115 protein-coding genes, 1 pseudogene, 2 riboswitches and 1 other annotated feature (1 of these 119 running past the window's edge) are annotated in these 115,343 nt (G+C 33.7%); of the genes and pseudogenes, 23 read left to right on the plus strand and 93 right to left on the minus strand.

The window, feature by feature from the left end; all coding sequences use genetic code 11:
* Window positions 1–124 precede the first annotated feature (124 nt).
* The 8 genes from leuD to ilvD form a co-directional block, all read right to left on the minus strand.
* Window positions 125–715 (minus strand): 3-isopropylmalate dehydratase small subunit, encoded by a 591-nt coding sequence (gene leuD, locus EKG35_RS01260; protein WP_126292497.1) that lies wholly within the window; start codon window positions 713–715, stop codon window positions 125–127.
* An 18-nt stretch (window positions 716–733) separates the two neighbouring features.
* A complete protein-coding gene (gene leuC, locus EKG35_RS01265; protein WP_126292498.1) occupies window positions 734–2,143 on the minus strand; it encodes a 3-isopropylmalate dehydratase large subunit in 1,410 nt (469 codons plus the stop codon).
* A gap of 15 nt (window positions 2,144–2,158) precedes the next feature.
* On the minus strand, window positions 2,159–3,256 hold the full coding sequence (leuB, locus tag EKG35_RS01270; protein WP_126292499.1) for a 3-isopropylmalate dehydrogenase: 1,098 nt from the start codon (window positions 3,254–3,256) through the stop codon (window positions 2,159–2,161).
* Window positions 3,257–3,441: 185 nt separating this feature from the next.
* Window positions 3,442–4,986, minus strand: coding sequence for a 2-isopropylmalate synthase (locus tag EKG35_RS01275; RefSeq protein ID WP_126292500.1), 1,545 nt, complete (start codon window positions 4,984–4,986; stop codon window positions 3,442–3,444).
* A complete protein-coding gene (ilvC, locus tag EKG35_RS01280; RefSeq protein WP_126292501.1) occupies window positions 4,986–5,999 on the minus strand; it encodes a ketol-acid reductoisomerase in 1,014 nt (337 codons plus the stop codon). Before ilvC ends, EKG35_RS01275 begins: the two co-directional genes overlap by 1 nt.
* Before the next feature lie 73 nt (window positions 6,000–6,072).
* A complete protein-coding gene (ilvN, locus tag EKG35_RS01285; RefSeq protein WP_126292502.1) occupies window positions 6,073–6,588 on the minus strand; it encodes an acetolactate synthase small subunit in 516 nt (171 codons plus the stop codon).
* Entirely contained in the window at window positions 6,585–8,348 is a 1,764-nt protein-coding gene (gene ilvB / locus EKG35_RS01290; RefSeq protein WP_126292503.1) for a biosynthetic-type acetolactate synthase large subunit, read from the minus strand. The genes ilvN and ilvB overlap by 4 nt, the downstream gene beginning before the upstream one ends.
* Window positions 8,349–8,766: 418 nt before the next feature.
* Window positions 8,767–10,437: a dihydroxy-acid dehydratase gene (gene ilvD, locus EKG35_RS01295; RefSeq protein ID WP_126292504.1), complete on the minus strand. Its 1,671-nt coding sequence runs from the start codon at window positions 10,435–10,437 to the stop codon at window positions 8,767–8,769.
* 1,093 nt (window positions 10,438–11,530) lie between these two features.
* Between ilvD and EKG35_RS01300 the strand changes: the two genes are divergently transcribed.
* Window positions 11,531–11,788, plus strand: coding sequence for a GlsB/YeaQ/YmgE family stress response membrane protein (locus EKG35_RS01300; RefSeq protein WP_126292505.1), 258 nt, complete (start codon window positions 11,531–11,533; stop codon window positions 11,786–11,788).
* A gap of 115 nt (window positions 11,789–11,903) precedes the next feature.
* Here EKG35_RS01300 and EKG35_RS01305 read toward each other — a convergent pair whose 3' ends face one another.
* Complete coding sequence (locus EKG35_RS01305; protein WP_126292506.1) at window positions 11,904–12,620, minus strand: lytic transglycosylase domain-containing protein; 717 nt, start codon at window positions 12,618–12,620, stop codon at window positions 11,904–11,906.
* Between the two features lie 115 nt (window positions 12,621–12,735).
* Between EKG35_RS01305 and mscL the strand changes: the two genes are divergently transcribed.
* Both mscL and EKG35_RS01315 read left to right on the plus strand, forming a co-directional pair.
* Window positions 12,736–13,122, plus strand: a complete 387-nt coding sequence (gene mscL / locus EKG35_RS01310) for a large conductance mechanosensitive channel protein MscL (protein WP_126292507.1) — start codon at window positions 12,736–12,738, stop codon at window positions 13,120–13,122.
* 310 nt (window positions 13,123–13,432) lie between these two features.
* A complete protein-coding gene (locus EKG35_RS01315) occupies window positions 13,433–14,539 on the plus strand; it encodes a methionine biosynthesis PLP-dependent protein (RefSeq protein ID WP_126292508.1) in 1,107 nt (368 codons plus the stop codon).
* 192 nt (window positions 14,540–14,731) lie between these two features.
* On the opposite strand, the gene EKG35_RS01320 is transcribed toward EKG35_RS01315, so the two are convergent.
* The 5 genes from EKG35_RS01320 to EKG35_RS01340 all read right to left on the minus strand — a co-directional run bounded on the left by EKG35_RS01320 (window position 14,732) and on the right by EKG35_RS01340 (window position 16,721).
* Window positions 14,732–15,163 (minus strand): CBS domain-containing protein, encoded by a 432-nt coding sequence (locus EKG35_RS01320; RefSeq protein ID WP_126292509.1) that lies wholly within the window; start codon window positions 15,161–15,163, stop codon window positions 14,732–14,734.
* A 120-nt stretch (window positions 15,164–15,283) separates the two neighbouring features.
* Window positions 15,284–15,898, minus strand: coding sequence for an SCO family protein (locus tag EKG35_RS01325; protein ID WP_126292510.1), 615 nt, complete (start codon window positions 15,896–15,898; stop codon window positions 15,284–15,286).
* Window positions 15,899–16,015: 117 nt separating this feature from the next.
* Entirely contained in the window at window positions 16,016–16,144 is a 129-nt protein-coding gene (locus EKG35_RS01330; protein ID WP_126292511.1) for a YvrJ family protein, read from the minus strand.
* A 94-nt stretch (window positions 16,145–16,238) separates the two neighbouring features.
* Window positions 16,239–16,463: a DUF2922 domain-containing protein gene (locus EKG35_RS01335; protein WP_126292512.1), complete on the minus strand. Its 225-nt coding sequence runs from the start codon at window positions 16,461–16,463 to the stop codon at window positions 16,239–16,241.
* 39 nt (window positions 16,464–16,502) lie between these two features.
* The gene (locus tag EKG35_RS01340) at window positions 16,503–16,721 is read right to left on the minus strand and encodes a DUF1659 domain-containing protein (protein ID WP_126292513.1); all 219 of its coding nucleotides are present in this window, start codon (window positions 16,719–16,721) and stop codon (window positions 16,503–16,505) included.
* Window positions 16,722–16,843: 122 nt separating this feature from the next.
* Here EKG35_RS01340 and EKG35_RS01345 point away from each other — a divergent pair, with 122 nt between their 5' ends.
* The gene (locus tag EKG35_RS01345; protein WP_126292514.1) at window positions 16,844–17,275 is read left to right on the plus strand and encodes a DUF2621 domain-containing protein; all 432 of its coding nucleotides are present in this window, start codon (window positions 16,844–16,846) and stop codon (window positions 17,273–17,275) included.
* Window positions 17,276–17,331: 56 nt separating this feature from the next.
* Here the strand turns inward: EKG35_RS01345 and EKG35_RS01350 are convergent, their stop codons facing one another.
* From EKG35_RS01350 to EKG35_RS01380, 7 genes are all read right to left on the minus strand, one after another.
* On the minus strand, window positions 17,332–17,823 hold the full coding sequence (locus EKG35_RS01350; protein WP_126292515.1) for a CcdC family protein: 492 nt from the start codon (window positions 17,821–17,823) through the stop codon (window positions 17,332–17,334).
* A gap of 192 nt (window positions 17,824–18,015) precedes the next feature.
* Window positions 18,016–18,387 carry a response regulator gene (locus EKG35_RS01355; protein WP_126292516.1) on the minus strand — a complete coding sequence of 124 codons (372 nt, stop codon included), beginning with the start codon at window positions 18,385–18,387 and terminating at the stop codon, window positions 18,016–18,018.
* Between the two features lie 54 nt (window positions 18,388–18,441).
* Entirely contained in the window at window positions 18,442–19,152 is a 711-nt protein-coding gene (locus EKG35_RS01360; protein ID WP_126292517.1) for a cytochrome c biogenesis CcdA family protein, read from the minus strand.
* A 213-nt stretch (window positions 19,153–19,365) separates the two neighbouring features.
* Window positions 19,366–19,986, minus strand: coding sequence for a GIY-YIG nuclease family protein (locus tag EKG35_RS01365; protein ID WP_126292518.1), 621 nt, complete (start codon window positions 19,984–19,986; stop codon window positions 19,366–19,368).
* Window positions 19,987–20,103: 117 nt separating this feature from the next.
* The gene (gene rarD, locus EKG35_RS01370; RefSeq protein WP_126292519.1) at window positions 20,104–21,027 is read right to left on the minus strand and encodes an EamA family transporter RarD; all 924 of its coding nucleotides are present in this window, start codon (window positions 21,025–21,027) and stop codon (window positions 20,104–20,106) included.
* Window positions 21,028–21,185: 158 nt separating this feature from the next.
* Window positions 21,186–22,955, minus strand: a complete 1,770-nt coding sequence (locus tag EKG35_RS01375) for an ABC transporter ATP-binding protein (RefSeq protein WP_126292520.1) — start codon at window positions 22,953–22,955, stop codon at window positions 21,186–21,188.
* The gene (locus EKG35_RS01380) at window positions 22,948–24,708 is read right to left on the minus strand and encodes an ABC transporter transmembrane domain-containing protein (RefSeq protein WP_126292521.1); all 1,761 of its coding nucleotides are present in this window, start codon (window positions 24,706–24,708) and stop codon (window positions 22,948–22,950) included. The genes EKG35_RS01375 and EKG35_RS01380 overlap by 8 nt, the downstream gene beginning before the upstream one ends.
* Before the next feature lie 254 nt (window positions 24,709–24,962).
* On the opposite strand from EKG35_RS01380, the gene EKG35_RS01385 reads away from it, so the two are divergent.
* A complete protein-coding gene (locus tag EKG35_RS01385) occupies window positions 24,963–26,693 on the plus strand; it encodes an S-layer homology domain-containing protein (RefSeq protein ID WP_185807605.1) in 1,731 nt (576 codons plus the stop codon).
* Between the two features lie 68 nt (window positions 26,694–26,761).
* Here the strand turns inward: EKG35_RS01385 and EKG35_RS01390 are convergent, their stop codons facing one another.
* From EKG35_RS01390 to EKG35_RS01410, 5 genes are all read right to left on the minus strand, one after another.
* A complete protein-coding gene (locus tag EKG35_RS01390) occupies window positions 26,762–27,376 on the minus strand; it encodes a transglutaminase-like domain-containing protein (RefSeq protein WP_126292523.1) in 615 nt (204 codons plus the stop codon).
* Between the two features lie 234 nt (window positions 27,377–27,610).
* Window positions 27,611–28,846, minus strand: coding sequence for an ABC transporter permease (locus tag EKG35_RS01395; RefSeq protein ID WP_126292524.1), 1,236 nt, complete (start codon window positions 28,844–28,846; stop codon window positions 27,611–27,613).
* Window positions 28,839–29,738 (minus strand): ABC transporter ATP-binding protein, encoded by a 900-nt coding sequence (locus EKG35_RS01400; RefSeq protein WP_126292525.1) that lies wholly within the window; start codon window positions 29,736–29,738, stop codon window positions 28,839–28,841. The genes EKG35_RS01395 and EKG35_RS01400 overlap by 8 nt, the downstream gene beginning before the upstream one ends.
* Before the next feature lie 182 nt (window positions 29,739–29,920).
* Window positions 29,921–30,721 (minus strand): N-acetylmuramoyl-L-alanine amidase, encoded by an 801-nt coding sequence (locus EKG35_RS01405; protein WP_126292526.1) that lies wholly within the window; start codon window positions 30,719–30,721, stop codon window positions 29,921–29,923.
* A gap of 259 nt (window positions 30,722–30,980) precedes the next feature.
* Window positions 30,981–31,913 carry an alpha/beta hydrolase gene (locus tag EKG35_RS01410; RefSeq protein ID WP_126292527.1) on the minus strand — a complete coding sequence of 311 codons (933 nt, stop codon included), beginning with the start codon at window positions 31,911–31,913 and terminating at the stop codon, window positions 30,981–30,983.
* Between the two features lie 362 nt (window positions 31,914–32,275).
* On the opposite strand from EKG35_RS01410, the gene EKG35_RS01415 reads away from it, so the two are divergent.
* A complete protein-coding gene (locus tag EKG35_RS01415; protein WP_126292528.1) occupies window positions 32,276–32,584 on the plus strand; it encodes a CotD family spore coat protein in 309 nt (102 codons plus the stop codon).
* A gap of 63 nt (window positions 32,585–32,647) precedes the next feature.
* Here the strand turns inward: EKG35_RS01415 and EKG35_RS01420 are convergent, their stop codons facing one another.
* From EKG35_RS01420 to EKG35_RS01440, 5 genes are all read right to left on the minus strand, one after another.
* Window positions 32,648–33,760, minus strand: coding sequence for a toxic anion resistance protein (locus tag EKG35_RS01420; RefSeq protein WP_246020129.1), 1,113 nt, complete (start codon window positions 33,758–33,760; stop codon window positions 32,648–32,650).
* Between the two features lie 200 nt (window positions 33,761–33,960).
* On the minus strand, window positions 33,961–34,743 hold the full coding sequence (locus EKG35_RS01425; RefSeq protein WP_126292530.1) for an SDR family NAD(P)-dependent oxidoreductase: 783 nt from the start codon (window positions 34,741–34,743) through the stop codon (window positions 33,961–33,963).
* 162 nt (window positions 34,744–34,905) lie between these two features.
* A complete protein-coding gene (locus tag EKG35_RS01430; protein WP_126292531.1) occupies window positions 34,906–35,025 on the minus strand; it encodes a YjcZ family sporulation protein in 120 nt (39 codons plus the stop codon).
* A gap of 146 nt (window positions 35,026–35,171) precedes the next feature.
* Window positions 35,172–35,321 (minus strand): YjcZ family sporulation protein, encoded by a 150-nt coding sequence (locus EKG35_RS01435; protein ID WP_126292532.1) that lies wholly within the window; start codon window positions 35,319–35,321, stop codon window positions 35,172–35,174.
* A 231-nt stretch (window positions 35,322–35,552) separates the two neighbouring features.
* Complete coding sequence (locus EKG35_RS01440) at window positions 35,553–36,320, minus strand: NRDE family protein (protein WP_126292533.1); 768 nt, start codon at window positions 36,318–36,320, stop codon at window positions 35,553–35,555.
* A gap of 314 nt (window positions 36,321–36,634) precedes the next feature.
* Between EKG35_RS01440 and serC the strand changes: the two genes are divergently transcribed.
* Window positions 36,635–37,732: a 3-phosphoserine/phosphohydroxythreonine transaminase gene (serC, locus tag EKG35_RS01445; RefSeq protein ID WP_126292534.1), complete on the plus strand. Its 1,098-nt coding sequence runs from the start codon at window positions 36,635–36,637 to the stop codon at window positions 37,730–37,732.
* A 184-nt stretch (window positions 37,733–37,916) separates the two neighbouring features.
* On the opposite strand, the gene EKG35_RS01450 is transcribed toward serC, so the two are convergent.
* From EKG35_RS01450 to proS, 4 genes are all read right to left on the minus strand, one after another.
* Window positions 37,917–39,944, minus strand: coding sequence for a TRAP transporter permease (locus EKG35_RS01450; protein WP_126292535.1), 2,028 nt, complete (start codon window positions 39,942–39,944; stop codon window positions 37,917–37,919).
* Window positions 39,941–40,417, minus strand: coding sequence for a DUF1850 domain-containing protein (locus tag EKG35_RS01455; RefSeq protein WP_126292536.1), 477 nt, complete (start codon window positions 40,415–40,417; stop codon window positions 39,941–39,943). The genes EKG35_RS01450 and EKG35_RS01455 overlap by 4 nt, the downstream gene beginning before the upstream one ends.
* Window positions 40,401–41,387 carry a TAXI family TRAP transporter solute-binding subunit gene (locus EKG35_RS01460; protein WP_126292537.1) on the minus strand — a complete coding sequence of 329 codons (987 nt, stop codon included), beginning with the start codon at window positions 41,385–41,387 and terminating at the stop codon, window positions 40,401–40,403. Before EKG35_RS01460 ends, EKG35_RS01455 begins: the two co-directional genes overlap by 17 nt.
* 426 nt (window positions 41,388–41,813) lie before the next feature.
* On the minus strand, window positions 41,814–43,250 hold the full coding sequence (gene proS / locus EKG35_RS01465) for a proline--tRNA ligase (RefSeq protein ID WP_126292538.1): 1,437 nt from the start codon (window positions 43,248–43,250) through the stop codon (window positions 41,814–41,816).
* A gap of 155 nt (window positions 43,251–43,405) precedes the next feature.
* Window positions 43,406–43,640, minus strand: a binding site (T-box leader).
* A gap of 291 nt (window positions 43,641–43,931) precedes the next feature.
* Between proS and EKG35_RS01470 the strand changes: the two genes are divergently transcribed.
* The gene (locus EKG35_RS01470) at window positions 43,932–45,923 is read left to right on the plus strand and encodes a methyl-accepting chemotaxis protein (protein ID WP_126292539.1); all 1,992 of its coding nucleotides are present in this window, start codon (window positions 43,932–43,934) and stop codon (window positions 45,921–45,923) included.
* A gap of 210 nt (window positions 45,924–46,133) precedes the next feature.
* Here the strand turns inward: EKG35_RS01470 and EKG35_RS01475 are convergent, their stop codons facing one another.
* From EKG35_RS01475 to EKG35_RS01520, 10 genes are all read right to left on the minus strand, one after another.
* Window positions 46,134–46,874 carry a hypothetical protein gene (locus EKG35_RS01475; RefSeq protein ID WP_126292540.1) on the minus strand — a complete coding sequence of 247 codons (741 nt, stop codon included), beginning with the start codon at window positions 46,872–46,874 and terminating at the stop codon, window positions 46,134–46,136.
* A gap of 78 nt (window positions 46,875–46,952) precedes the next feature.
* Window positions 46,953–47,765, minus strand: a complete 813-nt coding sequence (locus EKG35_RS01480) for an MBL fold metallo-hydrolase (protein WP_126292541.1) — start codon at window positions 47,763–47,765, stop codon at window positions 46,953–46,955.
* A gap of 168 nt (window positions 47,766–47,933) precedes the next feature.
* On the minus strand, window positions 47,934–49,658 hold the full coding sequence (locus tag EKG35_RS01485; RefSeq protein WP_126292542.1) for a methyl-accepting chemotaxis protein: 1,725 nt from the start codon (window positions 49,656–49,658) through the stop codon (window positions 47,934–47,936).
* Window positions 49,659–50,001: 343 nt separating this feature from the next.
* Window positions 50,002–50,259 (minus strand): DUF3953 domain-containing protein, encoded by a 258-nt coding sequence (locus EKG35_RS01490; protein WP_126292543.1) that lies wholly within the window; start codon window positions 50,257–50,259, stop codon window positions 50,002–50,004.
* Between the two features lie 240 nt (window positions 50,260–50,499).
* Window positions 50,500–51,129, minus strand: a complete 630-nt coding sequence (thiE, locus tag EKG35_RS01495) for a thiamine phosphate synthase (protein WP_126292544.1) — start codon at window positions 51,127–51,129, stop codon at window positions 50,500–50,502.
* Window positions 51,116–51,943: a bifunctional hydroxymethylpyrimidine kinase/phosphomethylpyrimidine kinase gene (thiD, locus tag EKG35_RS01500; protein WP_126292545.1), complete on the minus strand. Its 828-nt coding sequence runs from the start codon at window positions 51,941–51,943 to the stop codon at window positions 51,116–51,118. The genes thiE and thiD overlap by 14 nt, the downstream gene beginning before the upstream one ends.
* A complete protein-coding gene (gene thiM, locus EKG35_RS01505) occupies window positions 51,934–52,692 on the minus strand; it encodes a hydroxyethylthiazole kinase (protein ID WP_126292546.1) in 759 nt (252 codons plus the stop codon). The genes thiD and thiM overlap by 10 nt, the downstream gene beginning before the upstream one ends.
* Complete coding sequence (tenA, locus tag EKG35_RS01510) at window positions 52,679–53,362, minus strand: thiaminase II (RefSeq protein WP_126292547.1); 684 nt, start codon at window positions 53,360–53,362, stop codon at window positions 52,679–52,681. The genes thiM and tenA overlap by 14 nt, the downstream gene beginning before the upstream one ends.
* Before the next feature lie 121 nt (window positions 53,363–53,483).
* Window positions 53,484–53,583, minus strand: a riboswitch (TPP riboswitch).
* A gap of 69 nt (window positions 53,584–53,652) precedes the next feature.
* A riboswitch (TPP riboswitch) is annotated at window positions 53,653–53,753 on the minus strand.
* Between the two features lie 87 nt (window positions 53,754–53,840).
* A complete protein-coding gene (locus tag EKG35_RS01515; RefSeq protein ID WP_126292548.1) occupies window positions 53,841–55,790 on the minus strand; it encodes an elongation factor G in 1,950 nt (649 codons plus the stop codon).
* A gap of 151 nt (window positions 55,791–55,941) precedes the next feature.
* Window positions 55,942–58,191: an S-layer homology domain-containing protein gene (locus EKG35_RS01520; RefSeq protein WP_126292549.1), complete on the minus strand. Its 2,250-nt coding sequence runs from the start codon at window positions 58,189–58,191 to the stop codon at window positions 55,942–55,944.
* A 549-nt stretch (window positions 58,192–58,740) separates the two neighbouring features.
* Between EKG35_RS01520 and EKG35_RS01525 the strand changes: the two genes are divergently transcribed.
* Window positions 58,741–59,130: a hypothetical protein gene (locus EKG35_RS01525; RefSeq protein WP_126292550.1), complete on the plus strand. Its 390-nt coding sequence runs from the start codon at window positions 58,741–58,743 to the stop codon at window positions 59,128–59,130.
* Between the two features lie 300 nt (window positions 59,131–59,430).
* Here EKG35_RS01525 and scpC read toward each other — a convergent pair whose 3' ends face one another.
* From scpC to purU, 8 genes are all read right to left on the minus strand, one after another.
* Window positions 59,431–60,936 (minus strand): succinyl-CoA:acetate CoA-transferase ScpC, encoded by a 1,506-nt coding sequence (gene scpC, locus EKG35_RS01530; RefSeq protein WP_126292551.1) that lies wholly within the window; start codon window positions 60,934–60,936, stop codon window positions 59,431–59,433.
* A 255-nt stretch (window positions 60,937–61,191) separates the two neighbouring features.
* Window positions 61,192–61,932, minus strand: a complete 741-nt coding sequence (locus tag EKG35_RS01535) for a glucose 1-dehydrogenase (RefSeq protein WP_126292552.1) — start codon at window positions 61,930–61,932, stop codon at window positions 61,192–61,194.
* Between the two features lie 231 nt (window positions 61,933–62,163).
* Window positions 62,164–64,305: an S-layer homology domain-containing protein gene (locus EKG35_RS01540; RefSeq protein WP_126292553.1), complete on the minus strand. Its 2,142-nt coding sequence runs from the start codon at window positions 64,303–64,305 to the stop codon at window positions 62,164–62,166.
* Window positions 64,306–64,441: 136 nt separating this feature from the next.
* A complete protein-coding gene (locus tag EKG35_RS01545) occupies window positions 64,442–65,008 on the minus strand; it encodes a DNA-3-methyladenine glycosylase I (RefSeq protein WP_126292554.1) in 567 nt (188 codons plus the stop codon).
* Window positions 65,009–65,143: 135 nt separating this feature from the next.
* Window positions 65,144–66,136, minus strand: a complete 993-nt coding sequence (locus EKG35_RS01550) for an NADPH:quinone oxidoreductase family protein (RefSeq protein ID WP_126292555.1) — start codon at window positions 66,134–66,136, stop codon at window positions 65,144–65,146.
* A gap of 73 nt (window positions 66,137–66,209) precedes the next feature.
* A complete protein-coding gene (locus EKG35_RS01555; RefSeq protein WP_246020123.1) occupies window positions 66,210–66,641 on the minus strand; it encodes a DinB family protein in 432 nt (143 codons plus the stop codon).
* Between the two features lie 144 nt (window positions 66,642–66,785).
* Window positions 66,786–66,989: a small acid-soluble spore protein Tlp gene (locus EKG35_RS01560; RefSeq protein WP_126292557.1), complete on the minus strand. Its 204-nt coding sequence runs from the start codon at window positions 66,987–66,989 to the stop codon at window positions 66,786–66,788.
* A 173-nt stretch (window positions 66,990–67,162) separates the two neighbouring features.
* Entirely contained in the window at window positions 67,163–68,068 is a 906-nt protein-coding gene (gene purU / locus EKG35_RS01565) for a formyltetrahydrofolate deformylase (RefSeq protein WP_126292558.1), read from the minus strand.
* A 145-nt stretch (window positions 68,069–68,213) separates the two neighbouring features.
* Here purU and EKG35_RS20780 point away from each other — a divergent pair, with 145 nt between their 5' ends.
* On the plus strand, window positions 68,214–68,390 hold the full coding sequence (locus tag EKG35_RS20780) for a hypothetical protein (protein ID WP_185807607.1): 177 nt from the start codon (window positions 68,214–68,216) through the stop codon (window positions 68,388–68,390).
* Between the two features lie 169 nt (window positions 68,391–68,559).
* Here EKG35_RS20780 and EKG35_RS01570 read toward each other — a convergent pair whose 3' ends face one another.
* A complete protein-coding gene (locus tag EKG35_RS01570; RefSeq protein WP_126292559.1) occupies window positions 68,560–68,955 on the minus strand; it encodes a gamma-glutamylcyclotransferase family protein in 396 nt (131 codons plus the stop codon).
* A gap of 171 nt (window positions 68,956–69,126) precedes the next feature.
* On the opposite strand from EKG35_RS01570, the gene EKG35_RS01575 reads away from it, so the two are divergent.
* Window positions 69,127–69,327: a hypothetical protein gene (locus EKG35_RS01575; protein WP_126292560.1), complete on the plus strand. Its 201-nt coding sequence runs from the start codon at window positions 69,127–69,129 to the stop codon at window positions 69,325–69,327.
* A gap of 95 nt (window positions 69,328–69,422) precedes the next feature.
* Here the strand turns inward: EKG35_RS01575 and EKG35_RS01580 are convergent, their stop codons facing one another.
* Complete coding sequence (locus tag EKG35_RS01580) at window positions 69,423–69,938, minus strand: hypothetical protein (protein ID WP_126292561.1); 516 nt, start codon at window positions 69,936–69,938, stop codon at window positions 69,423–69,425.
* Window positions 69,939–70,114: 176 nt separating this feature from the next.
* On the opposite strand from EKG35_RS01580, the gene EKG35_RS20785 reads away from it, so the two are divergent.
* Window positions 70,115–70,255: a hypothetical protein gene (locus tag EKG35_RS20785; protein WP_185807608.1), complete on the plus strand. Its 141-nt coding sequence runs from the start codon at window positions 70,115–70,117 to the stop codon at window positions 70,253–70,255.
* Between the two features lie 176 nt (window positions 70,256–70,431).
* On the opposite strand, the gene EKG35_RS01585 is transcribed toward EKG35_RS20785, so the two are convergent.
* From EKG35_RS01585 to EKG35_RS01595, 3 genes are all read right to left on the minus strand, one after another.
* Window positions 70,432–70,659, minus strand: coding sequence for a YdbC family protein (locus EKG35_RS01585; RefSeq protein ID WP_126292562.1), 228 nt, complete (start codon window positions 70,657–70,659; stop codon window positions 70,432–70,434).
* 105 nt (window positions 70,660–70,764) lie between these two features.
* Window positions 70,765–71,193: a VOC family protein gene (locus EKG35_RS01590; protein ID WP_126292563.1), complete on the minus strand. Its 429-nt coding sequence runs from the start codon at window positions 71,191–71,193 to the stop codon at window positions 70,765–70,767.
* Between the two features lie 227 nt (window positions 71,194–71,420).
* Window positions 71,421–72,113 carry an AIM24 family protein gene (locus EKG35_RS01595; protein WP_126292564.1) on the minus strand — a complete coding sequence of 231 codons (693 nt, stop codon included), beginning with the start codon at window positions 72,111–72,113 and terminating at the stop codon, window positions 71,421–71,423.
* Between the two features lie 219 nt (window positions 72,114–72,332).
* On the opposite strand from EKG35_RS01595, the gene EKG35_RS01600 reads away from it, so the two are divergent.
* Entirely contained in the window at window positions 72,333–72,938 is a 606-nt protein-coding gene (locus EKG35_RS01600) for a class I SAM-dependent methyltransferase (RefSeq protein WP_126292565.1), read from the plus strand.
* 52 nt (window positions 72,939–72,990) lie between these two features.
* On the opposite strand, the gene bioB is transcribed toward EKG35_RS01600, so the two are convergent.
* Together bioB and EKG35_RS01610 are read right to left on the minus strand one after the other, a co-directional pair.
* Complete coding sequence (gene bioB / locus EKG35_RS01605; protein WP_126292566.1) at window positions 72,991–74,001, minus strand: biotin synthase BioB; 1,011 nt, start codon at window positions 73,999–74,001, stop codon at window positions 72,991–72,993.
* Window positions 73,998–74,594: a biotin transporter BioY gene (locus EKG35_RS01610; protein ID WP_410799034.1), complete on the minus strand. Its 597-nt coding sequence runs from the start codon at window positions 74,592–74,594 to the stop codon at window positions 73,998–74,000. The genes bioB and EKG35_RS01610 overlap by 4 nt, the downstream gene beginning before the upstream one ends.
* 342 nt (window positions 74,595–74,936) lie before the next feature.
* On the opposite strand from EKG35_RS01610, the gene EKG35_RS01615 reads away from it, so the two are divergent.
* Complete coding sequence (locus EKG35_RS01615) at window positions 74,937–76,682, plus strand: B12-binding domain-containing radical SAM protein (RefSeq protein ID WP_126292567.1); 1,746 nt, start codon at window positions 74,937–74,939, stop codon at window positions 76,680–76,682.
* A gap of 117 nt (window positions 76,683–76,799) precedes the next feature.
* On the opposite strand, the gene EKG35_RS01620 is transcribed toward EKG35_RS01615, so the two are convergent.
* Both EKG35_RS01620 and EKG35_RS01625 read right to left on the minus strand, forming a co-directional pair.
* Window positions 76,800–77,579 (minus strand): alpha/beta fold hydrolase, encoded by a 780-nt coding sequence (locus EKG35_RS01620; RefSeq protein ID WP_126292618.1) that lies wholly within the window; start codon window positions 77,577–77,579, stop codon window positions 76,800–76,802.
* Between the two features lie 94 nt (window positions 77,580–77,673).
* Entirely contained in the window at window positions 77,674–78,357 is a 684-nt protein-coding gene (locus EKG35_RS01625) for a YqjF family protein (RefSeq protein ID WP_246020124.1), read from the minus strand.
* A 268-nt stretch (window positions 78,358–78,625) separates the two neighbouring features.
* Between EKG35_RS01625 and EKG35_RS01630 the strand changes: the two genes are divergently transcribed.
* Window positions 78,626–78,805, plus strand: coding sequence for a small acid-soluble spore protein H (locus tag EKG35_RS01630; RefSeq protein WP_126292569.1), 180 nt, complete (start codon window positions 78,626–78,628; stop codon window positions 78,803–78,805).
* A 77-nt stretch (window positions 78,806–78,882) separates the two neighbouring features.
* Here the strand turns inward: EKG35_RS01630 and EKG35_RS01635 are convergent, their stop codons facing one another.
* On the minus strand, window positions 78,883–79,416 hold the full coding sequence (locus EKG35_RS01635) for a dihydrofolate reductase family protein (RefSeq protein WP_126292570.1): 534 nt from the start codon (window positions 79,414–79,416) through the stop codon (window positions 78,883–78,885).
* Window positions 79,417–79,642: 226 nt separating this feature from the next.
* Between EKG35_RS01635 and EKG35_RS21555 the strand changes: the two are divergent.
* From EKG35_RS21555 to EKG35_RS01645, 3 genes and pseudogenes are all read left to right on the plus strand, one after another.
* Window positions 79,643–79,708, plus strand: a pseudogene (locus EKG35_RS21555) (PDDEXK family nuclease); the annotation flags it as partial.
* A 187-nt stretch (window positions 79,709–79,895) separates the two neighbouring features.
* The gene (locus EKG35_RS01640; protein ID WP_126292619.1) at window positions 79,896–80,198 is read left to right on the plus strand and encodes an ArsR/SmtB family transcription factor; all 303 of its coding nucleotides are present in this window, start codon (window positions 79,896–79,898) and stop codon (window positions 80,196–80,198) included.
* Window positions 80,199–80,357: 159 nt separating this feature from the next.
* Window positions 80,358–81,521 carry an MFS transporter gene (locus EKG35_RS01645; protein WP_126292571.1) on the plus strand — a complete coding sequence of 388 codons (1,164 nt, stop codon included), beginning with the start codon at window positions 80,358–80,360 and terminating at the stop codon, window positions 81,519–81,521.
* 492 nt (window positions 81,522–82,013) lie between these two features.
* On the opposite strand, the gene EKG35_RS01650 is transcribed toward EKG35_RS01645, so the two are convergent.
* The 3 genes from EKG35_RS01650 to EKG35_RS01660 all read right to left on the minus strand — a co-directional run bounded on the left by EKG35_RS01650 (window position 82,014) and on the right by EKG35_RS01660 (window position 84,422).
* Window positions 82,014–82,970: a TRM11 family SAM-dependent methyltransferase gene (locus tag EKG35_RS01650; protein ID WP_246020125.1), complete on the minus strand. Its 957-nt coding sequence runs from the start codon at window positions 82,968–82,970 to the stop codon at window positions 82,014–82,016.
* A 153-nt stretch (window positions 82,971–83,123) separates the two neighbouring features.
* Window positions 83,124–83,780, minus strand: a complete 657-nt coding sequence (locus EKG35_RS01655) for a reverse transcriptase-like protein (RefSeq protein WP_126292572.1) — start codon at window positions 83,778–83,780, stop codon at window positions 83,124–83,126.
* A 174-nt stretch (window positions 83,781–83,954) separates the two neighbouring features.
* On the minus strand, window positions 83,955–84,422 hold the full coding sequence (locus tag EKG35_RS01660) for a DUF3291 domain-containing protein (protein ID WP_126292573.1): 468 nt from the start codon (window positions 84,420–84,422) through the stop codon (window positions 83,955–83,957).
* 334 nt (window positions 84,423–84,756) lie between these two features.
* Here EKG35_RS01660 and EKG35_RS01665 point away from each other — a divergent pair, with 334 nt between their 5' ends.
* Window positions 84,757–85,581 carry an EcsC family protein gene (locus tag EKG35_RS01665; RefSeq protein ID WP_126292574.1) on the plus strand — a complete coding sequence of 275 codons (825 nt, stop codon included), beginning with the start codon at window positions 84,757–84,759 and terminating at the stop codon, window positions 85,579–85,581.
* Window positions 85,582–85,651: 70 nt separating this feature from the next.
* On the opposite strand, the gene EKG35_RS01670 is transcribed toward EKG35_RS01665, so the two are convergent.
* Entirely contained in the window at window positions 85,652–87,130 is a 1,479-nt protein-coding gene (locus EKG35_RS01670) for an aldehyde dehydrogenase family protein (protein ID WP_126292575.1), read from the minus strand.
* 276 nt (window positions 87,131–87,406) lie between these two features.
* Here EKG35_RS01670 and EKG35_RS01675 point away from each other — a divergent pair, with 276 nt between their 5' ends.
* The gene (locus EKG35_RS01675; protein ID WP_126292576.1) at window positions 87,407–87,625 is read left to right on the plus strand and encodes a hypothetical protein; all 219 of its coding nucleotides are present in this window, start codon (window positions 87,407–87,409) and stop codon (window positions 87,623–87,625) included.
* 124 nt (window positions 87,626–87,749) lie between these two features.
* Here EKG35_RS01675 and EKG35_RS01680 read toward each other — a convergent pair whose 3' ends face one another.
* Window positions 87,750–88,151 (minus strand): hypothetical protein, encoded by a 402-nt coding sequence (locus EKG35_RS01680; RefSeq protein ID WP_126292577.1) that lies wholly within the window; start codon window positions 88,149–88,151, stop codon window positions 87,750–87,752.
* A gap of 264 nt (window positions 88,152–88,415) precedes the next feature.
* On the opposite strand from EKG35_RS01680, the gene EKG35_RS01685 reads away from it, so the two are divergent.
* On the plus strand, window positions 88,416–89,063 hold the full coding sequence (locus EKG35_RS01685; RefSeq protein ID WP_126292578.1) for a hypothetical protein: 648 nt from the start codon (window positions 88,416–88,418) through the stop codon (window positions 89,061–89,063).
* A 107-nt stretch (window positions 89,064–89,170) separates the two neighbouring features.
* Here the strand turns inward: EKG35_RS01685 and EKG35_RS01690 are convergent, their stop codons facing one another.
* The 5 genes from EKG35_RS01690 to EKG35_RS01710 all read right to left on the minus strand — a co-directional run bounded on the left by EKG35_RS01690 (window position 89,171) and on the right by EKG35_RS01710 (window position 93,861).
* Window positions 89,171–89,515, minus strand: a complete 345-nt coding sequence (locus tag EKG35_RS01690; RefSeq protein ID WP_126292579.1) for a DUF378 domain-containing protein — start codon at window positions 89,513–89,515, stop codon at window positions 89,171–89,173.
* A gap of 143 nt (window positions 89,516–89,658) precedes the next feature.
* Entirely contained in the window at window positions 89,659–90,477 is an 819-nt protein-coding gene (locus EKG35_RS01695; protein WP_126292580.1) for a carbonic anhydrase, read from the minus strand.
* A gap of 228 nt (window positions 90,478–90,705) precedes the next feature.
* Window positions 90,706–91,488 (minus strand): YqhG family protein, encoded by a 783-nt coding sequence (locus EKG35_RS01700; RefSeq protein ID WP_126292581.1) that lies wholly within the window; start codon window positions 91,486–91,488, stop codon window positions 90,706–90,708.
* Window positions 91,489–91,661: 173 nt separating this feature from the next.
* Window positions 91,662–93,185, minus strand: coding sequence for a DEAD/DEAH box helicase (locus EKG35_RS01705; RefSeq protein ID WP_126292582.1), 1,524 nt, complete (start codon window positions 93,183–93,185; stop codon window positions 91,662–91,664).
* Between the two features lie 226 nt (window positions 93,186–93,411).
* Window positions 93,412–93,861: an SRPBCC family protein gene (locus tag EKG35_RS01710; RefSeq protein ID WP_126292583.1), complete on the minus strand. Its 450-nt coding sequence runs from the start codon at window positions 93,859–93,861 to the stop codon at window positions 93,412–93,414.
* Window positions 93,862–94,443: 582 nt separating this feature from the next.
* On the opposite strand from EKG35_RS01710, the gene EKG35_RS01715 reads away from it, so the two are divergent.
* Window positions 94,444–94,608: an aspartyl-phosphate phosphatase Spo0E family protein gene (locus EKG35_RS01715; protein WP_126292584.1), complete on the plus strand. Its 165-nt coding sequence runs from the start codon at window positions 94,444–94,446 to the stop codon at window positions 94,606–94,608.
* 333 nt (window positions 94,609–94,941) lie between these two features.
* Here the strand turns inward: EKG35_RS01715 and EKG35_RS01720 are convergent, their stop codons facing one another.
* Window positions 94,942–95,400, minus strand: a complete 459-nt coding sequence (locus EKG35_RS01720; RefSeq protein WP_126292585.1) for a helix-turn-helix transcriptional regulator — start codon at window positions 95,398–95,400, stop codon at window positions 94,942–94,944.
* 421 nt (window positions 95,401–95,821) lie between these two features.
* Between EKG35_RS01720 and EKG35_RS01725 the strand changes: the two genes are divergently transcribed.
* A complete protein-coding gene (locus EKG35_RS01725; RefSeq protein ID WP_126292586.1) occupies window positions 95,822–96,211 on the plus strand; it encodes an RDD family protein in 390 nt (129 codons plus the stop codon).
* 161 nt (window positions 96,212–96,372) lie between these two features.
* Here the strand turns inward: EKG35_RS01725 and prpE are convergent, their stop codons facing one another.
* From prpE to gnd, 19 genes are all read right to left on the minus strand, one after another.
* Window positions 96,373–97,158 (minus strand): bis(5'-nucleosyl)-tetraphosphatase PrpE, encoded by a 786-nt coding sequence (prpE, locus tag EKG35_RS01730; RefSeq protein WP_126292587.1) that lies wholly within the window; start codon window positions 97,156–97,158, stop codon window positions 96,373–96,375.
* Window positions 97,159–97,214: 56 nt separating this feature from the next.
* A complete protein-coding gene (locus EKG35_RS01735) occupies window positions 97,215–98,276 on the minus strand; it encodes a PQQ-dependent sugar dehydrogenase (RefSeq protein ID WP_126292588.1) in 1,062 nt (353 codons plus the stop codon).
* Between the two features lie 149 nt (window positions 98,277–98,425).
* The gene (locus tag EKG35_RS01740) at window positions 98,426–99,850 is read right to left on the minus strand and encodes a DHA2 family efflux MFS transporter permease subunit (RefSeq protein WP_126292589.1); all 1,425 of its coding nucleotides are present in this window, start codon (window positions 99,848–99,850) and stop codon (window positions 98,426–98,428) included.
* A gap of 396 nt (window positions 99,851–100,246) precedes the next feature.
* Window positions 100,247–101,206, minus strand: coding sequence for a C-terminal binding protein (locus EKG35_RS01745; RefSeq protein WP_126292590.1), 960 nt, complete (start codon window positions 101,204–101,206; stop codon window positions 100,247–100,249).
* Window positions 101,196–102,158: a U32 family peptidase gene (locus tag EKG35_RS01750; protein WP_126292591.1), complete on the minus strand. Its 963-nt coding sequence runs from the start codon at window positions 102,156–102,158 to the stop codon at window positions 101,196–101,198. The genes EKG35_RS01745 and EKG35_RS01750 overlap by 11 nt, the downstream gene beginning before the upstream one ends.
* Entirely contained in the window at window positions 102,155–102,838 is a 684-nt protein-coding gene (locus EKG35_RS01755; protein WP_246020126.1) for a dihydrodipicolinate synthase family protein, read from the minus strand. Before EKG35_RS01755 ends, EKG35_RS01750 begins: the two co-directional genes overlap by 4 nt.
* A 43-nt stretch (window positions 102,839–102,881) precedes the next feature.
* Complete coding sequence (locus EKG35_RS01760; RefSeq protein WP_126292593.1) at window positions 102,882–103,067, minus strand: dihydrodipicolinate synthase family protein; 186 nt, start codon at window positions 103,065–103,067, stop codon at window positions 102,882–102,884.
* Between the two features lie 15 nt (window positions 103,068–103,082).
* Window positions 103,083–104,528, minus strand: coding sequence for an alpha-ketoglutaric semialdehyde dehydrogenase GucD (gucD, locus tag EKG35_RS01765; protein ID WP_126292594.1), 1,446 nt, complete (start codon window positions 104,526–104,528; stop codon window positions 103,083–103,085).
* Between the two features lie 12 nt (window positions 104,529–104,540).
* The gene (locus EKG35_RS01770) at window positions 104,541–105,416 is read right to left on the minus strand and encodes a fumarylacetoacetate hydrolase family protein (protein ID WP_126292595.1); all 876 of its coding nucleotides are present in this window, start codon (window positions 105,414–105,416) and stop codon (window positions 104,541–104,543) included.
* Between the two features lie 24 nt (window positions 105,417–105,440).
* Window positions 105,441–106,202, minus strand: coding sequence for an IclR family transcriptional regulator (locus EKG35_RS01775; RefSeq protein WP_126292596.1), 762 nt, complete (start codon window positions 106,200–106,202; stop codon window positions 105,441–105,443).
* A 13-nt stretch (window positions 106,203–106,215) separates the two neighbouring features.
* Window positions 106,216–108,411 carry a dihydroxy-acid dehydratase domain-containing protein gene (locus EKG35_RS01780; protein WP_126292597.1) on the minus strand — a complete coding sequence of 732 codons (2,196 nt, stop codon included), beginning with the start codon at window positions 108,409–108,411 and terminating at the stop codon, window positions 106,216–106,218.
* Between the two features lie 21 nt (window positions 108,412–108,432).
* Window positions 108,433–109,698 (minus strand): TRAP transporter large permease, encoded by a 1,266-nt coding sequence (locus EKG35_RS01785; RefSeq protein WP_126292598.1) that lies wholly within the window; start codon window positions 109,696–109,698, stop codon window positions 108,433–108,435.
* 24 nt (window positions 109,699–109,722) lie between these two features.
* Window positions 109,723–110,295, minus strand: a complete 573-nt coding sequence (locus tag EKG35_RS01790; RefSeq protein WP_126292599.1) for a TRAP transporter small permease — start codon at window positions 110,293–110,295, stop codon at window positions 109,723–109,725.
* Window positions 110,296–110,345: 50 nt separating this feature from the next.
* The gene (locus EKG35_RS01795) at window positions 110,346–111,407 is read right to left on the minus strand and encodes a TRAP transporter substrate-binding protein (RefSeq protein WP_126292600.1); all 1,062 of its coding nucleotides are present in this window, start codon (window positions 111,405–111,407) and stop codon (window positions 110,346–110,348) included.
* 172 nt (window positions 111,408–111,579) lie between these two features.
* Window positions 111,580–112,263: a ribose 5-phosphate isomerase A gene (gene rpiA / locus EKG35_RS01800; RefSeq protein WP_126292601.1), complete on the minus strand. Its 684-nt coding sequence runs from the start codon at window positions 112,261–112,263 to the stop codon at window positions 111,580–111,582.
* A complete protein-coding gene (gene dgoD / locus EKG35_RS01805; protein WP_126292602.1) occupies window positions 112,257–113,405 on the minus strand; it encodes a galactonate dehydratase in 1,149 nt (382 codons plus the stop codon). The genes rpiA and dgoD overlap by 7 nt, the downstream gene beginning before the upstream one ends.
* A complete protein-coding gene (locus tag EKG35_RS01810) occupies window positions 113,395–114,048 on the minus strand; it encodes a bifunctional 4-hydroxy-2-oxoglutarate aldolase/2-dehydro-3-deoxy-phosphogluconate aldolase (RefSeq protein WP_126292603.1) in 654 nt (217 codons plus the stop codon). Before EKG35_RS01810 ends, dgoD begins: the two co-directional genes overlap by 11 nt.
* A gap of 10 nt (window positions 114,049–114,058) precedes the next feature.
* The gene (locus EKG35_RS01815; protein ID WP_126292604.1) at window positions 114,059–115,021 is read right to left on the minus strand and encodes a sugar kinase; all 963 of its coding nucleotides are present in this window, start codon (window positions 115,019–115,021) and stop codon (window positions 114,059–114,061) included.
* Window position 115,022: 1 nt separating this feature from the next.
* On the minus strand, window positions 115,023–115,343 hold the 3' portion of the coding sequence (gnd, locus tag EKG35_RS01820) for a phosphogluconate dehydrogenase (NAD(+)-dependent, decarboxylating) (protein WP_126292605.1). The gene runs 615 nt beyond the window's last position; 321 of the gene's 936 nt are visible here — the last part of the coding sequence; its start codon lies off the right edge, out of view; it ends in the stop codon at window positions 115,023–115,025.

The raw sequence follows: 115,343 nt of genomic DNA on the forward strand, positions 1-115,343 counted from the left end.
GCGGCAAAGTGAGGAAGCGAAGTGCGGTTGGCGGACCTTTCAGAATGTCTTTAGACAGGAGCCAGTAACCCAGCGTTTCACGCGAAGAGCAAACCACCAGTTATACTGGTGGTTTTGACTTGAATTAGAATGCAATTCTTTTTGCTTCATAAACTGCGATATGTTCTTCGTATTTAAATGTCAACGCAATTTCATCCCAGCCATTTAGCAGCATTTCTTTATAATACGGATCAATGCTAAACTGATAAACTTTATCGTCTTCTCCTGTTACCGTTTGTGCTTCTAGATTTACTTCAACACTATATGGTTTTTCCTGTCCTTTTTGTAAAATCTCATCACACTCTTGTTCTGTAAGTTTAATAGGCAAAATTCCATTTTTAAAACAGTTATTATGGAATATATCTGCAAAACTAGGTGCAATTACAACTCGGAAGCCATAATCTAAAATTGCCCACGGAGCGTGTTCACGAGATGAACCACATCCGAAATTATCCTGGGCAACTAAAATTTGAGAGCCCTTATATTGTGGTTTATTTAAGACGAAATCAGAAATTTCATTTCCTTGTTCATCAAAACGCCAATGATAGAAAAGATAACGCCCGAATCCAGTACGTTCGATTCGTTTTAAAAATTCTTTTGAAATAATTTGGTCTGTGTCGACATTTTTACGATCTAACGGTGTTATGACACTTGTTACTTTATTAATAGGTTCCATCGTACCCCTCCTAAAAACTTATACTTCTTGCTTTACGTATTTTCGAACGTCTACGAAATGACCTTCAATAGCTGCTGCTGCTGCCATTGCAGGACTTACTAAGTGAGTGCGGGCCCCGGCACCTTGACGTCCTTCAAAGTTGCGGTTAGAAGTTGAAGCACAGCGTTCACCTGAAGGGATAATGTCTTCATTCATTCCAAGACAAGCTGAACATCCTGATTCTCTCCACTCAAAGCCGGCTTCTTTAAAGATTTTATCCAATCCTTCAGCTTCTGCTGCTGCTTTAGTAGAATAAGAACCTGGCACTACAATTCCTTTTACACCCGGGAATATTTTTTTACCCTCTACAATACTAGCAGCTGTACGTAAATCTGATAGACGAGAGTTCGTACAAGAACCGATAAAGACATGTTGAATTTTAATAGATGTAATTGGTTGGCCCTCTTCCAAGTCCATATAAGCAAGCGCTTTTTTCAAGGCTGCTTTATCTGATTCGTTATTATAATCATCAGCAGTAGGAACTGTTTTTGAAACACCTGTACCCATTGAAGGATTAGTTCCCCAAGTAACAATAGGTTCAATTTCTTCTGCATCGATTTCTAGAACAATATCGTAAGTACTTCCTGGATCAGAAGCTAAACTTAACCAGTAGGAAGCCGCTTCCTCAAATTTGTCTTCTTTTGGTGCATAACGGCGTCCACGTAAGAAATCAACTGTTGTTTGGTCAGGAGAAATAAGTCCTGCCTTTGCTCCTGCTTCAATTGACATATTACAAATTGTCATTCGCTCTTCCATTGTAAGCGAACGAATTGCTTCCCCAGTATATTCAACGATATGCCCAGTACCAACACCAATTCCCCACTTAGCAATGATGGCTAATATAATATCCTTAGCAGAAACACCAACACCAAGCTTACCATTTACACGAATTTCCATAGTTTTTGGTTTATTTTGCCATAATGTTTGAGTAGATAATACATGTTCAACTTCCGAAGTTCCGATACCGAATGCCAGTGCACCAAAAGCACCATGAGTTGATGTATGAGAGTCGCCGCAAACAATCGTTTTCCCTGGTTGTGTTAGCCCAAGTTCAGGACCAATTACGTGAACAATTCCTTGATCTGGATGCCCAATATCAGCTAATTGTATGCCAAACTCTTTAGCATTTTCAGCTAAAGTTGTAATTTGTTTTTTGGCAATTGGATCATTAATTGTTGGTAAATTTTTTGTCGGGACGTTGTGATCCATTGTCGCAAAACATAGATCTGGACGACGAACCTTTCGACCTGCTAGTCTTAAACCTTCAAAAGCCTGCGGTGATGTAACTTCATGAATTAAATGAAGATCGATGTATAGTAAATCTGGTTTACCAGTTTCTTGATAAACTACATGTGAATCCCAAATTTTTTCAATAATATTCTTTGCCATAATCTTCACCAATCCTTAAATATAAGATTCCATAATGCTATCAGCTACGAAATTAGTATCGATTTCAGCTATGACTTTATCCGTCCATTCATCAGTAGTTAAAGCACGGCTGCTGTCCTTTACTAAATCTGCAGTGAAGTAGCCATCATCAAATACAGCACTTACTGCACGTTCAATTTCTGCTGCCTCTTCTTTTAAACCAAATGAATACTTGAGCATCATTGCAACTGATAAAATAGTAGCTGCTGGGTTAGCAATTCCTTGCCCTGCAATTTCAGGTGCCGAACCATGGACTGGTTCGTATAAACCGAAACTATCGCTGCGAATTGATGCTGAAGGAAGTACACCCAATGAGCCCGTTATAACTGAAGCTTCATCACTTAAAATATCACCGAACATATTGTCTGTAACAACAACATCATAATAACCTGGGTTCGTAATTAGTTTCATTGCAACTGAATCTACTAGATTATGTTCCACCTTTACGTCCGGATATTGTTCTTTCTTTTCTTCTACGATTTGGCGCCATAGTCTTGAAGTTTCTAAAACGTTAGCTTTATCGACAGAGCAAAGCTTTCCTCTGCGAAGTCTTGCAAGTTCAAAAGCATTCTCAACAATACGTTCAATTTCACCACGTGAATAGATATTTAAATCGCTTGCTTCAGTTGTCGTACGTTTTTTCTCACCAAAGTAAATACCACCTGTTAATTCACGAACAATCATCAAATCAACATTTTCCGCAACTTCGCGTTTTAATGGAGAAGCATCAAGTAAGCTTGGAAATGCTTTTACTGGACGAAGGTTTGCGAATAAATCAAATGTTTTGCGAACTTTTAGCAAGCCTTTTTCAGGACGCAACTCTGCTGGATTGTTATCCCATTTTGGTCCTCCAACTGCTCCTAAAAGAATCGCATCACTCTCCTTACACAATTCAATTGTTTCTTCAGGAAGAGGATTATTGAATTGATCGATTGCTGCCCCGCCGATTGCAGCATATGCTAAGTGAAAATCATGCTTATATCGTTTTCCTATTACTTGTAATACTCGTACTGCAGCAGCAACAACTTCTGGCCCAATACCGTCGCCTGGTAGCACTGTAATTTTCTTTTCCATTGAAAAAACACCTTTCTTTTTGATGTCTAATTTCGCGTTATGTCAGCGAATTAGCAAACTATGTTTTGCATTTTCGAGAAATACGCTATTTAATAACGCTTCGTTCTAAGATGATTTATAGAAATGCCATCAAACGTATTAACATTTGATGGCATTTTACTGTTGATTTGCAAATAGTAGTACAATTAAACTTCAGTTGGTTGTTTTGTACGAATACTTTCCTGAATTAAATGACGATTAATCGCATTTAAGTATGCTTTAGCAGTTGCTTCTAGTACATCCTGAGATGCGTCTCGACCCGTTGAAGTAAAACCGTTATAACGCAAGTTTACAACTGCTTCACCTAATGCATCTCGACCTTTACTTACAGATTTAACTCGGAAGTCAAGGATATTAACTGTCGCATTAACTAATTGCTCAAGTGTATTGAAAATTGCCTCAACAGAACCTGCCCCAGTTGCAGCAAGTGTCTTTAGTTCGCCTTCTGGAGTAATTACAGATGCTGTTGCTGTCGGAATGTTTTCCGTACCGTAAGAAACTTGAACTGATTTTAATTCGTATAATTGAACATCTTCAACTGATACTTGTTGCTCAGTAAGAAGCGTCATTAAATCCTCTTCTGTAATTTCTTTTTTACGGTCAGCTAATTTTTTAAACTCTTGGAAAGCTTTGTTTAATTTCTCATCAGATAATTCAAAGCCCATTTTTTCAGCACGATCGCGGAATGCAGCACGTCCTGAGTGTTTACCTAAAACTAAAGGAACTTCCCCCTCACCTATTAACGCAGGTGAAATGATTTCATATGTTTCTTTATGTTTTAATACACCATCTTGGTGAATACCAGATTCATGGGCAAATGCATTTTTCCCAACTACCGCTTTATTAGGTTGAATTACAACACCAGTTAAGCGGCTTACAAGTTGCGAAGTACGTTTAATTTCTTTTAGATTCAAACCTGTTTCAACTTGATATAAATCATTGCGAATATGCATTGCAACACCGATTTCTTCAAGTGAAGCATTACCAGCACGCTCTCCAATACCATTAATTGTACATTCTACTTGGTCTGCACCATGTTGAATTGCTGAAATTGAGTTTGCAACAGCCATACCTAAGTCATCGTGGCAATGTGCTGAGAATTTAACTTTATCTGCGCCACGTACATTTTCGCGAAGGAATGAGAATAATTCACCATATTCTTGAGGTGATGCATATCCTACTGTATCAGGAACATTTATTGTCGTAGCACCAGCTTCAATTACTTTTTCGATGATACGTACTAAAAAGTCTCGGTCTGAACGGAACCCATCTTCAGCAGACCATTGTACAAGCGGGAAGAACTTTTTCGCATATTTAACAGCTTCTACAGCCTGCTCTACAACTTGATCAGGAGATTTTTTTAATTTGTACTCCATATGAATTGGACTTGTTGCCAAAAATACATGGATATGAGGCTGTTCAGCTATTTTAATAGCTTCCCAAGTCGTATCGATATCTTTTTGTACACAGCGTGCAAGACCTGTAACGATGGAATTTTTCACTGTACCGGCAATACGATTTACTGCTTCAAAATCACCGGGGCTTGAAGCAGGAAAACCTGCTTCAATAATAGTGACGCCAAGACGCTCCAATTGCTTTGCAATCTCAATTTTTTCTGCAGTATTCAAATTGATGCCAGCTGACTGCTCTCCATCACGAAGTGTTGTATCAAAAATATCTATCTTTCGCACTACTTAATCACCACTTGTTTCTTACCTTCATTAATGAACGGCATCATTTCTCGTAATTTCGCACCTACTTGTTCGATTTGGTGGTCAGCACCTGCTTGTTTGTACTCTGTATAGCGTGGGCGATTTGTTTCGTTTTCTTTAATCCAATCTTTTGCAAATGTACCATTTTGAATATCTGTTAAAACATCTTTCATACGAGCTTTAACTGACTCATCGATAATGCGTGGACCTGATACATAGTCTCCCCACTCAGCAGTATCAGATACTGAATAGCGCATTGTCGCCATCCCACCTTCGTACATTAAGTCAACGATTAATTTTAATTCATGAAGTGTTTCGAAATAAGCAAGCTCAGGTTGGTAACCAGCTTCAACCAATGTTTCAAAACCATATTTTACCAATTGAGTTGTACCACCGCAAAGAACTGCTTGCTCACCAAATAGATCAGTCTCAGTTTCTTCTTTAAATGTCGTTTCTAGCATACCAGCACGAGCAGCACCAATACCTTTACCGTAAGCCAATGCTAGATCGCGTGCTTCACCAGTAGCATCTTGATAGATTGCGAATAATGCAGGTACACCAGCACCTTGAACGTACGTACGACGAACTAAGTGTCCTGGACCCTTTGGAGCTACTAAAAATACGTCAACATCAGCTGGAGGCACGATTTGACCAAAGTTAATATTGAAACCATGAGCAAACATTAATGAATTGCCTGGTTGTAAATTTGGAGCGATTTCTTCTTCGTAAACTTGTTTTTGTCTTTCATCTGGAAGTAAGATTTGAATAATATCTGCTTCACTAGCCGCTTCAGCTACAGTTTTAACATCTAAACCGTCTTCTTTTGCTTGGTCGAATGATTTACCAGGACGTACACCAACTACTACGTCAAAACCAGATTCTTTTAAGTTTTGTGCATGGGCATGACCTTGTGATCCGTAACCGATAATTGCGATTTTCTTTTCTTTTAATACTGCCTCGTTAATTTCGTTTTGATAATACATTTTTGCCATTTTAATTTTCCCCCTAAAATTAGTTTTTTTGTTTGATTAAAAGATATATAGACTAACTATCTTGTAAGAGAACTTACTTAAGAATAGAAAGCTGCGGTGTGTCGGATGGCTGTGATTCACGAACAGTTGCAGTAACACCTGTACGCGTTAATTCTTTAATGCCATATGGTCGAATAAGCTCAATAAAAGCATCGATTTTGTCTGGATGACCAACAACTTGATACGTTACAACATTTTTAGATGTATCAATTATTTGCGGTCGGAAAGGCTCAACAATTGCATTCATTTCGAGCCTTAAGTTTGCTGGTGAAACTACTTTTACAAGTGCCAGCTCCCTTAGGACAATAGACTTTTCAGTTATATCATTAACTTTTAAAACATCTATTTGTTTAGATAGTTGTTTAATTAGTTGTTCTAGTTTTACTTCATCTTCGACATTAACAACAAAGGTCATTTTTGAAATATTTTGTTGCTCAGAATGTCCTACAGTAATAGATTCGATATTGAATTGGCGCTTCATAAGAAGACCGGTAACTCGGTTTAAAACGCCGCTTTGATTTATTACGGAAACTGTAATTACACGCTTCAAGGTTTTTTCACCCCAATCATTTCATGTAGTGCTTTACCAGTAGGGACCATTGGATAAACATTTTCAAGCTGCTTAACACGACAGTCGATTAAAACTGGTTCATCTGAATTTAAAGCTTCTTCAAAAATAGCTCCTGCTTCATCAAGAGTATTGATACGATATCCTTTAAGTCCATAGGCATCTGCGAGTTTAACAAAATCCGGTTGTACAGGCATAAGTGAATGTGAATATCTGTTTTCATAGAATAACTCCTGCCATTGACGAACCATTCCTAATGCACAATTATTGAGAATAACAACTTTAACTGGTAAATTGAATTCTTTTAAAAGCGCTAGCTCTTGGGCTGTCATTTGGAATCCAGCATCACCGACAATGGCTACAACCTTTTTATCGGGCTGTGCAAATTGTGCACCTATTGCTGCTGGGAAGCCGAATCCCATTGTCCCTAGACCACCTGATGTTATCCATCTATGTCCATGATTTTGACGGTAATATTGAGCAACCCACATTTGATGTTGACCAACATCAGTAGTTACGATTGCATCACCGTTTGTAATGGTATGAATCATTTGAATTGCTTGTTGTGGAAGGATTTCCTGACCATCTTCTTCATACCAATATGGATAGTCATTTTGTTTTCGATTTAAGTAATCAATCCATGCAGCTGTATCTGGTGCTTGGAATTCCTTTTTAAGCAATGCTTTTAATGCTTCTTTTGCATCAGCCACAATCGGAATATCGGTAGGGATATTTTTCCCAATTTCCGCCGGGTCGATATCAATGTGAATTATCGTTGCATTTGGTGCAAATAATCTTGTATCGCCAGTTAAACGATCATCAAACCGAGCACCAATATTAATAAGTAGGTCTGCATTTTGAATTGCATCATTTGCTACAACAGCACCATGCATTCCTGCCATTCCGTAATTTAAAGAGTGGTTGCCGTGAATACTTCCTAACCCTAAAAGCGTATTAACTACTGGAATTTTGTATTTTTCTACAAATTCAGTCAATTCTTCACGTGCCTCTGCAAATAGTACACCTGCACCCGCTAATATTAGAGGTTTTTGTGCTGTGCTAATCGCTTGGATTGCTTTTTGAATTTGCAAATAATTAGGTTTATAGTTTGGTTGATATCCCGGCAAATAGATTTCTTCATTACGACTTGCTTCACCTAATGCTTCATCAAAAATTGAAGCAGAAATATTTTTAGGGAAATCGATCAATACAGGACCTTTACGGCCACTATTAGCAATATGAAACGCCTCTTTTACAATGCGTGGAATATCATTAACATCTTGCACTTGATAATTATGTTTAGTGATCGGTGTTGTAATGCCCATAACATCCGCTTCCTGGAAAGCATCTGAACCAATTACAGATGTTGCAACTTGACCAGTAAAAATAACTAATGGAATTGAATCAATCATTGCATCTGCAATACCGGTTACTAAATTCGTCGCTCCAGGACCAGATGTTGCAATTACTACACCAGGTTTATTTAAAACACGAGCATAACCTTCGGCTGCATGGATAGCCCCCTGTTCATGTCTAGTTAAAATATGTCGAATTGGATTTTTGTACATTGCATCATAAAGATTAAGTACTGCACCACCAGGATAACCAAAGACAATATCAACATCTTGTTCGTGAAGTGCTTGGATTAAAACATCAGCACCGTTTCTTGGCTTATTTTTTTCTTCGATTTGATGTTGAGGATTGGCATCTATTTTTTCACTTGTTGACATATTAGCAGTCATTTGTTTACTCCTCCTTTTTAATAAAAAAGTGAAAATAAAAAAGTCTTTTTCTCCAACGCAAAGAAAACCTTTGCATAGGGATGAAAAAGACTTTCATGGTACCACCCTTGTTCGTAGCATAAGCTACCTCCGGAATAGCGGGAATTATTCATCTCCACCGAACATTCCAAATAATAAGAATATTCGATGTGCAACTAGATGAATACACTATTCATTAATAACGAGCATTTCGTAATATGCCCGGAGCTATCTAATTGCAAACTTGCGTTTAATAGCTCACTCCGAGGGGATGTCGGATATAGTTGTATCATCGGCTTCCAGCTGCACCGACTCTCTGGTAGATACAATGCTCTATATCCTTTAACCTCATCATCGATTATTTTATAAAAATTTCATTTTTTAACATTCATGCTGAATATTATATTTTCATGATTCCGCCTTTAGAAGCGTTTGTTACAAGTTTTGAATATCTTGCTAGCCAACCATGTTTAATTTTTGGTTCGAATGGTTTCAGATTTTGACGTCGTTCATTTAAAACTTCATCAGATACTTCAAGATTAATTGTTCTATTTGGTAAATCAATAACGATTGTGTCGCCATTTTCAATTAGTGCAATTGGACCACCTTCTGCTGCTTCAGGTGAAATATGTCCAATTGAAATGCCACGTGATGCACCACTAAAACGTCCATCCGTAATCAATGCCACTTTTGTGCCTAATCCTCGTCCCATTATTGCTGAAGTTGGTGCAAGCATTTCAGGCATACCTGGGCCGCCTTTTGGTCCTTCATAGCGAATAACAACTACATGCCCTTCTTTTACAGTGCCATCATCAATTGCAGCTTGTGCTTCATCTTGTGAATTAAAAACAATTGCTTCACCGACAAATGTTTGAATTGACGGATCAACTGCGCCAACTTTAATTACAGAACCTTCTGGTGCAATGTTGCCGAATAGGACTGATAATCCTCCAACTGGACTATATGGATTATCTTTCGTACGGATAACATTATCATTTGTAATTTTATGGTCCTTCACAAGTTCACCCATTGTTTTACCTGCAACAGTAATTCGTTCAGGATGAATCGCACCAGGAATTTTAGTTAATTCATTAATAATTGCACTTACCCCGCCAGCTTTATTTATATCATCCATTGAAATATCAGATGCTGGCATAATTTTCGCCAAGTATGGCACTCGAGCTGCTACTTTATTAATGTCTTCCAAGTGATATTCAATTCCAGCTTCGTTAGCTATCGCTAAAGTATGAAGGACTGTATTAGTAGATCCTCCCATTGCCATGTCTAATGCAAATGCATCATCAATGGCCTCTTTCGTAATAATATCGCGAGGTTTAATATCTTCTTTAACCATGCGAATTAATTGTTTAGCTGCTTCACGAATAAGTTCATGGCGTTGTTCGCTCGTTGCTACAATTGTACCATTTCCAGGAAGTGCAACACCTAGCATTTCCATTAAACAGTTCATTGAGTTTGCAGTGAACATGCCTGAGCAGGAACCGCATGTTGGACATGCATTATTCTCTATATCTTTAAATTCTTCTTCAGTCATGTTTCCTGATTTATATGCACCAACACCTTCAAACACAGATGTTAATGACAATTGCTTACCAGATGCCGATTTACCAGCTTCCATTGGACCACCTGAAACAAATACAGATGGAACATTTGTACGAACTGCAGCCATTAGCATACCTGGAGTAATTTTGTCGCAGTTTGGGATATAAAATACACCATCAAACCAATGTGCATTAATTACAGTTTCAGCGGAGTCTGCAATTAACTCACGGCTAGGCAATGAATAACGCATGCCAATATGACCCATTGCAATGCCATCGTCAACACCAATAGTATTGAACTCAAATGGAATACCGCCAGCTTCGATAATTGCTTCTTTTACAACATCTGCAAACTCACGTAGGTGCACATGCCCTGGAATGATGTCGATATATGAATTACATACACCGATAAATGGTTTTCCCAGATCTTTTGCTTTTACTTTTCCCGTAGCATATAGAAGACTACGGTGAGGAGCACGATCAACTCCTACTTTAATCATATCACTTCTCATAATTGAAACGCCCCTCATGTTCCCTACTACATTATTAAACTAAAAGTAGATTTTATTTACGCAACTACTTAAATATTAGTTACGTGATTATGTTCACTTAAAGCTGTGAACTTTTTAAATTGTTGTTATCATAGTACATAAATGGTAATTACGTCAACAGTATTTTTGAATTATTTGCACAATTTAAAAAAGTCGAATTTAACTGTAATCGTTTTCACTCTTAATAGAGTAAGTAATTTTCTGCTTCAACTAATTTATTTGAAAATTTATCTAATTCAAATTTTAAAGAAATTATAAAAAACTTACTGTTCAATTTATATAAAAGTACACCCGATTTTACAGACTAATTATCATGAAAATGTTACTTCCATCTACTCTTTTACTATCAATACTATTTGCATGCATAGTAATAAAAGTTTATGCAATTTATACTTTATTTGTGGTGACATCAGTCCAAACATCCTTCATTTTAGTTCTAATAGCTAAAATTCTTAATAAAAGGTATCCATGGACTTTTTATTTGAATATTAAATTATCTTGTGCAGTTGGTTATTCTAACTATACTATTCAAATTTTTTATTCTTTCTTCTAAATAGTAAAAAGAGTCAATTCGAGATGTTATTTCGGATCGACTCATTGTTTTAATATTTATTGTTATCTTAATAGTAAAAGGACTGTCTAGAAAATTATTCTTTCTGGACAGTCCTCTCTATTTTTAATTTATTTTAGTTAGTAAAAAATCAGCTGTGAGGTTCAATAGTATGACCGTGTGTAAAAAAGCAAATAATATTCCTTGTCGGTTTAGTTTTTTCATTTTCATTTTATCCATACAATCCACCTCATTAACTTTAAATTTGTATAACTTGTGACAATTATATGACTATTTTATAAAAAATGCAAAGGAATTTGAACATTTTGTGAATTTTTGTTTTAGATTTGTTTTCATGTTGTGCATTGAAGTTAGCTCTTTGGAGCATATTAACTATGTGAAGTGCTGTATTAACTAAACAATGAAGCGCTTTTATAATTATTTTTTACGACTGGGTAAAGTTAGTACAGGCTATCGTAAAATGAAAAGGAGTTGGCGTTTAATATGATAAGCTTTATTTGGTATTTAATTATCGGCGGTGTACTTGGCTGGCTTGCAGGAGTTATTATAGGCAGAGATGTTCCTGGAGGTATTATAGGAAATATTATAGCAGGGATCGTTGGTTCCTGGATTGGAAGTGCAATACTTGGTAACTGGGGTTGGGAAGTTGCAGACTTTTATGTATTCCCTGCTTTACTCGGTGCAATTGCTTTAATTTTCATTGTTAGTGTAATTATGCGTTCAATGAGAAAAGCAACCTAAATAGTATTAAAAAAATTATAATGAAAATAAAAGAACCCACTTATCCTCTGAGTTATAAGCTTTACAAAGCTTATGTTCCCCTCAAAAAAGGTATGGTGGGTTCTTTTTTAATTCCTTAGTCTACTTTAAGCTCTTTTTCTTTTTTTGCAAGAGCGACCTGTTCCAGCTCCTCACTTACATCATTATATAAATGATAATAATATAGAATGTCCTCAACATATTGTTCACTGTGATTGTAATTATAAATAGCCTTCTTTAGTTCTCCTTCTGATACTCCAGCCTTAGATAAGTAATTCGCGGCACTGAAAATTGCATCTTCTATATCAAATGGATCAGCAATACCGTCTCCATTAGCATCGACACCATATCCCCCAAAACGTTTTATTACTTTTGGATCTTTTTTTTCGGAATCGGATATTTCTCCTTTTCCTAGACCACTGCATGAAGGATGATCCCAGCCTACAAAAGTACAGGGCATAAATTGCATGTGACCTTCAGCGCCAACTGGAGAAACTAATGTATTCATTGTTGAGAATCTTGTTTCAACACGGTGATGTGCAGCAAGCAGTGTCCACGGTACTCCATACTTCTCTTGGGCTGATATATAAATGGGGATGTATTCTTCTGGTATAGCTATATCAAAGTTAGCTTGAATATCTCCATGGTCATTATTAACAATTTCATTTATAAGCGGGATATTTTTTAGCTCCTGCCAGGCTAAAAATGAGAAAAAATATATCGTGATAGATACAGGGATAAGCAGTATAATTAAAAATAATTTTACTCCTGGACTAATAAGAGGTTTTTTGGGTTTCTTTTTCGATTTTGTCATAAATGCCACCTATACTTAAATTTAAATAAAACAAAACAGTTGTAATTCAATTAGAAAAACTTTTACAATACCAATCTATACTAATTTAATATAATTCTGCAAGGAGATGAATTTTATGTTAAAAGATTTTAAAGAATTTGCAATGAAAGGAAATGTACTAGATTTAGCTATTGCCGTAGTAATTGGAGGAGCATTCGGCAAAATCGTTACATCATTAGTAGAAAATGTTATCGTTCCGTTGTTAGGGATTGTTACTGGGGGCATTGATTTAACTAATAGTCTTATTTTTGGACCAGAAGGTAATTTGAAAATTGGTGTCTTTTTACAATCAATTATTGACTTTTTAATTATTTCCTTCTCAATTTTTATGGCACTTCGATTACTTTCTAAACTTAGCCGTAAGAAGAAAGAATCTGAAGTTGTAGAAGAACCTTCTCCTAATTTAGATCCTAAGGAAGAGCTATTAAAAGAAATTCGTGACTTATTAAAAGAAAAACAATAGTAATGATGTCACGTGCTTCTGCCGTGAAAGGACTTTTTTGGCTACGGCTTTTGCTGTTAAACATTACTTTTTCTACGAATTTACACAGTAAAGCAAGTCAATTTACGCACCTTTTTAAAAATGGCCTACTATTTTTATAGTAAGTCATTTTTTATTTATAGCTCAAATAAGCAAGGGCAATTTGAAAAGTGCTTAATTTTATTACCTGATACTGTTGTTTTTAGAATATTTACATGATAAATTGTATAAATAATCGATTCATTCTTAATGTTTCGTTAAATGTACATATATAGAAGAAAGAGTGAGTATAGTGACAAATCGATCAATTGAAACAAAATTAGTTCAATTAGGGAATTTAAGTGATCCAAGAACCGGCGCAGTAAACCCGCCAATTCATATGTCTACTGCTTATAAACATGAAGGAATCGGGCAATCTACAGGCTACGATTACACCCGTACAAAGAACCCAACACGCGAAATTCTTGAACGTGGAATTGCTGATTTAGAAAATGGTGATGCAGGCTATGCTTGCAGCTCGGGTATGGCGGCAGTGCAACTAGTTTTATCCTTATTTAAACCAGGTGATGAAATTATTGTGCCAGACGATATTTACGGTGGAACTTATCGTTTATTAAAAACTTTTAGTGAGACTTACAATATTCGTCCAGTCTATTTTTCTTCTGTTGAAAATATTGAAAGTTTAATTAATGAACATACAAAAGCAATTTTCCTAGAAACACCAACGAATCCACTTATGCTGGAATTTGATTTAGATCAATTTGCTGCAATTTGCAAAAAACACAATTTATTATTCATTGTAGATAATACTTTTTATACACCATATTTCCAACGTCCAATCGATCACGGTGCAGATATTGTCTTACATAGTGCGACAAAATACATTGCAGGTCATAATGATGTACTTGCAGGACTTGTTGTTGCAAAAGGACAAGAACTTTGTGAGAGATTAGCATTCTCTCATAATGGAATGGGACTTGTACTTTCTCCAATGGATAGCTGGCTGGTAATCCGTGGCTTAAAAACTTTACATCTTCGCTTAAAGCAGCATGATGCTAACGGTAAAAAAGTTGCTGCTTATTTAGAGAGTGAACCTCTTGTAACTGATGTGTTATATACGGGAAAAGGTGGGATGTTATCTTTCCGAGTTAAAGATCCTGAAATGGTTAACCCGTTTTTACAAAGAATGAAATTAATTACGTTTGCAGAAAGTTTAGGCGGAGTTGAAAGTTTTATCACCTACCCTGCTACTCAGACACACGCTGATATTCCTTACGAGGAACGACTAGCTCGCGGCGTAGATGATCGTCTTTTACGATTCTCTGTAGGTGTAGAAGAAGCAGAAGATATCATTGCAGATTTAAAACAAGTTTTTGATCAATTAAGAAACGAATTTTAAAATTTATATAACTGAAAACGTCGACAAAGAAGGTAATCAACTTTGTCGACGTTTTTCTATTGCTTCAATATGTGAATATATGTCTAGCGAAAGCTACCCAGCCCCCGATACTTGGTCTGTCCTTAAGTAGACAGCAAGAAAAGCCTATCCTATTAGGGCTTCCGTCGCATACGGGCGGCTTCGCGATTCTTGTTAATGATCGTATTGGGAGTGCTCTGAAATCTGACTTAGAGCTTCTCCAGCTTCATTTACAAAGATATTTTCTCTTGCTAAGTCAGCCATTGCACAAATACCAACAATCTCACCATTCTCAACTACTGGTATGCGGCGAATTTGGTTTTCAGACATAAGACGAGCACACTCATGAATGTCAGTATCTGCAGTACAAGTAATAACATTAGTTGTCATACAATCATGGCAATGTACTTGATTACTGTCTTTGCCCTCTGCTACTACAGTAAGCACGATATCTCGGTCCGTTACAATGCCGACTACTTTTTTACCTTCACATACTGGAACTGAACCACATTCAATATCACGCATAATCTTTGCAGCTTCAGTTACAGAATCGTGTGGTGTGCAGACTTTAATATCTCTTGACATAATGTCAGAAACAGTTTTCATAATATCTACCTCCTTTTGTAATTTACTTTATTATTTTCTTCAAATTTAAATAAATTATTCTCATAAAAAAACTGCTAGTAAGGATAATATTCCTTATTAGCAGTTTTAAATATAATAATTCTATTTTTCAAGTCGTTCTTCAATTAAAGTTTCCATATCAATCGCAATAGTATCGTATGGAACACCTTCTGGGTTCTCATCATAGCCTAAATAATCTTTTACAGCAATTCCGTTTTCATCGACTATATAAAACCTTGCACTGTGTATAACTTGATCATCATTTGCAGGCTTTTTTGTTATTGCTTTAAAAGAATTAACAGAAAATTGTTCAATAAATTTTTGATCATAGCCAGTTACTAAATTCCATTTTGACTCATCTGGAACAGAAAAGTGATTTAAATATTCAGATAGAACTTCTGGTGTATCATTTGCAGGATCTACTGAGAAACCAACAATATTATAGTCTTCAATACCCCGCTCTGCCAATTTTTCTTGAATTGTCGTCATATTAAATGTCATTGGCTGACAGATCGTTGTACAGTTTGTGAACATAAACATGGCAATCCATGGTTTACCTTTTAAACTTTCAAGCGTTACTGTTTCACCACGATGATTTGTGGCTTTAAAATCTTCAATTTTATAGTTAATATTACCTTTAAATTTATAATTGCTGCATGCACCTAAAATGGTTGCGATAAAAAGTATTCCGATAAGACAAATTAATTTTTTTTTCATAATGTTCACTCCCTCTAGTACTATTCTCATCTTATCGAAATACTGTAAATAGTACAACCATCCGAAATGAAACTTAAAGTACAAATTTGTGAAACTAAATTTCACAATTTTATATAATTAATTTTGGTTGATTGATAAGAGCGCTGTGTGAATTGCCTCAAGCTTAGCCTCAATACGGTACAATAAATAAAATGAGACGAGTATTGGAAAACCTATTTCTTGAACAAGCATCACCCATTCCTCCATCACTAACTCCCCTTTCCAACTGATAATAGAAGAAGCCGACAAATTCCAATATAACTGGAGATTGCCGGCCTTTAATCAAATTGTCAAATTAAGCTTAGCTTTGAGATAAATCAATTTCTGAAACATTGCGATCAACAATTCGCGCCTCATTGATTGCTACTAAACCATGTCCTTCATTATGAAATACATCTTCACTAATAATTGTTTGCATGGCAGTTACAATTTCAGAAGCAGTTAAATTTTGTTTAGGATCATTTACCGATATAGTCATTGTTTTCCCATTTGCAGTATTAAATTTTAATTCTAAAACTTGTGACACTGATTTTTCCTCCTTTCTTTTTTAGTAAACTACAAAACATTACATTTCAATTGATTGTGTTTGATTTTGCTGTGCTTCATGAAGTGGATAGCTAGAAAGGCCTGAGATTGCTTGTACGACTGAAGCTAGTTGACTAGCATCCAAATCCGGACGAACATTTCGATAAGTTTTTGATGTTAGTACAGTCTTGCCTAACTTATCAACTCCAGTCTCATAGCTTAGTTTTAATGTTGCACTTTCAAAGTTTAATGCTGCCATGATTCCCCACCTCCTTTCACCTAGTTATATATCTTTTTTACAAGCAAAAAGGGACATTACTAGTGAAAACTTCTTGAGTTCCTTTTATAATAGTTACTAGCGAAGTTAAAGAGGTGAGCGTTTTGAACTTAGAAGGTTGGTTTTTATGGTTTATATTATTTTGGGTTTTTATCCTAATCATTCTGATGGGTATCGGCGGATTTTTCATGTTCCGGAAGTTTTTGAAAGCACTACCAAAACAAGATGGAAAGTCTGATTTAGACTGGCAAAATTATTATTTAGAAAAAACCATTCACTTATGGGGAGAGCATGAAAAAGATTTATTAAATGAATTAGTCAGCCCTGTTCCTGAATTATTTAGACAAGTAGCAAAAGAGAAAATAGCAGGAAAAATAGGAGAAATTGCTCTAAAGGAACGTGCTAAATCAATTACTAACGATTTAATTATTAGAGGATACATTCTAGCTACACCTAAACGCGACCATAAATTTTTACGAAAAAAACTTAATGAAATGAGCATTGATGTCACGCCATACGAACGTTATTTTGAGTAATAAAAATTCAAAATGTGAACGAAAAAAAGATCGTCTCGATGTCGAGGCGATCTTTTTTAAGCAATAGAGTGCGATTTTTTAATTTTTTTATACTGAATAAACATCGCCATTCTCCATGGCCAAATCATAGAGAATGCTAGTATCCAAAACATGCCTCCTAGCTCTCCCACATCAATCGAACTAGACATAACAGATTTTGCAACAATTCTAATAATTAATAAACCAGCCAAAATAAAGAAAAAAGCCTTGGAGCGCTTTAAGTAAATGTCATTGTTACGAACTTCGAATTTTGATGTCGCAATTAATACTGTTGAAAATATAATTCCCACAATAACTGCTTCCAATATTCTAATTGGTGCCACACGAAATGGCTCAAAAATAAACATTAATGCTCCTGTCGACATTGCAATCGGAGGGATTAGTATTTTTCTTGCACTTACCGGTTTTTTTTGAGAACGTACACGGACAAACATAACAAACATTCCCATAAATATTGCTAAAAATGTAGAACCAATAATTAAGTAATGAGAAGGAATCTTTGCGAGCATGGATTCTTCCCTCCTCTTTTATTCTCTCTTAAATAAATAACGTATTGATAATACCTCATTTATCATATAATTTCCACATAAAATTATCAATTACATCGCAATGGTATCATTAAAAACTCTTCTAACTCTCATTAAAAAACAATAAATCCTGCCGAAAAGATTCCCCTTATCGAACAGGATTTTTAGATTTTTTTAAGGTTCATAAGTTCCTAAAATATTATCGACAACTCTTTTTAATTGATTCGGTTCAAAAGGCTTTGTTATAAAATCTTTTGCTCCCTCTTCAATCGCTTCTACAATAATTCTTTGCTGACCTAGTGCTGTTACCATTATAATATTAGCATTTGGATATTGCGGAATGATTTCCTTCACCGCATCAATACCCGACATAACGGGCATTGTTATATCCATTGTAACAAGATCTGGTTGCAGTTCTTTATATAGCTCTACAGCTTCTCTACCATTTGAAGCCTCACCTACAACTTCAAAACCCCATTCTTTGAACATATTGCCAACCGTTACTCGCATAAAAAGTGTATCATCTACTACCAATACTGTAGGCATTATTCATTCCCCTTCATTAACTTCAAACTATTGATAAAATGTAAATAAAAATTTTTAGAAACCAGTAAAACCACCGAAAATAGGCAATAAAATACGAGTGATATATTCTAATCCATTAAAAAATAATAGAACACCCACTAGAATCATTATATATCCACCAATTTTAACAATTTTTTGACTATTCTTACGTATCCAGCCTAATTTCGAGATAAAGAAAGAAAGTACAAAAAATGGTATAGCAAAACCAAAATAATATGCAAGCATGTACCACATAGCCGATTCAGGGTTTGAACCAGCAAGGAAGATAATAGACGCTAATATCGGGCCTGTACAAGGTGTCCAGCCTGCAGCAAAAGCAAAACCAATCAATAAAGAACCAAAATATCCTGATGGACGATTTTTAAATTGGAATTTCCGATCTTTCATTAAAAAATCAATTTGAAGTAATCCTACAATCATTAAACCAAATACAACAATTAATATCGCACCAATTTGACGAATTAAATCTTGGTAATTTAAGAAAAATTCTCTTGCCAACGATGCACTGAAACCGATTGCAATGAAAATTATAGAAAAGCCAATTAGAAAAAATAGAGTATGTAATATTGCTCGTTTTTGCAGCATGCCCTTTTCATTTTTGAGCTCATCGTAGCTCATACCTGTAATGTATGATAAGAAGGCCGGATAGAGTGGTAAAGTACATGGTGAAATAAAGCTTAAAAATCCAGCACCGAATGCTAAAAAGACATTAATATCTGAATACATGATGTTGTTCGCTCCTTACAATTAATGTCTCCATCGTACCAAATATTTCGCAAAAAAGCGTTGACTTCATTGTGAAAATTTATTGACAGAATTTTAGATGTAAAGAAGTCAGATGTAAGACCAATCTGTTTTAGAATATCATAAATAATACATTCTATGTAATTAAAAGGATAATATTTCTCACTTCTTATTAGCCCTAAAAGAGTCTACCTATTAACTATATAATTCCTCTCTACCAAATCGTAAATTCCAAATTGGCTCAAAGCGATTAATAATTGCATTTTTAACTTTTTTTGTTTCATCCATATTTTTCATTGGGCAAATTTTAAAGTAAACTTTTCCTTTTGGAAGCGACTCTGTTATCTTCGCATTAACATGACAGTGAGTTGCTGTACCATCTTTATAGCAGCATTTAGGTGAAATATTTCCAATATGCTGATTAAAACGCAGCTTAAAAGAGTTTGCACAAACTCCTGCAAAAACAAGTTCTTCATCTACAGTAATCATATAGAGTCCCGATTTGTTTAGGAGCGACTCATTTCCTTTTACAACAAATTGTGAATAAACTAAATCCCCATAGTTATTCAAAAAAAGTTTATAAACAGGATCTTTATTTTTCTTTAATGTAAATAATACTTCCCCAGCTGGATAATCTAAAAACTGTTTATAGTTAGATTCAAAAATATCCTTTATATTCTTATATCTTGGCTGCAGTAGTAGTTCACGGATAGTTTTTTTGTCAAAATGTGAAAATATATCCTGAATTCCAGTTTTCAAAATATCTAAATCTACACGGTAAAAAGAAAACTCCCTGTCCCCTATCTTTACATACATTCATACTCCCCCTGTATTATTGTAAGTAAATGACTTCGAATAATTGATATTTAAATGTATATTCTACAAAACTATTTAGAATCCTCCATTTTTAGTAATATTGACTAAAGACAATTTTTAGATCTTTAAATTAACAGTATCCGATATATGATTACGTTTCCTAGATTCAATAATCGTAGAAGCTGTAAATAATAAAATTGCAAGCCAAATAATTCCGAAAGATAGAAATTGCGCTTTTGTAAACGGTTCTTTATAAAGTGCAACACCTAAAATTAAAACAATGGTAGGTGTAAAATATTGCATAAACCCGATTAAATACTGAGGAAGCAATTTTGCTCCTTTTGCAAATAATATAAGAGGGTATGCAGTTACAACTCCCCCAAGAATTAATAATATATCGGTTTGCCAATCTAAATGTAAAAATGTCATCTTGTTAGTTGACATAAGATAAATATAATAAACTAAAGCTAATGGCAATGTAAATAATGTTTCAATCGCTAGACCACGGGTTGCATCTATTGTAATTTTCTTTTTTAACACACCGTAAACAGCAAAGCTTAAAGCGATAAGTAATGCAAGCCAAGGAATATTGCCATAGCTAATCGTCAATACTAGCACACCCGCAAAGGCAATAAATACTGAAAATAATTGTACTTTTGATAATTTTTCATTAAAGAAAATCATCCCAAACAATACTGTAATTAGTGGATTAATATAATAACCTAAACTCGCATCTACAACATGATCATGTGATACAGCAAAAATGTACAAGTACCAGTTGCATGATATAACAAATGATGCAGCTAATAACGACCAAAATAACTTTTTATTTGACCACAATGTTTTTAAGTCTTCTATTATCAGCTTTCTTTGTCTAATTAGTAGAACAAAAAGAGTTGTAAAGATAAATGACCAAATAACTCGGCTTATTAATACTTCCATGCTGTCCACGTGCTCCAGCATCTTCCAATAAAGCGGGAACATTCCCCATATTCCATACGCTGCAAAGGCAAAAAGAAGCCCTTTTCGTTCACTATTCATTTGTTACACCTTCTTATAAAAGTTTGCTTAAAGCTACACCCATTATAGTACTGGAAAAATTTGAAGTAAATGCATTTTTCAAATACCTCTCTGAATATTAGAATTATTATAAGTTATTAAGAAACACGTAACCAATAAATGATTACGTGTAGATAAAATTATTCAACAATGCCATTTTGCAATAGATACATTTTATGATATAACCCTTTTTGAGCAAGCAGCTCTTGATGAGTACCACGCTCAACAATTTCTCCAAGATGCAGAACTAAAATTTGGTCAGCATCTTGTATAGTAGATAGGCGGTGTGCGATTGCAATAGTCGTCCGTCCCTTTCTCATCTTTTCTAATGATTGTTGAATTGCAACCTCTGTTTCAGTATCAATAGATGCAGTTGCTTCATCTAATACAAGCACTTTTGGATTTGTTGCAATTGTTCTTGCAAAGGCGATTAATTGTTTTTGCCCGCTTGAAAAAGTAGATCCTCGCTCTGTTACTTTCTGCTCATACTTATTTGGTAATTGTTCGATAAATTCATCTGCTTGGACAAATTGAGCGGCAGCTTGAATATCTTTATCGGTTAAATCCGTATTAAAAAGTGCAATATTTGTTTTGATCGTACCGTAAAAAAGAAACGGATCCTGCAACACTAAGCCTATTTTTTTTCGCAGTACATTTTTGCTATAAGATTTGATTGATTTACCATCAATTAAAATCTCGCCTTGCTCAAACTCGTAAAAACGCATAAGCAAGTTAATAATTGAACTTTTACCACTGCCTGTATGACCGACAAGCGCTACAGTTTCACCAGGATTCACTGTAAAGGAAATATTTTTTAAAACATCCGTTTTGCCGTCATAACTAAATGTCACATTTTTAAACTCAATTAATCCACTTTGTATATCGTCGGTTACATCCATTTGTTTCGGTTCTATCTCTGTTTCATCTAATAATTTGAAAACTCGGGAGGCTGCTACAACAGCCTGTTGATATAGTGCCAGACGCTCCATTACTTGATTAATAGGTTCAAAAAAGCGACTTATATACGTAATAAATACAAAAATAACACCTACCTCAATAGCTGTCTTAAAAGAGGTTATCCCGAAATAAAATAGTATAATGACAACCGCTGTAAAGTAGATTAAATCAATAACGGGTCTCAATAGAATACTATTTAACTTAGTATTATCCATCATTGATATAAAGTGCTCATTATTTATTTCATCAAACTCATCATTAAAGCGCTGTTCTTGGCGAAAAGTTTGTACAATACCCATGCCAGATAATGTTTCTGCTAATTTTGCATTCAATAGGCTTAGTTTTTCTCGCATAGTCATATAAACTACGGAACTATGCTTTCGGTAAAAATGAATAACTAGAAAGATAAGTGGCAGCAATACGAGAGCAAATATTGCAAGCATTGGGTTTAATAAAAACATTGCAACATAAACTCCTATAATGAGAAATGCCGCCTGCACAAAGGAACTTAATACAGAAATAAATAACTCTTTTATTGCTTCTGTATCGTTTGTAGCACGAGATACAATTGTTCCTGCTGGAGTATCATCAAAATAGCGCATCCCTAACTGATGAATCTTTTTAAACACATCAATTCGAAGCTGTTGAATAATTTTTAGTGCGATTTCTTGAAATTTCACCAATTGAAAGTAGGAAAAAATTACATTAAGTAATTGTATTATCAAATAAGATATTGCTAAAAAGAGAATTGACTTTAACTCAAAATGATTAATTGCTAAATGATCATCTAAAAACACTTTAATAATGTATGGTCCTAAAACGTCCCCGATAACTGTAAGGAAAAGTAAAAATAATGCAATTGATACTTCCTTTTTATAAGGTTTTATATAGATTAAAAGCCTTATTATAATTTTTCGTTGTTCTTTATTTGAAAAGGTAGGTTGTTTATTCATTTAGTTCCCCTCCCTTTTCAACTAAATTTTCAAGCTGTTGCAGCTGATACGTTTCATAATACCAGCCTTTTAGTTTCATTAGTTCTTCATGTGTACCTTTTTCGACAACTTCCCCTTCTTGCAGCACTATAATTAAGTTTGCATGCTCAATGGCACTTAGTCGATGTGAAGTTATGATAGTAGTAGCATTAGCTCTAGCTGTCTTTAAAGATTTTAAAATAGCTTCTTCTGTTTTTGCATCTACAGCGGATAATGAATCGTCTAATATAAGTAATTCTGGTTTCATCATTAAAGCTCGTGCAATAGATATTCGCTGCTTTTGTCCTCCAGATAAGGATACACCGCGTTCCCCCACTATTGTTTTATAGCCATTTGCAAATCTTAAAATATCCTCATGTATGTAAGCTAGTTTAGCAGCGTATTCTACATCTTCATAAGCAGCTGTAGGATTTGCAAAAGCGATATTCGTATAAACACTTGATGAAAATAAGAAATGATCTTGTGGCACATAACCAATCGCCTCTCGTAAACATAGCTTTTTATAATCATCGATTTTATGGTCACCAAATTTAATTTCGCCTACGTAACCTTCAAATTCTCGAAGTAATAATTTTAATATTGCTGTTTTGCCGGAACCTGTTTTCCCAGCAATACCCAACGTTTCACCGCGTTTAAGTTCAAAATGGACATTTTTCAATGCAGCTTTTGAACCATCAGGAAATTTAAACTCCTTAACGTGAAAGTAGATATCACCTTCTGGTAGAATATCCAATGCACTATCTTTGTCATCGATATCAACAGGAATAGATAATAATTGTTCAATTCGGTTATACGATGCAGAGCCGCGCTCCATAATGTTAAATAACATGCCAAATGCAAGCATCGGCCAAACGAGTAAGCCTAAGTACGTATTAAAGGCAACCAAGTCCCCAATTGTCATGGATTCTTCATAGATAAACTTTGCCCCGAAGCCAAGACTTAATAAGAAGCTGATCCCGATAATTAAACTAATAGTGGGATCAAATAATGAATCTATACGAGCAACTTTCATATTTTGATCTACGACATCGTTTGAAAGCTTGGTGAAATCTTCAATATCTTCTTCTTGTTGACCAAAAGTTTTAATTACTTTTATCCCTGATATACTCTCTTGTGTTTTATCATTTAAATTAGAAAATGAAGCTTGGGCTTGGTGAAATCTCTCATGCAATAGCTTTCCATAACAATTAGTAGTTACTGCCATGATCGGCATGGGGATTAGCGCGATTAACGTTAGTCTCCAATCTATTGTAAAAGCCATGGCTATAATAACGAACCCACCAGTAGTAATTGAATCAAATAATGTTAATACTCCAGAACCAGCTGTTTGCTGTACTGCAGAAACATCATTTGTAGCATGTGCCATTAAATCTCCAACACGGTGTTTCTGATAAAAAGATGGGCTCATTTTCGTAAAGTGACGAAAAAGTTTTTCACGGAGAGTTTTAGCAAGATAGTTAGATGATCCAAAAATCATTAAGCGCCAGTAGTAACGCAGAATATACATAACAATTGCAACCACTGCAATTACGACAATCCACTTGATTAATGATTGTAAAGTCAGCTCTTTAAATGCAATTTCATCAATCACATAGCCAATTATTTTTGGAGGAATTAGATTTAAAATTGCCACAAAGGCTAACATAACGAGTCCAATTATATATTCTTTTTTCCTCTCTTTAAAAAACCAATCGAGCTTCCAAAATAGTTTCATAACTTCACCAACTTTCTGTAATCATATAAGGCTTTCACTTTCTTAAATTTTCAGTCATTTAAGCAAGCTTACCCATTTTAGCAAAAATTGAGAAATATAGGAAGTGTAAATATAAGTAATTTAAAAACGGAAAAATCAGTTTGAAGACCATAGCATAGACTATGCAATTGGTAAATTTTAATGTATTCTTATAAATTTCATTAACTACTATAATAGTAAAGAATTAAAACAAAATACATAGAATGGAGTCAACAATGAAAAGCAGATTATTTTTTACAACATGTGCAGTAGCAGCAATCATTGCACCAATTCCAACTGTTGAAGCAGCAACAACAAATTTCACAGATATTCAATCCTATTCTTTAGAAACACAGCAGCATATTGCTAATCTAGTAGAAAAGCAAATTATTAATGGTGTTACACCTACAACTTTTGCTCCAAAAGAGGAAATTACTCGTGGACAAGTAGTAAAAATGCTTGGGCGTTTTTTAGTAAATAGCGGAATTGCAACTGTTCCTAATGATTGGGAAACAACTCAATACTTCATCGACATTTCTCCACAAGCTAAAGATCGTGAATTGTTAAAATATGCCGCGGTTGTGAAATCAACAGGTGTATTTAATGGTAAGCTTGATGGATCATTAGATAGTGCGGGTACAATTTCACGTGAAAACATGGCACTTGTTTTAGATCGTGCAACTCAAGCCATGCGTGGTAAATCTTTAGTAGATATCGCTATTTTTTCAGAAGATAATGTAGTTGATTTATTTGATGCGAAAGAAGAAGCTCAAGAAGCAATCCGTGCTCTTAATGCTTTAGGCATTTCAAATGTGACGGAATTTAATCCAAAAGGCAATGTACAACGTGTTCATTTTGCCACATTTTTATCAAAAGCTATGCAATATATGGCACCAGACTATACTGAGTCTACCATTACATTAAATGCAAGTGAATTAGGTTTTTCAAGCTTCTCTGAGGTAACAAACCTTAATGAAACATCATTAAATATTAATTTTTCAACAACCGAAATTACAATTTCAGGGGATTTTGCTCCTGATGATTTTGATACTTTCTTCGAATGGGTCGACCTTAAAGGCAAAGATCTATTTGGCAATGAACACTTCGTCTCCATTGATTTACAGTTGAATGAAAAATTACAGTTAGAAGTAGCAATTGAAAAAAATACGATTTCAGAGAATTTACCAGCACAAGCATTGCTAATGGATTCCTTTACAAAAGCAACGCTCAAATCAATAAGCGGAAGTCGTGAACCAGTCACTCAAGATTTTGTGAATCGTTCCGTATACTCCGTTAGCAAAAATACGAATACTAATGAAATTATGGAATTGACCCTAACTGGTGTTGTTCAAAATACAGGAAGTAAAACAGTAACTGATACAATTCAATACTATATAGATTTTGCTGGTAATATCGTATTAAATCAATCAGCACAAAACTTTACATTAGATTATCGTTACTATAATACGGTTAGCGGTGACATTTTCTTTAATGATGAAGTTATAAAGGATAGAACATTCTATTATTTACCAGTTCCATCTTACACTTACTGGGATTTTGCTACCTTCCAAAATGATGCAACAATTGATGAAATTTTAGCATTCTATCAAACAGATGGAACAAAGAAAAACTTTGATTTTACCAAAAGTAAGTATGTTTTAATTATCGATGAAAATAAAAATGTGTATGGTACTCTTGATTTATCGGAATACGATGGATTTTTTGAAAAATATACCTTTGAATTACAACCACCAATGGATTTAACAAATAGTGAAATTTATGGATTTGGTGATGTCATCTTAGAAAAACAAAGTAATGGCAAAATTTTAGCAACTGCAGTTGGCTTTGATGTAGTTAATTCGCTAATAGTTATTGTAGATGAAGATGGAAGCGAATATTACTATGAAATTCAACAAACATCTAATGGCTATAAATTAGTTGAAGTCGATGAGGAATTTTATTATTAATAAGTAATCAAATAAAGGTCTATCAAAAAGCGATTATACTTTTTGATAGACCTTTTTCACTTTGTTTATTAAACTTTTAAGGCTGATGGCAAATCATAGCGATACATCTTATGTGCATCCGTACTTCTTTCTAAAACCCTCATTACATCTATATTTGGTTTTGTATAAATGATTGGATAATCTTTTTCGCCAAGTTTTTCATTTGGTTTAAATGGTAAAATTTCCTCTTCTATTGAAAACTCCCCAATAACACCTTTCCGATTCCCTCGAGCATCCAGGCGAATCCAACGATTTAGAGATGGAATAAAAACCGCATTTAGAGCATGTAATGCATATCCGTTCTGATTATTTCCATGAATTAAGAGGCGTTGATAACAAAATCCGGTTGGTATCGTTTGTGATCTTAAGATTGCGGCAAGCAGGTTTGCTTTTGCAAAGCATACCCCTTCCCCATAAATCAAAACATCAGATGCTTTACAAGGAACATATTGACTTTCGATATCTAGCGATTGAGAGATCTCGTCTCTTACATACTCATAAGCTATTCTTACTTTTTCAACATCATCTTGTTCATCAGAAAATAACATTGTCGTTTTTTGTTTAATAGATTCATGTGAAAAGTCAACAACAGGTAGCTCATTTAGATAGTCCCCTAGTTCTATAGATTCTGCAATCAAATTCATATTACCAAACACCTCCAAACATATACATGTTAACTAAATTTGTATTTATTATACATCTAAGAAAAATATAATTACTAGTAGGTAATATTATATTTTGGAAATTTGATAGAAAGGTAATCGAAAAATGTTTAATTAAATCGAACAATGTCTTTCGACTAGTTCTAAAGATATAAACGTTGTGATAAAAATAAAAAAAGACTATCTTTAGTACTAGATAGTCCCTTCTTAATACGTTTATGTTGTCACTTTAAACACTGTTTTAATTTTTTGAATAATACCGCCTGTGCTATAGGTTAATACACTTCGCTTGTAAAATGAAAGGCTTATAACATAGGCAACGACCACAGTTATAAAAAGAATAGATAATGAAATGATTGGCTCAATTGTTGATATATCGGTTGCACCAATTCGCATAGGCATTACCATACCTGAAGTAAAAGGGATATAAGAAAACACTTTGATTAACATTGTGTCGGGATTCCCAATGCCAGATATCATGACGTAAAATCCAACTAACATGACTAAAATGGCCGGAGTCATTACTTGAGAAGCTTCTTCAACCTTTGAAACAAGTGAACCAAAGAGGGCACCCATAATTAAATATAAGAAAATTGTTAGGAGTAAAAATACAATTACATATAATACATAGGAATAGGATATTTCATTTACAAAAGATTTAACTATTTCCCATTTTGCCCCTCCGTCTGTAAATCGCAGGAATCCATATATTACTCCGAAAATAATAGCAAATTGTGTTAAAGCTATTAAAAAAACACCAATTAGTTTTGATTGAAAATGTATGCCAGGTTTAACACTTACAAGCAGCATTTCTAAAGCTCTTGAACCCTTTTCTGATGCAACATCTGTCGTTATCATAGATAAAAACGTCATTAGGAAAAAGTAAATAACGATTCCAACGAAATATGAAGCCCATAAACCTGATTGCTTTTCATCTTCACTTTTCCCATCCGCTAAATCCTCATTTAAATTCGTATTGATAATGATCGGTTCGGTATCCAGTAAATGTTCAGCCTCTTTTGCTGTAATTTCTAATTGCTGTATCCCATAAATTTTCGATGCGTAATCTATAAGTGATGAGATGGTAGATTGATCAGTTAATTTCAATGGTGTATAAGTAATAATATTTGCCTTCAAATTTTTATTTTCTTCAGAAATTTTTACAACGGCATCTAGCTCTTCCTGTTCCAGTTGCTTATAAATATTTTCTGACTCACTTGGATAAGTAAACGCTATATCGTTATTTGACGAAAAAATTGAATCTAATTCAATAGTTGTTTCATTTATAAGAGCTACTTGTAATGCCTCATCGTTAATAAAAATTGATTTTATTTCAGACCAATACATAACAACTGCAATTACTGCAATATATAGTAGAGTCATTAAAATAAAAGATTTTTGACGTAATTTTTGTTTATACAACGATTTGATTAAGATCCACAGTTTATTCATTGTCGCCACCAACTTTATGTTTAAAAATTTCATCAAGCGATAAGTAATCTAAACTAAACTTTTCGATATAGAGGCCATTCGAAACAGCTTCAAAAATTGATTGTGCAAAAGACTCATTTTCTAATTTCAGCACATATTCATCACGCTCTTCCTTAGCCTCTAATACACCTGTCATTTTCTCTAACTTCTCAATGGGGTAATCAGTTCGAATTGTTAATTTTGTTTTTCCATACTGTTTTTTCAGCTCCAACAAACTACCCGAAAATAGAGAAACACCTCGTTTTAATAAACATAAGTGGTCACATAATTCCTCTACATTATCCATTTGGTGACTTGAAAATAAAATAGTCGTTCCACGTTCTTTTAAGAGCAATATTGCATTTTTTAATAAATCACGATTTACTGGATCTAAACCACTAAATGGTTCATCTAATATTAAAAACTTTGGTTTATGAATAAAACTTGCAATTAACTGAACCTTTTGTTGATTTCCCTTTGATAATGTCTCTGCCTTATCGTATCTTTTTTCCTCAATATCGAATCTTTTTATCCAAAAATCAAGTTCACTTTTTAATTCCTTACGATCCATTCCTCTTAGTTCGCCAAAAAATACTAATTGTTCCTCCACCTTCATTTGAGGAAAAATACCTCGTTCCTCAGGTAAATATCCAAGCAAATCACGATTTATTTTTTTAATTGGTGCACCATCCCAAGTAATATTTCCTGAAGTTTGTTCTTGTAAATCAAGAATCATTCGAAAGGTAGTTGTTTTACCTGCACCATTTTGACCAATAAGGCCGAATATTTCACCTTTCCCAATTGAAAAATTCAAATCGTTAACAGCTGTAAAATCTTTATACTTTTTAACAACGTGTTCTAAGGTTAACGTCATTTCCTCTATCTCCCTTCTCACTAATGTAATCTATTTCCAAACATATATATGGAGAACAAGTATTTTGATATGTATATACTGTTATACGGGTAAATTTGCGATAAGTTTCAACATCCTTTATTTTCCTAAAAATAAAAACACCTGTAATTACCATTATGATTCGGTAATTACAGGTCTACTTCCTACTTTATAGTTCTTTGAACGATAAGTACGGAAAGGCCTAGCAAATCAGCAGTCGTAAGTGTTTTGTTATTTAATTTATTTAGCCATTCTTTACTAATCGCTTTTTGTGAAACACCTTTCTCTATTATTTCTTTTACTGAATTTTGATCTTTTAAAACTTTATTTAAAACATCGATTAAAGTTGGACTTGAAATTGCTGAATTAATCTTTCCGTTATTAGCAATAAGGCTCAATCCATTTTCACCTTCTTCTGGTCGTGATTGTCCATCAAGTACGTAGTTTATTAGTTGATTAGCGATTGCTTTACAAATTACTTCAAAATACCTTTGATATAAATTAACGTCTGTTACTGAATCCACAAAGCAAACTTCTATTAAAATTGCTGGTTTCAAAGTACGGTTTAAAAAAGCTAAATCGGTTCTTTTTTTAGCTCCCCGATTTCTTAAACCGCTAGCAGAAGAAATTGCCTTACTTATTTTTTCAGCAAGATTTTTATTACTATCGCTTAAATAAAGAACTTCTGTTCCTTTAGCAGAATTTAACCTCTCTCCAGAAGCATTAAAGTGAATACTCACATCCACTTTTCTAGTTGTGCCATTATGTCGAGATATTAAGTAGTTCAAATTTTGTGATTGTGTTCTAGAAGTATTATCTTCTATCTTCGTCACCCCAATTTTTTCACTCTTTAATATTTCCACTATTCGATTTGTTACTTTTCTCGCCTCTCGTACCTCATCTATAATATCTCGAGCACCTGTCCCTATTCCATAGTGTCCCGGGCTTATTGTTATTAAGCTCATTATCCAAACACCTCCATCCCATAAGACTTTTCATATCTATAATTGTTGGAGTGGAATTATAGTTTGCAATATCTTAAGGGTGACTATTTGTATAGTATGCCTAAAACTCTTTCAGAGACGGGCTAATTTATTAAACTATGATAAGTTGCAGTGTTTTCTTACTGTCTCCGATTAAGAAAAGATATGTTTACTTAAACTATATATTTTAAATAATAAAAAGGAGACGTAATTTAATTAAAAATATAATCTATTCCAACTATTAAATAAGTTGCTTTAAATAGTTCTTAATGAAAGCTATTGTATCTGCTATTTCTACTGTGAAAATTTCATTCTTTGTAAAAAAACTATGAACGAGTCCTGCCGCAGTATGTAGATCAACGTTAACACCCGAATCTTTCAATCGTTTAGCATATGCATTTCCTTCATCCCTTAAAACATCATTTTCTGCAACGATAATACATGCCGGTGGTAAGTTGCCTAAGTCAAAAGCTCTTAATGGTGCTGCATAAGGGTGTGTCTTTTCATTTTCATTGTTCAAATAGTATCTTCCAAACCACTCCATATCCTTCTTCTCTAAACCATAGCCAACTTTAAATTGCTCGTATGATTCAGACTCATATGATAAATCCGTCACTGGGTAGAGCAAAACTTGGGAATGAATACTAGGTCCTTGAAGCTCTTTATTGATTAATGTTACGACTGTTGCTAAATTCGCGCCTGCACTATCTCCCATTACGGATATTTTATTTACTAAACCATTAATCATTTGCGCATTCTTATAAGTCCAAAGAAAGGAATCATATGCATCATAAACTGGTATTGGAAATTTGTATTCAGGTGCTAAACGATAGTCGACTGAGACAATAATTGAATTTGTTTCAAATGAAAGTAACTGACAAGATTCATGGCAAGTCTCAATACTATTTAATACCCATCCGCCGCCATGATAATAAACAATAATTGGAAATGGGCCATTGCCAAGTGGAGTATATATACGAATTTTTATTGTTTCTCCATCTCGCATGGAAATAAATTTATCTTCAATACTTTTTAGTTGAACATTACGTTCTAACTGTTTTTTTGAATTAGTCTGTCGTAACCGACGCACTTCTGCGGGTGTCATTGTATGTAATGCAGGTTGTTTATTTACGATATCTAAATATTGCTTTGAAACATTTAATAAATTAGCCATGCTAGCCACAAATCCTTTCTACTTCTAATTCATATAATACCCACCTATTTAGTATGTTTTTATTATAAGTATAAAGATAGGTATTTATCAATAAGAAAGGACTTGTCCAAAGGGAAAAATTTCTAAACTGTCATTTATTATTTTTAATTATTTGTTTTTGTTGGGTAAAACTATAAGTAGGCGGTTGTAAAAATTAAAAAAAACATCCTGTACATAGTTTAATGAACTAAGAAATAATAGGCTTTAATTAATTTGTACTAATACTATTTCTTTTGAAAATACTAGGTGTACAACTAGTTCAAGTGTTTTTTAGTACATATGTTAATAATGCATTAAATAATACAAAGGAGGAGAAATCGTTCATGTTTAATAGACAAATGGGTCGCCGAAGAAAACCGATTTGCTGTCCACCTAATGTTCTTCCAACTCAAGTAGCACCAGCACGCGTTTCACCCACACAAGAAGTAGTAAGAACTAATATTATTAACACAGTTGTACCTCATATCCACCCTGTGCACGTGACAACAGTAAATAGACATATTGCACACAACCAACACTACTTCCCACGTACAAATTCAGTTGTAAACCAGTTTGCTGAAACTCAAATGAATTGTGGTACACCAGAAAATCCTAACCCAAATTGCTTCCCTATTCGTAGAAGATTTTATTAATTTTTTCTAATATAAAAGTAGATTACCTGTGCCTTTAAAGCGGTTAGGTAATCTACTTTTTGTTTATAATCTCTTTAATTTTTCATACTCAAGCTGTAATTTTTCAATTCTTTTTCTACCTTCCTCACGACTTCTAACAGTTTCAGCTTGAATTTGTTTTGTTTCTTCTATGCCAGCCATAATCGTTTGCCAAGTAGTTTCGATTGTTTCAATTTTTATACTTGGGTTTCCTGCAGAACGAGCAATGTTTACGCTATTCGAACGAATGTTTTCAGCATTTCGAATTAGCATTTCATTTGTGCGTTTATCAAGCTCCTCCATCGAATCTGCAACAAGCTTTTGGCGCTGAATTGTTACAGCATGGATAAGCCCTTGTTTAAAAATCGGTATTGTTGTAACAAATGCAGAATTAATTTTCCCAATCAAATGGTTATTCCCTTGCTGAATCATACGAATTTGTGGAGCAGTTTGAAATGAAACCTGTTGAGCCATTTCTAAATCGTAGCGACGCTGTTCCAATAACTCTATTGAGCGGCGTACTGTTTCAAGTTCCATTATTGCTTCCTGATCACCTTCATTAGCTTTATTTTCTAGTTGTATAATTTGTGGTTGAAGCTGTTCAAGTTTTACTTCAATTGCAGCAACATGCTCACTTAAACTTTGGAAATAGTTTAAATTTTGATCATACATTTGTTCAAGCTCGACCGTATTTTGTTTCATCTCTTGTTCGTATTTTTGTATCTCATTGTATATCTTATCAACTTCTTTATTCATTGTGTCATATTTAGATAAAATACGTTCAAGCTGCTCTTTACTTTTATTAAATAAGCGTTTTAAAAAACCTGCTTTTTTCTCTTCTTTAAAATCTTGTGGATCAAAACGATCCATTATTTTATTTAGATTATTAATTAGCGCACTTGATTTTTCCAATTTACTTGTTTTAATTGTTGCCAGCATTCGATCTGAAAAGCTAGAGATAGCTGTTGCTGTCTCGCTGCCAAATTCGAGAACAGCAATTTGGTCTTTTATATCGATTTTTTCAGCTAGTGCTTGTACTTGGGGTTCTTTTTTCAAAGCAAGCTGTCGTTTTTTTATTTGAGACATTTCTTCTTGTGATATAAGTTGTTGTGGTTTAGTTTTGTCAACAAGTTCATTGATATCTTCTCTATTTTTCATATCTAAGTCTTCGAATAATGAGTTTTTGAAGTCAGACATAAGTATCCCCCGCTCCTATTTCAATTATGGGTAAAACCTTTAATACATCTATTTGGGTTAAATTGCGTATTATAAGTATTTTACAAATATTCTTATATAAAACATACGAAATAGGCGATCGAAAAGTTTCATTCATTTAGAATAAGACAGTTTTAAAAAGATTAAAGTGCCTCACCTGAGCCGCCGTCAATATTGACAGCAGAGCCAGAAACATAGCTTGCTGCATCTGATGCTAAAAATGTGATGACATTCGCTGCTTCTTCTGTATCGCCTATACGACCTAGTGGAATCGTCTTACCTACTTCCTTAGAGTATTCTTCCCAACTTTTCTCAGGCATTGCATTTTGCCAGCGCTCTTCGATTTGTCTGCTACGAATAAGACCAATACAAACCGCGTTTACACGAATATTGTATTTACCTAAATCCTTACTCATAGCTTTCGTTAATGCTAGTCCAGCTGAACGACTTACTGTTGTTGGCAAACTTGATTCAGGTGGAGTTTTAGCTATTACTGCCGTTATATTTACGATAGAACCACCTTTTTGCTCTTTCATATAAGGCAATGCAAACTTTGAACAATGAATCGCCCCAAACAATTTTAAGTTTAAGTCAGAATGCCAAAGATCTGTATCAACTTCTTCAAACGAGTTTGCAGAAGAAGTACCTGCATTATTAATCAGTATGTTTAATTTTCCAAAGTGGGCAACCGTTTCTTCGATGATACGGTTACAGTCCTCTTCTTTTGAAACATTTGCGACAATCGTAAAAACCTCAGTTTTAACTTGTTGTTCAATAAGTTGTTTTGCTTCTTGTAGTGTAGTTTCATTCCGTGCAGCAATGGCGATTTTTGTCCCCTCTTTTGCGAGCTGTAACGCTGTATACAAACCAATCCCTTTACTTCCACCAGTTATAATCGCAACCTTATCTTTTAATCCTAATTCCATGTTTTTGTCTCCTTTTTATTAAGTTAAATAAATTATATAAGATAAAGTTTGAATTGTGTGAAATTTCAATCTTTACATTTTAACATTCGACAAAATCAAAAAACACTGTTGGAGTTTTTCCAACAGTGTTTTTAAAGATAAATCTAATTAATAATCTGACTTTTATTTACAGAAGTACGCACCAACAATGATTAAAAGAATGAATAATACAACAAGTAAAACAAATTCGTAGTTAAATTTTCCTGAGTATCCTCCTACTTGATAACATCCATTGTAATGCATGTATTTCCCCCTTTTTTTTACTAATACAATATATGTTAGGCGAATTGCCTTCATAGGGGACAAATGTACAATTTTTATGGTTTTAAATCTTAAATTTAAGCAAAATAAAAATGGATTCCCAAAAGAGAGAATCCATTTTTATTTAATTAATATCCAAAACCATTGTTGTTGAAAAATGCTGTACCAACGATGATTAATAGGATAAATAGAACAACAAGTAATGCGAAGCCATTACGATTGTTGTTGTAACCACCATTGTAATAATCGCCTGCTCCTCCAACATTTGAGTAACCCATTACATATTCCCCCCCTTTCCTCTAAGTTAGTCTATTTTATGTTGAATTTTGAACCATGTATTGGACAAGAATGTAGTTTTATTAAGAAAAATAGTGTGACAAGTTCTATTTATTCAGTTATTTTTTAGTTCCTTTATAATAAATGCGAAGCTTTTTTGTTGAAGGATGATATTCGTTTACTATGAAATTATTTTTATAAAAAAAGAACCTCGAAAGTAAAGGTGTTAATCGTTACTCTTTAATTTTAAATTCATATTTTGTTTCAAATTGATATTTTCCTTCTTGAAAGGTTTTTTCAACAAACGTAATTTCATTGTTCTTATTAATAAGTACGACTGTAGAACATCGGGTTCCATAGTTAGGCATTTTAATAAATATTGGCGATAATAATCTTTCTAGTTCAATACCAACTCCTGTGTCAGGCAAATCCTCATCATTGGCTACTGTTATATCATCAACAATTTTAAATAACTCCTCACACTCTATACGTCCTGGATTTGATTGAAGATATTCATATAACCTCTGTTTCCCTTTAACAACTTTTGGCCAAGATGTATTTAAAGAATAGTTACTTAAACTATGAGTTCCTGGTTGGATTTCATTAATTTCGTCTAATATATTGTTGTAATGCATTAGTTGATTTCCATCACCAACTAATACATTATAGCCCCCATATAGTTCTCTACTGTTTTTTAATTCATCTATAAATTCTTTATTTGAACGAGACTCTGATAAAAACATTCTAACGATTTCTCCGCGAGATTTAGTTCTTTCAGGCAGGCTGGGATCACGAAAGTTAGTTATCGCAGCGAATCTACCTTGTCTCGAAACACCGAGCCAAGTCCCCATTTGCAATAAATCACGTCCTGCTAAAATATTTGGTTCATCATCCCAAAACCCAGCCCTCTTTGTAGGTCGAGCATAGCTTTCATCCCGATTTGCAACTACAATTAATTTATACAATGGATGATCCTGAAAATGAAAATTAATAAGACACATATGTTCTATATCCCCTTATGGCTAAATTTCTCTTAATATAACACTTCTCTCCTCCTGTAAGGAAGAGTACTAAAAAATAAACCAATATTTTAAAGTTGACATACATGCTATTCTTTTCTCCCTTTTAATTTAAATCATCAAATTTTTATAGACTATCTTTTTTGATTTATTTTTTTGTTAAAAAATTCTTCATTTACGTACAAAGAAATTCAAAATATCAAATAATTCATCATTTTGTATAAATTTTAAACCGCTAGTGCGGAAAAGAGTATATAATCAAATATATAGATTATTTTCTTCAAGGAGTGTTCAATGTGAATATAACAAATAATCGTGCTTATAATTTCAATGCAGGTCCTTCTGCGTTGCCACTAGAAGTACTTGAAAAAGCACAAAAAGAATTAGTAAATTTCAACGACACTGGTATGTCAATTATGGAATTAAGCCACCGCAGCAAAGATTATGAGGCGGTTCATAACAATGCGATTTCTCGATTAAAATCATTATTTGCAATTCCAGATAATTATGAAATTGTCTTTTTACAAGGTGGAGCAAGCCTACAATTTACAATGGTGCCAATGAACTTTTTAACTGCCGATAAAACAGCTAGCTATGTATTAACCGGTTCATGGTCTGAAAAGGCGCTAAAAGAAGCGAAATTATTTGGACAAACTGGAGAAGCAGCTAGTTCTAAAAAGAATAAATATCGTAATATTCCATCAATAGAAGAGATTAAATTCAACTCTGATGATGCATATGTTCACATCACTTCTAACAACACTATTTACGGTACTCAATGGAAGGAATTTCCGAGCACTGGAGATGTACCATTAGTGGCGGATATGTCTAGCGATATATTTTCTAGACCAGTAGATGTAAGCAAATTCGGAATTATTTATGCTGGTGCACAAAAGAACTTAGGTCCCTCAGGTGTAACAGTTGTTATTATCCGTAAAGATTTACTTGAAAAAGCAAATACTAATATACCGACAATGCTGAAATATACGACTCATGTCGATTCAAATTCTTTATATAACACTCCTCCAACATTCGGTATTTACATGTTAGGCGAAGTTTTAAAATGGATTGAAGAAATAGGCGGACTAGAAGCGATTGAGAAGCATAACGAGGAAAAAGCAAAAGTAATATATGATGTAATTGATAATAGTAATGGTTTTTATACAGGTCATGCTACTGTAGAATCACGCTCATTAATGAATATTACTTTCCGAGTTGCAGATGAAGAATTAGAAAAACAATTCTTAGTTGAAGCAAAAGCTGCTGGATTTGTAGGGTTAAATGGTCACCGTTCTGTTGGTGGATGCCGTGCTTCTACATATAATGCAGTTCCATTCGAAGCATGCCAAGCACTTGCAAACTTCATGTTAGATTTCCAAAGAAAACATCAATAAGAAAAAAATCGACTCACGTTTGAGTCGATTCAGACTGTAGACAAGCTCGAAAATTTTGAGATTATCTACAGTCTTTTTTTACGATTGAATAACTTGTACAAAGCTTGAAGCTGCTATTGATTTTTCAAGAACTACTATACTTATCATTCTTGCATTTTTCTAAGTTTAATTAATTCAATCTCTTTTAAGCAGCGGAAACTGTCTTCTTTTTTATCTTTTTATTTTGAACATAATTCATTACAAAAACCGCAAGTACAATTACAGTACCAATAATATCTGTAATTGGCTCTGGTATTAGCATCAATAGTGCTCCAACTCCAAGCACTATTCGGATAATCATATTTAAATGTGTTGCGAAATATCCTTCAATTGCAGCTCCAATACCTATTACACCAACAATTGAAGTCAACGATACGATGATGATATCTGCTATGGATGCCATCGGGAAATCAACTGCGTTCATTGGAAGACCAGATGGATTAATCATTAGCATTGCAGGTTCATAAACAAATAAATAAGGAACTATGAAGCCTGCTAACGATAATCGAACAGAAATCATACCCGTTTTCATCGGATCTCCCCCTGCAAGTCCTGCGCCAGCAAATGAAGCAAGTGCTACCGGAGGCGTGATATTAGCGAAAATACCAAAGTAAAATACAAATAAATGAGCGACAAGAATTGGAACGCCAAATTCAGCTAGTGATGGCGCTGCCATTGTTGCTGTTATAATATAAGCTGGAATAGATGGAAGACCCATTCCTAAAATAATCGATGCAATCATCGTTAAGAACAAAGTTAAGAATAATGATCCTGCACCAAGATTTGTAATAGCAGCTGTAAGCGTTGAACCAAAGCTTGTTAAGTTTACTACACCAATAATAATCCCTACAACACCACAGGCAACAATTGTTGATAGAGATTGTTTTGTACCATCTTCCAAGGCAGATAAGATATCTTTAAATGACATTCTAGTATTCTTTTTTAACGCTGCAACTACAATAGTTAACACAATTGTATATAAGGCAGAATATGCAACAGGAACACCAGAACCAAGGAATATAACGAGACCAACTAAAGGTATTAGTAAGTGTCCTCCTTCTTTAAATACCTCTTTTACACGAGGCAGATCTGGTTTTGGAATACCTTTTAAGTTTGAGCGACCTGCGCGGAAATGTACTTGCATTAATACCCCTAAGAAAAATAGAACTGCTGGAAGTGCTGCAGCAAGAGCAATGGTACCATAAGAAATACCAGTAGTTTCAGCCATAATAAATGCACTAGCACCCATTACTGGCGGTAAGATTTGTCCACCTATGGAGGAACTTGCTTCAACGGCACCGGCAAAGTTCTTTTCATAACCTATTTTTTTCATTAATGGAATGGTAAATGCACCTGTTCCTACAACGTTTGCTACTGCGGAACCATTAATACTACCCATAAATGCACTTGAAATAACTGCTACTTTAGCCGGACCACCTTGTTGATGTCCCGCAAGCGCTAATGCTAAATCATTGAAAAATTGTCCCATTCCGGATTTCGCTAAAAATGCACCAAATAATATGAATAAGAAGATATATTGTACAGAAGCACCAATAGCTGTTGAGAACAAGCCTTCTGTTTTTAAATATAATTGACCGAAAATATCACCAAGATCGAAGGGGCGAGTCATTAGCATATTTGGAAGCCATGAAACATGGCTAAAAAAAGGATATGAAAGGAAAATAAGTGCTAGAATTGGCAATACCCAACCAGTTACACGTCTTGCGCTTTCAAATACCAAAATGACAGTTAAAATCGCCATAATAATATCGACTGTGTTTGGAATTCCCCCTCTTTCAGTCATAATTGCTTCATATTGGGCGAATAAATATACACATGATAAAATACTAAGTGCAAATAGAATCCAATCATAAAATGGAACTTTTGTTCGATCTTGTTTTTTATATGTTGGATAAATTAAAAAACAAATAGCTAATGCAATGAGTAAATGTACTGTCCTTTGTAATAATGTTGGAAGAGGATTGTATGTTGTATATACATGGAATAAGGAAAATAATATTCCTAATGCAGCAATAAAAATAACAATTGTTTTATTATTAAATTTTCGAACATTAGAATCTGTATCATATTTTTCTAATACTTTTTTAACATTTTCTTCCGAAATTTCATCAACGAAAACTTTCTTTGATTCTATATCTTTTACAACGCTCATAACTTCCCTCCCAATAATAATTCCCATAGATAAATTCGTCTGATTGTGATATGTACAACGTCATAATCATTTGCATAATTATAAATGGGAATTTCACGATCCTCACTAATAATCGTTGTTTCAACATTTTCTGAAACAGTTAAATATAGTTCTGGATAGCGTATGTCCATTTTCATTTTGACAAATCCATCTGTTAGTTCTGTATCTTTAGCTATACTCGGTACACCTGCACCAAATGTTTTAAAGTGGGTTTCCAATAAAAGTATTTCATTCCCTTGTTGTTCATATGTTTCGATCCATTCTTCTTTCTCAACAGAGTGAATCCATTTTAATTGAAACGAATCTTCTAATAAAAAATATGTTCGGTCCTCAAATTCGAACACAAATACAGGAATCTTTATAAAAAAAATGGCAAGGAGTATAAGGACCCCTATACCCCATAACCATCTTTTCTTATTACTTTTGTTCGTCATAGTAACGTTGTGCTCCTGGATGTAAAGGAGCGATTAAACCTTCTTGAGCTTTCTCTAATGTAATTTCTTTTGCAGCTTGGTGAGAGTTTGCTAACTTATCTAAGTTTTCAAAGAATGCTTTCGTTAATTTGTAAACATCGTCTTCGCTTAAATCATTTCTAACAACTAATGCATTTGGAACAGCAGCTGTTTTAATCGGTTCTTCATTTCCGTATGTTCCAGCTGGAATTTCATAAGAGATAAAGTATGGATGTTCTTTTGCAATTTCTTCAACATTTTCAGATTCAATTGACACTAATGTAATTCCAGTTGTTTCAGATAGTTCTAATACAGAAGCGTTTGGTAGACCACTTGTTAAGAATGCCGCGTCAATTGTACCAGCATTTAATCCATCTGCCGCTTCAGCATAACCTAAGTAATCTACTTGAATATCATCATAAGTAATACCATGTCCATTCAATAAAGCGCGGGCGTTTAATTCAACACCTGAGTTTTGGTCACCTACCGCAACACGTTTCCCAACTAAATCTTCTATTGTTTCAATACCAGAATCTTTTTTGGCAATAATTTGAACTACGTTTGGATATAAATTCGCAATCTGCGAAACATTTTCAATTGGCTCTTTAAAACTTTCTTCAGCATTAATTGCTTGTGATAAAGCATCACTCATTACAAATGCCATTTCAATTTTTTCTTGAGACATCAAATTTAAATTTTCTACAGATGCCCCAGTAGTTTGAGTTCTTGAGTTAATACCGAATTCAGTTGAGTAAATTTCCCCCATAGTTGTACCCAGAATATTGTAGGGTCCAGACGCCCCACCAGTAGCAATTGTCACAATATTTGTTTCTAACCCATCCCCTGAACTTTCATTTGAAGTGCTTGGCTCATTTGTAGTGCCAAAATCACCACCACATCCTACTAAAAATACTGATAATGCTATTGATGAAAATAATGCAGATTTTTTCATATATTAGCCCCCCTCGTTTGAATGAAAACGGATACAAAATATGATAAAATAATACCCATTCATCAAAAATTTTACAGTAATGTTAACAAATTGTGAAATTTTTGAGTAACTAAAATATAAGATATATGAAACTGAAAATCAATATTATATTTTAAAAATTAAAACAATTTGAATAATATAAAAGAAATATAATGATAGTATAACACTATTTTTGATAATTATTTTTGAGTTTTAGTTGATTTATATTATTTTTTTAAGTCTAGTAGATTAATGATTTCCCTCGTTTTACTCCAATTTTATAAGAATCACATATACTACATTAGTTTACATAATAATATTATTAAAAATCTGCATTAAAAAAAGAAGGGGAACCAAGACACTCCCCTTCTCTCTATTATATTTATTAAATACTTCTGCTTAATTTAATTAATAAGCTCTTCCAAACCATACTGTGTGTCTTGCTTCTTTTCCACAATTGATGCAAGTATGTTTTTCAGTTGGTGGGTTGAATGGAATGTTACGTGTTGTGAATTTAGTTTCTTCTTTAACATGTTCTTCACATGCATCATCACCGCACCATCCAGCTAAAACCCAACCTGGAATTGTTCCGTTTTTCTCAGAATCAGTTAAATGTTGTTGTAATTGTTCTAAAGAATCAATATGAGTATGTGAGTTAGCGTCACGGAATGCTTTAGCTTTATCATATAAACGTGTTTGCATAACTTCAAGCTCTTTTTCGATTGCTTCAACCACAGAAGCTAACTGAACAGTTTGCTTTTCAGCTTCATCACGAGCTTTTAATAATACTTGATTGTTTTCTAAATCACGTGGCCCAAGCTCGATGCGTACCGGTACACCTTTTAATTCCCACTCGTTAAATTTGAAACCTGGCGATTGGTCTGAATCATCAAGACGAACTCGGATACCTTTCGCTTTTAATGCTGCAAAAATTTCGTCTAATTTCTCAATAATTGCAGGGTTCTTTTTCCATGGCCCAACAGGTATTAAAACAACTTGTGTTGGAGCAATTTTTGGTGGAAGAACTAGACCTTGTTCATCACCATGAACCATAATAACTGAACCGATTAAACGTGTTGAAGTTCCCCACGAAGTTGTATGAACATGAACATGTTTATTTTCTTTGTTTAAATATTTAATATCAAAGGCTTCAGCAAACTTTGTACCTAAATAGTGAGATGTACCTGCTTGAACCGCTTTCCCGTCTTTCATCATTGCTTCTATTGAATATGTGTCAACTGCCCCTGCAAAACGTTCAGATGGTGTTTTTTGACCATCATATACAGGAATCGCTAGGAAACCTTCTACTACTTCTTTATAGATGTTTAACATCTGCATTGTTTCTTTACGAGCGTCTTCTTCATCCACGTGAGCAGTATGTCCTTCTTGCCATAAGAACTCAGAAGTTCGGATAAATGGAAGAGTTTTCTTTTCCCAGCGGAAAACGTTTGCCCATTGGTTAATTAACAGTGGAAGATCGCGATAGCTTTTAATCCAATCTGAGTATAGGTGCCCGATCATTGTTTCCGAAGTTGGACGAAGAGCAAGACGTTCCTCTAATTGCTCTCCTGCTGCTTCTGTTACCCAAGGAAGTTCTGGTGAAAATCCTTCGATATGATCTTTTTCTTTCTGGAAGAAAGATTCAGGTATTAACATTGGGAAATATGCATTACGGTGACCAGTTTCTTTAAAACGGCGATCCATCTCCCCTTGGATATGTTCCCATAATTCGTAGCCATCTGGTTTGAAGGCAATACAACCGCGAACTGGTGTGTAATCCATTAAATCTGCTTTTTGAATTGTATCAATGTACCATTTTGAAAAATCATTTGTTTGTTGAGACATATTTATTCCTCCTAAAAACTTTTTACAATTTAGACCTTTCATTACCCTATTTAAAGCATAAAGATAGTCGTTTCATAAAATTGGTAGTTAGTCTTATTTTCACCATATTCACTGCTATTAAACGTAAGCAAATAAAAAGCACAAAGCGTCCTCAAGCAAAGGACGTCTTTGTGCTGAATCGACGTGGTACCACCTTAGTTCGGCCATTGCTTTCTTCAATTAAAAAGATAGCGCTTATGGCCCTCTATCGTTATGTAACGGTAACGACTCGGTTAGTTTTTCTAACTTCTCCGTGATAGGGTTCAATAAGAAGCGGTGATATAGCTCTCAGCAACTGCTACATTTTCTGTTTCACAATTCTTATTTACTTGGTCACATCATTGATTTTATATTTCTTATAATGTATCAAATAAAGAAGAATAATACAATGTTGGTAAAAGAATTTTTATCAAAAAATTAATGGAAACTTTTAATTTCTATCAAATAAAGTTACCAACCATAAACAATATTAAATCCTTTAAAAAGCTATTCCCAAATAATAGTAAATTATATGTAATAAAGTATTATATTGATCTTCAAATATTTTAATTTTCACTATAATTTATACTTCTGAAGTCATATTTAATAAGACTCATACGAAATGGTAATATTATATCGAAAACATATGGGAGGTGTATATTATTGAAATTATCAATTAGATGGCGAATTATTGCAATTGTACTAGTAATTATTGTACTCGGCCTAGGTTCTTTAGCAACTATTAGTTCATTAACAATTTCTTCAAAAACAGAAGAAAGTGTTGTAAATCAGAGTGGGATTATAGTTAATCAGTTATCAAACTCTATTACAACTTTTTTGGATGGATATGAACAAAGCATGAAAAAAATGTCTGCTTCGCCAGAAGTGCTAGATTATTTTAAAAACTCTACTACATATAACGATGCAGCGGATATAAAGTTCCGAAGCGAGCTAGCTACATACCTTTCTGTTTATAATGGAGCCTCTTCGATTTATTTCACAGACGGTGATAAAATTATTACTGAACCACATTTTGATGAAATTTTTGATTTAGATGTTCATTCCTGTTCATGGTTCAATGATGCAATTGCTAATCCAGATTCCTTTATTTGGTCTGCTCCATATATCGACTCTTCTACCGGTCAATATGCAATTGCTGGTTCAATAGCTGTAAAAGAAGGCAATGAGGTTGTAGGTGTATTAGGCGTTGATATTCTATTATCAAGCTTAACAGAAATGATTTCTTCAATTGACTTAGGTTTTGAAGGATATCCTGTTATTCTTGATGCAAGTGGTACAGCTATTGTTCATCCATCTAAATTCGGTGAAAATTTAAGTTCAGAGGAATATGTTGCATCAATCCTTGCTGATTCAAATCAAACAAGTAATCTTGAAACATCTGTTGATAATGAAGAATCGGTATTAGTTTATAATAAAATCCCTGAAATTGGCTGGACTGTTGCGGCTATTTATAATGTAGATAATTTACAAGAAAATGCTCAAAGTATTCAACATATTATTCTTTTATTTACAATTGTCATCTTAATTATTACATTTATTGTTCTATATTTCTTTATTACTAAAACCATTAAACCAATTTCTACATTAAGTTCTTTAATGGGTCAAGTATCAAACGGCGACTTAACAGTTCATATAGATGTAAAATCTCAAGATGAGATCGGGCGTTTAAGTCATCACTTTAATGAAATGATAGATAATATGAAACGAATTATTGGAGTTGTAAAAGACTCTTCTCTAAATGTTGAAGAACGCTCTCATCATTTAAGTGCCCTAGCTGAGGAAACAAGTGCATCCAGCATTGAAGTTTCAAAAGCAGTAAATGAAATTGCAGTCGGTGCTACCACATCTTCTGAAAATGCTGATGCTGTTACAGAATCATCAAGTAAGCTTGGCGATAAAATTAATGGAATGCAGGAACAGTCAAAGGCCTTGCATGATATTACTTTAGAAGCTGGAAAATTAAACGAAATTGGGCAAGAAAAAATGAAAAATTTACTTGGTTCATTCGACTTATCTAAAGGCGAATTAAATGAAATGACTGCTTCAGTTTCTACATTAGAGAAAAAAGTTGCAGCAATTGGATCAGTTATGGATACTATTTCAGAGATATCCGCACAAACTAATTTACTTGCCCTTAATGCAAGTATTGAAGCAGCTCGTGCAGGAGAACATGGCAAAGGCTTTGCAGTTGTTGCAGAAGAAGTTCGTAAACTAGCAGAACAATCTGCATCTGCAACAGAACAAGTAAAAACAACAATCCTTGAATTACAGCAAAAGTCACATCAAGTTACATCACAAATGAAAGAAATGGAAAATACATTTAATGATCAAGGAATAGTTGTCGAGGATACTGGTGCTCTTTTTGCTAGTATTTCGAATTTGATCAATAATATGGAAGTTACATTTACTAATATCACAACTGAAATTGAAGATATTGTAAAATATAAAGATCGTGTTGTTGAAACTATTGAAACTATGGCACTTACAGCACAATCAACTGCTGCAGCTTGTGAAGAAGTTAGTGCATCAAGTGATGAGCAGCTTACAGCAATTCATTCCGTAGCAGATGCTTCTGAACAATTAAATAATTTAAGTACAGAATTGTCTATTGCGGTAAGTAAATTTAAGATTTAATAGTTAATTAAGAGGCTGTCCTAGTACTATGTACTCCATACTTTTAGGGCAGTTTTCTTTATTTATTTTGTATCTGTCGCTTCGCTTTCGATACAGAATGAATTTGTATCTGTCGCTTCGCTTTCGATACAGAATGAATTTGTATCTGTCGCTTCGCTTTCGGTATATCAAAGAGGACGTCTCACACCCTTTTGAGACGCCCTCTTTTTGTTATATTCCATTTTTCAACTTCTCTATATAATCTGAGGAATTTTGATATACTTTTTCAATCTTTTCTTCTATGAAATTGGAGCGTTCAAATAAAATGGTACGTAAATGGTCAATTTGACGGATTATTTTTTCCATTAATCCCTCGTTACAATCTACTCGATTTAATACATCTTTTTGCGATTCCTCTATATATGAAACTTGACTAACCATCTGATCGTTCAATTGGTACTGTTCATCTAATTTCTCTTTCATTTGTTCATTCATAAATGCAACTTGTTCAATTCGTTTCATCATTGCTTCGTTTATAACAGCCAATTCTTTTAATAATTCAATGACTTCCCTTTGCTTATCTTCCATTAAAGCATGGTTTTTAACTATTTCCTTTTGAGAATTACTAATTGAATTTACTTGGTTAGATAAACTATCATTTATTTGCTGTTCATGATTTAAAATCTGCTCGAATTTTAAGTTTTGGGCTTCAACTTTTTCTATGGAATTCTTAACCTGATTTTTTAATTCACTGAAACGAAGATCAAAGCTCCCCCATTTCATTAATTGTTGCTGGTTCCATTGAAGTTGAGAATTTTGTATGCGTGATACTTTTTGATGTACGGTTTGAATGGAAGCTCGATGTTGTTCAAGCATATCGGATAAGTAATCTCTTTTAAATTCCATTTGATTCGGTTCAACTAATTCGTTATCGTTCATATACACTCCTGGGTGATTAATGTATATTCCCATTGATGACTACACCCCCTTATATTCGCCTCATATAGTTTATGCAAATATTCTATATAGGCTACTTCCTAGGTCTAGCCTCTATTCGATGTTAAGTTCCTTTTTAATTAATGAAATATTTCCATTATGGTCTTCAAATTGACCATTTTTGTATTTATAGTCTTTCAATAAATGTCTGCAATCCCAGTAATTTTTTATTGATTTTCTTAGCTCTTGAATATATTGCAGTGACTTATCATTACGAATAATAATTTCTTTACTAGTTTCCGCTATATGTCCATGTCCTGGAATTAGCATATTAATTTTATGTTTTGATAATATTATATCTGTTTTTCTTAGTGTTTCCTCATACTTTTCACTACTGAAATAAATAAACGGAATTTCCAAATCCGATAAGTAATCCCCTGCTACCCAAATTCCAAGTGGTTCGATAATTGTATAGATAGAATCATTCGTATGTCCTTCGGCTTTATAAAATGTTAAAGTAGTTTTACCTATTTTCAGTACTTGGCCATCGTTATTGACTGTTATATCGACAGGAGGAAAAAGGATTGGGTAGTCACGGTCTATATAATACTGATCATCAAATTGTTTTATTTGATTTAATAATTCTTCTTTATTATCTCTATCTTTAAAAATTTTACTTGCAATTACAGTTGCACCTAAAAAAGCACCATATCCTATAAAATGATCCCAGTCAGAATGAGTAAATAGCAGATAAATAGGCCGATTTCCTTTCACTTTATTTACATGTTCCTGAATCTCCTTTACTTCATTCGGAAGTAAATTTGGATCCACGATCAATAATACGTCTTCTGTTTGTATGACCGATGACGTGGTTTTATATAGTTCGCTTTGAAACACTGTAATTTGTTCGTTTTGAAATTGAATCAATATTCTTCCCCCAATAACTCATATTATTTTCAGATGCCTTTCCTAGAATTAGTATTTTAAACTTTAAAACAGTTTTTTTATAGTTAAAACTCTATTTGTACCTGCTGCCTCCCTTTACAGTACAGAAAAATGGACGTCTATACTCTAAGACGCCCATTTTTTGCTTAGTTATTTTAATTTGAAGTTTTTAACATACTTCTCCAGCTTTTCAGCCATTTCTGTTGATTCACTGGAACGGCTTGATATTTCTGAAATACTAGCTGTTGTTTCCTCTGCAGCAGCTGAAATATTGTTCATAGTATTTTCAATCTCATGAATCGAATGTGTAAATTCATTGATCATTTCTACAATTTTATTTGATTTTTCTGTTTCAGTTGAAAGTAGATTAGAAATGCTTTTAATTTCATTCACTGTTTGATCCACAGCGATAGAAATATTCCGAAGTGCTTTTGTTGTTTGTTCGACTGTTTCAGCACCCTTTTCTATATATTTATTACTCTCAGAAGAAGAAATCATAACGTTTCCAATTCGTTCCATAATATCTTTTATAAGTTTTTCTACTTCAGATACTTCTGAATTTGATTGCTCGGCAAGTTTCCGAACTTCTTCTGCTACAACTGCAAAACCTTTACCGTGCTCTCCAGCTCTAGCTGCTTCAATAGATGCATTTAATGCTAGTAAATTAGTTTGAGAAGCAATGGTTGAAATAGTAGTTGTGATTGTTTGAATTTTTGTTGTAGATTCTACCAATTGCTTAATAGTATCGCTTACTTCTTCTGAACCATTTTTTATTTTTTCCATGTCGCTGCTAATTTCTTTAGCACGCTGCTCCCCTTCTGCAGCAATTTTCATTGTCTTATTTGAGTTGATTACTGAAAGATCTGCCTTTCCTTTCATATTTTGCAAGTCATCTGCCAATGTTGTTAAAACATTTGAAGCATTATCGGCATGTTGCATTCCATCCGTCATGGCGACGGTAACATTTTCAATACTATTTGCAACTTCTTGAACAGTATCATTCATTTCTTTTAAAGAACTTGCTGTTTCATTTGCGTTTAATGTAAGTTGATGGGAAGTTTGACTCATCGTTGAAATCATATTTTGTAAATTCAGCGTCATCTGATTTAACGTATCAGCTAAATCACCAATTTCATCCTTACTTTTTACATTAGTTTTTTCAACCATTAAATTACCTTGTGCAATTTCCTTTGCTTGCTTTATTAGTTGTGAGATTGGTTTTGTTTTTCGACCAATTAATAATGCTGTTACAAGTGATGCTATTAACATAGGAATTAAGCTAAGCAGAATTCCTTTACTTACAACACCCCAAGTTCTTTCAGTAACAATGTCTGCATTAAAATCTATTGCGCTAATAGCAATAATTTCCTTAGCTGGATCATGGTCTTTGTAAATAGGTGCATATCCTGATAAACGTTCCATTCCTGCAAAATCATATGGCTCTGAATATGTTGGATGCCCCATTTCTAATAGTGCTGAAATGGCTTTTTCATCTATTTGAAAAGCATCTCCGGGTTCTAGTCCTTGTTCTCTAAGATTTTCATCAACTGCTATTAAATTACCATTTAAATCTAATATATATTGAGCTTCAAATATATCTTTATGAGCAGTAGTCCAATTTAATTGTTCTCCTATTTTCATTTGTAATTCAGAATTTCCAGCTATAGCACCTGCTAATTCCTCTGTATCTATTAGGCCAGTAGTTATATTAGCACATCCATAAGCTTCTATTCCAGCAGCCTCATATAATTTATCATAGGCTGTAAAATAAGTAGCAATGGAAGTGATTAAAATCATGACCACAAGTATCCCCGCTATAATAGTGCCTAGTTGAAAAGTTAAAGTGTGTCTAATCTTACTAGTTCTTTTGTTCATTTTATTAGAAAGCCCCCTATAGTACTAATAACACAACTGTCATAATCATACTATGAAAAGATGTATAGAGAAACTATGTTTGAAAATTTTTTTACTTTTTAGTATTAAGATGGTATTTTTATTGACATAATGGGAACTTTGCTATATAGAAGCTACAATTTGTTTAATATTTTCTAAAACTACTATTTTAGAATAACTATAACTACTTATCTGGAGAATAATATCTAAAATCGATTTATCATTTTAGTTTACATAATAAATTTACGGTAATTAAATGATTTATGAAAATCACCTTTACGCAAATTTCCATTAGGAGATATTTATAGATCAATGGTTACATTGGCTACCCATTTAAAATACTTAGAAATACAGCGAATATTAAAAATATTGCAACACCAAAATAAGAGATAGACCACAATCGTTTTTGCGTGCTTTTATATTCCCTCAATCCAAGGATAATAAATATACCACTCAATAAAGCTAGTGATAATTGATTAAAACGAAAGTCATCAGTTACAATACTATAACTACTAATTCCAATGACTAAAACTGTAAGAATAAGCTGAAGTAACAAGTAAATATCAAATTTTCTATTCTTCATTTTTTCTCCTCTTGAATGCTTACCATTAACCAGCACACTAATTTTTAAAAGTACATATATCTGAATTTAATATTAAAGTGATTATATCATGTTATTGCTATCCATTTATAGAAAAAAATGTAAACCAACTACAACTATTTCATACTTATGTTAAAGTTCCAGATTCGTAACGTTAATTAAAAGGTAATAAAAAAATCACCACTAAAGGAATACCTAAAGAGGTGATTTTTATAATCAGGTTCATTTTTTTAATTTCTTAAATTTTTGTACAGTTGCTTTTCGATCTCTGCTCTGACTAATCGCAGAGATAACCGCAACTCCATCTGCACCAGCTCTTATTACTTCATTTGCATTTTCAGTAGTGATACCACCTATTGCGACGATTGGAAAGTTAGGGAAATTGTATCGAGCCCTTGATAAAAAAGATACCCCAGCTGCCGGCTTTGCATCTGGTTTCGATATTGTTTCAAAAATAGGGCCAATTCCAACATAATCTGCACCACCCTGAACTGCAGCGTACATTTCTTCCTCTGTATGCACTGAAACACCAACAATTTTTCCTTCAAATTGCTTACGAATATATTTTAATGGCAGATCATCTTGCCCAACATGAGCACCATCTGCATTTAATGTAAGTGCTAAATCAACATCATCATTTACTATAAAAGGCACATTATATTGCTTGCATAATTTCTGGCATTGCTTTGCAAATTTTATATATTCATTGCCTTTTAATCCTTTGTCTCCCTTTTCACGGAACTGAAAGAAAGTTACACCTGCACTTAACGCTTCTTCTAATACAATTAGCGGATCTTCCTTACAATTTTCTGCTCCCATAATAAAGTAGACCTCTAGATCACTTCGTTTCATGAACCATCACCTCATAAATGCCCCGCAGCTCTTGGTAGGCAAAATGATTTGTTGGACCATGACCATGTCCGATATTTAACGGATGTTCTATTGCAAGCTGTACAAATTTTTTTGCTTCTACAATTGACTCATGTAGAGTAAATCCTCTACCTAAAAATGCTGTAATTGCTGATGAAAACGTACATCCAGTTCCATGTGTATGTTTCGTATTAATTCTTTTCGTTTCCATCGAAAATGATGAACCGTTTTCAAAAAAGACAGTATCAGTAGCAGTATCAGCTTCTTCAAAATGACCACCCTTCATCACAACACACTTTACACCAAGTTGTAAAATACGTTTGGCGGCGTTAAATATATCCTGTTCATTACGAATTTTTACGCCGCTAATTACTTCTGCCTCGGGGATATTTGGTGTCAATACAGTAGCAAGTGGTAGTAATTTTGTATTTAATGCATGAACAGCATCGTCTTGCAATAGTGCTGCACCGCCTTTTGCGATCATCACAGGATCTACAATTATGTGTGCTGTTTGTTGCTGCAAAATTCTTGCTACTGTTTCAATAATTTCAGTAGAAAAAAGCATACCTGTTTTCAAAGCTTTAACATTAAAATCTTGAAAAACTGACGTCATTTGCTGCGCTACAAATTCAGGTGTAGTCGGATATATTCCTTGAACCCCACATGTGTTTTGAGCTGTAAGAGCAGTGATAACAGATGTTCCAAATGTTTTTAATTCCTGAAAAGTTTTTAAATCTGCTTGAATGCCAGCCCCACCGCCACTGTCGGAGCCTGCAATTGTCAAAACTACGTCCATTGCTCTCCTCCAATAGAAGCCTCATGGATTCCGTTAATAACTTCCATTTGGAATGACCCTAATAATTTTTTCTTTGAGGCATTTTCAGCTACTTTTTTATAGTCTGTCAACACGTTTTGTAAATTTTGAATCTTGTTTCCCTCTAATGTTAATGTGGCGGCGCAAATTGCACTAAGCAGGCATCCAGTTCCAGTAACCTGAGTCATTAGTTCATTTCCACCAGGTACCCACTCTTCATTTTTCCCATCTGTTACATAATCTGCAGCACCTGTAACAATAACAAGGCAGTTATATTGATGGGCAACCTGTTTAGCAACTGAAGCTACATCCATACTCCCTTCTCCACTATCTACACCTTTAGAATGCCAATTAACACCTGCAATAGTGGCAAGTTCCCCCGCATTACAACGAATAAGTTGGATATTAATACTATTTAAAATTTCATTTACAGCATTTTGGCGGAATTTTGTAGCACCTACACCAACTGGGTCTAGTACAACAGGTATATTCAATTCATTTGCCTTTTTTCCCGCAAGTTTCATCGTTTCTAGTGTTCGTTGATTTAATGTACCAATGTTAAGTAATAAAGCGTTGGCAATGGACACCATTTCTTGTACTTCATCCATTTCATCTGCCATTACAGGAGAAGCACCAATTGCCAACATTCCATTCGCTGTAAAATTAGCAACAACATAATTTGTAATACAATGAACTAACGGATTTTTTTGACGTATTTTAAACATACTCATAATATTCCACCTCTTTCTTCCAATTTTCTAACGTCCAGGACATCTCCCAAAATTTCCATTCATAATAGCAGCTCTTTTTAAAATGAGATTTAAGAAGGTAGATCTTTAAGGGGTGTTCTATTGCAAAGCGATTCATCATCGCTTTTTGAAAGTCGATTTTTTCTTTAAGTTCAGGACTGCTGTATATGTCTATCCATTCTTGATACAATTTCACTCCAGGTTTTGAATCTTTGTATTTCTCCCCAATCTCCTGATAAATCCATGGACATGGTAAAATTGCTGCGAAAGCTTCTTCCACACCACCATTGTGTACTGCATTATACATATGGCTAACATAATTGTAGGTAGATGGTGCGGGTTCAAAATTATTTATTTCATCTTCAGTTACACCTAACTCTTTAAAAACAGTACGGTGTAAAACTAACTCAGATTCATTAATATAACTACAAGAATCCAAAAAGAATACAATATCATCATTTGTTTCTGCCTTAGATGCAGCAATGGCTAAAATTTTAGTGTAGTGCTTTAAATAGTAAGCATCTTGCATCATGTAATACTTAAATTTTTCAATAGGCAGTGAACCATCTACTATACCTTTTACAAATGGATGATTAAAGCTCCCTTCAAAATAAAGATCCGTTTCTGTTCTTACTTCTTCACAAAATATCATGAATGTCCTCCTTTTTTGGTGGACGTAAGAGAGAAAAAAACGCTCTTTTTGTTTTATGACAAAAAGAGCGTTTTTCCTATTAGAAAGTGGTTTCACTGCTAGGTAATCAGCGAATTCTTCCCAAAATGGTTTAATTGCTCCCTACGTCAGTATTAACTGTCAGGTTCAAAGGGTCAGGTTTTAACCTTCTCAGGCGCAAAAGCACCCCCCCTGCAATTAGAGATATTTAGCAAATAAAAAACTCTCCAAAATGGAGAGCATTTTTACAGCACAAATAAGCGAAATTTTCACTTGTAATGTACTTTGCTCCCTACGCCAGTATTAACTGAACAGGTTCAAAGGGTCAGGTTTTAACCTTCTCAGGCGCAAAAGCACCCCCCCTGCAAATATTCTAATTAATAATATTCTAGCAGTTTTTTTTGAATATTCAAGAGGATTAAGTTTCAGATAAATTAATCAACTATTTATACCATTAATACTACTTTTTTAAACAATGCATTGCTTCTTCTGCTTCATCCCATGGGACAACATAGCCTTTTCCTTTCACGCAAAAAATACTTGATGATGTATATTCAGGGTCAGCATTTTTATCATAATTAATTTGTTCAATTACTTCTTCAGAATTATGGCAAATATCGTAGCCAGAAAATTGAATCGATAAAGCACCTTTTCCATTTGTGTATGCCGAAAAAATAGTATTGTAATTCATAAAGGTAGAGACAGGTGCTTTCCCAATAATCGTTACCTGATTTTCTGACATAATTGGAGGTTCAAAAGTGCCAAAAGCTTGTTGAATATCTGTCATTATTCTTCCAATAAAATCTAAGGGAGCTTTCATCTTAAAACGATAATAGGGTTCGAGCAATATATTTTCAGCTTGTTCTAGACCTTGCCGTAATGCTCGGAAGGTTGCTTCACGGAAATCTCCCCCTTCAGTATGCTTGTTATGTGCACGGCCAGTTAACAATGTAAATTTGATATCCGTAATTGGATATCCCGTCAATAAGCCATGGTGATCCCGTTCAAATAAATGCTTCTCAACTAGTCTTTGATGCCCAATTGACAAGTCATCTGCGTGACAAGCATTGTCAAACAGAATACCTGAACCTCTCGGAGCAGGTTCCATTTTCAAATGAACTTCAGCATAATGTTTTAGTGGCTCGAAATGTCCGTAACCCGTAACGGTATTTTGAATTGTTTCTAAATATAAAATTTTCGGTTCTTCAAATTGCACATCAATACTAAATCGTGTTTTTGCTATATCTTCTAAAACTTCAAGCTGAATGATTCCCATAACATGCACATGTATTTCTTGAAATTTCTCGCTCCAAACCACTTGTAATGTTGGCTCTTCAGATTCAAGTAAGCGAAAAATACGCAATATTTCCTTAATATGCTCTGCCCCTTTGTAGACAACTTTTGCCTGTAAGGTTGGGACAAGTTCAAATTGTTCATTAAGATTTGCGTTGTCACCTAGAACATCCCCAATTTTTGCATATGTAAGTCCTTTTACTGCAAATATCTCACCAGCATTAACTTGCTGAACTATATTAAATTGAGTTCCATTATAAAGTCGAATTTCTGTTACTTTTTCAGTTAAATCTTCAAATTGAAACTCATCTCTAACTTTTAGCGTTCCACTTAACGCTTTTATAAATGTAATTCGCTGATTTTGTTCATCATGGCGAATTTTAAACACTTTTCCTTGGAAAGGTGCATCATTGTCAAATTTAGTTTTTGTAAGTATTGCAAATTGGTTAAAAAATTCTTTGACTTTTATATCTTTTAAAGCTGAACCTGCCATACAAATAAATGCTTGTTCGTTTTGAATCATCTTCAATAGCGCAGAAAAATATTGCGATATGTCTATATTATCTTCCATATAATGCTCAAACAGCTTCTCATCACGTTCCGCAATCCATTCTAAAATACTTTCCGGAATCGATTGATCATTAATCTCCTCCTTTAATAATAAAGCATCCGTTGAAAATTCTTTTTTAATGCTTTGCATTACCTCTTCAACAGCTGCCCCTTCACGGTCAATTTTATTAATGAAAATAAATGTTGGAACATGGTATTTCCTTAAAAGATTCCAAACTGTCTCAGTATGTCCTTCAATTCCATCAACTGCACTGATTAATAGAATAGCGTAATCCATTATACTAATTGCCCGTTCCATTTCTGGTGAAAAATCCATATGTCCTGGTGTATCAATTAAAGTATAAGTATCTCCTTTATAATGAATTCTGCCTTGCTCAGCAAAGATGGTAATTCCACGTTGACGTTCAATCGCATGATTATCTAAATATGCGTCCTTATGATCAACACGCCCTCTTTCTTTAATGCTCTCCGTATGGTAAAGCAGCTGCTCAGAAAAGGTTGTCTTGCCAGCATCTACATGGGCAAGTACGCCAAAAGTTTTATACATATTATTACTTCCTTCTTATTTACAATAATAAAAGTATTGTATCAAAAAATAATCCGCCTCACCTATGAGACGGATCATTTTTCTAAAAGCGCAGTGTTATAAGCAACAGATGAAAAACTAAATAAAATAAAAGAGATGTAACTTTGTCTTATTATAAAGCATCTGTTTGTTCTGGGCCTTCAGGTAAGTATTTCAATAAACCAATATCATTTAATCCATTATAAATTTTCGTTGTATAGCCGAGATTTTCATTTGATAAGTAAGATGCTTTCGAAGCAATCAATTTTTCGATTGTTGGTAAATATGTTTTATCAACTTGAGACCAAAGCTTATAGGATTGGATTAAATCCTCTAACGTTAAATGTTTGTAGTCATCCCCTACAAACTCATACTCTGGACTAATTTTATACCAAATGTCACCATTATCGCGTATCCATTTATCTTGATCTCTCTCTATTGCTGTTTGAATAGCTCTTGCAGTTTCTAAATACTTTTCATCACCAAATTCTAAGTAGGCCATTAATAAAATATTCATCCCTCCAAGAACGTGATTCATAGATGAATGTGTTGTGACTTTTTGGTTCACAGGAAAGTAGTCAGAAATATAATATGAATTATTATCTACTTGAATAATATGTCCCTCCTCTTTCCTTGAAACCAATAAATCCGCATAATTTCTCAAAGGCTCTTTATAATTTGGAATATTAAATAGTTCCCCACTATTGTAATAGAAGAGTGCGATTTGTTCGTTAAAGCGTGTATCAATAAAAGGAGCTGTAATATTATACAAACTTTTTAAGTAAGTGCTAGTAACTTCCGTTTGCCAATACTCTTTACCCATTTTAAAGTTTTGTAAATTTACAAATGAATTATAGACAAGATTCTCGAAATAACGATCTTGTTGATTTTTATATAAAGTAAGTGCCCGATCTTCTTTTACAAGCAATAAACTTCTACCATAACCTAACCCACTTTCTGGCATTGGTTCAGTTGTAGAAACCATTTTATTATAAGGTCCATCTGCAGTGTACCAGTTATTTCGTTTCTTAAAATATCTAGCTGTTTCCTGCATCCAGCTTTCGCGATTTAAATCTGATTTAAATAACGGATGGCTCGAATCTACATACCAATGATCGACAATGTCATTGCCAACAGATTGCAATCTATAGACAGACATTAATGTTGAACCTATTTTAGCATAAGATAGAACTTCTGTTTCAGATAGTAAACTGCGCATGGTACTTTTTCCACCGTCTTCATAATCAAGGGTTAGTTGCTTTGAATTATATGCCTTTCCAACCATCCGTTCTTCAACGGAACCATCATCCTTTACATAACTTAATAAACCTGTTGGATAACTCGTAATGTCAGTTCCCTTACTTGTATCACTGCGTTTAATAGGATAGTTATCAAAACGAGCCAAAGAAAAATCGACTACATCATTTTCTTTTTGAAGTATATCTACGATAACAGTCTTCGAATTTGGATTAACTAACTGGGAAAATAAAAAATAGTCGCCATTGTCAAATGATCTAACTGTTACTGTTAACTTTGCGTCTTGCGCAACTGAATAAGTATAAATATTGTCTCGTGAAAAACCATTATCAATCCGTTCATGGCCAGTATAAATTAATTCATCTTTCGAACGGATATATATCGGATGTTCATCAAAGGACAATTTAATTAAATTTACTTCTGAAGGTATAATGCTAAAGTTTTTAGAAGTCTCAATATTTTGTAATTTATACTCATACTCTTCCCCAGAAATTTTCCCTGTTAACACCAATGCTTTGTAAAGTGCACTTGCAAATTCTACTCTTTTAACGGAGTTAGATGGTTTAAACTCTCCGTTATTTGTAAAAAGCAATTTATGTTGTAAAGCAATTTGAACAGCTTCTTTAAAATTGTCATTAATTGCGGCCTGATCACTAATCACAATTTCCTCATTAATTGCTTCTAATTTAAAAGCCTGAATAAGCGCATAGGCAAATTGTTCCCGTGTCATTTTATCGTTAAGCCCGAAGACATTTTCACTATTGCTCGGAACTAAATCAATTTCTAACGCAGCAAGAATTTTTGAGGCATCTTTTGTTTCCTCCGTTATATCATTATAAATAGGATTAAAAGGGATATCCGGAAGTTTAAGAGCTTTTGCTAATGCAATGGCAGCCTCACCTTTCGTTATAACGACATCTGGACGAAATTGTAAATCGCGATCCGCTTCTATAATCCCCAATTCCATTAGTTGAAAAATCTCATTTTTTGCCCAATATGTATTAGGTATATCTAATAATCCAATATCTGTTGACTTTTCTTCTATATTTTCCGCAGAGGCGGTAGTACCTGCTACTGAAAAAATAATAATAAATGTTACTAATAATTTAATTATGAATTTTTTCACTGCATGTTCCCCATTCCTTAAATACTGTAATTTTATCTTACCAAATTATATCCAAAACAGTAAATTAAAAGCCAGTAACGGTTCCTAAGTTGGGATTATTTGTATTTTTTAATAGGTAATTTCGATATGAGTATTATTAATCTCAAAACTTAAGACTGTTTATCCACCTATAACCATTTTGAATGGTAATAAAATAATGTCACAAGGTCTAAGTAATTTTTGGCACATTCCATATCATAACTATCAAAATGAAATATTCATTACACAATTTCCTACCTAAATTTATTAATATTTACTATTAAGTAGTATAATAAACTTCTATATTTCAACTAACTACATAACAAAGACAAAAGTCTAATCCAAAACTAAGTAGAAAGCCTATTGAAATAAGTAATGATTATCTAATAATTTGTAGCTTATGGGTAAAAATATCAATTTTAAATAAAGATAAAAAATTACTATAAATTTTTTAAACGTTGGTATTATCGCCTTTCTCACTAATGCACCCCTTAATATACTGTAGTATCAACAATGAAAGGGGGGAAAATAATGTCACAATATAGTAAACGCAAAGTTTCAGATCTTTTTCACGATTGCGGTTGTGGACACGATGACAACCACGGTCATAAACATGATAAAGACGAATTAGAGCGCATCATTCGTTTGTTAAAGAAAATTCTTGACGAAATAGACGACAAGAAAAAACACGACCATAACGGAAATAACGGCAATCAATGTGATGCTGTAGTGTTAACTTTCACTAGAAACGACCATGAAATTGTCCTAGCAACTACAAGCAACTCTATCTTCGATTGTCCTTTAAGCCCAGGAGATAGCGCTGCTGCGGCGATTGCATGTCTATCTGGCAAAGGCTTTAAAATTGAAGCATTCACACAACAAGGTGAGTTCATCACTTACACATTGGTAAGATGTCGTTAGTAGTTGACGAAGCCAGGGGGATCTCTCCTTGGTTTCTTTTTTAGTTGATTTAAACCTCATCTTTTAAAATATCTACATTTAGTTGTTTAATAAATTTTTAAATTTAAATTTACCTCCAATATCTACTCCATTCAAAATAGAAAATCGGTTCCGTTCCTTCAAAATCAAAATAATTATTTTTATAAACACCTATTTTTATAGAAAGAGTATGACCATTTTATAAAATCCGCTTAGTTAAAACAAAAAGACCCAAAAGGCAGTTTAAACCCTCTGAGTCCCCACTCTTATGTTCGTAATTTTTTAAAACTTCATCGTACCCGCTTTTGCTGCGTTGACATGCCATGAAAGCGCTTTTTCTAGATTGTGTGGTGTATGTGCATTGCCTGTTAATTCAACGGCTTCATTATAATAATCCCATAATTGTTGTTTAAAGTCAGGGTGAACACAGTTCTCGATAATTAAAGGAACTCGCTCTTTTGGTGCTAATCCACGTAAGTCTGCTACACCTTGCTCAGTAACGATGACATGTACGTCATGTTCTGTATGATCGTGGTGTGCAACCATTGGCACGATGGATGACAATTTACCGCCTTTTGCATACGATTTCGTTACGAAAATACTTAATCGTGAGTTACGAGTGAAGTCTCCTGATCCACCGATACCGTTCATCATGCGAGTACCGCCAACATGAGTAGAGTTTACGTTGCCATAAATATCTACCTCTAATGCTGCATTGATAGCAATTAACCCTAAACGGCGAATCACTTCTGGATGGTTGGAGATTTCCTGAGGACGAATAATAATTTTATCGGCATACTTTTCGATATTGCCATATACTTTCTTTTGCAGCTCTTCCGAAATAGTGATTGATGTACAAGATGCAAATGAAACTTTTCCAGCATCAATTAAATTAAACACGGCATCTTGCAAAACTTCAGAGAATATAATTAAATCTTCAAACTCAGAAGTCTTAAATCCTTCCAATACAGCATTTGCTACAGATCCTACACCGGATTGCAACGGAGCCAATTTATTCGTTAGTCGGCCTGCTTTAATTTCACTTCTAAAGAAATCTAGCAAATGGTTTGCCATATCCTGCGTTTCATTATCAGGCTCGACAATTAAAGATGGAGCGTCTTGTTCATTTGAAATAACGATTGCTTTAACCTTGTCAGGATTTATTTTAATGCCGATGTCACCAATACGGTCAGTTGGGTTTAATATAGGAATTGGTTTACGTTCACCTTGAGCATCAGGTATATAAATGTCATGTACACCGACTAGTGATTCAGAGTGAGCAAGGTTTAATTCAATAATTAGATTTTCTGCATATTGAGCAAAAATCGGAGAGTTCCCAACTGATGTTGTTGGAACTAAAAATCCGTCTTGTGTGATAGCTGTCGCCTCAATTATGGCAAAATTAATCGGTCCAATAATACCTTGTCGAACCAATTCTGCATTATGTGAGAGGTGAGCATCTACATAAAGTACTTCACCTTTATTAATTAAATTTCGAATTGCAGGATCACCTTGATATGGCCCCCGCTTACGAATTGCCCCTGTTTCAGCTAAAATTTGGTCTACTTCAGGCCCCAATGAAGCCCCCGTATATACATCAATTTTAATTTTCTCATTTTTTGCTCTCTGTGCTAAAGCCAGTGGTACAACTTTTGCATCCCCTGCACGTGTAAATCCACTCATTCCAACAATATCGCCGTCTTGAATTAATGCCGCTGCATCTTCTGCCGAAACAATCTTGTTTACTAAACTGCTTATTCCGATTCTTTTTTCAATTACTTGTTCCATTTCCTTTCCTCCTATTCTATTTGGTTATTAGAATGCTAGATTCCTCCACCATTTCTATTTATGCAAGAAACAAGGAAAATAGAACCAATTTTATCGAAAAATTCGTAAAACTGTCAGGATGGGATTTTCTGAAAATATTTAGAGTAGCCGTTACGAAAGATAAATGACACTTTAAATGCCTAATTCGGAGAAGTATATTTCCTAACGAAAAGAGACCAGTCAGAAATTAGGATTTCCAAACTGGCTATATATAAATTAATATTTAGCTGTTAAACCGCCATCTAAGATGAACTCTGAACCTGTTGAATAACTTGCGTCCCCTGCTAGGAATAATACTAGTTTGGAAACTTCTTCAGGTTGTGCTGCACGTTTTAATGGAACATTTTCAGCTAATTGATCGGCAACATCCGCTACATCTGATTGACTTACCATTGGTGTTAAAATAACTCCTGGATGAATGGAGTTTACACGAATTCCATATGGGGCAAGTTCAATTGCAGCTGATTTTGTCATGCCGCGTACTGCAAATTTTGAGGCATCATAAGCTAATGTTCCCGCACTGCCACGTAGTCCGTTAATCGATGAAATATTAATAATAACACCATTCCCAGACTTTTTAAGTGACGGCACCACAGCTTTCATTCCTAAAAATACACCAACTTGGTTAATGTCGATTACTTTTCGATATTCTGCCTCTGAAAGCTCTTCAAAAGGTTTACTGATGACAATCCCAGCGTTGTTTACTAATACATTGATTGGACCATAGATTTCCTCAGTTTGTTCCACAATTCTTGTCCATTGTAATTCTGATGTTACATCATGCTTTAAAAATGTCGCGTTATCACCAAGTTCAGCAGCTAATGCTTGTCCATCTTCGACTAAAACATCCGTAATAGCTACTTTAGCACCTTCCTCAACAAATGCCCGAGCGTGAGCTGCACCTTGTCCACGTGAACCACCTGTAATTAACACAACTTTGTTATCAAATTTGCCCATTTAACATTCACTCCATTTTATTTGAATTAGTAGAAATTCTACAATTCATCCTATTCGAAGTAGAATAAAATATGATAACAGGTAATTTTAATATTTTTTTATAGAAAGATATTGTTTAGTAAAGTATTGTGATTATCAATGAATCAAAATTAATTTTTATAGAAATTGTAATCCATTTTTAATGTGGAAACAGTAAAAACCAGCCCTTTATTTCAAAGAGCTGGCTTGTTTTTATTTCGCGTCTGTTCGTTCCTCACCTTTTGGCAAGTATTGCAGCATTCCAATATCTTTTAAACCGTTATAGATTTTAGTTGTATAGCCTAAAGTTTCACTAGAAAGATAAGAAGATTTCGAAGCAATCATTTCTTCAATTGTCGTTAAGTAAGTTGGATCAATTTTAGACCAAAATTTATAGGCATTGATCAAATCTTCAAGTGTTAAATGTTGATAGTCATCTCCTACAAGAGTGCCATCTGAAGATATCTTATACCAAATATCCCCATTATCCCGAATCCATTTATGCTGATCTTTTTCAATTGCCGTCATAATAGCTCGTGCTGTTACTAAATATTTTTCGTCGCCGAACTCTTGATATGCCAATAATAATAAGTTCATTCCACCCAATACATGGTTCATGGAGGAGTGTGTTGTCACTTTTTGTATTATTGGAAAGTAATCTGAAATATAGAAGGAGTCTTCATCCACTTCAATTATATGACCCTGTTCTTTTTGGGAAACTAGTAAATCTGCATAGTTCCGTAATGGCTCTTTATAGTCTTTAACGTTAAATAATTCACCGCTGTTATAGTAAAACAGTGCGATTTGTTCGTTGAAACGTGTATCTATGAATGGTGCTGTAATATTATATAACCCTTTTAAGTACGTACTTGTTACTTCGGTTTGCCAATATGTGCGGTCTCCTTTGAAGATATCCAAATTAACAAAAGAGTTGTGCACAAGATTTTCAAAATAACGATCACCTTGTTGCTTATAAAGTGCTAATGCGCGATCCTCTTTCACAAGTAATAAGTTTCGACCATAACCATGTCCACTTTTTGGTAATGGTTCTGTTGATGTAGCCATTTTATTTAATGGTCCTTCTGCAGTATACCAATTATTACGTTTAATATAGTACTCTGCTGTTTCTTTCATCCATTCTTCTCTATGACTATCCGTCTTAAATAATGCATTATCCGAATTCATAACCCAATGTTCGACAATATCATGTCCTGATGAAGAAAGTGTATTGATGGATAAAAATGAATTGCCAACTTGTGCAAACGACAATGATTCAGATTCAGCTAATAGATTGCGCATTAAGCTTTTTCCGCCATCCTCATACTCCATTGATAATTGTACTGATTTGTATGCTTTGCCAATCATTTGTTCTTCAATTGAGCCATCTTCTTTAGTAATACGAAGCAAGCCCGTAGGATAAGAAGTAATATCCTGTCCAAAAACCGTTTCATCATCACGAATAATTGGATAACGATCGTACCTATATAAATGATTTGTTTGAACGTTTTGTTCAATTTGAATTAAATCAATTTTTTGATGATATCCAGTTAGATTATCAAATCGAGTGAAAACAAAATAGTCTCCATTATTAAATGTACGAATTGTAACAGTTGCTTTTGAACCTATTGTTCCCACTAAGTAAATAAATTGATGGTCAGTTGCATGTCCAAAATCTATGCTGTCTTCACTAATTAACTTTAGCTGCTCTGGTGCACGCAGATATATATCTTCTTCTACCAATGCCGGAATTTTTGCAAAATAAACAGTGTCATTACTTAATTGAAAGGATGGCGAGTAATTCGTTTCATTTACCAATAATTTCTCAGTTTCAGGAATTCTATGTATCTCATTTAAAAAGTTATATAATACAGAAGCAAATTCAGCTCTAGTAACATATTGAGAATTGTCTTCATTATTAGTTGACATAATAATATTATTTATAAAATCTACATTTAAATTCTCGTTATATGTATAAATTAAATAACCCTGTACAAGCTCACCTGTTAACTCTTTATATGTAATTGGCATTGTATTACTTTCAGTGTTTATCTCCCTGTTTTGGAAAAGATTTTTTACTTCTTTATACCTCTTTGAAGATTGAGAGATTTGGAGCGCTCTATTAATTGCCTGTTCTGCTTCGCCTTTCGTTATTCTTGACTTTGGACGAAACTGGAAGTCCGGATCCACCTGCAAAATATCTAGTTCAAGTAATGCAGCAATTTGATTTTTTGATTGGTGGTTTTGGGGAATATCAATTATTTTAATGTCATCATTTGCTGCTTGTGCATTACTTGGTGCAGCAAATGCTAGTACTGCGATGAGTATAAGAAATATATGTTTTACATACTTTTGCACTGTCAGTCCTCCGTATGTTAATTTTTAATTCTTTTTTATTATACATAGTCTTGCTTTATTCAACAAATAACGATGCACTTAGATTAATAAATTTAAAAAACGCTTGGAAAATTAGTTCCAAACGTTAACATTGCTGTTATTTGTTAGATGGATGGCAGAAACAATTTAAAGTATGGTCATTTACCATTCCAATCGCTTGCATATAGGAATAACAAATCGTACTCCCAACGAATTTAAAGCCATCTTTTTTTAGTTTTTTGCTCATCTTATCGCTTATTTCAGTTGTAGTAGGTACATCTTGCACAGTTTCCCAGTAATTTATAATCGGCTTATTATCTACAAAGCTCCAAATATAATTCGAAAAAGAACCATATTCTTGTTGAATTTTTAAAAATGCTTTCGCATTTGTTACAACGCTTTGAATTTTTAACTTATTTCTTACAATTCCGGTATTTTCTTTTAATGATTGTAATTTTTCATCTGTATACTGAACAATTTTATCAGCTTCAAAATTATCAAAAGCTTTTCTATAGTTGTCTCTTTTTTGTAGAATAGTCCACCAACTAAGTCCTGCCTGCGCTCCTTCTAGACATAGCATTTCAAATAACAGGCGATCGTCGAAAACAGGAACTCCCCATTCTTTATCATGATATTCAATATATAATGGCTCTTTTAATATTACCCAATTGCATCGATTATCCATTTGCAACATCCTCTTTTAATCTTTAATTAAAATTTTTATTCTATTTAAAGAATCCTCAAGACACAAGTACTATAAATCTCCATAATTAAATAATATATAGCAAAAGGTGACGAGTTTATTCCCGCCACCTTTTTATTATAGATTTACAAGAATTCTTCCTCTTGCATCCCCTTTAAGGAGTGTAGGCAGAACATCTGGTAACTGTTCCAGAGTAACCTCTTGTAAAATTAGATCTTCTAAGTTGGACGGTTTGAAATCTGTTGCTAAACGATTCCAAACTTTTAATCGTGTTTCCATTTCACAATATACCGAATCAATTCCTAGTAGGTTTACACCTCTTAAGATAAATGGAAAAACAGTAGTTGGAACACTTGTTCCTGCTGTTAATCCACTAACTGCAACTGAGCCACCATACTGAATTTGGCTTAATAGGGATGCGAGAGGTTCACCACCAACTGGATCTATCGCAGCAGCCCATTTTTGCTTTCCTAAAGCTCTAATCTTTCCATCGAAAACTTCCTTACGTGAAACTATCGATGTAGCGCCGAGATTTTTCAAATATTCTTGCTCGAATTCCTTACCAGTACTTGCTTCAACCTCAAAACCGAGAGTTGATAAAATCGACACAGCAAAACTTCCTACACCACCGGTAGCCCCTGTTACAAGCACCTTCCCCTTCTCTGGAGAAACTCCATTTTCCTCTAATCGTAGAACAGACAACGCTGCTGTAAAACCTGCCGTACCTATAGTCATCGCTTCCTTTAATGTTAGACCTGCTGGAAGAGGAACAATCCAGTTAGCCGGGATGCGAGCATATTCGCTATAGCCTCCAAAGTGTGAAACTCCGATTTCATAGCTCGTTGCAATAACCTCGTCCCCTTCTTGGAAACGGGAATCTTCAGATGAAACAACTACTCCAGCTAAATCAATACCCGGAACAAAAGGATAATTTTTTACAATGTTGCCATTTGGTATAGCAGCTAGACTATCTTTATAGTTAACACCAGAATAGTGAACTTTAATTAACACTTCCCCTTCTGGCAAATCTTGAAGTGAAATCTGCTGTGGTTTTACAGTAAATTGTTCTTCCTCTTTATTTACAACTAGTGCGTTAAATTGTTGAATCATAATTATTCATCCCTCTACTCTTTTTTCAAATTAACTTTCTAGTTTTACAAGTTTATAAGATTATATAGTAAACCTATCTAACAAATGTAATAAAATCAATACCCACTGGTTCAATTCCATCTGTTCGAAGTTTTATATTAATTTGTCCGCGATGATGCTGTCCATGTAATGCAATATGAGTAAGAATTTCTCTAATTGTATTTTTAAATTCTGTTCCTTTACTGTTTTTATAAAAAACTATCTTATCTAAGTCAGTATTGTTTAGTTGGGAAAGAAACTTTGTTGAAACTTCTTGATTTTCTTCAACTAATTGTGAACAGACTTTTAAATCAACTTCTGTCCAAATAGGAACGTTCGAACTGTCTAAACCTTGCAGTCTAGTAAACCAAATTTTTTCTGCTAATAAAATATGAGAAAATAATCGGATTATTTCTTGGTTTTCTACTTCCGCATTTTGCAGTGTTTTAAGAATACGTATATTTGCCCAATTTAAATGTTCAAACATTTTTTGAATAGTTTCTATATAAAACCACTCCTTTTAAACTTCTTGATATACATTATTTTTACATATATCCGTCAAAATTGCTAAATTTATTAATTCCAAAAAAAGATTGTGTTAAATTTTCACTTTAACACAACCTTATCCGAACTAACTTAGCGGCTCATTTTTCATTCTTTGAATAGCATGTTTTCTACGTTCATTTTTATCCTTAATATTTTCTCGTTCTTCAGGAAGCCCAAATTCCAATCCAATTTCTGACTCACGGATATTTTTTTCTGTATTTTTTATGATTGTTTCTTTGCTAATAAACTTTTTCGGTCTGCCTGCTACTTCTTGTGGGTTTTGTTTCATTCCAAAAACCTCCTATGTTTATTTTTTATTTACTATCTTAGTTTGTAATTGTTTTTTTCATTTATACTTGAAGCCTACTCTAAGTAAAAAACACAACTTGACAAAAAACGTGTAATAAGTCGAGATTAAATCGACTATTACACGTCTCTTAAAAATTATTAGATGGCTATTTACTAATGGAAAATAATCGTTTTATTTCCTTCAACAATGATACGATTCTCTAGATGCCATTTAACAGCTTTTGTTAAAACACGGCGTTCAATTTGACGACCAATTTTCTTTAATGTTGGCACATCATCACGGTGGTCGACACGTTCAACATCTTGTTCAATAATAGGACCTTCATCTAAATCATTTGTAACATAATGTGAAGTCGCACCTATTAATTTAACGCCTCGCTTATGTGCTCGGTCATATGGGTTTGCACCTATAAATGCAGGTAAAAATGAATGATGAATATTAATAATTCGATTTTCAAAATGGTTGACAAAATCTGGTGTTAAAATTTGCATATAACGTGCCAAAATTAATAAATCTACCTTATATTCTTTCATTAGTTGGATTTGTTGTGCCTCAACTTCTTTACGAATATCTTTGTTTGCTGGTAAGTAGTGGAATGGGATGCCATAAGACTCAGCAATTGAACGTGCTTCCTCATGATTACTTATGATGACAGCGATATCAGTATCCAAGTCGCCATTTTGCCACTCCCATAATAATTCCAGTAAGCAATGAAGCTCTTTTGATACATAAATTGCAGTACGTTGGCGTTGATTGCGATAATAGAAGTTGTAAGTCATCTCATAGTCGCGTGCAATTTGTTCAAATTCCTTTTCCATTTCCTGTGCTTTATCTTGAAGATGTTCGCAATGATACTCTATGCGAATAAAAAATTTTCCGTTTTCAGGATCACTTGAGTATTGGCTTGATTCAATAATATTCGCATTATGCTTATATAAAAATGTAGATAAAACCGATACAATTCCTGGTTTATCTGGACATTTTACTAACAATCTTGCTCGATTACTAAGCTGTAGATCTTGTTGTTTTGTTACATTTTTCACTTGCTCAACTTGCATTACAAACGACACTCCTAATCTATTTCTGTTAATTTTTTAATTATCTATTATTTTCAGAAAATGAGCAACAATTTTCACTGATGATTTATTGTTTACATAAAGTTAATGAAACATTCCCATAATATCATTAAAAGGAGATGACAACATGTACGACAAAAAAGAATTTGATGAATACTCAAATTATGATGACAGGGATATCCAACATGGTAAAGCTGCACCGCAAATGGGGCGTTCTAACAAAGAGGAGTATGGGACAGAGAAAAATTTTAAAAGCCTATTCTCTAAGAAGAATTCAACTAATAAAAAAGGAAACAACCAATAAGTTATGTAATGTGAAGTTGCCAAATGGTTAGACCAATCTTTAATCACACCATTAATTATTAAAAAATAATAACCAAATTCCAAGGCCTAGTTCAGCATTTTTCTTGAATTAGGTCTTTAATCTCTCTTTCGTTTTTACTTAGCTTCCTCTATTTTGGCAGCAATGACATTTATAATTTTTTACAATTATTTGTTCTATATGCTTTCCAATCACCAAAAGGGACTTTTCTTTCTAATAAATTATCCTGGTTCGCAATATAGACATAGGCATATGTAGAGTTGTTATCTGTGTAGATTAGTTGTTTAACCCGATTGTATAAGTTGTTATCTCCATTCTCCTTATAATCCTCTAATTCATCTAGCAGCTTTATTTCGCTTTCTGTTACAACATACAGTTCCACGTAAGTTCTATGTTGTAATGAAGGAACCATTGCTGGATAACCAAAACCCGTGTCATATAATAAGCCATTTGTCCAACAGCTGGTCTCTATACACGTAGCGTTAGTTAATAAATGAGCATTTACTTCTCCTTTCATTAAGGTTCCATAAACGAAAACTTTTATCACTTTTGCCACCTCCTAATAGATTATATCGAAAATGATATTTTAACATTTTTCATAAAGTAATAGAGTTTTGACGATTTTTTGAACAAAATATGAATTTTTTATGAACTTTTCTTTCATTTTATGATAGAATAAATATATATTATAAATCGTACATCGGGGAGGGTTTACGAAATGTATAAATTTTTCATTTATCTTTGTTCTACAATCTTAACAATTGGTTTAATTCTTTTTGGTCTTAGCTTTTTCACAAATATTTCCCATTGGATTGGGATTGAAATGGTAAAAGGTAGCGTTTATTTATTTATTTTCGGTCTTTTTATGCAACTAATGGAACACGATATTGCTAGAAAAAATCAAACAGAAACAGCATAGATGTACTCTAAGACTGTAGAAAACTAAAATAGTTTTCTGCAGTTTTTTTATATCTCTAAAAATTAAATACATCAATTCTAAATCTATATAAAAAATTATGGACCAGTTGGATGAAAAACATTAATGAAAAACTGGACATGGCTTGGGGCAAGTGCTAGTGCTCTAATAAAATTTGCATTTTGTGCAGTTAAAGCAAGTTCTGAATTTGCTGGTACAACCTCTTCTACTAAAGCATCTTGATCATCCTCAATACTTACCAGCACATCATTTTCTGACAAATTACGCGCAATGACGGTCATTAAAAGTGGCGACCGTATTGGACTAGAGGGTGATGCATAAATGAGAGTATAGTCTTGGCGAATGGGGATATTTTCAGTTATCTCAATTTCTTCTTGAAAATCAAAGGAATCTTCTTCAGCAGTTAATTCCCATTCTTCATCAAGATTCGGCACCTCTTCAATAATTAGCTTCTGTTCTGCACCAACAATCGCATTTACACAAAATTTTTGATTAATAATTAGAGAATTTCGATCAATCACTATCTCACTTTCAATCCGCCCTATTTTTCCACCATCATTCCATGGTTCACTCGATTTCTTCGGCTCTCCCATTTTACCGCCCCCTCCTACTAATAGATGTTTTTAGGGGACAGCTTGTGAGGGCTCTTAGCCAAAACAAAAATTTAGTAAGTTATAAATGTTTTTACATCCCTTCACTTACTTTTCAATAAAGTTCTCAAGCATTTCTTTTTTAAAGATGAGCAAAATAAAATTGGAGGTGATGAAGAATGGCAAAAAAAGAAAAAACAACATTTAGAAAAATGAAGAAACCTAAGAAAAAGAACAACCGCGAAGAAATTTCACAAGAGCTAAATTATGAGCGAGCTTTGAAGAAAATTGAATATCAAGATAATAAGATTAATGATTAGTTTGGTGTACAATTGAAAAATTATGTAAATAAAAATGCTTCAAATCTTTGGCATTAGATTTGAAGCATTGTAAATGTGCTTGAAGTGGACATGTATTATCTTTTCCTTCCTCAAAGCAATATTTTTATTTAAAAATAAAGGTTTAAAATTAAGTTTAAGCTTTTAAAATCATTAAATTAATCTAAATCAGTCATATTAATCAATATTTCCCTTAATGCCTTTAATTCGGAATGAGTGAACGTAACACCCTTCCCCATTTTGCTATGATTGTCTGACCAATCACGTAAATCATATTTCGGTTCACGATCATTCCAACTGATTAAATTTAATTCTTTTTTCCATCCAGTACTACCTTCCGATATTACGCCAACGGTTTTAATAATTTCATATTTAACTTCTGCCATCTTTTTACGACCTTTCTAATTATATTTAACAATCACTACAGCTAGATCAACTTTTTTCAAAGAATTCTCTTTTTACAATCATACGGATGTTAATATTTATATAGCCTATTCTAATTCCGCAAACTCCCACTGTGGATTCCAAACGACTTCCCATAAATGACCATCAGGATCTTGGAAATAGCCCGAATAGCCACCCCAAAAAGTATTGTGAGGTGGAACTGTAATGACTGCACCTGCTTTTTCTGCCTGATCCATTACAAAATCAACTTCTTCCTTACTACTCACATTATGCCCAATTGTAAATTCAGTTGGACTTTTTTGTGTTTGGATAAGTTTCGTGTCATGTGCAATATCTTTTCGTTTCCAAAGAGCTAGTTTTAATCCGGATTGCAAGTCGAAAAATGCAACTGCCCCATGTTCAAACTCTTGCCCAACCATTCCATCTGTTGGTAAGCCAAGTCCTTCTTGATAAAATTTCAAAGATTTCTCCAAATCATCTACCCCAATTGTAATGACTGATATTCGTGGCTTCATCCCATTTCTCCTTTTCAATTAATCCTCTATATTAAAAGTTAATTTAATCAATTAATCAATTATTTTTTCTTTTAATTTTTAACTGTGTAATTTCATACCGCATTAGTTTTATTAAGGAAAATGAATACTCTTTATGAGCTTGTTGTACAATCAAAACAAAAAAAGCATTTCTCACTGTCTGAAAAATGCCTTATTTATTAATAATCTCACTCAATGATTAAAATCTATTAACTTTGTGCCTGCATATAGACTTCTTCATATGGTTGAACGATAACAAAGCCATCTCCTTCAAATCTCATTTGTATAGATTCTCCACTGCCTCTACCAATGAATGTTTTGAGTGAAACATCCGTTTGAAATTCAGGTTGGAGATTGCCCGACCATGCTACAGTCGCATTTGGATCTGTAATAACTGGTTTTCCTGGTGTTACACGCAATGTGAGTGGTTCATAATGAGATGTAATGGCAATCATACCGGTCCCTTCACACCGAACATTAAATAAACCGCCCGCCATCATACCTGCTACTTTTCTCATAAGCTTAATATTATGTTTAATAGATGGCTCAAATGCTAAAAGGTCATTTCCGTTTACATAGATTGCTTCATTCTGTAAATGAAGAATAATGATTTTCTTCCCACTGTCAGCAAGATATAATTTGCCTTGCCCATTAGCTTTCATAAGGGAAGCGCCTTCACCTGTCAATGCCTTTTTAAACATCGCTCCAATGCCATGTTCTAAAACGCCTTCTCTCTCAAACTTAATCTTTCCATTATAAGCGACCATTGAACCCGCTTTTGCCCATACAAGACCATCGAGGTTTACTTCTAACATACGAGGAGTTTCTAATTCAAAAAACCCTTCACCTTTATCCACTTGCTCAGTATTTTTTATAAATTCAGCAATCGAATATTTATTCATAATAAACACCCCACCCTTTCATTTCTAACATATACGTTGCACACAAGCGTATGGTTTCAAAAATTTTGAAATACATGTAATTTGCAGGAAAATATAATGAACAATCAAGTGAAGTTTGCTATTCCAATAAACTAGATAGTAATCAATATACATTTTTGTTAGAAACTATTCCTATGTATAATAGAAAAGAATGATGAATTACGGAATGAGGACAACAAAATGAAAGAATATTATTATGATAAATTGATGAATATACATACCCAAGGGAGCAAAATGGATATTAACAATTCGATTGTTTATCATCCATATGAGCCAACTCCATATAGTGCACTTGAAGTATTATTTAAACATTATGAAGTAAAAATGACTGACAACATTGTAGATTTCGGATGTGGAAAAGGACGGTTGAATTTCTATATAAATTATTCGTTTAATGCAGTTTGCACTGGAATTGAAATGAATGAAACGTTTTTTAATCAAGCCATTCAAAATCAAAATAGTTATTTTAGGAAATTCAAAAAGCATAAAGGGTTAATTCAATTTCTCAATTGTTATGCAGAAGACTATGTAATTCAACCTAAGGACAATAGATTCTATTTTTTTAATCCTTTTTCAGTACAAATTTTTATAAAAGTCGTAAACAACATTTTGCTGTCAGTTGAACAAAGCAAACGTGAAATTGACTTAATTCTATATTATGCTTCAGATGATTATCAACATTTCTTAGAAACTAATACATTATTTAATCTTTATAAAGAGATCACTCTTCCTGGGCACTATGAAAAAGACAGCTATGAAAGATTTTTAATTTATCGTCTTGCTTAGAATATATAATAAAAAAGAGCATGGGACATTCCCAATACTCTTTTCATATAAATTAATTATTTATATTTTGTAATTGTTTTTGTTTAAGAGGCTCAATATCAATTTCAAACCCTAAGTCTTCTAGCATTTTTTTATCTTGTTCGTTTGGTTGACCTTCTGTAGTCAAGTAATCACCAAGGAAAATTGAGTTTGCAGGGTACAGGCTTAATGGTTGTAATGTACCAAGGTTGACTTCACGACCGCCAGATACTCGAATTTCCTTTGTTGGGTTAATAAAGCGGAATAAACTTAATACCTTTAAACAATATCGTGGGTTTAATTCGCGTGTCCCTTGAAGCGGAGTACCATCGATGGCATTCAAGAAATTTACTGGTATTGAGTCAGCATCAAGTGCACGTAAACTTCTAGCCATACTAATAACATCTTCTTTCGTTTCACGCATCCCCACAATGACTCCCGAACATGGAGAAATTCCAGCTTCTTTCACTAACTCAACTGTTGTTACACGGTCATCATAAGTGTGTGATGTTGTAATATTCGCATGATGATTGGCTGAAGTATTAATATTGTGATTATAACGATTAACACCAGCTTCTTTAAGTCTTTGTGCTTGTTCTGGTTTTAAAATTCCTAGGCATGCACATATAGTCATATCTTTATATTTCTCTTTAATTGACTTCACAGCATCTACTACGATATCAATTTCCCTTTTTACTGGACCACGACCACTTGCAACAATACAATACGTACCGACATTTAAAGATGCTGCACGTTCAGCTCCAGCGACAATTTCTTCCTTCGTCATCATCGCATATTTCTCAACTGGTGCTTTTGAAACGATAGATTGCGAGCAATATCCACAGTTTTCGGGGCAAAGTCCTGATTTTGTATTAATAATCATATTTAATTTTACTTTATTTCCAAAATACGCTTTTCGAATTTTATAAGCTGCATGAAGCAATGACAACAAATCTTCATCCAGGCTTTCTAATATTTTTAATGCCTCTTCATTTGTTATCTCATAGCCTTCCAATACCTTATTTGCTATAGACATATAATTCATCTCAAATTCCCCACCTTTAATATTTTTTGCACTCTATATCCAAAGACTCCAGCAAAAACAGCTAAGATTAAATCCTTTGGTAGTGGTGGCATCATCCAAAGCCAAGCCATGGAATACGAAAATCCATCCGGCGCTCCGAACCATAACATATAGGCTATATACATCCAATTCGTACCTATTAGATAACTAATAACTGTTCCGGTTAGAGCTGAAACAATATACATTTTCTTTGAAGGGTTCTTTTCAATCATTTTCCCAACTACATAAGCAACGAAAATAAAGGTGACGATAAATCCAAAAGTTGGGCTTAAAATTTGTGAGAACCCGCCACTAAATCTTGCAAAGACAGGTGCTCCAGCCAAACCTATCAGCATATAAACTGTGATAGAGATCGAACCTAGTTTGCTACCTAGTATTAGACCCGCCAATATCGCAAAAAACACCTGTAAGGTGATAGGTACACCCCCTACGACCATAAATGGAGCAAAGGATGTTATGTTGGCTCCTATCATCATTAGCGTGGCAAAGATTCCACAATAGACTAAATCGACTGTTTTCATTTTTACTCTTGAATTGACTGTTCCTGTTTCCAAATCTCCCACCCCTGTAAGATTTTGTATTACAAAATATATATTAGAAGAAAATACACTTTTGTGTCAACCTATTTTGATTTACGGTTAACACAAATCTCTTTTAATCAAAATAAAAAAAGACAATCCTTCAGTTTGAAGAATCGCCTTAGTACTAGAGAAAGTTCTTATATGAAAATAGTTTTCAATTTCCCAATTACCTGCAAAATTTCATAACTTTTTACTTTAAGTTTTTTATTTTGTATGATCATCTAATAAATCTCGACTATACAGTAGTGGCGTGAATCCCTTATTACTGCTAAAATCATATAGTTAGCTACCGTGTATGTAAAAGGAGATCCATAAATGAATATTATTTTAACTACACTAAATGCAAAATATATCCATACAAATCTGGCGCTGCGTTGTTTAAAAGCAGCTGCTCAGCCTGAATTCAATCCAAAAATTATTGAATATACAATAAAAGACCCTGCATTCAATATCGTTTCGGATATTTTTCAGCATAAACCTGATGTTGTTGGATTTAGTTGTTACATTTGGAATATTGAAGAAACGATTCGAGTAATTCGCATGCTTCGTGTCGTGTCCCCACAAACGAAAATAGTGCTTGGTGGACCTGAAGTTTCTTATGACGTACATGATTGGCTTCGTCGAATAGAAGAAATTGATTTCATCGTCATGGGTGAAGGTGAGACTTCTTTTAAAGAATTACTAAAATATTTTAATGGGGACATTGAACTCGAAGACGTACCTGGGATTTGTTACCTGCAAGGAGGCAAAATAAAAATTCATGCTCAGCCTCCAAAAATTGACTTGCGTGAGCTGCCAAGTCCATTCCGCTTTGAAGAGGATCTTCCTCACCTAGGGAAACGAATTCAATATATCGAAACAAGCCGTGGTTGTCCTTTCAGCTGTCAATTTTGTCTTTCTTCAATTGAAGTAGGTGTTCGCTATTTTAATCGTGAAAAAATAAAAGAAGACATTCGCTACTTAATGGCGAATGGTGCAAAAACAATTAAATTTGTCGATCGTACATTTAATATAAGTCGAAGCTATGCAATGGAAATGTTCCAATTTTTAATTGATGAACATGTACCAGGAGTTGTATTCCAATTTGAAATTACGGCAGATATTATGCGCCCTGAAGTTATCCAATTTTTGAATGACAACGCACCAAAAGGGCTTTTCCGATTTGAAATTGGGGTTCAATCAACAAATGATTTAACGAATGAACTTGTAAAACGTCGTCAAAACTTCGAAAAATTAAAACGTACTGTAACAATGGTAAAAGAAGGCGGTAAAATTGATCAGCACCTTGATTTAATTGCTGGACTGCCAGAGGAAGATTATAACAGCTTCCGTCAGACGTTTAATGATGTGTTTGCAATGCGGCCTGAAGAATTACAGCTTGGTTTCTTAAAGCTTCTGCGTGGGACAGGCCTTCGAATTCAAGCAAAAGAGTATGGCTACAAATATGTCGATGTTGCACCATATGAAATCTTTTCAAATAATGTTTTAACTTTTGATGAAATCATTCGCATAAAACAAGCTGAAGATGTGCTGGAAAAGTACTGGAATGACCATCGTATGGACAATACAATTGAATACTTAGTTACCGAGATATTTGAAACACCATTTGACTTTTTCCAAAACTTCGGTACTTATTGGGAAGAAAAAGGCTGGTCTAGAATTGGACACCAACTTGAAGATTTATTTACAAGGCTCGAAGAGTTTTTATATACACAAAACGTAGAGCAGCTGCCAATTATTCGGAGTCTAATGCAGCTTGATTATTTATCCAAGCAGCAATTCCAACCAAGAAAAATATGGTGGAAAGAGCGACTTTCTGAGGAAGAGCAAAAAAATATTTATCAAGCTCTGAAAGAGACGCCTTCATTAGCTGGTAGAGAATTCGCAGAAATGAATGTTAGCGAAAGAGACTTCTTTAAACATTCCCTTATTACTCCTTTTGCCTTTGACTACGAAGCATATAAAAATGGACAAATTGTTGCGCAAGACACGTTTTTACTAACATATTTCCGCCAAGGACAAACTCCTTATTTTGCAACATTACAACTTCAAAAGAATTAAAAAGGTAATGCTATTCAAGTGGTCGTCCAAAAATTTTTGGAGCGTCCACTTGACTATTTATATCAATTTAAAAAGGTGATTCCCTATCCATTGAAATCACCCGTAACTTCTTCATAATTAACTAAATTTAGCTAATAGCTTATTAAATTTGTCCCGTTCTTCCCAAAAACAGCCATGGCCGCTATATTCAAATGGCACAAGCCTTGAAATTCTGATAGTCTCATTCATTTCCTTTGCTTGTGAAAACGGAATTACTTTGTCATGAATACCATGAACAATTAATGTTGGACAATTAATTTTTAGCAGATCCTCATACAGCTTCTCATTCTTTAATAAGTTAATGACCCCAGCAGTCGACCAGCTTGCAGCTTCCATCCCTATTTGGAAAAACCAATCTGAAAATCCCTTTGTAATATACTGGAAGAAAAATTGATCAGTCACACCCTGCATCATTTTAGCACGATCATTTAATGTTTCATCTAAAAGCTGCTTTGCTGTCTCTGCTGTAAAACCTGTAGGTGCTGCGGCAGAAAGTAAAACAAGCTTTGACACACCATACCCTTGATAACGGGACAAATAACGAACTGCAATTCCTCCGCCTGTAGAGTGTCCAACAAGTGTTATATTTTGAAGCTGAAGAGAACGAATGATGATATAAAGGTCGTCTGCTAATCTATTGTAATTATAGCCGTGAAAAGGTTTATCTGATTTACCAAAGCCACGCCAATCTATTCCAATACACCGATATCCTAACGTTGGCAAAATATTAAATTGGTACTCAAATTGTTTATGGTTTAATGGCCAGCCATGAATAAACAAAAAAACCTTCTCGCCTCCGGGGTTAACATCCTCTACATAGATATTAACACCTGTTTCTACCGGTACAAAATATCCCATTTCATCCCCAATCATTCTTATAGTTTCAACATTAAGATATTCGTTTCGAGATGGAACAATGACTCTATATTTTTCGGTATAAATTTATTAAACATTAAGAATAAATTGCTGGCACTAAAGGCCATATACTCACATCCGCCCTTTTTGAAAAATGCATAATCACTTCATTAGTTGCAGGTGAAATATTTAATGCGGATAATATCGTATTTTTATGAATTTCTACTTCGACATCTTGTAATAACCATGAACGATGTAAAATATTACATCTTAATGGAACACCTTTTTTAGTAATAGTAAAAAGACAATAGCGCTCCACAAGCCATTCATCCAATGAACCTTTCGCGGCAGGATTTGGTTTAGAAATTGGCTTATAATTACATATCAACTGTGCACCACTGTTCTTTATGGATTTGCTGTGAAAGTTCACTAGTTCATTATGATTATCCATATAAATTTCTAAATAGTAATAAGGTAAACGGAAAAAAAACCTCGCCGCAGTAGAGGCAATTAAGTTTGCAGCTGTAAGACTAAAAAAATAAATACCTGGCCGCCCATTTACGATTACATATGTTCGAACGTTGTAACCTGGAAATTGCCTTGCACCAGGTATTGATGGAAAACCTCGCAGTTTCATGGAGCTAGTGAGATAAGGCACAACTGAAATCCACCCCATCCCGTCGTATGTATCTATAGGTAAAACATCTGGAACATATTTTTGTAAAACTTGTTGGTTTACTGGGTAATGTATAAACAGAGAATCGGTCCATGTCTGCTTCATGATATATGGCAATGATGGGAGGTCTCTTTTTCGAGTATTATAATTATGAGAAGCCTTTTTTGTAGTGAAACGTTCATCCATGTCAAGTCTACCCTTTCAGTATTTTAGTCATCGCTAATGTTAGCTTTCTCCAAAAAGTCCCTCAATAGACATTTTTGTATGAAAAATGATGCATGTATTAATATGCGGGAATCGTTTAGTTAAAAAATGATAATAATTAAAAGTGGAAACGTATCTGTAGAAAAAATAAAAAAAGGAGGCTTTTTAGATGAATGTTCAAAGAGCACAAGAAATAGCAGAGTCACCTACTTTAGCGAACGTAACATTTAATGGAGTCCGCGTATACATCCAAAACGTCGACGAAAATAAAGGTACAGCTAGAATATTTCCAATTGATGATACAGAGAATGAACAAGAAGTTGCTTTATCAGATTTAAGAGAGCACTAATTCGTAATTAAAAAAAACCACTTGGAAATGCATTCAAGTGGTTTCTACGTATTTTAAATTTTTCATTTTAAAAAGTATTACTTTTTTACTTCATAATGCAATTCAACAAATTGATTGAATTTTTTAGTTCCTTTCAATGATAGCTCTAAGTGATAATCTCCTTCTCTAAATAACGGAACTCCTTTTCCGATTATAGTTGGAGCAACTGTTATGATAAGTTCATCTACCAACTTTTCTTGTAAAAATGAGTATAATAGTTCTCCTCCACCAACAATCCAAATATTTTTCCCATCTTGGCTTTTTAGTTTATTTATAAATTTAACAACATCATCATTTATAAATTCCACATCTTCTGTGTTCACAGAAAAAGATCTAGTAAACACATAGCATTCTTTGTTTTTATATGGGAATTCCTTTAAATCTTGTTTCACTACCCAATCGTATGTTCTCTTTCCCATCAAAACCGTATCTACTGTTTCATAAAACTCGGAAAATCCATTATCCCCCTCTCCTTGAACTTGATAAAGCCAATCAAGTGACTCATCTTTTGTTGCAATGTACCCATCTAAACTGGCAGCAATAAATAATAATAATTTTCGTTTATTGCTCATAATTTCCCCTCCCCCTCAAAAAGAATGTATGTTCGTCTATATTTTAACAAACTTTGTTACTTAAATATATTTTAAAGATACTAGTTTCTTTTGTTTCTTTGAAATAAAGTTGCGGTGTTTATGAAAAAGATACGATGTTTAAAATAAAGTCGCGATGAAATGCTCCTTTAGATTGTAGTTGTCTAAAGGAGTGTTTTTTATGTCTAAATGAGCAAGAACATCTAAAATTGAAAAGTGGATTAAAGAAGGTCGAGGCTCAGGTATTGGAGTAGACTATAAGCCTTGGTTAAAAGATTCAAGTTTGATTTTGAAATAAAGTTGAATTGTTTATAAAAAGTTATACCGCTCACACTTGACGTATCGACAATTCTCGATATAATGAATTGTATAATATTAATTATGTTGAGGATTAATCCTATATGGCTTCGAAGAAAGAGTGCGCACTTGACAATTCGATAATTCTCGATACAATGATTTGTATGAAACAAGTTGATATTTTTAAAGCATTATCTAATGAAGCAAGGCTGCAAATTTTAGAATGGCTTAAGGAACCCGATCTCCATTTCACTCCCCACGAAGGGATTGATATGAACAAAACCGGGGTATGCGTTAGTCAAATTACAGAAAAATTGGAAATGACGCAATCGACGGCATCTCATTATCTCTCGATGCTCTTACAGGTTGGACTTATAAAGGCTAACCGTATAGGTAAGTATACTTATTACAAAAGAAATGAAGATGCCATCAATGGGATCGCCGAGTTCTTGAAGCAAAAGAGATAACTGAGTGAAACTGAATTCCTTACGAATTCTTTGGGAGGATTCAGTTTCATTTCGGCTAGAATACATAGTTAGTATTCATGCAATATATTTTTTTGAATAAACATATCGATAATTAACGATATATCGATATGAAAACGAAATTATAAGGAGTGACATCATTTGTCTAATACTTTGAAGATTTATATCTTGGCAATCGTTAGTTTTTTAGTAGGAACTTCCGAATATATTATTTCGGGAATTTTAGATACGATTGCAGATTCACTTGAAATAACTTTGGCTGCAGCAGGTCAATTAATTACAATATTCTCACTTGTATATGCAATATTTACACCTATTCTTATGGGAATAACATCTAGTATTGACAGACGTAAATTAATGATTTTTTCATTAGGTTTGTTCGTAATAGGTAATATCTTGGCATTCATCCTACCAGGTTACGGATTATTTGTAGTAGCTCGAATAGTTATGGCACTCGGGGCAGGGATGGTTGTTGTTACAGCATTAACTATCGCTGCAAAGATAGCACCAGAAGGTAAACAAGGTAGCGCTATTGCTACAGTAGTTATGGGGTTTACGGCTTCATTAATCATAGGAGTACCTCTTGGAAGAATTATTTCTAGTTTATTAGGTTGGAAAGTTATTTTTGGTGGAATAGCACTGCTGGGAATTCTTGCAATGATAATAATTAGAGCATCTATTCCCCTTATTAAGGGTGATAAGCCTGTACGACTAGTTAAACAGTTGGCTCTTCTTAAGAAAAGAAGGGTTACAATTGGATTAGCAATTACTTTTTTCTGGCTTGGAGGGTATTCAATTGCTTACACTTACCTTTCACCTTACTTGTTAAATGTATCAGGAATAGAGGAAAAACTTTTAAGTGGTGTATTGCTAATCTTTGGTATAGCAAGTTTATTCGGTTCTAAATTTGGTGGATTTAGTACAGATCGTTGGGGAGTTCAAAAAACATTGTTAGGTGGAATGTCGTTACACGTCATTATGTTAATATTATTATCTCTTGTAACAAATTCTTATATTAGTGTTTTAATAATATTAGTACTATGGTCATTTGCTGCATGGTCATCGGGACCAACACAACAATATAACTTGGCTACAATCGAGCCAGAGTCATCAGGTATATTATTAGGCTTAAATCAGTCAGTAATGCAATTGGCAATGGCGGCTGGTGCAGGAATTGGAGGTATTTTTGTTGAGAAAGTATCACTTTCTTCAGTTACCTGGATAGGCGCATTAGGAGTTACAATAGCTATTGTAGTAACTTTGGCACTTTCCCGAGCACAGTTAAGCAAGATGCCAGAAGAGTAAAAAAAAATCATAACCCCTTAGTTATTAGGAAACCAGGTTTAAAATAATAAATTAGAATAAAAAATTATTTATGAACTGGAATAATGAAGAGTAATTGATAAGTAAAATGATATGCTTAATCCAAGGTAAAAATAAATTTCCTCTACAACTAATAAGGAAGTTTGCGAAATATGGATTATGGAAATGATCAAACTTTTTTATAAAAAATTTATAATTAGATAAAAAGAGTAACTCCATTTTGATCAATCTTTTTTCAAAATGGAGTTTTGGTATGTCCTGTTAAATAAGTATTGAAGGGTCTTTTTTAATTAATTTTTATTTTAAAGCTACATCTTTTAGAAATTTTGCATTAATAAATTTTTATCCTCTATATCTATGATATAAAATTCTAACTCTTATCTAAGATACTTATCCCGAAAGCTGATTACTTCCAAATAGCAGCTAGTCATAAGACTAAAAGCTTCCTACTATGCAGGAAGCTTTGACGAGAATTTACTCACACAATAAAATTTGGCGTTCAAATAGATGCTTTCTTGCAATACATCGATCCTTTATTACAAAACCTGCATCTACAATCATTTCATCAATCGTTTCAATCGTAACAAAAACAACTTTATTTGCAATACGACGGGCATGTTTAATAATATCAAATTGTTCCTCTGGTGAAATATGGGTCGCAAGATTATAAGGCAAATCAATAATAGCAACATCATAATGTTCTGTTACTTCTGAAATGGGTCCCTTAGTTACCATACCCACAAGGCCAAAATAGGCAATATTTTCTCTTGAGCCAACGCATACAAGAGGATTAATATCTCTGCCTACTATATCAATCCCCATTGAAAGAGCTTCAACTAATATTGTACCTATGCCACAGCAAGGATCTATTGCTTTTATATTTACTGGTTGTGGAATTGCAATATTCACAACTGCTCGAGCAACTCGTGTATTAAGTGCTGTTGAATAACTATTTGGTTTATGTATGTGCTTCCTCCAAATAGATTCACTTATCGTATATTTGCCAAAATACCAGCGTTCGTCAATCTGTATAAGACCAAACACTGCTTCTGGATTATTCAAGTCAGGCTCTCCATCGATGGATATTCCTATTTCACGCTCAATTGTTCGACGCTCTGGATGAGGTATTTTCTTTGTTTCTCCAAAATCTATGTTGTTCAAGCATACAACTTTATATGTTTCTACACTTATTTTCATTTCCTTAACCAAATTCTTAATGTCAACAATGCTGTCGCCTTCATATAACACTTCAATTTGTTCGCGAATAAAAGGACTGCGGCTTGGATCGATATCAATATTGCTAAATAAATAGTTCAATTGTGTATCGAAGCCAAAAAATGAACGCATCTCCATTCTGCATAATTCGTACTCATCTTTATGATGTACATATGTATAAATATAGTTGAATTTACTATTTCGTTGTTTACTCAATTAATTATCATCCTTTTAAGAAAAATAGACAGCCGATTTTACGACTGTCTTTATACTGAAATAATACTTGGAATTAAAACTTTGCAGTTCATTCATAACAATAAATTATACACTAAAAATAGAAAGGAATTCAAAACTGTTCTTTTCCTAATTTTATTGGAGCTCAATTTGCCCTGTTATATCCACCCTATTTAACGCCTGAGAAGCAAGTCGATCAGCTTCTGCATTTAATTTACGAGGGACAAGTTCGTATTCTGCTGTAATTCCTAAATCCTTTAGTTTGCCATCAATTCGATCTGCCCAATCTGCTAGATCACGCTCATATGCTGGCCACTCTCCATTCATTTGATTGATGACTACCTGGGAATCACCTATAAATTGTACAGTTTGATGGTGCACATTTAATAAATCAAGCTCTACAACGCCTAAATGCAATGCTGCATATTCAGCTTCATTATTTGATGTAAGCCCTGACGCTGGAGCATTTCTTCTCAATCGATATGACTTGCCATTCTGCTCATAATAAATAACAATGCCTAATCCTGAAGAACTTGTTTGAATATCGAAACCACCATCAAAATAAACACGGACATTATGCGGTTCAGTCTCAATTTCCTTAATATATTTTTTTAATTCTTTCATCATCCATGTACTATCATGCTCATCAATAAGTGTCATATTTTTTGCTCGTCCAGTTTTTTCAATATCTTCTGCTATTGTTAAAGCGTGGGCAGGAGATAATTCTTCAGAACGAAAGACTGTTTCTGCACCATTTTTTGTTTTATATGTCCATTCAATTGTAATTTTCATAAAAGGACCTCCTAGGTTTTGTACATCAAATGTCTAATTAGCCATAGTATAACCCTCTTATTCATTATTCGTATCAAACTTTTTCTTTGTTGTTTTACAGAAAAACTAATTTACTTATAGAAGTTTGTGTACCACTGTACTAATGAATAAACAGACAGAATAGGCAGCTGCTACTTACTTAAACAAATACAACTCGCCTCTCTCGTTAAACGCATTCTTATAGTCAAATGCATAAGGAGTAGGTCCATGCTGAAGATAATAGGTATATCTTTTGTAAGCCTCTTCCCATGATACTTCTTTTACCTCTTCAGTCCACCACACCACAAATGAAGGTTGTTTCTCATGATGTGATTCAATCCACTTATTCCTATCTCTTAATGCTCTCATATGCTGACCTGAGTATGTAAATCGATATAAGGATTCAAGACTTTTCCATACTGTTAGTGTAAGAATAGGCGCTCCTTCTCCTTTAATCAATTCCTCAGGGAATGCTATTCCATATGGTGAAAACTCCCTTACAAGATTTCCTGATAGATCAGCCTGTCGTATTACCTTATAGCCGACTTCGAAAAACTCACGAGAAGCTGGATGTTCGTCAGGATATTTCAACCTACCAATTGTATAGATCGCAACAAAAGCCATCTTTATCTCTCCATCTCTTGATTTACTTTTAACTACATATATTCAAGAAAGATTTAACCAATTACTATTAAACAAAATTGTTAACGTGATTACACTATTCCCTGCCAGTTTTTCGCTAATTTTATAAAGTTAAGGTTATATTAAAAAGTAATAGTTTGGCAAACTCAATAGGTGACAAATTACCCTCTTTAAGCTTTTTATCCCAACAGCCATTAGAAACATTAAAATGTAGCATTATTATATAAATATTAATATTTGCTCATACTTTTGATGAAACATTTTGAAAGTTTAAATCGTATATTTATCAATGTTGAATAAGTTAGGAGAATTTCAATTGGAATCAAAAGAACAATTAATGAATTATTTACAAGAGATTGAAAAGTGGGAAGAGGATCAAAAGGGTTTATTTTTCTGGGAAAAGCTTGGTCGCCTTCCTTTTAAATTACTTGATAAAATAACACCGAAATTTATTCAAGAAAAGCTTGGGATACTGGTTTCTGAATTGGGCAACTACATTCAAACTGGTGGAAAATATTTAATTAATAAAAAATCCATGATTAAGAAAATACAAGAAAGCACCTTATATCCAATTGAATCGATAGAAGATATCGGTAGTATGCCGCTAGAAAATATGATTTCCCTAGGTGAGAGATTGCAAAATGAGCGGATGAAATTAGCGACAGTACAAGGTGCTTCCACTGGGATTGGTGGTATATTTACTTTAGTTGTTGATATACCTGTTATTTTAGGAATCGCATTAAAAACATTGCAGGAAATTGCAATCATTCATGGATATGATCCAAATGAAAAGCAGGAACGTGTATTCATTGTAAAATGCCTGCAATTTGCTTCTGCTGATATCGTTGGGAAAGAAGCCATCTTAAAAGAACTTTCACAGATAAATGAGAAAAGAGATTCATCAGAAAGTATGATTAGTCAACTTAAAGGATGGCAAGAAGTATTTTTTACATACCGTGACCAATTCGGTTGGAAAAAGCTATTTCAAATGGTCCCAATTGCAGGAATGATATTTGGTGCATTTTCAAACAAAGCGATGATTGAAGACGTCTCCCAAGCGGGAATCATGTTATACCGTAAAAGACGCATTTATGAAAAGCTGCAAAGCCTAGAGGAACAAGAAAATAGCATTTTCGAATAAAGGGCTGACAGGTAAAAAGAGTAATTGAAGCTATTAACTCCAATTACTCTTGTTTACTTTAAATTATTTTTTATTCTGGAATATAAGGTAATTCTAAGTTCTTTGGTATATTAATGACATGTGTTTCTGTATAGGATTTTAACCCTTCTTCTCCATACTCACGACCTACACCCGATTGCTTGACTCCCCCAAATGGGAAACGAACATCTAAACCTTGTACTGCAGCTGTGTTTATCATCGTTGTACCAGCCTCTATACGGCGAGCTACTTTAATAGCATGCTCTTCTTCTCCCCATACTGAACTAGTTAGTCCATATATGCTTTCATTATGCAATTCAATCACTTGTTCTTCATCATCAAATGGAAGAATTGGTACAGTAGGGCCAAACTGTTCTTCAACTACAATTGGATCGTGATAATCTGCCCCTAAAACTAATGTTGGCTGAAGGAAATAGCCACTTTCCATAAGTTCTGGATTTAATACTTTTCCTAATTTGACAATTTCTGCGCCCTTACTTTTTGCATCGTCAATGAGGCTTTGTACATATTTTACTTGATTTTTGTTATTTACAGGACCTACTGTAACATCTGGATTAAAAGGATCTCCAACCCGAATCCATTTATTTGCAGCTTCAATATATTTTTCAACGAACGCATCATAAATGGAACGATGTACATATACACGTTTTGCTATCATACAAATTTGACCTGCTGTAAGGAAGTTCGAAATAACCATCCTGCGTAGAGCGCGTTCATCATTTACATCAAAATCTTCTAAAACGATGGCCGCGTCGTTTCCTCCTAATTCCAGCGTCATCTTTTTAATAGTATCCGATGCAGCTTTCATTATGCTTTTTGCAGTTTTTGTTCCACCTGTAAATGCAATTTTCGCCACTTTTTCATTTGAAGTAAGCTCCACTCCAACATCAGCTTCACCATGGACTAGGTTAAGTACTCCAGGTGGAAATTCATCAGCTATTATTTCCACAACACGGCTGACAGCTAAAGGTGCAAACGGACTTGGCTTTAAAACCATTGTATTTCCAGTTAAAAGTGCCGGAGCTATCTTTATTGTTGATAAAGAAATGGGATAGTTCCAAGGAGTAATCGCAGAAACAACTCCTATTGGATCAAAAGTTATGATTGTTCTGCCATTTTCATGTGTTTTTTCCTGAGGTGTTATAACGTTTTTTACATGGTCACAAGCAAATTCCATCCACATAAGTGATATTGCAATCTCACCTTGAGAATCATATAAAGCTTTGCCATGTTCTCTTGACAGTAATTCGGCAATTTCGGGTGTAGCATCTTTAATTTTCTGAATTGCTCTCTTCATTCTTGCGATTCGATCATCAACGTCACTCCATGCCCAATCTTTAAATGCATTGTAAGCAGAATCAATAGCACGAATTGCTTCTTCCTTTGTATTAATTGGAGCATAACCTACTATTTCATCTGGATGAGTGGGATTTTCACGAGGCAGCTTTTTTTCAGTCTCCACTTTTTCGCCATTTATAATAGCAAATACCGTAATTGGTTCATTTGTCATAGCAAACCCTCCATAACCTATTTTAATTATCAATCAATTTCTAGTATGGTTTTGGGTTTCTAGAATATACTATTTTTCTTTGTGTCATTTAAAAGCGATACACAGCTCTATAAAATGCTATTCTATTTAGGATTTTTACTACTTGAATAGAATAAGCTCATTACTTCCTGTTTTTATAATCTGCTAAAAGAAATCTTTTATCACCAACTTCAACTAATTCTATATTCTCTTTTTCAACATAAAATGGATTAATTAAATTTAAAGGGAGATGAATGGATGTTCGCTGTACATTTTTATGAAAAAAATAACCTACTATTAAGTCAACTCTTAAATCAAGTACCTTCTATTAATTCTGAAATTAAAATTAAAGGTCGTAAGGGGAAAATTGTCAGCATAACTGAAATTGATGAAAATAAATTTCATATTCAAGTAGAGTTAGAAGCAGTAAAAAAACAAACTACTCTAAGTTCTATTGATAAAAAGAAAAAAAGATAATTTGTTGATTCGATACAATTATTTCTCAATAAAAATTTCAAAAAAAGTCCTATTAAAACATACATCCACGTCGAAAAGGGTCCGTTCCAAAATAACAATTTGGACGAACCCTTTTTTGTTGTTATTATGTTGTATTTTTACTTTTTACTATTATACGTTTCCAATTTTGAAAGGATGTACTTACTAATATTTTCATCTCTTTTTTTAGTTCTTTTCCTATTACTAGTCGTATATCATTAAGCATTTCCTCACCATTTTCAAATATATCGATTATGACCGCTTCTAATAGGGCTACTATCCAGACAAATAGTAAAATAACAGTTATTATCACATCAATCGAATATTCTAATTGATTTTGTTGTGAAAATATCATCTTCACTAAAAAGAAAATTACACTAAATCCTAAGGTAATTGATGGATTATAAAGTATAAAGCTATATGATATTTTTTTTCCTAAATAATATAAAAAACAAGCTATTATTCCCATTAACACAATACATAAAATTAAACTGAATGGAAAATTCATAAAAAAACCTCTCAAAAATTAATTTCCTTAATTTTATATTCCCCTAAATATTTGGAAATTATTCCATAAAAGAACTATATTCTTTTTGAACTCAATGTATCACTAAAATAAGTATAAAGTTTTGTTTCCATCATAAAATATTAATTGTATAAGGTGGCAAAAATCGTCGTTTTTTTGCTTTAAATGATAAAAGGTGGTGTACTTAAGCAAATTCACAGCAACATAACTTTTTAAAACTTATTACTTTACTAGGAGTGAATAAAGATGAAACTACAAATCAATTTATTAGCTTATACCATTGCAGCTTTCCTAATTTTTGCAGTAATAAATAGCTTTTCTTTTACAACCTATGCTAATGAAGACCATCATAAGTTTAAAGATGAATATGAAAAGCTAGACATAAAAACGAAACAACAGGTCGATGATATTCTAAGCTCACTAAAAGAAGATTTAACTGCTCTAGGTGTTGAAGTACCTAAACATAAAGGAAAACATAATGGTTTTGAAAATTTAGATGATAAAACGAAAGAGAAAGCTGAAAATATTATTAAAGAATTAAAAGATGGAAAATTAACAAAAGAAGAAGCAAATAAAAAATTAAAGGAACTTGGGGTAACACTTCCTGAAAAACATGGAAAATGCAGCGTTTTTGAAAATTTAGATAGCAAAACTAAAGAAAAAGCCAAAAAGATCTTCAAACAAATGAAAGATGGGTCAATATCAAAAGAAGAGGGAAAGAAGCAATTAGCTAAACTAGGTATAGAAATTCCAAAACATCCTATGCATGAAAGTTATGATAAGTTAGATGACGAAGCAAAAGCAAAAGTAAAATCCCGTATTGAAGAAGCTAAATCTGAATTTGAAAAAATTGGAGTTACCTTCCCTAAAAAATACGAGTATTTTTTAAAATAATAAGGTATCCGTCTTAAGAAATTCTCTTGGGACGGACCTTTTTGTTAACTGAAAAATAAAATGTCCCAAAGGTCTACATAAGTAAACTTTTGGGACTAATTTTTTAATTATTTCTTCTTATCATCATTATCATATAATTCAGTGGCACGTTCTTTTTGCACTTCTGAAAACTCTTCTTCTTCACCAAATTCAGTTTGATAATTTGTGTTAGTAAATGCATTGCTAAATTGATTGTTTGCAACTTCTACATCGTCTTCCTCAAATGCCTTAAACAATAAAGGTATACATAATAGACCACTTAGACCAACAAGGCTATATACAGTTCTCGACAATATTGAATCCTGCCCACCAAATAACGCAGCAACTAAGTCAAACTGGAATAATCCAATAAGTCCCCAATTAATTGCACCAATTATTGCTAGAACCAAAGCAATTCGATAAACAATTCCCATATTAGAACCTCCTGAAATCTTTAAAATTTTTACTCAATAGCATATTGTGTTCTCTTATTATTCTCAATTAATATTTCTTTTATACTGCAAATTCAATTAAATAAACGCAGCCTAAATTAAGCTGCGTTTTCATTTGTTTTTTTTCAGTTTAATTCGATTCTATAGACATCTCGATCATTCAATTTTTGAATTGGACGATTATTTTGCAAGAAGATGGAGCTAAATTGATTAATTTGTTCATTTGACATTTCAATTGGTTGTTCTAGAATAAACCAATTAACTCCTTCAGTACAAGGAGGAGTTGTTAATGAACCAACATATTGGAAGACACTTTTCTCCTCAGGTAAAAGCTGTTGTAAATTAATTGGATTTTGAAGGATTTTAGCAGCTTCATTCCCATCTGCCGGCATTTCTTCCCACATTTCAGCTAAAAGTTTATTCTCTTCCCCACTTTTAATAAACAATCCAATTACCGCCAAATCACCATTTTCTGATTCATGGAAAAGGTGTGCTTCCATATCAAAATATTGGCCATTTAACTGGTGCTCACTTGGAGAATGGAAGTGAATTGCAGTTAAATCATATTTTTCATCCTCAATCAATAGTGAATTATCCACTGAAGTAGAATTAGCTTGAATTGTATGACCGTTATTTTCAATAGAAAAAATAGCTTCCTCGTAATTTAAATGAATTTCTTCATTCAATTTTTGTTTTGCTGTTTTAGCAACTTCAATATTAATTGGTGACTGTAACTCTCCTCTTCCACAAGCCTCATATGATGAATCTACATTGACCCATTCAGCAGGGCCGTATGCACCCTCATAGGACCAATATACATCAGTAGCTGTTAATTGTTCTTCATTTTCAAAGGATGTTTGTACTGGCTTGTTGATTGAATAATAGCCTACAATCGTAAAAACAATTATAATTGCTAAAAAAGCATAAACGTAGTTTTTTCTCATGATCCTTCTCCTTTTAATGCTCTTTTCTAACAAATTAGCCAATAAACACTTAGTTCTATTCAATAAATCTTAATTAAATTTTAAAAATTGGGCTGTTCAGAACGTATATTTTCTGAACAGCCCACTTATTTCGCAATAAATATATGAATGTATTGTATACCCACGATCATCAGTCATTTGAAGCAATGTACGTTCCATATAATTGACGGAAAACCCTTGTACACGAATTTATTTCAAATAAAATAATCCACCATTAATAATTTCAACTTTTATTCTAGGATTAAATCGCTCTTCTAGTGCTTTTTTTTCGATTTCATAGCTTTCTGGTCTCGTTTCTTCTCCTTCATAAAAATAATCTAATACCTCTAGCTCTCTTATCCAACGCTTTTTGGCATCTTCAGCCCATGTATGGTCATCTTGTTGTATAATTTTTTGGATCATTAAATCTAGTCGTTCAAGTGCACGACTTGGCTTTATAATATATTGTAAACAAAATGCACCTTCCGGCATTTTTGGATCTAAACTCAACTCACAAATTGATTCATGAAAATTATCCTCAATCGCTCCATTGATTAAATTAATCCCTAGTGAATAAAGCCTTTCCTTCGTTTGATCACAATAATAAGAAACCTTGTAATTTACACAGAAATATGGTGTTAATGTAGTAAACTTCCCAGTTGAGGAGTCTTCTTTTTCATACATTTGTACAAATGAGCCAAGTTCCTTTGTCGCTTTAAATATTTGATTTAAACGAGCAGAGCCAAAATGAATTACTTCTCCAAATAATTGTTTTTCAACTTTCGTTCGATCTGTAATCAAAGTAAGCCTTGCTGGATTAGGTTCACTATTTGTACTTTCTATATATTTCCAGTAAAAAGGTCTGTTCATTATTTTTTTATCGATATCAATTGTAAGCTGAACTGTTAAATAATGTTCTTCATCTAATAAAATGTCACAATTTGTCTCTTTAAAAAAAGTGTATAAATAGTCATGAACTTGTGCTCCAAACATTTAATGCAATTCTCCTTTCGTTCATAACAAATTCTCCCTAGTTGCGAACGTGCTACGCTTTTCTGTCTAGCTTCGCACGTTTGCCGCTCGCGTCGCTTCGTTCCCTCGGTCGAAAACGGGAAAGAGGTTTTCGATTCGGGAACTCCAGCGCTTATCGCGGCAGAGCGAACGTGCTACGCTTTTCTTGTTAATATGTCGTCTAGATCTCCTACGACTTTTTCGAAGACATCGATTTTTTCACCTAATAGGCTGAGAATTTTTTGTTCTATCGTATCCTCAATTGCTAAATTATAAATGTGGACATCTGACTCTTGTCCTAAGCGGTGTACACGCCCAATACGCTGTTCCAGCTTCATCGGATTCCATGGCAAATCATAATTAATTACATGGTGGCAAAACTGAAGGTTAATCCCTTCCCCACCTGATTCTGTAGCAATTAATACTTGATCACGTTCTCTGAATAATTGTTTAACCCAATCACGTTTACTTTTACTAAATTTACCGTTAAATAAAACACTCGTAATCCCTTTTGTATATAAATACCATTGTAAATAAACTTGTGTTGCACGGTATTCTGTAAAAATAATTACTTTATCATTTGCTCTATTTATAATTTCATATGTTTTTTCAGCTTTTGCATTGATTTCTAGCTTCATTAATTTTTCAATAATTTTTTCAATGTAGTCTGACTCTTCCTTAGTTATACATTTTTGAAGCATTTTATTAAGTGTTAAGAAAGTTGCTTCCTTACTACTACACATTTCCTTTAATAAAGTAACCATTGTAAAAGAACTAGAAAATACGGATGATATCGATTTTAATTCATAGAGCATATCATACACTTCTCGTTCTTCCTGAGTAAACTGAATTGGGATTGTCTCCACTTGGCGATTTGTCCATTCAATTCCAGTATCTTGTCTTCGATTTCTAACCATAACTTGATTTACAAGTTCTTTTAAATATTTTTCATCTTCTAAGCTGTTTTTAGTAGTAGAGAATGATGATTGAAATGTTTCATAATTTCCTAAATGTCCTGGTTTAAGCAATGATACTAGATAAAATATTTCAAATACATCGTTTTGAATTGGCGTGGCTGTTAATAGTAAACAAAACTTCTTCTTTAAACTTTGTACAAACTCATAGATTTGTGTTTTATGATTTTTTAATTTATGTGCCTCGTCAATAATAATCATGTCGTAATCTTGCTCGTAGATTTTTTCCCTATGTGGACTTTTTTTGGCTGTATCCATGCTCATTACAACGACATCATATTGTTCTATAGGAGTATTTTTTCTATATGAAATTGCGGGAATAAAAAAACGTACATTTAATTCAGTTACCCACTGATTTTGCAAGGATGCAGGGACAAGAATAAGTGCTTTTTTCACTAACCCCCGTATCATGTATTCTTTCATAATTAACCCGGCTTCAATTGTTTTACCAAGTCCAACCTCATCAGCTAGTATCGCCTTGCCGTTCATTTTTTCGATAACAGTTTGAGCAGCTTCTACTTGGTGAGGAAGTAATTGCAAATTAGTTAAAAATTTAGGAGCTTGAAGTCCTGAAAATTCAGGAATTAAATTCATTTTTTCAATATCATAACTCATTTTGTAAAGTGTCCAGCTATCCCACGGACCATCATTGTCAAATCGTTCAATAAAATTTTCTCTCCAATTAGACGACCTTTCAATTATCATGACGTCACCTCACTTTTGGTACCTATTATTTTGTCCAAAAATGATAAACATATGAATAATAAATCAATTCAAACTTGTATTGCGAAAAAAAACAATTAAAACTAGGACATATTTTAAATATGTATTATTACTTATGTATAAATCCTCAGTCCGCAATCAAAAAACATCTAAATTAATAACGCAAAATAAAAAATGGCAGCAAATTTCTTTGACTGCCTTCTCCTTCCTATTTTTGAGCTTCGGCTACTTTTTTCACTCTTTCAACAAATTGAATCACTACTTTATCAGATGCAAGCATTACAATAGGTTTTAAAAACCATTTTAATGGCAGATTGGTTGTCATATATTTAAAAAGTGTTGTATTGCCATTAATTTTTCTTAGCTCGTATTGGGAAGTTATTTCAAACATTTTAGCAAGATTAAATTCTATTTTTAACTTTTTAAAATTAGGCTCATTCTCATATTGTAATGTTTTTACTTCATATTCTTGTAACTGTTTACCTTCGCGATATTTTTGCAGATAAACACTGCCAATCTTATCTTTTGTTAGCTTAATTGGTTCATGGGCTACAACCTGAGGCATAATTTTTTGCATATCCTCTAGATTGCCATCAAAATACTTCCATACTTGTTCAATTGGCGCTGATATTACAATTTCTTTTGTCCAGGACTTCATTCGAATACCTCCGAAGCTTATACCCTAATTGTAACCATTAATCTGTAAAGTAACCTAATAAACTTTTCCCATAAAAAATAAGAAAACCACTAAAAAATCCTTTTAATAAAAAGACTACCTAGCAGCATAGACATCTCAACTTATAATTAATTAAAAATTATATTTATATTATATACAATCCCTTAATTTTCAAATTTTCAAACTACTTAACAGTTATTTACTCGACTTGTTCATTTCTATCAATCTAAAAAACTCGTCAATTTTCGAGGTTTTGTCGATGCCTCTTTGCCAATTAATGGAATATCATGATAAGGATATTTTAATTATTAAAACAAGTCTTGAATATTCCATTCGTCTTACCTTTTACGATGAATATTGGCTTCGGCTGAACAAATTTTTTTCATTTTACAACAAGAAATAATTTTGGTCATAAAATTCCTTATATTTGTGACAATTTTGTGAATTTATACTTTTTAACCACAAACCGACATTTTTTTTATATTTTCTAGTATACAATAGCTAAAGCCACTACAAATTTTAGTAGGAAATTTACTATAATACAAAATTATGGGGGATTAACTGATGAAAAGTAAATTTTATAAACAAATATTAAAACTATTAATTGAAATGAAAAGAAAAGATATGTATAAAAAGGCACATAATTTAGGTTTTACACATCCTGAAACTGTAACTTGTAGTCAAGAACTAGATGCATTATTAAATATTTATTCTCATCAAGCAGCATAAAGAGGAGGAATTTATATTCATACTTTACATATCGCTTATGACGATGACCCCAGTTAGGCAAGAGTAAAATCTGCTTAACTTTTTTTTTGAAATGAAATTATTTGTTAAATACAACAACGATGAATGAATTTCAAATACTTCTAAATTGCTCGCACTATTGATATACCCTAAGGAATCTAAATTAAACATAAAAATTTAAATTTTTTAATTTTATTTGAATGAAACGAAAGAAATGTCCTAAAAGTTCTAGACATAAAACTTTTAAGACATTTCTTAATGTTTCTATTATAAATTAACAAGTTTTTGTAGTACTATGTAATTCCTTTTAAAATGCTATTTATATTTTCTTACAATATCAAGCCACTTTTCTTTTGCTACTTTTTGATCAAAAGTACTAATTACTCGATAGTTCTCATCATCTAAAATTCGGTAATGCTTTGTTAAAGTATGCTGCTGAAGTTTAAAACCTCGGTGTTTTTTTACACTTTTCCACCAAATAACACCGCCCATAGTCTTATTCATTGGTTTTATATCGACATCATAAATACTTAGTTCAATCATTTCCATTGGATCTGCACCCATTTGTTTATGTAATGTGGGACTATCACGAAATAACGCACAGATAGCTATTGCCGTAGTCCAATTGGAAAGTGTTTTGCCTTTTTCAATATGTACTAGCATTTTTTTCGTTATTCCTAAAATTTCTGCCATTTTTTCTTGTGTATATTGATTTTCAGTTCGAATCTCTTTTAAATTTTCTGAAGTAATCTGTATAATCAAATCTTTATCCATTGCTGAAAACACCTCACCACACATATTATACAGTAATTTCCATATCCGAATATAATTTTTAAATAATTAGACGTATTTTTCTTTAAAAAGTTACGAAGTGCCGTTTTTAAGGATTGTAAGAAAGCACCTGAAGTTCATACTTGATATTACCTCAATTTTAAGTTTTTTATACATAAAAATCGTTGAGCTAATATGATAATTGCATTTTTATACCTTTACTTTATAGAAACAATAAAACAATTACACTTAAAAACTATCTTTTCTTAATTCAACGTCAAAATCTATTGCCTCCCACAAATACGACTAATGTATTCAGTAATATTACACTTCTGTATTTTAAATTAAAATAAAAATATGCTTTGAAACTATTAATTAAATAAGTTCGTATAATAATAGAAAAGGAAAATGAGGGAGGATTTTAATGAAATCTATAACAAAAAAGCGCACAAAGGCATTTATCATTGACCAAGTAATTTCAACAGTAGTGGCTTCTGGGATTGAATATGTATTACGTAAAAAGATAAAAAATGAAGCTTTTCATACATTAGTAACTCCTACCGTTGTCATGTGGGGACTCGAATACGCCCAGCTGCGCAAAAATGGACAAACAGTTGGCTATAAAGCTTTAGGACTGGCACTAGAAAATGAGGATGGTACACCTTTATCTTCATGCCAAATTGCAAAACGTATGCTCTATCGTGATTTTATTAGTACTTTTGATTATATTAAAAATCGTGAATCCTTTGAGATAAATGAAGGAACAATACTACCTCATGATCGTGTTGCTCGTACTATAGTAAAGGAAGTGTAAAGTAGAATGCACTTCCCTAAAGTTATTAGAGAGGCTCTATTTTATCATTGAGGATTGGTTTACCGAAACAGTAATAAACCCTTTTTGGGACAAGCTACACATCAAATATAGGGACTTATTCAGAAATTCATTTTCTGAATAAGTCCCTATCATTTTTTGTCTCAATGCTTAGTTATAGGATTATCTATCTCTCTGCCTGAATAGTTTTTTGCTGCTTCTACAAAGATAAATTCTTGTTCTGGATAGCGATAAGCAGTAAGTTTACCACCAAAGACAACCCCTTGGTCAATATTAATTGTATTATTTACAATTAACGGCTCTGGCTTTGGGTCATGCCCCCAAATAATAAGTAAGTCTCCTTTATGTTCTTTAAACCAGTCTTTTCTAATAGGTTTCCCTGTTTCATCCATACCCGAGACATCGCCATAACGGCAAAAATTCTTTATCTGCGAGTTTTCTTTCCCTATATATTCATCTTTAATGCCTGCATGCGTGCAAACAACCTTGTCTTTATTATTTTGTGTAAAAATATAATGAGAAGGTGATTCCATCAATAATGTTTTGAATTTTTTTTTTAAAGTTTCCGTTTTTTGCTTTCCATACTTTTTTTCATATTCCATAAATTCAATTTCGACATTTTCGTCCCCATGTCGAAGTTGTACTTTTCTACCATCAAGCCAGCGCGCAATTTTCCATCCATGGTTACTATCAATCATATAAGCAAGTCCAGCTTTTACATGTTCTAAAAAAAACATCATGCATTTAATCGATTCAGGTCCCCTGCTCATCACATCTCCTAATGAAACAATTTTTCTACCATTCGGATGTGTGTACAATCCATTATCATTTTTTTGATAACCAAGTTTTGATAGAAGTTCAAGAAACTCATCGTAGCAAGCATGAATATCTCCAATAAAATCAAGCCCATTTCCTACATCGATTCTCAAAAAATCGTCTCCCTTTTTGCTTATGGTTTCAAAATATTTCTTCGATTCTGTGTCATTTAATTTAGAAGAGGTACTCGATATAATTTATCGTCATTTTGCTGCGGCTCTCCTCGTCCGTCAGTATTATTACTAATAAAATAAAGGAAATTATCCTCAATAAATACATCTCGAATTCTACCAAGCCCTGTTATAATTTCACGCTGTTCACCTGTTTCTAAATTAAATTCCAGCACAGCATTTCCTCTTAGTGCAGCTACATATAATTTGCCATTATAATAGTCCATTCCTGATGGAGCCCATGTTTCATTCTGTCCGGAAGTAAACAATGGTGTAACCATACCATTTTGTTTTTCTAATCCTTCAATAATTGGCCAACCAAAATTTTGACCTGGTTCGATCTTGTTTATTTCGTCATTTGCATTATTTCCGTGCTCACTTGCATACATTCCTCCATCTTCTGCCCAACTAATACCTTGTGGGTTACGATGACCATAACTATATACATACGAATTTGGAAAAGGATTATCGTTTGGTATTGTTCCATCGAGATTTAATCTTAATATTTTTCCACCTAAGGAGGATCTGTCTTGTGCAATGGATGATTGTAATGCATCGCCTGTTGTCGCAAAAAGTTTTCCATCTGGCCCTATTTCAAGCCTTCCACCATGGTGATAACGGCCACTTGGAATTTTATCTAAAAGCAAACGGTCTTCCTTCCATCTATTATTATCTAACCGTAAAGTAACGATGCGATTAAATTGTCCTGAACTATCAACATACGTATAGTAAGCAATTGCCTCATTCGATTCAGAAAAATTAGGTGTTAGAACAAAACCTAATAAACCTGCTTCAGCAGCTGTTGCAAGCTCCTCTTTAAGGTCAACTTGCTGACGAACCGCCTCACCGTTTTCAATCTTTACAATCGTTCCTGGTCTTTCTGAAAGATAAAAAGTTTGTTCATGTTTATTAATTGACCAAGGAATATTAAATTCCTCTCCCATGACTTCAAGACCTTCAATCGGTTTACTCACACTAATCATAGTATTATTTTTAGAAACGACTTGGGATTCTTCTTGTTTTAAAATAGAACAGCCCGTCAAAAAAATTGTAATCGACATAAATAAAACAAAATGTTTCAACCTGTATCATACCCCTTTTTTATAGTTACATGAGCAGTATTCACAATTATAAAGGATTCCATAATAAGTAAAATTTCTAAAATAAAATAGGAGCTGTTCAGAAATAATTTTCTGAACAAGCTCCTTTTCTAATGGACATTCTTTACAGAATTTTTCACTTCTATTGATTTGCTTTCCCGAACGTTTTTTATAAAGAAAGATAAAACGAAGGCTATAATAGCAATAACTAATCCAAATGTAATCGAATGTTGAACCCCTTCAACCATGCCATTTACTGCATTTCCACTTGAATCAGACGAGCTGATTGACATAATTGTTACTGCAATTGCTGTACCTATTGCTCCCGTTACTTGCATCAATGTATTCATTATTGCAGTGCCATCTGCATAGAGATTGCGTGGTAATTCATTTAAACCATTCGTTTGAGCAGGCATCATGACAAGCGAAATTCCTACAAACAAAATGATATGTAATGCGATAATTAAATAGGAAGAAGTATTAGCATCTATTCCACGTAAAACAAAAAGGGAACTAATTACTAAAATCAACCCCCCTGGCACCATATGTTTTGGTCCAAATTTATCAAATAGATTACCAGCAACAACTGACATGATGGCATTAATTATGCCGCCTGGCAACAATATAAGTCCAGCAAAAACCGGTGCCAACAATAATACCTTTTGCAAATAGATTGGCAGGATAACCATTGTGGATAATATTGTCATCATGCCTACTAATACGATAATTAATCCAAGTATATACATTGGATATTTAAATACACGTAAATTTAGCATTGGCTGATCTAATTTTAATTGGCGAATGACAAAAATAATAAGCGCTAAAGCACCTACAATAATTGAAATTAATACTTCTGTAGTAGCAAATGTTCCAAGTTCACCAGAAATACTAAAGCCATAAACAACGCCGCCAAAACCAATTGATGAAAAAATAAATGAGACAATATCAAATTTCACTTTTTTTACTTCATTTACATTTTGAATGAATTTTAAACCTACAAACAATGAAATGAAGAAAAATGGTAGTGCAACCCAAAATATCCAATGCCATGATAGCCGGTCTAGTATGACACCTGCAATTGTTGGCCCAACTGCTGGTGCAAATACGATAACAAGTCCGATTTTTCCCATAGCAGCCCCACGCTTATGAATTGGATAGATTAATAACATGACATTCATCATAAGCGGAATAATAATTGCAGCTCCGATAGCCTGCACAACTCTGCCGATAAAAAGAATACTAAAAATCGGTGCAATTCCGGAAATGATTGTTCCAGCTATAGAAAATACTAATGACGCTGTAAACAATTGACGCGTTGTAAAACGTTGCATTAAAAATGCAGACACTGGCACTAGAATTCCAAGTGTTAATAAGTACCCTGTTGTAAGCCATTGAATAGTGGACGTTTCTTTTCCAAAATCAACTCCCAATTGAACAAAAGCCATATTTAAAGCCGTTTCGTTAAATAAACCGATAAACGCTGCGATAATAAACGCAGCAATAATCTTATTTCGTTGTTTATATAATTGTTCCATTATACTCCCTTTCTTTCCAAAAAAAGTCTCGTTATACAACTTACCAGAAATAAATGATTTTGAATAGTCTATCAACATTAATTTTTTATTAAGATTATAATATATTTATCAAAAGTAAAAAGAAGCCCAAAAAAGAGACTGTCCCAGATGTTATATATACAAACTTCTGGGACAGTCTTCTTTTTATGAAAATACTTTAAATTACCTTTTGTACCTGTCGCTTCGCTTTCGGCGCAAAAGGGGCTGGGACATAAGTGGATTTTTTGTAAGAATTCGCTTTTATCCTTAATAAGAATCTGATAATTTTCAACTTAGCAAAAAAACGTCATTTTTCTCATCAAGAAAAATGGCGTCTTTTAGTTTTGTCGCATCCTCTTTGGATTAGCAGAATTGTGTTTATCTTACTAAATAATCAACTGATTTCCCCTCTAATACTTGAACAATGTTTTTTGCCGTTTTCGTTCGCAGTTCAACAATTGCCTCTTCCGAATAGAAAGCACTATGAGGCGTAATATAAACGTAAGGAAATTTGATTAATTCACTTGAGGAAGGGAGCGGTTCGATTTCAGTTACATCCAGAGCAGCTCCAGCAATTTTCCCGCTTTTAAGACCTTCAATTAAAGCAGATTCTTGTATGATTGGTCCACGAGCGGTATTAATAATTAATACACCATCCTTCATATTAGCAATACTTTCTTTATTAATTAGATGGTACGTACTATCATTTAATGGAACATGAATCGATAAAATGTCTGAGACTTGAATAATCTCTTCTAATTCAAGTTTTTTTACATGATATTTCGCCATCTCCTCTTTGCTAACAAATGGATCGTATCCTACTAATTCAAAGCCAAATGTACTAACTTTCTCAATAACTCTGCGCGGAATTTTACCAAAACCTAATACACCAAAAATTTTATTGCTAAAGCGATAAATAGGTGCTGCAATATTAAAGTCCCAATTCCCACTTTTCACAGCTTCATTTAGCTGCACAATTTTGCGTGACCATGCCAACATAAGCGCCACTGTATGATTTGACACCTCTTCAATGCCATAATCAGGAACATTTGCAACGATAATTCCCTTTTCATGGGCTGTTGGAAGATGAATAGTATCAACGCCTACACCATATCTTGAAATAACTTTACAATTTTCTAGACTCGAAAGAACCTCAGCATTAATAGGTGCATATTGATTTATTATTCCATCTGCATCTCTGCAAACTTCAATAACCTCTGCCGATGTTTTGCATTGTGCCTTCACAAATTCAATTTCTAATGGTGAATTAGAAAAAACTTCTTCTTCAATAAGCAGGTCATGATATTCATAGTCAGTAATTACAACTTTAAATGCCATAACTTAGACTCCCTTTGTTAATCTCAGTTTTTGCAATTCCTAACCCCTCTGCGCCTAGTTCAGACATTACTGCATCAGGACAATATCGTTTAATAATATTCATACCAATTGCAGCTCGGCGTACTCGTTCACGAACTAATGTTAAATTCATCGCTTCCCACTGTTGTCCAGAAGGATAAACATCCGGATGATTTCGAAGACCAAATTTTATATAAACAGGGGCTAATACTCGTATTAATTCCGGAATTTCATAGTATCTGAGGAATCCACCAAAGTTATCAGGAACCTCTACGTAAATATCAATTGGTATATCAACCACTTGTCGTATGGCCGCTAATTTATGCAAAGTCAAGGATGATGGAACATTATACGTATCTGCCCCGATGTCTTCCATTAGTTTTACTGAAACCGGATTACATGCACCCATTTGAACTGAAACCTTTACCACGAAATCTTTAGGTAGTAAACCTTCCTCTTTCATCTTTTTGGACATTAGAAGCAGTCCCTCATCAGCAATTAATGCACCCCGCAACCCTAAATCTGCACCACGTTTTAAATCCTCCATGGCATATACTAACTGGTTTGCACCTTCATGTCGTAAAGCCTGGGATTTTCCTGCATCTGTTAGTGGCCCAGCGCTAATATCCCATGTTCCTCTTGGTCCAACAAATAAACTAAGCTCCATCCCTCTTTCAGCTGTTAGTCTACACATTTCAATTATTTCATCATCTGTCTGCAGCATAATGCCACTGCCTTGTGAAACTCGATGTATTGTTAAGTTGTACTCATCAATCGCCTTTAATGTTTCTTTTAAAGCCAGTGGACCTTCGACACTCGGCAATTCAATACGATATTGTGCACCATCCGGAAATCTTTTTTTTGAAGAAGGCAAATCAGTAAAATCTGTATATGGATAACCTAATTTTTCTAATAGTTTTTGAGATTCATTCATTCATTAAACACCCCTTGTTCAATAATTGAATCTATAATTTTTCCTACTTTTTTCCGCGTTTCCTTTTCATATATGCTAAATGGTTTGCGTACACCAGTTGATTGCTCATTAAACCATCGATAATATACCCCTTCTTTAAAGGTAGAAAATAATGATGTATTAATATCGTAAATTTCCATTAACGATGATAGTTGACGATGCAGCTTTTGAACTGTATTAAAATCACTTGTTTGTAAAGCTTTTAATAAATTTACAGATACTTCAGGTAAAAAATTAGCAGTACCGTTTATACTTCCAGCAGCACCAATCATATAACCATTAACAAGATGCTCGTCAAATGCTGTAAAAACAGCAAAGCCTGAATACCTTTCTTGAATTACATTTACCACTTTACGAATTCGACCAAAATCAGCAACAGTCTCTTTAATACCTCGAATATTCCTATGACTTTCAACTAATGCTGTAATAACTTCTAATGGAATCTCCTGTTTTGTTAATTGTGGAATATTATATAAATAAGTATCAATTGATACAGCATTTGCGATTTCACTAAAATACTCAATCATCTGCTCATTTGATAGTTTCCAATAATAAGGATTGACTGCCATTATTCCTTGTGCACCAATACTTTCAGCGTATTTCGCTAAATCAATCGATTCTTTTAATACAGTGTTTCCCACACCAACCAAAACTGGTATTCTATTATTAATATGAGGGATTAAATTACCTAAATATTGTTTTTTTTTCAGATAAAGTAAGAGATGAAAATTCTGACGAGCTTCCTAATAAAAGAACACCGTCAACACCTGAATCAATTAAGTAATCCATATGTTTTTTATTTAGATCAAAATCTATTTCTCCTTGTTGATCAAAAAAGATAACAACAGGTGGGATAATACCTTTGAACATTTTCGCATCTCCTCGTTACTCTGCTTTTACAAATACCGTTTTAATTGACGTATAAAATTCCTTGGCAGCCTCCCCTTGTTCACGCGTTCCACTGCTTGAAGATTTCATCCCTCCAAATGGCGCCTGCAGCTCAACTCCAGCACTCTCAGCATTAACTCGAACTAAACCAGCCTCAATTTCATCCATAAAAGTTAATGCAGAACCTATATTCGTTGTAAATAATGAGGCACTTAGTCCGTATCTTGTATCATTTGCAACTTCTACTGCTTCGTCAGTTGAATCAACTTTGATTAACGCAATCACTGGTCCAAAAATTTCTTCTTGTGCTATTCTCATGTTTGAAGTTACATTTTCAAAAATAGTTGGCTCTACATAGAAACCACTTGAAGATGTTTCAACTGGTTTACCACCGAAAATAACATTTGCACCTTCATCTTTACCAATTTGAATGTATTCAAGAACTGTATTATATTGACTTTCGCTTGCACAAGGCCCCATCCAAGTATCACTTAATAATCCATCGCCGATTGTAATTTTGCTTGTCTCCTCAAGCAAGGCGGATTTAAATTGTTCGTAAATACCTGATTGAACGATTACTCGGCTCGATGCAGTACATTTTTGACCCGTTGATTTGAAAGCACCGCTTAATACTGCACTAACTGCACTATTTAGATTTGCATCATCTAATACAATTACAGGGTTTTTACCGCCCATTTCTAATTGATACTTCACGCCATTTGCAGATGCAGCTTTTGCTACTAAAGCTCCTGTATTTTCTGAACCTGTAAATGTAATACCATGAATATTTTTACTATTGATAAGTGCATCTCCAACCTTTGATCCACTGCCAGTAATAAAATTCAGGACACCTGGTGGCAGCCCAGCCTCATCAAAGCATTTCACAATTTTAGCAGCAGTAACTGCTGCCTCTGAAGCAGGCTTAAAGACCACTGTATTTCCATAGACTAGAGCAGGTGCAATTTTCCATATAGGAATAGCAACTGGAAAATTCCATGGTGTAATAATGCCTACTACCCCTAATGGAACTCGTTTTGTAAACATCAACGCATCTTTGTCAGAAGAAGGAATCACATCTCCTTCCTTACGTGTACCTTCGGAAGCATAGTATTTTAAAATTGAAATGCCTCTTTGAGTTTCACCAATTGCTTCAGGAAGAGTTTTTCCCATTTCTTTTGTTAAGTTTTGTGCAACATCTTCTAAATTTTTCTCAAGTATTTCTGCAACCTTATACAAAATTTGTCCCCGATTATATTGTCCTAATTGACGCCAACTTTTTTTAGCATCATTTGCTGCTTGGATTGCATCATTAACATCTTCTATTGTAGAAGATTGCACTGACCCAATAACCTCACGATTTGCAGGGTTAATGCTATCAATTAATTGTCCGCTTCCACTTTCTCGCCACTCACCGTTAATATAATTTAAGAATAAATCTGCCATTCTATTTTCCTCCTAGTGGTTTTGATTAACTTTATTTTTCAAAGTACCAATCTGAGCACTTGAAATATAGATTTCATCTCCAACTTGGAGCGTAAAATTATTTGGTGGTACAATACATGTTCCTGTCATTAAAATTGTACCTGGAACAATATCATTCTCTTTTACTAGATAGTGGACTAATTCATCAAGTTTTCTTTTAAGTTGATTCACAGAAGCCTTTCCAGAAAATAGCTCTATATTATTCCGATAAATTTTACAATTTAATTCAATTGAATATGGATCATCAATTGCTTCAGGCATTAATATGGCTGGACCAATGGCACAGGACTTTTTCCACACTTTTGCTTGCGGCAAATAAAGTGGATTTTCTCCTTCGATGTCACGGCAACTCATATCATTACCCAATGTATACCCAATAATTTCTTCACCTTCTCCAATAATTAGTGCTAGCTCTGGTTCAGGAATTTGCCAATTTGAATCTTTTCTAATGTAAACTTCTTCATCTGGACCTACAGTACGCCGTTTAGTAGATTTTAAAAATATCTCTGGCCTTACCGCATCATAAACTTTGTCATAAAATGTTTCACTATCAAGTCTTCCTTCTGTCGCTTCATAGTTTCGTGCATCTTTACTTTGTAAGTAGGTTACTCCCGACGCCCACACTTCTTCAGCTTCTATTGGTACTACTAATTGGAGTGAATCAATATCAACATTTGTATGTCGTGTTAGATTATTTTTCTGTATAAAAGTTTCAGCAGAGTATTGATTTGTTTTTAAACTATTAAAGAAAGTAATATAATCAATATTGCCAATCTCAACAAATTCATTATTAGTAGTTATCAACGCAGATTTAATAAACTCCCCTTGTTTGAACCGAATAAATTTCATCTGAATTCGTTCCCTTTCAAACTTTTATTTTTTTTGGTAACCTAAATCATGTGATAATTCTTCGACACATTTTTTTAAACAATCATAATTTAACTTTTCAACTTCACTATTATAGAAAGATTTTGGTGTTGAAATACTGACAGCTGCTATCACTTCACCTGAATAATCATAGACAGGCATTGCAATACAAATAATGCCAGGTTCGTTTTCTTCGTAATCTATTGCATAGCCATTTTTTTTAACAGCTTTAATTTCTTCTAGAAATTTTTCATGTGACACGAGTGTATTTTCAGTTCTTTTCTCAAATACATAGCCGTCTATAACTGAATTTAATTGAGCTTCATTAAGAAAAGCAGCCAATACTTTTCCAACACCACTTGAATGCAAGGGCACTCGTTTGCCCACTCTTGAATAAATGACCAGTGATGAAGTCCCAGTAATTTTATCAATATAAATTGCTTCTTTTCCTAAGAGCGTTACTAAGTGAACCGTTTGATTTGTTTCCTTATTTAATTTTTCTAAATGAGGTCTTGCAACATTTCGAATATCCATTTGGCTAACGATTAAATAGCCTCGTTCATAAAGCTTCCAGCCAAGGGAGTATTCATTTGTTTCATTATTTTGAGAAATATATCCATACTCTTTTAGCGTGTTTAATAATGAATGTACTGTGCTTTTATTTAAGTTTAACTTCAGACTTATTTCTTTAATTGATAATTCACGGTTTGTTTCATCAAAAAGTTCAAATATTGCTAGAGCTCTTGATACTGACTGAATAATCGGCATATATTACAACTCCTTATGGAAGCAGCGCGTGGGAATCGTGAGAATTATGTTTGTAAAACAGTTCTGCTTCTTCAAAAACTTGAATAGGTACTACTCCTCGTGAAGCATCCGTATGTCCAACCATTCTATTTACCGCTGCGACCAACTTTTGTCTTTGTTTAATTTTAGATAAACGATCTTGATATAATTCTTGGCGATCCTTTTCTAATTTTAAATCTTCTACATATATTAAATTGCTTCCATTCACTAACTCATTACTATTAACTAAGTCGATTCTTTTATTTCTTAATTGCAAGTGCAAAATGTCCCCCGTTTTTAAGTATCCTATACCTCCACCTTCCATTGATTCCGGTGTCATATGACCAATTGCTGCACCATAAGTTACACCTGAATAACGTCCATCGCTGATGATTGTACATATTCTTTTTAGAATTCGATTGGCATTTATATGCTGCATAGGAGTGAACATTTCTGGCATACCAAAAGCGACAGGACCTTGACCCGCAATAATAACAGCAATCTTTAAAATTCCTTCCTTCGCCAATACATCAAACATTTCATTATAAGCGGCATCTTTTAAGTCTTCAAATCGATCCGGGGCGTTGTATTTTAATGTTTGAATTAATTTATTTTGATCAAATAAATGATTTTCTTTGATTTTTTCTATTAAAAGAGAATCTAGCAGGCTTTCATTTGCTTGATCTTCATTTTCAAAATAAAGAACAAAAGCAAGTTTATCATCAAACTGGTTTAATTGAGGGGTTGGCATTCCGCTGATTTTTACTACTGCACTTTCAAAAAAGTTACCGCGTAAAATATCAACCCCGCTGAAAGGGCGTCTTGGTTTAGTCAAAATAATAGGATTTTCTTTCACTTTTTTAGCAGGTAAAGAATCGGAATACTTTAATCTTGTACCCCAGGATGTTCCAGTAACCGTTAATGCATCCTGATCCATTTCTACTCCGTTGTTTAATAATTCAAAAAATAATGTCTCCATGCCTCGACTATTACCGCTGCAGCACTGCATTGCTAATGAAAATATATCTCGCCCCTCTGTAAGACTATAATCAAATAAATCTGGAATCGGCTGCTCTTTATGAATTTTTTCTACATCCCATAATGTAAATTGATATCCCGCATAAATCATTGCAGCGACCATATGCATCATCAAATTAGTTGAACCACCAGAAGCACTATGAATACGAATTGCATTTTTAATATTTGCATGAACAATATCAGCAACTCCAAACTCCGGTTTATTAATTAATAATGCAAGTGCATCTATTGTTTCATTTATTTGTTGTTGATTTGGCGGCTGTGTTAATAATTCAACAGCTGGATGTACCAACCCCAATCCAGCAACTAAGTGACGCGAACTATTACCTGTACCATTAAATGCACAAACTCCTCCTTTACTATCACATGTTGCGACAGCTAACCTCATTTCAAAATATTTATGTTCATCCTTTGTAATAATCTTTCTATCTACTGCTCTTTCAAAAACACCCTGGAAGGCTGTGTTTGAAGAACATTGTAATATATAACTCATCGTATCTTTTAAATCATCTGCAATATCCTGATGACCCATCGTTACTGCTTTATCGTACATTTTATTCAATTTAACAATAACATCTTCAGGTATCGTACCACCTTGCAATACATGCGCTGGTGCAAATGTTGCAAAAAAAGGTGCATCTCCTCGTGATTTACGTAATCGATCTAAGTGAGCAAGCGCACTTACTACACCTAAAGGCTGTTTATCACATCCTTGAATAACAAATGCACCATGATAACTATGCGCTTCCAGTTGATTTACAATCATTTGGGCAACTGCATTCCTACTTTGCAATGAATAGCTCATCCCTTGATTACTTTGAGCTGTACCATCACACATTACCGGTGTAGAAAAATAAAATGGTACCCCGCCATTTTGCCAAATACGAATAGCTGCTCTTGATGATGTCAAATAATCCATAATATGTGCAGGATGATCGGCCGAACCTCCGATAATTGCTATACGAGGAGCATTGCTTTCTAAACGATTATAAATTTCTTCTAATGTCCAATCCGGTACCCCTCCCTCATAAAGTGGGCCTAATATTTGTTTTGCACGATCCAATAATCCTGCTACTGTTATTGGTTCATTAGCCTTTCCTTGTACGTTTGCTGAATAAGGGTTAATGCCCTTTTCAATTTTAGGAAATAACAATTTACATCCCCCCGATGTTATTTATAGAAGAATTAGTGATAATGCTGGAATAAACATAATAATTAAAAGCACAATGACCATAGCAACAATGAAAGGTATAATAGCCTTAGATAATGCCTCTAAAGACAACCCTGATATTCCGGCACCAACAAATAAGTTAACTCCAACAGGTGGAGTAATAAAACCGATTGCAAGCGCAACAATCATAATAATTCCGAAATGAATCGGATCAAAGCCTACTAACTTCGCAACTGGTAATAGAATAGGTGTTAAAATAATAATTGCTGCAATAGTATCCATAAAGCAGCCAACTATTAAAAGTAATAATATAATCAATAAAATAACAACTGTAGGATTAGATGAGATAGATAAGAAACTTTCTGCAATTTTATTTGGAATTTGCTCCATAGCAAGTAATTTACCGAAAGCAGTTGCAGTTCCTACTATAATTAAAATTGTCGCTGTCATTAAAGCCGACTCAATAAATATGTCAGCAAGTTCTTTTAATTTTAGTTCGCGGTAGAAAAATACACCGATAATAAACCCAATAAATACTGCAACAGCAGCGGCTTCAGTTGGTGTAAAAACACCACCATAAATTCCACCCAAAATTATTACAGGGATTAATAAGGACCATTTTGCATTCCATATTTCTTTTAAAATATTAATAACCGAAATCTTTTTACCATTTCCTAAATAACCATTCTTTTTTGAAAAATAGTATGAGTATACCATTAACCCAATACCAACTAAAATCCCAGGTAAAATACCAGCAATAAACATATCTCCTATGGATACACTTCCTGTAACACCATACATTACCATAGGGATAGAAGGAGGTATAATTACTCCAATTGACCCCGCAGATGCAACTACTGCTGTAGCAAATTTGCGATCAAATCCTTTGCTGACCATAGCTGGAATCATGATTCCTCCTACCGCTGCTACAGTTGCTGGACCAGAACCAGAAATTGCTGCGAAAAACATACAAGTGACAATTGCAGTTAGTGCTGTTCCACCAACTACTGACCCAACTAGAGATTCAGCAACATTAATTAATCTTCTAGAGATGCCTCCACGCCCCATAATTTCACCTGCTAAGATGAAAAATGGAATTGCTAAGAGGGGAAATGAGTTAACAGAGGTAGTAAGTTCTTTCATTAAAAATTCTAAAGGCATTGCTCCATCAACTAACAGTGCAATCATGACGGATAATCCAAGCGCTATTCCAATGGGAACTGCAAATGTTAGCAATAATGCAAAAGATGTGAATAATGTAATCGCCATTTAACTATGCTCCTTTCCATTAAACTAATAAATGCCTACCTCTTTGTTGTTGTCTTGATGCTGATCTTGCTCCTGATTAAGCTTTTGTTGTTCATCTTCAAGAGGACTTTCATTATCTTTACCTTCTCTAAACAGCTTTATTTCATAGATGCTTCTTTGTATTAAACGTATCGTTGTTAGTAACATTCCAATTGGCATTCCTAAATACATGATTGACATTGGCACCCCTAGAGAAGGAGCGACTTGACCTGTACTCTGGATTGCATTCATAATAGTAAAACCATAGTAAGTTGCGTAAATAGCAAAATATAAAAATAAAACATTGGCAATTAGATTAATAATCAGTTTACCGCGACTTTTAAACAATGATAAAACGGCTTCAACGCGAACATGTTTAGCACGTTTTACCCCGTAGCTTATTCCAATATAAATAAGCCAAATGAAACAGAAGCGTGCAAACTCTTCAGACCATGTTAATGAATTTTGCATAACATATCTCATAAATACTTGAAGGACTGTAATGACTGTCATCGCCACAAACAATACTAATAAAATCATTCTTTCAATATTGTCATCCAACCATTTAATGATTTTCATACATTCAACTCCTTCCAAAACTAGAAAAGCTGGATAAACCAGCTATCTAGTTACTTATTTGAGAAATTTTCAATTTCGCTTAAGTATTGCTCAACTATTTCTGTTCCCACTTGATCCTTGTACTGCTCGATTACAGGTTTTACCGCTTCTTTAAATCTTTCCAATTCTTCATCGCTAATTTTTGTAAATTCCATTTGACCTTTAAGTTCCTCTAAAGCTTCATTAGCTGTTTGGCGAGTAAGCTCCCTATTGTACTCCCCTGCTTCGATTGCTGCACTTCGAATAATTTCTTGCTGCTCAGCTGATAACTCATCCCATATTTTCTTAGAAACCAAGAATAAAAATGGTGAGTATACATGATTTGTTTCAGTTAAATATTTTTGTACTTCAGGATATTTTTCTAATAGAATTGATGGATAAGGATTTTCTTGACCGTCAACAGTTTTTTGCTGCATCGCCGTAAATAATTCCGTAAATGCCATTGGTGTTGGATTAGTACCTAACGCTTTCCAAGTATCAATATGCATTTCATTTTCCATTACACGTATTTTTAAACCCTTTAAGTCTTCTAATGTATTAATAGGTTTTGTATCATTTGTAAGCTGTCTGAAACCATTTTCCCACCATGCCAATTGAACAATCCCTTGTGCTTCAGTTTTAGCCGCTAAATTCTCCCCAAATTCACCTTGTAAAATAGCATCAACCATTTCTGTACTTGTAAGTGTGAATGGTAAATCAAATACCCCGTACTCTGGAACAAATGATACAAAAGGTGCAGATGATGGTATCGTAATTTCTAAAGTTCCAAATTGAAGCATTTCAATTGCTGAACGATCATCCGCTATTTGCCCCGAGTGATAAACTTCTACTTTTAGTGTATCTGTTTGACTTTCAACCAACTCTTTAAATTTCATAGAGCTATGATAAAGTGGATGTTGGTCATTTAAACCTAAACTAATGCGCAATGTTCTTGCTTCTCCACTACTTTCAGAGGATTCCCCATTACTCCCTGAGCTTGTAGTACCTTCTGTCGAGCCTCCCCCACAAGCTGTTAAAACTGCCACGATTAATAAAAGCAATAACGTGAACAAAAAATTTTTCTTCTTAAACATTTTTATCCCCCTTTGTTTTATAATATAAAACGTTGTTCTCATTTTTACTTAAAAAATGAAAGCGCTTTATTCCATCGCCTAACAGAATTATATTATCTGAATATTTAGACAGTCAAGTTAATTTTTGTATATTATAGATAAAAATAAACTTTTCGAGCATTTTCGGTACATTTCACCATTCCTTCTCACTCGATGTTATAAATTCAAACTCTAAATTGTAAAAAATCCCCGTCTCTACTACCCCATTAATCAGTTTAAGTTTTTTATGCACCCGTACTAAATCATTTACATTTGAGAACTTTACATCAACTATATAATTTTGATTGTCAGTAACTAAGATTTTTTCTTTATTTTTTCTAATAAAACAATAGCCTCCCATTTCTTCTATTGCTCTAACAGTTTTTGTAAAGCCAAAAGGTACGATTTCAACTGGTACAATAAAATCATCTATTATATCTGTAAATTTACTTTCATCCGCTAAAATTAAACAATTCTTTGCATTTAATAAAATTTTCTTCTCTCTAAATAAAGAACCTCCTCCGCCTTTAATTAATATTTTTTTATTAATAATTCTATCTGCACCATCAACCGCACAATCAATCTCGTTTATTTGATCTATTGATACTAATTTTAATTTATAATCATATGCTATTTTTTCAATGAACTTAGATGCAGGTATAAATTGAACATTTAATTTTTCATCTTTAATTCGTTCTGCAACCGCTTCCACAAAATAAGCCATTGTAGTACCAGAACCTAACCCAATTGTCATTCCATCTTTTACGTGTGCTGCACCAATTTTTGCAATATTTTTCTTATCCTCAAGGTTTTTAGATTTATCAAAAAAATTTACCATTCTGCAACAGTCCCATCTTCATGCCGCCACACAGGGTTTTTCCAATTATGTCCAATTTTTTGTTTCCCCCTTATAACCTCTTCATTTATTTCAATTCCTAAACCTGGATTCGTTGGATTTGAAACATACCCATCTTTATACTCAAATACAGTTTTATCTACTAAGTAATCTAACAAATCGCTGCCTTGATTATAATGAATCCCTAAACTCTGCTCTTGGATAAAGACATTATACGAAGAAGCATCCACTTGTAAACACGATGCTAGTGCAATTGGACCTAAAGGACAATGCGGCGCTACTGCTACATCATAAGCTTCTGCCATCGTAATTATCTTTTTACATTCCGTAATACCACCAGCATGAGATAAATCAGGTTGAATAATATCTACATAGCCATCTTGTAAAAGTTTTTTAAAATCCCACCTAGAAAACATTCTTTCTCCTGTAGCAATTGGTATATTGCAATGTAGTGCAACTTCTCTTAAAGCCTCATTGTTCTCTGGAAGGACTGGTTCTTCAATGAACATAGGATTATATATCTCTAATTCTTTTGCTAAAATTTTAGCCATTGGTTTATGCACTCTGCCATGGAAATCAATACCTATACCAAAATCCTTCCCTAAATTTTCTCTAATAATTGCTACTCGTTCAATTACAGCATCTATTTTATTATGAGAATCTATTATTTGAAGCTCTTCTGTTGCATTCATTTTTATTGCAGTAAATCCATTATCTTTTGCTGCTTGAGCCTGTTTTAATATATCACTTGGTCGATCACCGCCAATCCAAGAATAAACACGAACTTTTTCCCGACATGCACCACCCATCAAGTCATAAATAGGCGCATTATAATATTTTCCTTTAATATCCCAGAGTGCTTGGTCAATACCTGCAACTGCACTCATATGAATAGGACCGCCTCTATAGAAGCCTCCGCGATACAATACTTGCCAAATATCTTCAATACGCATTGGATCTTTGCCAATAATATACTCGCTTAATTCATGAATTGCAGCCTCTGTTGTAAAAGCTCTTCCCTCAACAATGGGTTCTCCCCAACCTACTAATCCATCATCCGTTGTAATTTTTAAAAAGAGCCAGCGTGGTGGTACAATAAATGTTTCAATTTGTTTAATTTTCAATACCTTTCACCTCTTTAAATGTGCTCGAAAATTTATTTGCCAATGATTTAATCCCATCAAAATCACGATTTGCAATTAACTGATTATTTATTAAAGCTCCACCTATCCCAACAGCAATCGCACCATTACTTAAAAATTGATTTAGATTTTCTAAATTGATTCCTCCTGTGGGCATTAATGGAATATGTGTTAATGGCCCGAGAACATCTTTAAAGTAAATCGCTCCTAAAGCTGCACCTGGAAATACTTTCAAAATATCTGCACCGGCTGAGTATGCATTTAAAATCTCAGTAGGGGTTAAAACTCCTGGAATCGATATTCGACCGTATTGATTTGTTAGTTGAACAGTTTCTTTGTTAAAGGTAGGAGAAAAGATAAAATCAGCATTTGCATCAATTGCCGTTTTGGCTGTAAAGGCATCTAATACCGTACCAGCTCCAATTAATAATTCATCCCCATATTTTTCTTTTAATTTCGCAATAAAATAATAACTATTTTCACTATCAACTGTAATCTCTATCACTTTCACTCCACCATCTACTAATGCACGAACTACTTGTTCTAAAATAGAAGGATCAATCTTTCGAATAACTGCTACAATACCGTTTTGTTCGATGAATTTTAATTTATCCCATTTCCTCATAAAATCCCCCCTAGCGTATAACATCTGTTTCAATTCTATTTTCTAAAAATCTGTACAAAACATCAGAAGTCGGTAAGCCTTCAATATCACCATACTGCTGGATAACCAATGCCCCCATTGCATTGCCAATTCTTGCACATTCTATTAATTCTTTGCCTTGTAGCAAACCATGAGTAAATCCAGCGTCAAATGCATCACCAGCACCTACTGGATCTACAATCGTTTTCACTGGAAATCCTGGCACATGATGCAATTGGCCGTTGAAAACGTATGCTCCATCTGCACCACACTTCAAAACTATTACCTTATTACTTTGTGAATACAAGCTTTTACACATAGCTAATCGATCAGTTAAATTTGTTAAAAAAATAGCCTCTTCTTCACCAATTAATATATAGTCTGATAATAAAGCGATTTCATGAAGTACTTGAAATGCTCTTTCTTTTGACCATAGTTTGAATCGAATATTTGGATCAAATATAATTTTTACGTTATTTTGTTTAGCTAATTTAATAGCTTGCATTGTTAACTCATAACAACTTTTACTTAATGCAGGGGTTATGCCAGTAACATGTAAAAATTTAAAATTTTCAAACGAAATATTATCTAGAAGTTCTTTTGACATAAAGCTAGCGGCTGAATTTTTTCGATAATAATATACATTTAATTGATCTGGAGTAATTTGCTCTTTAAATAATAAGCCTGTTGGTCCTTCATCTGAAAAAATAGTGTTATTAGTAATTACTCCTTCTCCCTTGATTCTTTTTAAAATAAGAGAACCAAAACTATCATTCCCTAACTTACTTATCCATTCCACTGTTTCCCCTAACCGTGCAAGTCCAATTGCAAAATTAGATTCTGCACCTCCAATTTTAGGAAATATGCTTGTTGTATTTTCTAAGCTTCCTATTTGGTTCGATTGAAAAATAACCATCGTTTCACCAATTGTCAAAACATCCCGAATAGGCTGCATTTTATTCCCCCTCTTTAAAATTCGCTTTTTTTACTACAGCATGACCTCCGAATTGATGACGCAAGGAAGCTACAACTTTACCTGCAAAAGTATCATGACGTAAGGATCGATTACGCATCATAAGAGATAGAGCAATAACTGGAGCGGGTACATTCAAGTCTAGAGCAGTTTCAATTGTCCATTTTGCTTCTCCCGATGCATGCATTTCACCTGAGATGTTCTCTAATGATTGGTCTTCACTAAATACATTAATCATTAGCTCCATTAGCCAGGATTTAATTACAGAACTACTGTTCCATAATGTTGCTACCTCTTTATAGCT

Origin of the sequence: Lysinibacillus telephonicus (assembly GCF_003966145.1) — a bacterium.
Lineage (GTDB): Bacteria > Bacillota > Bacilli > Bacillales_A > Planococcaceae > Ureibacillus > Ureibacillus telephonicus.

Bases quoted from the DNA above. Each gene is read 5' to 3' on its own strand.
- EKG35_RS01300 (WP_126292505.1), top strand. From the start codon at position 11,531: ATGATAAGCTTTATTTGGTATTTAATTATCGGCGGTGTACTTGGCTGG.
- EKG35_RS01435 (WP_126292532.1), bottom strand. From the start codon at position 35,321: ATGGGTTACTCAAATGTTGGAGGAGCAGGCGATTATTACAATGGTGGT.
- ilvC (WP_126292501.1), bottom strand. From the start codon at position 5,999: ATGGCAAAAATGTATTATCAAAACGAAATTAACGAGGCAGTATTAAAA.
- EKG35_RS01745 (WP_126292590.1), bottom strand. From the start codon at position 101,206: ATGGCATTTAAAGTTGTAATTACTGACTATGAATATCATGACCTGCTT.
- EKG35_RS01440 (WP_126292533.1), bottom strand. From the start codon at position 36,320: ATGTGTCTTATTAATTTTCATTTTCAGGATCATCCATTGTATAAATTA.
- mscL (WP_126292507.1), top strand. From the start codon at position 12,736: ATGTTAAAAGATTTTAAAGAATTTGCAATGAAAGGAAATGTACTAGAT.
- EKG35_RS01490 (WP_126292543.1), bottom strand. From the start codon at position 50,259: ATGAAGAATAGAAAATTTGATATTTACTTGTTACTTCAGCTTATTCTT.
- EKG35_RS01705 (WP_126292582.1), bottom strand. From the start codon at position 93,185: ATGATAATTGAAAGGTCGTCTAATTGGAGAGAAAATTTTATTGAACGA.
- EKG35_RS01415 (WP_126292528.1), top strand. From the start codon at position 32,276: ATGTTTAATAGACAAATGGGTCGCCGAAGAAAACCGATTTGCTGTCCA.
- EKG35_RS01475 (WP_126292540.1), bottom strand. From the start codon at position 46,874: ATGGGAATATACATTAATCACCCAGGAGTGTATATGAACGATAACGAA.
- leuB (WP_126292499.1), bottom strand. From the start codon at position 3,256: ATGGAAAAGAAAATTACAGTGCTACCAGGCGACGGTATTGGGCCAGAA.
- EKG35_RS01580 (WP_126292561.1), bottom strand. From the start codon at position 69,938: ATGGGAGAGCCGAAGAAATCGAGTGAACCATGGAATGATGGTGGAAAA.
- EKG35_RS01760 (WP_126292593.1), bottom strand. From the start codon at position 103,067: ATGTTCAAAGGTATTATCCCACCTGTTGTTATCTTTTTTGATCAACAA.
- EKG35_RS01340 (WP_126292513.1), bottom strand. From the start codon at position 16,721: ATGGCAGCATTAAACTTTGAAAGTGCAACATTAAAACTAAGCTATGAG.
- EKG35_RS01600 (WP_126292565.1), top strand. From the start codon at position 72,333: ATGAAAGAATATTATTATGATAAATTGATGAATATACATACCCAAGGG.
- EKG35_RS01725 (WP_126292586.1), top strand. From the start codon at position 95,822: ATGAAATCTATAACAAAAAAGCGCACAAAGGCATTTATCATTGACCAA.
- ilvB (WP_126292503.1), bottom strand. From the start codon at position 8,348: ATGACTGCTAATATGTCAACAAGTGAAAAAATAGATGCCAATCCTCAA.
- EKG35_RS01635 (WP_126292570.1), bottom strand. From the start codon at position 79,416: ATGAGCAATAAACGAAAATTATTATTATTTATTGCTGCCAGTTTAGAT.
- EKG35_RS01750 (WP_126292591.1), bottom strand. From the start codon at position 102,158: ATGAATGAATCTCAAAAACTATTAGAAAAATTAGGTTATCCATATACA.
- EKG35_RS01450 (WP_126292535.1), bottom strand. From the start codon at position 39,944: ATGAGCGTTGTAAAAGATATAGAATCAAAGAAAGTTTTCGTTGATGAA.
- EKG35_RS01575 (WP_126292560.1), top strand. From the start codon at position 69,127: ATGTATAAATTTTTCATTTATCTTTGTTCTACAATCTTAACAATTGGT.
- EKG35_RS01675 (WP_126292576.1), top strand. From the start codon at position 87,407: ATGTTCGCTGTACATTTTTATGAAAAAAATAACCTACTATTAAGTCAA.
- EKG35_RS01815 (WP_126292604.1), bottom strand. From the start codon at position 115,021: ATGCAGCCTATTCGGGATGTTTTGACAATTGGTGAAACGATGGTTATT.
- EKG35_RS01455 (WP_126292536.1), bottom strand. From the start codon at position 40,417: ATGACGAACAAAAGTAATAAGAAAAGATGGTTATGGGGTATAGGGGTC.
- EKG35_RS01590 (WP_126292563.1), bottom strand. From the start codon at position 71,193: ATGAAGCCACGAATATCAGTCATTACAATTGGGGTAGATGATTTGGAG.
- thiE (WP_126292544.1), bottom strand. From the start codon at position 51,129: ATGAAACGAAGTGATCTAGAGGTCTACTTTATTATGGGAGCAGAAAAT.
- EKG35_RS01810 (WP_126292603.1), bottom strand. From the start codon at position 114,048: ATGAGGAAATGGGATAAATTAAAATTCATCGAACAAAACGGTATTGTA.
- EKG35_RS01320 (WP_126292509.1), bottom strand. From the start codon at position 15,163: ATGAAAACTGTTTCTGACATTATGTCAAGAGATATTAAAGTCTGCACA.
- EKG35_RS01355 (WP_126292516.1), bottom strand. From the start codon at position 18,387: ATGCCTACAGTATTGGTAGTAGATGATACACTTTTTATGCGAGTAACG.
- tenA (WP_126292547.1), bottom strand. From the start codon at position 53,362: ATGATATTTTGTGAAGAAGTAAGAACAGAAACGGATCTTTATTTTGAA.
- leuC (WP_126292498.1), bottom strand. From the start codon at position 2,143: ATGGCAAAGAATATTATTGAAAAAATTTGGGATTCACATGTAGTTTAT.
- EKG35_RS01400 (WP_126292525.1), bottom strand. From the start codon at position 29,738: ATGACGTTAACCTTAGAACACGTTGTTAAAAAGTATAAAGATTTTACA.
- EKG35_RS01405 (WP_126292526.1), bottom strand. From the start codon at position 30,721: ATGAGCTTAATAACAATAAGCCCGGGACACTATGGAATAGGGACAGGT.
- EKG35_RS01615 (WP_126292567.1), top strand. From the start codon at position 74,937: ATGAATATTATTTTAACTACACTAAATGCAAAATATATCCATACAAAT.
- EKG35_RS01655 (WP_126292572.1), bottom strand. From the start codon at position 83,780: ATGAAAATTACAATTGAATGGACATATAAAACAAAAAATGGTGCAGAA.
- EKG35_RS01425 (WP_126292530.1), bottom strand. From the start codon at position 34,743: ATGGAATTAGGATTAAAAGATAAGGTTGCGATTATAACTGGTGGAAGT.
- EKG35_RS01395 (WP_126292524.1), bottom strand. From the start codon at position 28,846: ATGAATAAACTGTGGATCTTAATCAAATCGTTGTATAAACAAAAATTA.
- EKG35_RS20780 (WP_185807607.1), top strand. From the start codon at position 68,214: ATGTACGACAAAAAAGAATTTGATGAATACTCAAATTATGATGACAGG.
- EKG35_RS01690 (WP_126292579.1), bottom strand. From the start codon at position 89,515: ATGGGAATTGTTTATCGAATTGCTTTGGTTCTAGCAATAATTGGTGCA.
- EKG35_RS01525 (WP_126292550.1), top strand. From the start codon at position 58,741: ATGTCACAATATAGTAAACGCAAAGTTTCAGATCTTTTTCACGATTGC.
- scpC (WP_126292551.1), bottom strand. From the start codon at position 60,936: ATGGAACAAGTAATTGAAAAAAGAATCGGAATAAGCAGTTTAGTAAAC.
- EKG35_RS01595 (WP_126292564.1), bottom strand. From the start codon at position 72,113: ATGAATAAATATTCGATTGCTGAATTTATAAAAAATACTGAGCAAGTG.
- EKG35_RS01485 (WP_126292542.1), bottom strand. From the start codon at position 49,658: ATGAACAAAAGAACTAGTAAGATTAGACACACTTTAACTTTTCAACTA.
- EKG35_RS20785 (WP_185807608.1), top strand. From the start codon at position 70,115: ATGGCAAAAAAAGAAAAAACAACATTTAGAAAAATGAAGAAACCTAAG.
- proS (WP_126292538.1), bottom strand. From the start codon at position 43,250: ATGTCTCAACAAACAAATGATTTTTCAAAATGGTACATTGATACAATT.
- EKG35_RS01550 (WP_126292555.1), bottom strand. From the start codon at position 66,136: ATGATTCAACAATTTAACGCACTAGTTGTAAATAAAGAGGAAGAACAA.
- EKG35_RS01430 (WP_126292531.1), bottom strand. From the start codon at position 35,025: ATGCATTACAATGGATGTTATCAAGTAGGAGGATACTCAGGAAAATTT.
- thiM (WP_126292546.1), bottom strand. From the start codon at position 52,692: ATGAGTATGTTTAAAATACGTCAAAAAAATCCGTTAGTTCATTGTATT.
- EKG35_RS01785 (WP_126292598.1), bottom strand. From the start codon at position 109,698: ATGGCGATTACATTATTCACATCTTTTGCATTATTGCTAACATTTGCA.
- EKG35_RS01535 (WP_126292552.1), bottom strand. From the start codon at position 61,932: ATGGGCAAATTTGATAACAAAGTTGTGTTAATTACAGGTGGTTCACGT.
- EKG35_RS01360 (WP_126292517.1), bottom strand. From the start codon at position 19,152: ATGTATTCAGATATTAATGTCTTTTTAGCATTCGGTGCTGGATTTTTA.
- bioB (WP_126292566.1), bottom strand. From the start codon at position 74,001: ATGAATTATATGTCTATAGCAAATAAGGTATTGGAAGGCTATGAGATA.
- EKG35_RS01700 (WP_126292581.1), bottom strand. From the start codon at position 91,488: ATGTTTGGAGCACAAGTTCATGACTATTTATACACTTTTTTTAAAGAG.
- EKG35_RS01545 (WP_126292554.1), bottom strand. From the start codon at position 65,008: ATGGATAATCGATGCAATTGGGTAATATTAAAAGAGCCATTATATATT.
- EKG35_RS01715 (WP_126292584.1), top strand. From the start codon at position 94,444: ATGAAAAGTAAATTTTATAAACAAATATTAAAACTATTAATTGAAATG.
- EKG35_RS01720 (WP_126292585.1), bottom strand. From the start codon at position 95,400: ATGGATAAAGATTTGATTATACAGATTACTTCAGAAAATTTAAAAGAG.
- ilvD (WP_126292504.1), bottom strand. From the start codon at position 10,437: ATGAGAAGTGATATGATTAAAGTAGGAGTTGATCGTGCTCCTCACCGT.
- EKG35_RS01630 (WP_126292569.1), top strand. From the start codon at position 78,626: ATGAATGTTCAAAGAGCACAAGAAATAGCAGAGTCACCTACTTTAGCG.
- EKG35_RS01560 (WP_126292557.1), bottom strand. From the start codon at position 66,989: ATGAAACAAAACCCACAAGAAGTAGCAGGCAGACCGAAAAAGTTTATT.
- EKG35_RS01770 (WP_126292595.1), bottom strand. From the start codon at position 105,416: ATGAAATTTATTCGGTTCAAACAAGGGGAGTTTATTAAATCTGCGTTG.
- EKG35_RS01325 (WP_126292510.1), bottom strand. From the start codon at position 15,898: ATGAAAAAAAAATTAATTTGTCTTATCGGAATACTTTTTATCGCAACC.
- EKG35_RS01795 (WP_126292600.1), bottom strand. From the start codon at position 111,407: ATGTTTAAGAAGAAAAATTTTTTGTTCACGTTATTGCTTTTATTAATC.
- EKG35_RS01365 (WP_126292518.1), bottom strand. From the start codon at position 19,986: ATGTATGTAAAGATAGGGGACAGGGAGTTTTCTTTTTACCGTGTAGAT.
- EKG35_RS01390 (WP_126292523.1), bottom strand. From the start codon at position 27,376: ATGAATTTGATTGCAGAATCTATAGAACTAGGGGACTATCTAAATGAG.
- EKG35_RS01640 (WP_126292619.1), top strand. From the start codon at position 79,896: ATGAAACAAGTTGATATTTTTAAAGCATTATCTAATGAAGCAAGGCTG.
- EKG35_RS01620 (WP_126292618.1), bottom strand. From the start codon at position 77,579: ATGGGATATTTTGTACCGGTAGAAACAGGTGTTAATATCTATGTAGAG.
- EKG35_RS01680 (WP_126292577.1), bottom strand. From the start codon at position 88,151: ATGAATTTTCCATTCAGTTTAATTTTATGTATTGTGTTAATGGGAATA.
- EKG35_RS01710 (WP_126292583.1), bottom strand. From the start codon at position 93,861: ATGAAGTCCTGGACAAAAGAAATTGTAATATCAGCGCCAATTGAACAA.
- EKG35_RS01420 (WP_246020129.1), bottom strand. From the start codon at position 33,760: ATGAAAAATAGAGAAGATATCAATGAACTTGTTGACAAAACTAAACCA.
- EKG35_RS01735 (WP_126292588.1), bottom strand. From the start codon at position 98,276: ATGTCGATTACAATTTTTTTGACGGGCTGTTCTATTTTAAAACAAGAA.
- EKG35_RS01775 (WP_126292596.1), bottom strand. From the start codon at position 106,202: ATGCCGATTATTCAGTCAGTATCAAGAGCTCTAGCAATATTTGAACTT.
- EKG35_RS01555 (WP_246020123.1), bottom strand. From the start codon at position 66,641: ATGTTTGAACATTTAAATTGGGCAAATATACGTATTCTTAAAACACTG.
- EKG35_RS01385 (WP_185807605.1), top strand. From the start codon at position 24,963: ATGAAAAGCAGATTATTTTTTACAACATGTGCAGTAGCAGCAATCATT.
- EKG35_RS01585 (WP_126292562.1), bottom strand. From the start codon at position 70,659: ATGGCAGAAGTTAAATATGAAATTATTAAAACCGTTGGCGTAATATCG.
- EKG35_RS01685 (WP_126292578.1), top strand. From the start codon at position 88,416: ATGAAACTACAAATCAATTTATTAGCTTATACCATTGCAGCTTTCCTA.
- EKG35_RS01625 (WP_246020124.1), bottom strand. From the start codon at position 78,357: ATGAAGCAGACATGGACCGATTCTCTGTTTATACATTACCCAGTAAAC.
- leuD (WP_126292497.1), bottom strand. From the start codon at position 715: ATGGAACCTATTAATAAAGTAACAAGTGTCATAACACCGTTAGATCGT.
- thiD (WP_126292545.1), bottom strand. From the start codon at position 51,943: ATGGACGTAGTTTTGACAATTGCAGGCTCCGACAGTGGCGGTGGGGCT.
- EKG35_RS01790 (WP_126292599.1), bottom strand. From the start codon at position 110,295: ATGAAAATCATTAAATGGTTGGATGACAATATTGAAAGAATGATTTTA.
- EKG35_RS01350 (WP_126292515.1), bottom strand. From the start codon at position 17,823: ATGCTCGCAAAGATTCCTTCTCATTACTTAATTATTGGTTCTACATTT.
- gucD (WP_126292594.1), bottom strand. From the start codon at position 104,528: ATGGCAGATTTATTCTTAAATTATATTAACGGTGAGTGGCGAGAAAGT.
- EKG35_RS01515 (WP_126292548.1), bottom strand. From the start codon at position 55,790: ATGTATAAAACTTTTGGCGTACTTGCCCATGTAGATGCTGGCAAGACA.
- EKG35_RS01695 (WP_126292580.1), bottom strand. From the start codon at position 90,477: ATGAGAAAAAACTACGTTTATGCTTTTTTAGCAATTATAATTGTTTTT.
- EKG35_RS01330 (WP_126292511.1), bottom strand. From the start codon at position 16,144: ATGGAGGAATGGGTGATGCTTGTTCAAGAAATAGGTTTTCCAATACTC.
- EKG35_RS01305 (WP_126292506.1), bottom strand. From the start codon at position 12,620: ATGACAAAATCGAAAAAGAAACCCAAAAAACCTCTTATTAGTCCAGGA.
- EKG35_RS01380 (WP_126292521.1), bottom strand. From the start codon at position 24,708: ATGAAACTATTTTGGAAGCTCGATTGGTTTTTTAAAGAGAGGAAAAAA.
- EKG35_RS01740 (WP_126292589.1), bottom strand. From the start codon at position 99,850: ATGGAACAATTATATAAACAACGAAATAAGATTATTGCTGCGTTTATT.
- EKG35_RS01660 (WP_126292573.1), bottom strand. From the start codon at position 84,422: ATGGCTTTTGTTGCGATCTATACAATTGGTAGGTTGAAATATCCTGAC.
- rarD (WP_126292519.1), bottom strand. From the start codon at position 21,027: ATGAATAGTGAACGAAAAGGGCTTCTTTTTGCCTTTGCAGCGTATGGA.
- EKG35_RS01670 (WP_126292575.1), bottom strand. From the start codon at position 87,130: ATGACAAATGAACCAATTACGGTATTTGCTATTATAAATGGCGAAAAA.
- purU (WP_126292558.1), bottom strand. From the start codon at position 68,068: ATGCAAGTTGAGCAAGTGAAAAATGTAACAAAACAACAAGATCTACAG.
- EKG35_RS01460 (WP_126292537.1), bottom strand. From the start codon at position 41,387: ATGAAAAAATCTGCATTATTTTCATCAATAGCATTATCAGTATTTTTA.
- EKG35_RS01375 (WP_126292520.1), bottom strand. From the start codon at position 22,955: ATGAATAAACAACCTACCTTTTCAAATAAAGAACAACGAAAAATTATA.
- EKG35_RS01410 (WP_126292527.1), bottom strand. From the start codon at position 31,913: ATGGCTAATTTATTAAATGTTTCAAAGCAATATTTAGATATCGTAAAT.
- rpiA (WP_126292601.1), bottom strand. From the start codon at position 112,263: ATGGTAAATTTTTTTGATAAATCTAAAAACCTTGAGGATAAGAAAAAT.